This window comes from Azospirillum sp. FG154, assembly GCF_057809575.1.
The window spans coordinates 1-108228 of record NZ_JBMDKF010000007.1; the positions used below are offsets into that span (position 1 = coordinate 1).

General features: G+C 65.8%; 123 protein-coding genes and 2 tRNA genes (1 of these 125 only partly in view). 62 read left to right on the top strand and 63 right to left on the bottom strand.

Annotated features, from left to right (window positions below):
* The 24 genes from ACODS4_RS09940 to ACODS4_RS10055 all read left to right on the top strand — a co-directional run.
* Positions 1-440 (top strand): EF-Tu C-terminal domain-related protein (locus ACODS4_RS09940; protein WP_488863165.1); only part of this gene is annotated, 440 nt, incomplete at its 5' end.
* Positions 441-913: 473 nt separating this feature from the next.
* The gene (gene rpsJ / locus ACODS4_RS09945; RefSeq protein ID WP_085555136.1) at positions 914-1222 is read left to right on the top strand and encodes a 30S ribosomal protein S10; all 309 of its coding nucleotides are present in this window, start codon (positions 914-916) and stop codon (positions 1220-1222) included.
* A gap of 61 nt (positions 1223-1283) precedes the next feature.
* Positions 1284-1997: a 50S ribosomal protein L3 gene (gene rplC, locus ACODS4_RS09950; protein ID WP_298369615.1), complete on the top strand. Its 714-nt coding sequence runs from the start codon at positions 1284-1286 to the stop codon at positions 1995-1997.
* 5 nt (positions 1998-2002) lie between these two features.
* Complete coding sequence (gene rplD / locus ACODS4_RS09955) at positions 2003-2623, top strand: 50S ribosomal protein L4 (RefSeq protein ID WP_298369612.1); 621 nt, start codon at positions 2003-2005, stop codon at positions 2621-2623.
* The gene (locus tag ACODS4_RS09960; RefSeq protein WP_488863168.1) at positions 2620-2937 is read left to right on the top strand and encodes a 50S ribosomal protein L23; all 318 of its coding nucleotides are present in this window, start codon (positions 2620-2622) and stop codon (positions 2935-2937) included. Before rplD ends, ACODS4_RS09960 begins: the two co-directional genes overlap by 4 nt.
* Positions 2938-2953: 16 nt before the next feature.
* Positions 2954-3781, top strand: a complete 828-nt coding sequence (gene rplB / locus ACODS4_RS09965; RefSeq protein ID WP_119832090.1) for a 50S ribosomal protein L2 — start codon at positions 2954-2956, stop codon at positions 3779-3781.
* Positions 3782-3793: 12 nt separating this feature from the next.
* Entirely contained in the window at positions 3794-4072 is a 279-nt protein-coding gene (rpsS, locus tag ACODS4_RS09970) for a 30S ribosomal protein S19 (protein ID WP_119832091.1), read from the top strand.
* Between the two features lie 3 nt (positions 4073-4075).
* The gene (rplV, locus tag ACODS4_RS09975; protein WP_119832092.1) at positions 4076-4471 is read left to right on the top strand and encodes a 50S ribosomal protein L22; all 396 of its coding nucleotides are present in this window, start codon (positions 4076-4078) and stop codon (positions 4469-4471) included.
* Between the two features lies 1 nt (position 4472).
* The gene (rpsC, locus tag ACODS4_RS09980) at positions 4473-5222 is read left to right on the top strand and encodes a 30S ribosomal protein S3 (protein ID WP_488863172.1); all 750 of its coding nucleotides are present in this window, start codon (positions 4473-4475) and stop codon (positions 5220-5222) included.
* Positions 5223-5234: 12 nt separating this feature from the next.
* Positions 5235-5666 (top strand): 50S ribosomal protein L16, encoded by a 432-nt coding sequence (gene rplP, locus ACODS4_RS09985; protein WP_119832094.1) that lies wholly within the window; start codon positions 5235-5237, stop codon positions 5664-5666.
* On the top strand, positions 5663-5869 hold the full coding sequence (gene rpmC, locus ACODS4_RS09990) for a 50S ribosomal protein L29 (protein WP_298369593.1): 207 nt from the start codon (positions 5663-5665) through the stop codon (positions 5867-5869). The genes rplP and rpmC overlap by 4 nt, the downstream gene beginning before the upstream one ends.
* An 11-nt stretch (positions 5870-5880) precedes the next feature.
* Positions 5881-6135, top strand: coding sequence for a 30S ribosomal protein S17 (gene rpsQ, locus ACODS4_RS09995; RefSeq protein ID WP_488863173.1), 255 nt, complete (start codon positions 5881-5883; stop codon positions 6133-6135).
* A gap of 20 nt (positions 6136-6155) precedes the next feature.
* Positions 6156-6524, top strand: coding sequence for a 50S ribosomal protein L14 (gene rplN, locus ACODS4_RS10000; RefSeq protein ID WP_012973215.1), 369 nt, complete (start codon positions 6156-6158; stop codon positions 6522-6524).
* The gene (rplX, locus tag ACODS4_RS10005) at positions 6524-6841 is read left to right on the top strand and encodes a 50S ribosomal protein L24 (RefSeq protein ID WP_119832098.1); all 318 of its coding nucleotides are present in this window, start codon (positions 6524-6526) and stop codon (positions 6839-6841) included. Before rplN ends, rplX begins: the two co-directional genes overlap by 1 nt.
* A 10-nt stretch (positions 6842-6851) precedes the next feature.
* Positions 6852-7394: a 50S ribosomal protein L5 gene (rplE, locus tag ACODS4_RS10010; RefSeq protein ID WP_488863176.1), complete on the top strand. Its 543-nt coding sequence runs from the start codon at positions 6852-6854 to the stop codon at positions 7392-7394.
* 15 nt (positions 7395-7409) lie between these two features.
* Complete coding sequence (gene rpsN, locus ACODS4_RS10015; protein WP_119832100.1) at positions 7410-7715, top strand: 30S ribosomal protein S14; 306 nt, start codon at positions 7410-7412, stop codon at positions 7713-7715.
* 12 nt (positions 7716-7727) lie between these two features.
* Positions 7728-8126 (top strand): 30S ribosomal protein S8, encoded by a 399-nt coding sequence (gene rpsH / locus ACODS4_RS10020; RefSeq protein WP_298369573.1) that lies wholly within the window; start codon positions 7728-7730, stop codon positions 8124-8126.
* A 12-nt stretch (positions 8127-8138) separates the two neighbouring features.
* A complete protein-coding gene (gene rplF / locus ACODS4_RS10025; RefSeq protein ID WP_488863178.1) occupies positions 8139-8672 on the top strand; it encodes a 50S ribosomal protein L6 in 534 nt (177 codons plus the stop codon).
* Between the two features lie 5 nt (positions 8673-8677).
* Positions 8678-9040, top strand: coding sequence for a 50S ribosomal protein L18 (gene rplR / locus ACODS4_RS10030; RefSeq protein WP_298369567.1), 363 nt, complete (start codon positions 8678-8680; stop codon positions 9038-9040).
* A 12-nt stretch (positions 9041-9052) separates the two neighbouring features.
* Positions 9053-9622, top strand: a complete 570-nt coding sequence (gene rpsE, locus ACODS4_RS10035; protein WP_488863180.1) for a 30S ribosomal protein S5 — start codon at positions 9053-9055, stop codon at positions 9620-9622.
* Between the two features lie 2 nt (positions 9623-9624).
* Entirely contained in the window at positions 9625-9816 is a 192-nt protein-coding gene (gene rpmD / locus ACODS4_RS10040) for a 50S ribosomal protein L30 (RefSeq protein ID WP_119832105.1), read from the top strand.
* Between the two features lie 4 nt (positions 9817-9820).
* On the top strand, positions 9821-10306 hold the full coding sequence (gene rplO / locus ACODS4_RS10045) for a 50S ribosomal protein L15 (protein ID WP_488863182.1): 486 nt from the start codon (positions 9821-9823) through the stop codon (positions 10304-10306).
* A gap of 139 nt (positions 10307-10445) precedes the next feature.
* Positions 10446-11786: a preprotein translocase subunit SecY gene (secY, locus tag ACODS4_RS10050; protein ID WP_488863184.1), complete on the top strand. Its 1341-nt coding sequence runs from the start codon at positions 10446-10448 to the stop codon at positions 11784-11786.
* Positions 11786-12430, top strand: a complete 645-nt coding sequence (locus ACODS4_RS10055; protein ID WP_488863186.1) for an adenylate kinase — start codon at positions 11786-11788, stop codon at positions 12428-12430. The genes secY and ACODS4_RS10055 overlap by 1 nt, the downstream gene beginning before the upstream one ends.
* A gap of 78 nt (positions 12431-12508) precedes the next feature.
* On the opposite strand, the gene ACODS4_RS10060 is transcribed toward ACODS4_RS10055, so the two are convergent.
* From ACODS4_RS10060 to ACODS4_RS10070, 3 genes are all read right to left on the bottom strand, one after another.
* On the bottom strand, positions 12509-13276 hold the full coding sequence (locus ACODS4_RS10060) for a FadR/GntR family transcriptional regulator (protein WP_488863188.1): 768 nt from the start codon (positions 13274-13276) through the stop codon (positions 12509-12511).
* A 110-nt stretch (positions 13277-13386) separates the two neighbouring features.
* On the bottom strand, positions 13387-14295 hold the full coding sequence (locus ACODS4_RS10065) for a DMT family transporter (protein WP_488863190.1): 909 nt from the start codon (positions 14293-14295) through the stop codon (positions 13387-13389).
* A gap of 121 nt (positions 14296-14416) precedes the next feature.
* Positions 14417-15100 (bottom strand): MBT domain-containing protein, encoded by a 684-nt coding sequence (locus ACODS4_RS10070; protein ID WP_488863192.1) that lies wholly within the window; start codon positions 15098-15100, stop codon positions 14417-14419.
* A 189-nt stretch (positions 15101-15289) separates the two neighbouring features.
* Between ACODS4_RS10070 and ACODS4_RS10075 the strand changes: the two genes are divergently transcribed.
* Together ACODS4_RS10075 and ACODS4_RS10080 are read left to right on the top strand one after the other, a co-directional pair.
* A complete protein-coding gene (locus ACODS4_RS10075; RefSeq protein ID WP_488863194.1) occupies positions 15290-16114 on the top strand; it encodes an N-formylglutamate amidohydrolase in 825 nt (274 codons plus the stop codon).
* A gap of 4 nt (positions 16115-16118) precedes the next feature.
* Positions 16119-17258: a carboxylate-amine ligase gene (locus tag ACODS4_RS10080; protein ID WP_488863196.1), complete on the top strand. Its 1140-nt coding sequence runs from the start codon at positions 16119-16121 to the stop codon at positions 17256-17258.
* 22 nt (positions 17259-17280) lie between these two features.
* Here the strand turns inward: ACODS4_RS10080 and ACODS4_RS10085 are convergent, their stop codons facing one another.
* Positions 17281-18003 (bottom strand): MlaA family lipoprotein, encoded by a 723-nt coding sequence (locus tag ACODS4_RS10085; protein ID WP_488863198.1) that lies wholly within the window; start codon positions 18001-18003, stop codon positions 17281-17283.
* On the opposite strand from ACODS4_RS10085, the gene ACODS4_RS10090 reads away from it, so the two are divergent.
* From ACODS4_RS10090 to ACODS4_RS10105, 4 genes are all read left to right on the top strand, one after another.
* The gene (locus tag ACODS4_RS10090; protein WP_488863200.1) at positions 18002-18307 is read left to right on the top strand and encodes a hypothetical protein; all 306 of its coding nucleotides are present in this window, start codon (positions 18002-18004) and stop codon (positions 18305-18307) included. The two genes, ACODS4_RS10085 and ACODS4_RS10090, sit on opposite strands and share 2 nt — an antisense overlap.
* A 318-nt stretch (positions 18308-18625) precedes the next feature.
* Positions 18626-19945 (top strand): O-acetylhomoserine aminocarboxypropyltransferase, encoded by a 1320-nt coding sequence (locus tag ACODS4_RS10095; RefSeq protein ID WP_488863202.1) that lies wholly within the window; start codon positions 18626-18628, stop codon positions 19943-19945.
* A gap of 7 nt (positions 19946-19952) precedes the next feature.
* Positions 19953-20801, top strand: a complete 849-nt coding sequence (locus ACODS4_RS10100; RefSeq protein ID WP_488863203.1) for an alpha/beta fold hydrolase — start codon at positions 19953-19955, stop codon at positions 20799-20801.
* 74 nt (positions 20802-20875) lie between these two features.
* Positions 20876-22861, top strand: a complete 1986-nt coding sequence (locus tag ACODS4_RS10105; RefSeq protein WP_488863205.1) for a PAS domain S-box protein — start codon at positions 20876-20878, stop codon at positions 22859-22861.
* Between the two features lie 164 nt (positions 22862-23025).
* On the opposite strand, the gene ACODS4_RS10110 is transcribed toward ACODS4_RS10105, so the two are convergent.
* Entirely contained in the window at positions 23026-23496 is a 471-nt protein-coding gene (locus tag ACODS4_RS10110; protein WP_488863206.1) for an Hsp20 family protein, read from the bottom strand.
* Between the two features lie 274 nt (positions 23497-23770).
* On the opposite strand from ACODS4_RS10110, the gene ACODS4_RS10115 reads away from it, so the two are divergent.
* A complete protein-coding gene (locus ACODS4_RS10115; RefSeq protein ID WP_488863208.1) occupies positions 23771-24247 on the top strand; it encodes a DUF1465 family protein in 477 nt (158 codons plus the stop codon).
* An 87-nt stretch (positions 24248-24334) separates the two neighbouring features.
* Here ACODS4_RS10115 and rpmE read toward each other — a convergent pair whose 3' ends face one another.
* Positions 24335-24559, bottom strand: a complete 225-nt coding sequence (gene rpmE, locus ACODS4_RS10120) for a 50S ribosomal protein L31 (protein WP_119832120.1) — start codon at positions 24557-24559, stop codon at positions 24335-24337.
* Positions 24560-24760: 201 nt separating this feature from the next.
* Here rpmE and ACODS4_RS10125 point away from each other — a divergent pair, with 201 nt between their 5' ends.
* The 3 genes from ACODS4_RS10125 to ACODS4_RS10135 all read left to right on the top strand — a co-directional run bounded on the left by ACODS4_RS10125 (position 24761) and on the right by ACODS4_RS10135 (position 28593).
* Entirely contained in the window at positions 24761-25375 is a 615-nt protein-coding gene (locus tag ACODS4_RS10125; RefSeq protein WP_488863210.1) for a TetR/AcrR family transcriptional regulator, read from the top strand.
* Entirely contained in the window at positions 25372-26568 is a 1197-nt protein-coding gene (locus tag ACODS4_RS10130) for a DUF418 domain-containing protein (RefSeq protein ID WP_488863212.1), read from the top strand. Before ACODS4_RS10125 ends, ACODS4_RS10130 begins: the two co-directional genes overlap by 4 nt.
* Before the next feature lie 231 nt (positions 26569-26799).
* The gene (locus ACODS4_RS10135; protein WP_488863214.1) at positions 26800-28593 is read left to right on the top strand and encodes an ABC transporter transmembrane domain-containing protein; all 1794 of its coding nucleotides are present in this window, start codon (positions 26800-26802) and stop codon (positions 28591-28593) included.
* A gap of 21 nt (positions 28594-28614) precedes the next feature.
* On the opposite strand, the gene ACODS4_RS10140 is transcribed toward ACODS4_RS10135, so the two are convergent.
* Positions 28615-29493, bottom strand: a complete 879-nt coding sequence (locus tag ACODS4_RS10140; RefSeq protein WP_488863216.1) for an NAD(P)-dependent oxidoreductase — start codon at positions 29491-29493, stop codon at positions 28615-28617.
* A 270-nt stretch (positions 29494-29763) separates the two neighbouring features.
* On the opposite strand from ACODS4_RS10140, the gene ACODS4_RS10145 reads away from it, so the two are divergent.
* Positions 29764-29997, top strand: a complete 234-nt coding sequence (locus tag ACODS4_RS10145) for an SMc00767 family acetate metabolism repressor (RefSeq protein ID WP_119832123.1) — start codon at positions 29764-29766, stop codon at positions 29995-29997.
* Between the two features lie 137 nt (positions 29998-30134).
* Here ACODS4_RS10145 and ACODS4_RS10150 read toward each other — a convergent pair whose 3' ends face one another.
* Complete coding sequence (locus ACODS4_RS10150; protein WP_488863218.1) at positions 30135-30893, bottom strand: TorD/DmsD family molecular chaperone; 759 nt, start codon at positions 30891-30893, stop codon at positions 30135-30137.
* Between the two features lie 289 nt (positions 30894-31182).
* On the opposite strand from ACODS4_RS10150, the gene ACODS4_RS10155 reads away from it, so the two are divergent.
* Complete coding sequence (locus ACODS4_RS10155; RefSeq protein WP_488863220.1) at positions 31183-31386, top strand: hypothetical protein; 204 nt, start codon at positions 31183-31185, stop codon at positions 31384-31386.
* Between the two features lie 360 nt (positions 31387-31746).
* Here ACODS4_RS10155 and ACODS4_RS10160 read toward each other — a convergent pair whose 3' ends face one another.
* The 3 genes from ACODS4_RS10160 to ACODS4_RS10170 all read right to left on the bottom strand — a co-directional run bounded on the left by ACODS4_RS10160 (position 31747) and on the right by ACODS4_RS10170 (position 33170).
* A complete protein-coding gene (locus tag ACODS4_RS10160) occupies positions 31747-31926 on the bottom strand; it encodes a hypothetical protein (RefSeq protein ID WP_488863222.1) in 180 nt (59 codons plus the stop codon).
* Between the two features lie 150 nt (positions 31927-32076).
* Entirely contained in the window at positions 32077-32340 is a 264-nt protein-coding gene (locus ACODS4_RS10165) for a hypothetical protein (protein WP_488863224.1), read from the bottom strand.
* A gap of 131 nt (positions 32341-32471) precedes the next feature.
* Positions 32472-33170: an XRE family transcriptional regulator gene (locus ACODS4_RS10170; RefSeq protein WP_488863225.1), complete on the bottom strand. Its 699-nt coding sequence runs from the start codon at positions 33168-33170 to the stop codon at positions 32472-32474.
* A 93-nt stretch (positions 33171-33263) separates the two neighbouring features.
* Here ACODS4_RS10170 and ACODS4_RS10175 point away from each other — a divergent pair, with 93 nt between their 5' ends.
* Complete coding sequence (locus tag ACODS4_RS10175; RefSeq protein ID WP_488863227.1) at positions 33264-33494, top strand: helix-turn-helix domain-containing protein; 231 nt, start codon at positions 33264-33266, stop codon at positions 33492-33494.
* A gap of 157 nt (positions 33495-33651) precedes the next feature.
* On the opposite strand, the gene ACODS4_RS10180 is transcribed toward ACODS4_RS10175, so the two are convergent.
* Together ACODS4_RS10180 and ACODS4_RS10185 are read right to left on the bottom strand one after the other, a co-directional pair.
* Positions 33652-33728, bottom strand: a tRNA-Pro gene (locus tag ACODS4_RS10180).
* A 107-nt stretch (positions 33729-33835) separates the two neighbouring features.
* Positions 33836-34852: a polyprenyl synthetase family protein gene (locus ACODS4_RS10185; protein ID WP_488863229.1), complete on the bottom strand. Its 1017-nt coding sequence runs from the start codon at positions 34850-34852 to the stop codon at positions 33836-33838.
* 101 nt (positions 34853-34953) lie between these two features.
* Between ACODS4_RS10185 and ACODS4_RS10190 the strand changes: the two genes are divergently transcribed.
* The 5 genes from ACODS4_RS10190 (at position 34954) to ACODS4_RS10210 (ending at position 39368) form a co-directional block, all read left to right on the top strand.
* On the top strand, positions 34954-35160 hold the full coding sequence (locus ACODS4_RS10190; protein WP_488863231.1) for a putative signal transducing protein: 207 nt from the start codon (positions 34954-34956) through the stop codon (positions 35158-35160).
* Entirely contained in the window at positions 35157-35921 is a 765-nt protein-coding gene (locus ACODS4_RS10195; RefSeq protein ID WP_488863233.1) for a tRNA1(Val) (adenine(37)-N6)-methyltransferase, read from the top strand. Before ACODS4_RS10190 ends, ACODS4_RS10195 begins: the two co-directional genes overlap by 4 nt.
* Before the next feature lie 32 nt (positions 35922-35953).
* Entirely contained in the window at positions 35954-36841 is an 888-nt protein-coding gene (locus ACODS4_RS10200) for a S49 family peptidase (protein ID WP_488863235.1), read from the top strand.
* 222 nt (positions 36842-37063) lie between these two features.
* The gene (locus tag ACODS4_RS10205; RefSeq protein WP_488863237.1) at positions 37064-37876 is read left to right on the top strand and encodes a sulfite exporter TauE/SafE family protein; all 813 of its coding nucleotides are present in this window, start codon (positions 37064-37066) and stop codon (positions 37874-37876) included.
* Positions 37877-37988: 112 nt separating this feature from the next.
* Complete coding sequence (locus ACODS4_RS10210) at positions 37989-39368, top strand: glycosyltransferase family protein (protein WP_488863238.1); 1380 nt, start codon at positions 37989-37991, stop codon at positions 39366-39368.
* Positions 39369-39403: 35 nt separating this feature from the next.
* Here the strand turns inward: ACODS4_RS10210 and ACODS4_RS10215 are convergent, their stop codons facing one another.
* From ACODS4_RS10215 to cysE, 9 genes are all read right to left on the bottom strand, one after another.
* The gene (locus tag ACODS4_RS10215) at positions 39404-39916 is read right to left on the bottom strand and encodes an isoprenylcysteine carboxyl methyltransferase family protein (protein ID WP_488863240.1); all 513 of its coding nucleotides are present in this window, start codon (positions 39914-39916) and stop codon (positions 39404-39406) included.
* Entirely contained in the window at positions 39916-40962 is a 1047-nt protein-coding gene (locus tag ACODS4_RS10220; protein ID WP_488863242.1) for a type III polyketide synthase, read from the bottom strand. Before ACODS4_RS10220 ends, ACODS4_RS10215 begins: the two co-directional genes overlap by 1 nt.
* Positions 40963-41117: 155 nt before the next feature.
* Positions 41118-41192: transfer RNA gene (locus tag ACODS4_RS10225), tRNA-Met, on the bottom strand.
* Positions 41193-41281: 89 nt separating this feature from the next.
* A complete protein-coding gene (mnmA, locus tag ACODS4_RS10230) occupies positions 41282-42403 on the bottom strand; it encodes a tRNA 2-thiouridine(34) synthase MnmA (protein WP_488863244.1) in 1122 nt (373 codons plus the stop codon).
* A 118-nt stretch (positions 42404-42521) separates the two neighbouring features.
* Positions 42522-42854 (bottom strand): ferredoxin family 2Fe-2S iron-sulfur cluster binding protein, encoded by a 333-nt coding sequence (locus ACODS4_RS10235; protein ID WP_119832142.1) that lies wholly within the window; start codon positions 42852-42854, stop codon positions 42522-42524.
* A 34-nt stretch (positions 42855-42888) separates the two neighbouring features.
* The gene (locus ACODS4_RS10240) at positions 42889-43299 is read right to left on the bottom strand and encodes a hypothetical protein (RefSeq protein ID WP_488863246.1); all 411 of its coding nucleotides are present in this window, start codon (positions 43297-43299) and stop codon (positions 42889-42891) included.
* 148 nt (positions 43300-43447) lie between these two features.
* Positions 43448-44572: a cysteine desulfurase family protein gene (locus ACODS4_RS10245; protein WP_488863248.1), complete on the bottom strand. Its 1125-nt coding sequence runs from the start codon at positions 44570-44572 to the stop codon at positions 43448-43450.
* 24 nt (positions 44573-44596) lie between these two features.
* Complete coding sequence (locus tag ACODS4_RS10250) at positions 44597-45079, bottom strand: Rrf2 family transcriptional regulator (protein WP_488863250.1); 483 nt, start codon at positions 45077-45079, stop codon at positions 44597-44599.
* A complete protein-coding gene (gene cysE / locus ACODS4_RS10255) occupies positions 45076-45795 on the bottom strand; it encodes a serine O-acetyltransferase (RefSeq protein ID WP_488863251.1) in 720 nt (239 codons plus the stop codon). Before cysE ends, ACODS4_RS10250 begins: the two co-directional genes overlap by 4 nt.
* Before the next feature lie 299 nt (positions 45796-46094).
* Between cysE and ACODS4_RS10260 the strand changes: the two genes are divergently transcribed.
* Positions 46095-46757, top strand: coding sequence for an alpha/beta hydrolase (locus ACODS4_RS10260; protein ID WP_488863252.1), 663 nt, complete (start codon positions 46095-46097; stop codon positions 46755-46757).
* A gap of 176 nt (positions 46758-46933) precedes the next feature.
* Here ACODS4_RS10260 and ACODS4_RS10265 read toward each other — a convergent pair whose 3' ends face one another.
* The 10 genes from ACODS4_RS10265 to ACODS4_RS10310 form a co-directional block, all read right to left on the bottom strand.
* The gene (locus tag ACODS4_RS10265; protein ID WP_488863253.1) at positions 46934-47347 is read right to left on the bottom strand and encodes a DUF2155 domain-containing protein; all 414 of its coding nucleotides are present in this window, start codon (positions 47345-47347) and stop codon (positions 46934-46936) included.
* 101 nt (positions 47348-47448) lie between these two features.
* Positions 47449-48207: a class I SAM-dependent methyltransferase gene (locus ACODS4_RS10270; RefSeq protein ID WP_488863255.1), complete on the bottom strand. Its 759-nt coding sequence runs from the start codon at positions 48205-48207 to the stop codon at positions 47449-47451.
* A 119-nt stretch (positions 48208-48326) separates the two neighbouring features.
* Entirely contained in the window at positions 48327-48818 is a 492-nt protein-coding gene (mlaD, locus tag ACODS4_RS10275) for an outer membrane lipid asymmetry maintenance protein MlaD (protein WP_488863257.1), read from the bottom strand.
* A 29-nt stretch (positions 48819-48847) separates the two neighbouring features.
* Positions 48848-49240, bottom strand: a complete 393-nt coding sequence (locus ACODS4_RS10280; RefSeq protein ID WP_488863259.1) for an NADH:ubiquinone oxidoreductase subunit NDUFA12 — start codon at positions 49238-49240, stop codon at positions 48848-48850.
* A 132-nt stretch (positions 49241-49372) separates the two neighbouring features.
* Positions 49373-50035 (bottom strand): LysE family translocator, encoded by a 663-nt coding sequence (locus ACODS4_RS10285; RefSeq protein ID WP_488863261.1) that lies wholly within the window; start codon positions 50033-50035, stop codon positions 49373-49375.
* Positions 50036-50068: 33 nt separating this feature from the next.
* Entirely contained in the window at positions 50069-50965 is an 897-nt protein-coding gene (locus tag ACODS4_RS10290; RefSeq protein WP_488863263.1) for an LpxL/LpxP family acyltransferase, read from the bottom strand.
* Entirely contained in the window at positions 50949-51944 is a 996-nt protein-coding gene (gene lpxK, locus ACODS4_RS10295) for a tetraacyldisaccharide 4'-kinase (RefSeq protein WP_488863265.1), read from the bottom strand. Before lpxK ends, ACODS4_RS10290 begins: the two co-directional genes overlap by 17 nt.
* 15 nt (positions 51945-51959) lie before the next feature.
* Positions 51960-53243 (bottom strand): 3-deoxy-D-manno-octulosonic acid transferase, encoded by a 1284-nt coding sequence (locus ACODS4_RS10300; RefSeq protein ID WP_488863267.1) that lies wholly within the window; start codon positions 53241-53243, stop codon positions 51960-51962.
* A 161-nt stretch (positions 53244-53404) separates the two neighbouring features.
* Positions 53405-54403 carry a glycosyltransferase family 4 protein gene (locus ACODS4_RS10305; protein WP_488863269.1) on the bottom strand — a complete coding sequence of 333 codons (999 nt, stop codon included), beginning with the start codon at positions 54401-54403 and terminating at the stop codon, positions 53405-53407.
* Positions 54400-55185 carry a UDP-2,3-diacylglucosamine diphosphatase gene (locus ACODS4_RS10310; protein ID WP_488863271.1) on the bottom strand — a complete coding sequence of 262 codons (786 nt, stop codon included), beginning with the start codon at positions 55183-55185 and terminating at the stop codon, positions 54400-54402. Before ACODS4_RS10310 ends, ACODS4_RS10305 begins: the two co-directional genes overlap by 4 nt.
* Before the next feature lie 219 nt (positions 55186-55404).
* Between ACODS4_RS10310 and ACODS4_RS10315 the strand changes: the two genes are divergently transcribed.
* The gene (locus ACODS4_RS10315; RefSeq protein WP_488863273.1) at positions 55405-56361 is read left to right on the top strand and encodes a diacylglycerol/lipid kinase family protein; all 957 of its coding nucleotides are present in this window, start codon (positions 55405-55407) and stop codon (positions 56359-56361) included.
* Between the two features lie 387 nt (positions 56362-56748).
* Here the strand turns inward: ACODS4_RS10315 and ACODS4_RS10320 are convergent, their stop codons facing one another.
* Positions 56749-58104: a TldD/PmbA family protein gene (locus ACODS4_RS10320; RefSeq protein WP_488863275.1), complete on the bottom strand. Its 1356-nt coding sequence runs from the start codon at positions 58102-58104 to the stop codon at positions 56749-56751.
* Between the two features lie 162 nt (positions 58105-58266).
* On the opposite strand from ACODS4_RS10320, the gene ACODS4_RS10325 reads away from it, so the two are divergent.
* On the top strand, positions 58267-59007 hold the full coding sequence (locus tag ACODS4_RS10325; protein WP_488863277.1) for a DUF1223 domain-containing protein: 741 nt from the start codon (positions 58267-58269) through the stop codon (positions 59005-59007).
* Between the two features lie 37 nt (positions 59008-59044).
* Here ACODS4_RS10325 and ACODS4_RS10330 read toward each other — a convergent pair whose 3' ends face one another.
* The 3 genes from ACODS4_RS10330 to ACODS4_RS10340 form a co-directional block, all read right to left on the bottom strand.
* On the bottom strand, positions 59045-59533 hold the full coding sequence (locus ACODS4_RS10330; protein ID WP_488863279.1) for a DoxX family protein: 489 nt from the start codon (positions 59531-59533) through the stop codon (positions 59045-59047).
* 119 nt (positions 59534-59652) lie between these two features.
* Positions 59653-61179 carry a UbiD family decarboxylase gene (locus ACODS4_RS10335; protein ID WP_488863280.1) on the bottom strand — a complete coding sequence of 509 codons (1527 nt, stop codon included), beginning with the start codon at positions 61177-61179 and terminating at the stop codon, positions 59653-59655.
* 334 nt (positions 61180-61513) lie between these two features.
* Complete coding sequence (locus tag ACODS4_RS10340) at positions 61514-62170, bottom strand: class I SAM-dependent methyltransferase (protein WP_488863282.1); 657 nt, start codon at positions 62168-62170, stop codon at positions 61514-61516.
* Between the two features lie 236 nt (positions 62171-62406).
* Here ACODS4_RS10340 and ACODS4_RS10345 point away from each other — a divergent pair, with 236 nt between their 5' ends.
* Positions 62407-63201, top strand: coding sequence for a CHAP domain-containing protein (locus ACODS4_RS10345; protein ID WP_488863284.1), 795 nt, complete (start codon positions 62407-62409; stop codon positions 63199-63201).
* A 91-nt stretch (positions 63202-63292) separates the two neighbouring features.
* On the opposite strand, the gene ubiA is transcribed toward ACODS4_RS10345, so the two are convergent.
* Positions 63293-64216 (bottom strand): 4-hydroxybenzoate octaprenyltransferase, encoded by a 924-nt coding sequence (gene ubiA / locus ACODS4_RS10350; protein WP_488863286.1) that lies wholly within the window; start codon positions 64214-64216, stop codon positions 63293-63295.
* Positions 64217-64386: 170 nt separating this feature from the next.
* Here ubiA and ACODS4_RS10355 point away from each other — a divergent pair, with 170 nt between their 5' ends.
* From ACODS4_RS10355 to ACODS4_RS10370, 4 genes are all read left to right on the top strand, one after another.
* Positions 64387-64782 (top strand): response regulator, encoded by a 396-nt coding sequence (locus ACODS4_RS10355; protein WP_488863288.1) that lies wholly within the window; start codon positions 64387-64389, stop codon positions 64780-64782.
* Between the two features lie 53 nt (positions 64783-64835).
* On the top strand, positions 64836-65636 hold the full coding sequence (locus ACODS4_RS10360) for a 16S rRNA (uracil(1498)-N(3))-methyltransferase (RefSeq protein ID WP_488863289.1): 801 nt from the start codon (positions 64836-64838) through the stop codon (positions 65634-65636).
* Between the two features lie 30 nt (positions 65637-65666).
* The gene (locus ACODS4_RS10365; protein WP_488863291.1) at positions 65667-67031 is read left to right on the top strand and encodes a glutamate--cysteine ligase; all 1365 of its coding nucleotides are present in this window, start codon (positions 65667-65669) and stop codon (positions 67029-67031) included.
* A gap of 212 nt (positions 67032-67243) precedes the next feature.
* Positions 67244-68773: a Fic family protein gene (locus tag ACODS4_RS10370; RefSeq protein WP_488863293.1), complete on the top strand. Its 1530-nt coding sequence runs from the start codon at positions 67244-67246 to the stop codon at positions 68771-68773.
* A 15-nt stretch (positions 68774-68788) separates the two neighbouring features.
* Here ACODS4_RS10370 and ACODS4_RS10375 read toward each other — a convergent pair whose 3' ends face one another.
* Positions 68789-69634, bottom strand: a complete 846-nt coding sequence (locus ACODS4_RS10375) for a BglII/BstYI family type II restriction endonuclease (RefSeq protein WP_488863295.1) — start codon at positions 69632-69634, stop codon at positions 68789-68791.
* Positions 69635-69836: 202 nt separating this feature from the next.
* Here ACODS4_RS10375 and ACODS4_RS10380 point away from each other — a divergent pair, with 202 nt between their 5' ends.
* On the top strand, positions 69837-72869 hold the full coding sequence (locus tag ACODS4_RS10380; RefSeq protein ID WP_488863297.1) for a response regulator: 3033 nt from the start codon (positions 69837-69839) through the stop codon (positions 72867-72869).
* Here the strand turns inward: ACODS4_RS10380 and ACODS4_RS10385 are convergent.
* Complete coding sequence (locus ACODS4_RS10385) at positions 72832-74544, bottom strand: glycosyltransferase family 9 protein (protein ID WP_488863299.1); 1713 nt, start codon at positions 74542-74544, stop codon at positions 72832-72834. The two genes, ACODS4_RS10380 and ACODS4_RS10385, sit on opposite strands and share 38 nt — an antisense overlap.
* Before the next feature lie 308 nt (positions 74545-74852).
* On the opposite strand from ACODS4_RS10385, the gene ACODS4_RS10390 reads away from it, so the two are divergent.
* From ACODS4_RS10390 to ACODS4_RS10415, 6 genes are all read left to right on the top strand, one after another.
* Complete coding sequence (locus tag ACODS4_RS10390) at positions 74853-75704, top strand: electron transfer flavoprotein subunit beta/FixA family protein (RefSeq protein WP_488863300.1); 852 nt, start codon at positions 74853-74855, stop codon at positions 75702-75704.
* Between the two features lie 25 nt (positions 75705-75729).
* Positions 75730-76809 (top strand): electron transfer flavoprotein subunit alpha/FixB family protein, encoded by a 1080-nt coding sequence (locus ACODS4_RS10395; protein ID WP_488863302.1) that lies wholly within the window; start codon positions 75730-75732, stop codon positions 76807-76809.
* A gap of 28 nt (positions 76810-76837) precedes the next feature.
* Positions 76838-78139 (top strand): FAD-dependent monooxygenase, encoded by a 1302-nt coding sequence (locus ACODS4_RS10400; protein WP_488863304.1) that lies wholly within the window; start codon positions 76838-76840, stop codon positions 78137-78139.
* On the top strand, positions 78136-78438 hold the full coding sequence (locus tag ACODS4_RS10405) for a ferredoxin family protein (protein WP_420796906.1): 303 nt from the start codon (positions 78136-78138) through the stop codon (positions 78436-78438). Before ACODS4_RS10400 ends, ACODS4_RS10405 begins: the two co-directional genes overlap by 4 nt.
* A 186-nt stretch (positions 78439-78624) precedes the next feature.
* A complete protein-coding gene (locus ACODS4_RS10410; RefSeq protein ID WP_488863306.1) occupies positions 78625-79131 on the top strand; it encodes a DUF4405 domain-containing protein in 507 nt (168 codons plus the stop codon).
* Between the two features lie 138 nt (positions 79132-79269).
* Positions 79270-79569 (top strand): hypothetical protein, encoded by a 300-nt coding sequence (locus ACODS4_RS10415; RefSeq protein ID WP_488863308.1) that lies wholly within the window; start codon positions 79270-79272, stop codon positions 79567-79569.
* A gap of 58 nt (positions 79570-79627) precedes the next feature.
* Here the strand turns inward: ACODS4_RS10415 and rarD are convergent, their stop codons facing one another.
* The gene (gene rarD / locus ACODS4_RS10420) at positions 79628-80548 is read right to left on the bottom strand and encodes an EamA family transporter RarD (protein ID WP_488863309.1); all 921 of its coding nucleotides are present in this window, start codon (positions 80546-80548) and stop codon (positions 79628-79630) included.
* Positions 80549-81049: 501 nt separating this feature from the next.
* Here rarD and ACODS4_RS10425 point away from each other — a divergent pair.
* Positions 81050-82663 carry an alkaline phosphatase family protein gene (locus tag ACODS4_RS10425; protein ID WP_488863311.1) on the top strand — a complete coding sequence of 538 codons (1614 nt, stop codon included), beginning with the start codon at positions 81050-81052 and terminating at the stop codon, positions 82661-82663.
* Between the two features lie 196 nt (positions 82664-82859).
* Here ACODS4_RS10425 and grxD read toward each other — a convergent pair whose 3' ends face one another.
* The 11 genes from grxD to ACODS4_RS10480 all read right to left on the bottom strand — a co-directional run bounded on the left by grxD (position 82860) and on the right by ACODS4_RS10480 (position 92390).
* Positions 82860-83201 carry a Grx4 family monothiol glutaredoxin gene (gene grxD / locus ACODS4_RS10430; RefSeq protein WP_488863313.1) on the bottom strand — a complete coding sequence of 114 codons (342 nt, stop codon included), beginning with the start codon at positions 83199-83201 and terminating at the stop codon, positions 82860-82862.
* A gap of 80 nt (positions 83202-83281) precedes the next feature.
* Positions 83282-83521, bottom strand: a complete 240-nt coding sequence (locus tag ACODS4_RS10435) for a BolA family protein (protein WP_119832183.1) — start codon at positions 83519-83521, stop codon at positions 83282-83284.
* A gap of 58 nt (positions 83522-83579) precedes the next feature.
* Entirely contained in the window at positions 83580-84194 is a 615-nt protein-coding gene (locus ACODS4_RS10440) for a hypothetical protein (RefSeq protein ID WP_488863315.1), read from the bottom strand.
* Positions 84175-84381, bottom strand: a complete 207-nt coding sequence (locus ACODS4_RS10445; protein ID WP_488863317.1) for a hypothetical protein — start codon at positions 84379-84381, stop codon at positions 84175-84177. Before ACODS4_RS10445 ends, ACODS4_RS10440 begins: the two co-directional genes overlap by 20 nt.
* Positions 84382-84393: 12 nt before the next feature.
* Entirely contained in the window at positions 84394-86628 is a 2235-nt protein-coding gene (gene purL / locus ACODS4_RS10450) for a phosphoribosylformylglycinamidine synthase subunit PurL (RefSeq protein ID WP_488863610.1), read from the bottom strand.
* Between the two features lie 14 nt (positions 86629-86642).
* Positions 86643-87332 (bottom strand): phosphoribosylformylglycinamidine synthase subunit PurQ, encoded by a 690-nt coding sequence (gene purQ, locus ACODS4_RS10455; RefSeq protein WP_488863318.1) that lies wholly within the window; start codon positions 87330-87332, stop codon positions 86643-86645.
* Between the two features lie 131 nt (positions 87333-87463).
* Entirely contained in the window at positions 87464-88690 is a 1227-nt protein-coding gene (locus tag ACODS4_RS10460; RefSeq protein WP_488863320.1) for an ammonium transporter, read from the bottom strand.
* Between the two features lie 363 nt (positions 88691-89053).
* Positions 89054-90385: an MOSC domain-containing protein gene (locus tag ACODS4_RS10465; RefSeq protein WP_488863322.1), complete on the bottom strand. Its 1332-nt coding sequence runs from the start codon at positions 90383-90385 to the stop codon at positions 89054-89056.
* Between the two features lie 39 nt (positions 90386-90424).
* Positions 90425-90667 (bottom strand): phosphoribosylformylglycinamidine synthase subunit PurS, encoded by a 243-nt coding sequence (gene purS, locus ACODS4_RS10470; RefSeq protein ID WP_298367919.1) that lies wholly within the window; start codon positions 90665-90667, stop codon positions 90425-90427.
* Between the two features lie 51 nt (positions 90668-90718).
* Positions 90719-91483 carry a phosphoribosylaminoimidazolesuccinocarboxamide synthase gene (gene purC, locus ACODS4_RS10475; protein ID WP_298367922.1) on the bottom strand — a complete coding sequence of 255 codons (765 nt, stop codon included), beginning with the start codon at positions 91481-91483 and terminating at the stop codon, positions 90719-90721.
* Positions 91484-91628: 145 nt separating this feature from the next.
* Positions 91629-92390, bottom strand: coding sequence for an NRDE family protein (locus tag ACODS4_RS10480; RefSeq protein ID WP_488863324.1), 762 nt, complete (start codon positions 92388-92390; stop codon positions 91629-91631).
* A gap of 151 nt (positions 92391-92541) precedes the next feature.
* Between ACODS4_RS10480 and ACODS4_RS10485 the strand changes: the two genes are divergently transcribed.
* Positions 92542-92862 carry a DUF1476 domain-containing protein gene (locus tag ACODS4_RS10485; protein ID WP_488863326.1) on the top strand — a complete coding sequence of 107 codons (321 nt, stop codon included), beginning with the start codon at positions 92542-92544 and terminating at the stop codon, positions 92860-92862.
* Positions 92863-93005: 143 nt separating this feature from the next.
* On the opposite strand, the gene fdxB is transcribed toward ACODS4_RS10485, so the two are convergent.
* The 9 genes from fdxB to hrpB all read right to left on the bottom strand — a co-directional run bounded on the left by fdxB (position 93006) and on the right by hrpB (position 102495).
* Positions 93006-93299: a ferredoxin III, nif-specific gene (fdxB, locus tag ACODS4_RS10490; protein ID WP_488863328.1), complete on the bottom strand. Its 294-nt coding sequence runs from the start codon at positions 93297-93299 to the stop codon at positions 93006-93008.
* Between the two features lie 198 nt (positions 93300-93497).
* Positions 93498-93698: a CCE_0567 family metalloprotein gene (locus ACODS4_RS10495; RefSeq protein WP_298367940.1), complete on the bottom strand. Its 201-nt coding sequence runs from the start codon at positions 93696-93698 to the stop codon at positions 93498-93500.
* Between the two features lie 18 nt (positions 93699-93716).
* Positions 93717-94193: a NifX-associated nitrogen fixation protein gene (locus ACODS4_RS10500; RefSeq protein ID WP_488863330.1), complete on the bottom strand. Its 477-nt coding sequence runs from the start codon at positions 94191-94193 to the stop codon at positions 93717-93719.
* Positions 94194-94196: 3 nt separating this feature from the next.
* Positions 94197-94598: a nitrogen fixation protein NifX gene (gene nifX, locus ACODS4_RS10505; protein ID WP_488863331.1), complete on the bottom strand. Its 402-nt coding sequence runs from the start codon at positions 94596-94598 to the stop codon at positions 94197-94199.
* Between the two features lie 38 nt (positions 94599-94636).
* Positions 94637-96028, bottom strand: coding sequence for a nitrogenase iron-molybdenum cofactor biosynthesis protein NifN (nifN, locus tag ACODS4_RS10510; RefSeq protein ID WP_488863333.1), 1392 nt, complete (start codon positions 96026-96028; stop codon positions 94637-94639).
* A gap of 5 nt (positions 96029-96033) precedes the next feature.
* Positions 96034-97440 (bottom strand): nitrogenase iron-molybdenum cofactor biosynthesis protein NifE, encoded by a 1407-nt coding sequence (nifE, locus tag ACODS4_RS10515; RefSeq protein ID WP_488863335.1) that lies wholly within the window; start codon positions 97438-97440, stop codon positions 96034-96036.
* 186 nt (positions 97441-97626) lie between these two features.
* Entirely contained in the window at positions 97627-98448 is an 822-nt protein-coding gene (locus tag ACODS4_RS10520) for a hypothetical protein (RefSeq protein ID WP_488863337.1), read from the bottom strand.
* Between the two features lie 119 nt (positions 98449-98567).
* Positions 98568-99416, bottom strand: a complete 849-nt coding sequence (locus ACODS4_RS10525; protein WP_488863339.1) for a hypothetical protein — start codon at positions 99414-99416, stop codon at positions 98568-98570.
* A gap of 493 nt (positions 99417-99909) precedes the next feature.
* Positions 99910-102495 (bottom strand): ATP-dependent helicase HrpB, encoded by a 2586-nt coding sequence (gene hrpB / locus ACODS4_RS10530; protein ID WP_488863341.1) that lies wholly within the window; start codon positions 102493-102495, stop codon positions 99910-99912.
* 159 nt (positions 102496-102654) lie between these two features.
* Between hrpB and ACODS4_RS10535 the strand changes: the two genes are divergently transcribed.
* Entirely contained in the window at positions 102655-103125 is a 471-nt protein-coding gene (locus tag ACODS4_RS10535) for a ferritin-like domain-containing protein (protein ID WP_488863343.1), read from the top strand.
* Positions 103126-103236: 111 nt separating this feature from the next.
* Here ACODS4_RS10535 and ACODS4_RS10540 read toward each other — a convergent pair whose 3' ends face one another.
* From ACODS4_RS10540 to ACODS4_RS10550, 3 genes are all read right to left on the bottom strand, one after another.
* A complete protein-coding gene (locus ACODS4_RS10540) occupies positions 103237-103449 on the bottom strand; it encodes a hypothetical protein (RefSeq protein WP_298367977.1) in 213 nt (70 codons plus the stop codon).
* 111 nt (positions 103450-103560) lie between these two features.
* Positions 103561-104772 (bottom strand): PP2C family protein-serine/threonine phosphatase, encoded by a 1212-nt coding sequence (locus ACODS4_RS10545; protein WP_488863345.1) that lies wholly within the window; start codon positions 104770-104772, stop codon positions 103561-103563.
* 30 nt (positions 104773-104802) lie between these two features.
* Positions 104803-105108, bottom strand: coding sequence for an STAS domain-containing protein (locus tag ACODS4_RS10550; RefSeq protein ID WP_119832201.1), 306 nt, complete (start codon positions 105106-105108; stop codon positions 104803-104805).
* Between the two features lie 370 nt (positions 105109-105478).
* On the opposite strand from ACODS4_RS10550, the gene ACODS4_RS10555 reads away from it, so the two are divergent.
* Positions 105479-105895: an HRDC domain-containing protein gene (locus ACODS4_RS10555; RefSeq protein ID WP_488863347.1), complete on the top strand. Its 417-nt coding sequence runs from the start codon at positions 105479-105481 to the stop codon at positions 105893-105895.
* A 625-nt stretch (positions 105896-106520) separates the two neighbouring features.
* Positions 106521-108228, top strand: the 5' portion of a protein-coding gene (locus ACODS4_RS10560; RefSeq protein WP_488863349.1) for a vitamin B12-dependent ribonucleotide reductase. 2024 nt of this gene lie beyond the right edge of the window; 1708 of the gene's 3732 nt are visible here — the first part of the coding sequence; the start codon lies at positions 106521-106523; the stop codon falls past the right edge of the window.

A 108228-nucleotide genomic window follows, 5' to 3' on the forward strand; every position in this document is an offset into this window, starting at 1 on the left:
AGGCCACGGTGAAGACGACCGTGACCGGCGTTGAAATGTTCCGCAAGCTGCTCGAGTCGGGCCAGGCTGGCGACAACATCGGCGCGCTGCTGCGCGGCACGAAGCGCGAAGACGTCGAGCGCGGCCAGGTTCTGGCCAAGCCGGGTTCGATCACCCCGCACACCAAGTTCAAGGCCGAAGCCTACATCCTGACGAAGGAAGAGGGCGGTCGCCACACGCCGTTCTTCACCAACTACCGTCCGCAGTTCTATTTCCGCACGACCGACGTGACGGGCATGGTCTCGCTGCCGGAAGGCGTGGAGATGGTGATGCCGGGCGACAACATCGCCATGGACGTCGAACTGATCGCCCCGATCGCCATGGACGAAGGTCTGCGCTTCGCCATCCGTGAGGGTGGCCGCACCGTCGGCGCCGGCGTCGTCGCCTCGATCAGCAAGTAAGTTCGTTTGGGTTGCGACGGGCGGAGCCGGGTGATCGGCTCCGCTTCGTTCGCTGGTTCTAGCTATTGGGCGCAAGCTCTGACCGCCGCCGCCACGTGCCGATCAGGCATTCTCCTTCAATGGGAGAATCAGGATTGACACGGGGGCGGCGTCGTCATAGAGATTACGCCCTCTGGATTTTGGGTTGGTGGTAGGCAGGTTCGGCCTAGACGCAGCCCGATAACGAACGGCAAACGGCGCCCCGCCAATTCTTGGCTTCACGGCGCTCAGAGCTGACCGGAACATCCCTTCCGCGCGTCCGCGCGGGGGATGTTCTTTTCGTATCGGCCCGTCATAAACGGTCAGAGTGTCGCCCGCCGCCCGCTTTCACGGAACGGCGCGCGGCTCATTGCCGTCAATCGGTCCGAGAAGGTTTGTGGGGGTTCCGGTGACGCGTCCGCGTCATCGCTACGAGGTGCAAGGGACGTTTGGACATGGACAGCCAGAACATCCGCATCCGCCTGAAGGCGTTCGATCATCGCGTGCTCGACCAGTCGACCAGCGAGATCGTCAACACCGCCAAGCGGACCGGCGCGCGCGTGCGGGGGCCGATTCCCCTGCCGACGCAGATCGAAAAGTTTACGGTGAACCGTTCGCCGCACATCGACAAGAAGTCGCGCGAGCAGTTCGAGATCCGCACCCACAAGCGTTTGCTCGACATCGTCGATCCGACGCCGCAGACGGTGGACGCGCTCATGAAGCTCGACCTCGCCGCTGGCGTGGATGTCGAGATCAAGCTCTGATTTTGGTTTGGTGAGGGACCTCTCCGCTCAACGGATGTCCCTGGTCAGGAGATAAAGAACAATGCGATCCGGTTTGATCGCGCAGAAGCTGGGAATGACCCGCGTCTTCACCGACGACGGTCAACACATCCCGGTGACTGTGCTGAAAGTCGACAGCTGCCAGGTCGTCGCCGTTCGCACCGAAGAGACGGACGGCTACACCGCCGTTCAGCTCGGCGCGGGCGCCATCAAGGTGAAGAACGTCACGAAGCCTGAGCGTGGGCATTTCGCCAAGGCGCGCGTGGAACCCAAGCGCAAGCTGGTCGAGTTCCGCGTTGACGCCGATGCCCTGATCGAAGTCGGCGCCGAGATTTCGGCCGCCCATTTCGTCGCCGGGCAATTCGTGGACGTCACCGGCACCTCCATCGGCAAGGGCTTCGCCGGTGCGATGAAGCGGTGGAACTTCGGTGGTCTGCGCGCCACGCACGGCGTGTCGGTGTCGCACCGCTCGCACGGTTCGACGGGCAACCGTCAGGATCCCGGCAAGGTCTTCAAGAACAAGAAGATGGCCGGCCATCTCGGCGACGAGAAGGTCACGGTCCTGAACCTCCAGGTCGTGTCGGTTGACGAGGCCCGTGGTCTGATCCTGCTGAAGGGCGCCGTCCCCGGCGCCGAAGGCGGTTGGCTGCGCATCCGCGACGCCGTGAAGAAGAAGGCCCCGGAAGGCCTGCCCTTCCCGGCGGCCATCAAGGCTGCGCCGACGGCGGTTGACGCCCCGGCCGAGTCGCAGGAGTGAGCGCCATGAAGGCCACGATCAAGAATCTGAACAACGAAGCCGTTGGCGAGATCGAGCTGTCGGAGGCCGTGTTCGGCCTGCCGCACCGCACCGATCTGCTGGCTCGCATGGTCAACTGGCAGTTGGCCAAGCGCCGCTCCGGCAACCATAAGACCAAGGGCATCAGCGAGATTCGCGGAACGACCAAGAAGCCCTATGGGCAGAAGGGCACCGGTCGCGCTCGTCAGGGTTCCATCCGCTCGCCGCAGTTCCGTGGCGGCGCGACCATCTTCGGCCCGGTCGTTCGTTCGCACGAGCATGACCTGACCAAGAAGGTCCGCAAGCTGGCCCTGAAGACCGCCCTGTCGGCAAAGGTCGCCGAAGGCAAGCTGATCGTTCTCGACAGCGCCGCCGCCGACAGCCACAAGACCAAGGAGCTGGCGGTTCGCCTGGCCACCCTGGGTCTGACGTCGGCGTTGATCATCGATGGCTCGAACCTGGACGAGAATTTCGCCAAGGCCTCGCGCAACATCCCGCTGATCGACGTGCTGCCCGAGCAGGGCGCCAACGTCTACGACATTCTCCGCCGCGACACGCTGGTCCTGACCCGCAACGCGGTTGAGCAACTGGAGGCTCGCCTGAAATGAGCAAGCAGTCGAAACCTTCGGTGACTCAGGAGCGGATGTACGACCTGATCCTCGCTCCCGTCATCACCGAGAAGTCGACGATGGTGTCGGAGCACAACCAGGTTGTCTTCCGTGTGCCCCTCACGGCGTCGAAGCCGGAGATCAAGGCCGCCGTTGAAGGTCTCTTCAACGTCAAGGTGACTGCCGTCAACACCCTGATTTCCAAGGGCAAGACCAAGCGGTTCCGCGGCGTCATGGGCCGTCGTTCGGACTTCAAGAAGGCCGTCGTTACCCTCGCCGAGGGTAATAAGATCGACGTGACCACGGGCATCTGAGCGGGAGTGTGATCCGATGGCTCTGAAGCAATACCGCCCAATCACTCCGTCGCTCCGCCAGCTGGTCATCGTTGACCGCTCGGAGCTGTGGAAGGGCAAGCCGGTCAAGGCTCTCACCGAGGGTCTGACCAAGTCCGGCGGCCGCAACAACACCGGGCGCATCACCGCGCGCCGGATTGGTGGCGGTCACAAGCGCGTCTACCGTCTGGTGGACTTCAAGCGCCGCAAGTTCGACGTCCCGGCCGTGGTTGAACGGCTGGAATATGACCCGAACCGCACGGCCTTCATCGCGCTCATCAAGTACCAGGACGGGACCTTGTCCTACATCCTGGCGCCGCAGCGTTTGAAGGTTGGCGACACGGTCATCTCGGGCGAGAAGGTCGATGTGAAGCCCGGCAACGCGATGCCGCTGCGCAGCATCCCGGTCGGCTCGATCGTGCACAACGTCGAGCTCAAGGCGGGCAAGGGTGGTCAGGTCGCGCGTTCGGCGGGCACCTACCTCCAGCTCGTTGGCCGCGACGGCGGTTACGCCCAGCTCAAGCTCCCCTCGGGCGAGCTGCGTGTGGTGCGTGGCGAGTGCATGGCGACTCTGGGCGCGGTGTCGAACCCCGACCAGATGAACACCAACCTCGGCAAGGCTGGCCGCAAGCGTTGGCTGGGCGTTCGTCCGTCGGTGCGTGGCGTCGCCATGAACCCGATCGACCACCCGCACGGTGGTGGTGAAGGTCGCACGTCGGGTGGCCGTCATCCGGTCACGCCGTGGGGCAAGCCGACCAAGGGCAAGAAGACGCGTCACAACAAAAAGACGGATGGCCTGATCCTGCGCCGCCGTCATTCGAAGTAAGGAGGTCGAACGATGGCACGCTCCGTTTGGAAAGGCCCGTTCGTCGACGGCTATCTGCTCAAGAAGGCGGACAAGAGCCGGGCTTCGGGTCGCAACGAGATCATCAAGATCTGGTCGCGTCGCTCGACCATCCTGCCGCAGTTCGTGGGTTTGACGTTCGGCGTCTACAACGGCCACAAGTTCCTGCCGGTCATTATCACCGAACACATGATCGGTCATAAGTTCGGCGAGTTCGCTCCGACGCGGACCTTCTACGGTCATGCGGCGGACAAGAAGGCGAAGAGGAAGTAAGCCATGGGCAAGTCTGCCAACCCCAGCCGGGTCGCGGAGAACGAGGCCCTGGCCCGCAATCCGATGATCCGCACCAGCCCGCGCAAGCTCAACCTCGTCGCCCAGCTGATCCGCAACATGGATGCCAGCCGCGCCGTCGCCGAGTTGACCTTCTCCAAGCGCCGCATCGCGGTCGAGGTGAAGAAGGTGCTTCAGGCGGCGATCGCGAACGCCGAGAACAATCATCAGCTCGACGTCGACCGTCTGTACGTGTCGTCGGCGACGGTTGGTCGCGCTCTGGTGATGAAGCGCTTCCATGCCCGTGCCCGCGGTCGCGGCGCCCGGGTTGAAAAGCTGTTCAGCAACCTGACGATCATCGTTCGCGAACGCGACGCTGCCGTTGCCGAAGGGGCCGAATAAGATGGGTCAGAAAATCAACCCGATTGGGCTGCGTCTCGGCATCAATCGGACCTGGGACAGCCGCTGGTTCGCCAAGCGCGACTACGCCAACCTGCTGCACCAAGATCTGAAGCTGCGCGGTTATCTTCAGGGCCGCCTGCAACAGGCTGGCGTCTCGCGCGTCGTGATCGAGCGTCCGGCCAAGAAGGCCCGCATCACCATTCACTCGGCCCGTCCGGGCGTGGTGATCGGCAAGAAGGGCGCGGACATCGAGAAGCTGCGTCTTGAACTGTCGAAGATGACCGGCAGCGAGGTGAGCCTGAACATCGTCGAAATCCGCAAGCCGGAAATCGACGCTCGCCTCATCGCCGAGAACATCGCCAGCCAGCTTGAGCGCCGTGTGGCCTTCCGTCGCGCCATGAAGCGCGCCGTGCAGTCCGCCATGCGTCTCGGCGCCCAGGGCATCCGGATCAACTGCTCCGGTCGTCTGGGCGGGGCGGAAATCGCCCGCATGGAATGGTATCGCGAAGGCCGCGTGCCGTTGCACACCCTGCGCGCCGACATCGATTACGGTATCGGCACCGCCAAGACCACCTACGGCACCTGCGGTGTCAAGGTGTGGGTGTTCAAGGGCGAGGTCATGGCTCACGACCCGATGGCGCAGGACAAGCGCATGGGCAATGAGCTGGTGCCCACCGATGGCGAGCCGCGCCGTGATCGTCATGATCGCCGCGACCGTCGTGAGCGCTCCGAGCGCTCCGAACGCGAGTAAAGGGGCCGAGCGATGCTTTCTCCCAAGCGCACGAAATACCGCAAGGCCCACAAGGGCCGCATCCACGGCAACGCCAAGGGCGGCACCGATCTGAACTTCGGTTCGTTCGGTTTGAAGGCCCTGGAGCCGGAGCGCATCACGGCGCGGCAGATCGAAGCGGCTCGCCGCGCGATCACCCGCGCGATGAAGCGCCAAGGCCGTGTCTGGATCCGCATTTTCCCGGATCTCCCGGTGTCGACGAAGCCCGCCGAAGTCCGCATGGGTTCCGGCAAGGGTACGCCGGAATACTGGGCGGCGCGGGTTAAGCCGGGTCGCATTCTGTTTGAGCTGGACGGCGTGCCCGCAGATGTGGCAAAAACCGCCTTCGCTTTGGCCGCTGCGAAGCTGCCGATCAAGGTTAAGCTTGTGACCCGCCTCGGCGGTGTCGAGGAGGGCGCGGCATGAAGGCCGTAGACATTCGGACCAAGAGCGCGGATGAGCTGAACGATCAGCTCCTCCAGCTCAAGAAGGAACAGTTCAACCTGCGCTTCCAGAAGGCTTCCGGCCAACTGGAGAACACGGCGCGGGTGAGCGTGGTGCGTCGCGACATCGCCCGCATCAAGACCATCATCGGCGAGCGTGCCCGCTCCGCCGAAGCCGGCAAGTAAGGGGATAATCCATGCCTCGCCGCGTTATGCAGGGCACGGTGGTCAGCGACAAGGGCGACAAGACCGTTACGGTTCTCGTCGAACGCCGCGTTATGCACCCCGTGTACAAGAAGTTCATTCGTCAGTCGAAGAAGTACGCCGCCCACGACGAGGGCAACCTCTTCAAGGTCGGCGATGCGGTCTCGATCATCGAATGCCGTCCGATCTCCAAGCGCAAGCGTTGGACGGTCGTGACTGAGGCGGTCGCCGACAACGGCGCCGCGTGACAACCGAAAGGTCGTAAACCATGATCCAGATGCAAACCAACCTGGAAGTCGCCGACAACAGCGGGGCGCGCCGGGTGCAGTGCATCAAAGTGCTTGGCGGGTCCAAGCGGAAGGTGGCCACGGTCGGCGACGTCATCGTCGTGTCGGTCAAGGAAGCCATTCCGAAGGGACGCGTCAAGAAGGGCGACGTGCATCGTGCCGTCATCGTCCGCACCGCGAAGGAACTGCGTCGGGAGGACGGATCGGCGATCCGTTTCGACCGGAACGCTGCCGTGCTCATCAACAAGCAAGGCGAGCCGATCGGCACCCGTATTTTCGGGCCGGTCACTCGTGAGCTGCGCGGCAAGAAGTTCATGAAGATCATCTCGCTGGCGCCGGAGGTGCTGTGATGGCCGCGAAGATCAAGACCAAGGACAAGGTCGTCGTTCTGACCGGTCGTGACAAGGGCAAGACCGGCGAAGTCATCAAGGTCCTCCCCAAGGAGGGCCGCGTCGTCGTGCAGGGCGTGAATCTGGTGAAGAAGCACCAGCGCGCCAGCGCGAAGTCGCAGGGTGGCATTGTCGAGTTCGAAGCGCCGATCCAGGCATCGAACCTCGCTCACATCGATCCGAAAGACGGGAAGCCGACTCGCGTTGGCTTCAAGGTTCTTGAGGATGGCCGCAAGGTGCGTGTCGCCAAGCGGTCCGGCGAAGTCATTGACCTGTGAGGGCCCGGGCATGACCGCACGTCTCAAAGACGTTTACGACTCCAAGATCCGCGCTTCGCTGAAGTCCGAGTTCAATTACTCGAACGATTTTGAAGTTCCGCGCATCGAGAAGATCGTCATCAACATGGGTGTCGGCGAAGCTGTCGCCGATTCCAAGAAGATCCAGTTGGCCGTCGCCGAACTGACCGCCATCTCCGGCCAAAAGCCGGTTGTGACCAGGTCGTCCAAGTCGATCGCGCAGTTCAAGCTGCGTGAAGGCATGGCGATCGGCTGCAAGGTCACGCTCCGCCGGGATCGTATGTACGAGTTCCTGGACCGCCTGGTGACGATCGCCTTGCCGCGCGTCCGCGATTTTCGCGGCGTCTCGGGCAAGAGCTTCGATGGTCGTGGCAACTACGCCATGGGCGTCAAAGAGCAGATCATTTTCCCGGAAATCGATTACGACAAGATCGATCAAATCCGTGGAATGGACATCATCATCGTCACCTCGGCGAAAACCGATAAGGAAGCCAAGGCTCTCCTTAAAGGTTTCGACATGCCGTTCGTGAGCTGAGGCTGGAGCACGACCATGGCTAAGACCAGTTCCATCGAAAAGAACAAGCGTCGCGCCCAGCTGGCCAAGCAGTACGCGCCCAAGCGCGCCAAGCTGAAGGCCATCGCCAGCGACCGTTCGCTCCCTCCCGAAGAGCAGTTCGCCGCCCGCCTCAAGCTGGCCGAACTGCCGCGCAATTCTTCCAAGACGCGCGTGCGCAACCGTTGTGAACTGACCGGGCGTCCCCGGGCGTTCTATCGGAAGTTCAAGCTGTGTCGTGTCATGCTTCGCGAACTGGCCTCGACGGGCCAGATTCCGGGCATGACGAAGTCGAGCTGGTAAGGGGGGCCGACGATGTCTTTGAGCGATCCGCTCGGCGATATGCTGACCCGCATCCGCAACGGTCAGCACGCCCGCATGTCCGTTGTGGTTAGCCCGGCGTCAAAGCTGCGCACCAACGTTTTGGAAGTCCTGAAGCGCGAAGGGTTCATTCGCGGGTTCTCGGAAGAGACCCTGCGTCCCGGCGTGAAGAACCTGAAGATCGAGCTGAAGTATCACGAAGGCGAACCTGTCATTAAGCAGATCGCCCGCGTGTCGAAGCCCGGCCGTCGCGTGTATTCCAAGATCTCCGATCTGCCCCGCGTGTTCAACGGGTTGGGTCTGTCGATCCTGTCGACTCCGCGTGGCGTCATGTCGGACAACGAGGCCCGCGCCGCCAATGTTGGCGGCGAAGTCCTCTGCCGCGTATTCTAAGGGGGATTCGCGATGTCGCGCATTGGCAAGCATCCTGTGCCGGTCCCCGCTGGCGTTGACGTGAACGTCAACGGTCAGTTGGTGACGGCCAAGGGCAAGCTGGGTTCGCTCAGCCTGACCCTGATCGACGACATTACGGCCACGCTGGAAGACGGCAAGGTCGTGGTGAAGCCGGCAAACGACAGCAAGCGCGCCCGCACCATGTGGGCCACCTCGCGCACGCTGATCAACAACATGGTCACGGGCGTGAGCGCAGGCTTCACGATCAACCTCGAGATCAACGGCGTCGGTTATCGCGCGGCCGTGCAGGGCAAAGAGCTGGTCATGCAGCTCGGCTTCTCGCACGACGTGAAGTACCCGATCCCGGAAGGCATCGCCATCAAGTGCGACAAGCCGACCGCGATCTCGGTGTCGGGTTACGACAAGCACAAGGTTGGTCAGGTGGCCGCGGAAATCCGTGGTTGGAAGAAGCCCGAGCCTTACAAGGGCAAGGGCATCAAGTACGACACCGAGACCGTCCTGCGCAAGGAAGGTAAGAAGAAGTAACCGCCATGCTGAAGCCAAAGCAACTCAACGAGCGTCGCAAGCAGCGCGTTCGCGCGCAGATTGCCAAGAAGGCCGGCGGGCGTGTTCGCCTCTCCGTCTTCCGGTCAAATCTGCACATCTACGCCCAGATCATCGACGACGCCAACGGCAAGACCCTTGCCTCGGCCTCGTCGGTCGAAAAGGAGCTGCGCGAGCAGCTCAAGCACGGCGGCAACGTCGAAGCGGCCAAGCGCATCGGCGTCCTGATCGCCGAACGCGCCAAGGCGGCTGGCGTCTCCGAGGTCGTGTTCGATCGCGGCGGCTATCTTTACCATGGCCGGGTCAAGGCCCTGGCCGACGCCGCCCGCGAGGGCGGGCTGTCGTTCTAAGGAGGCCCGGAAATGGCACGTGAACAAGGCGGTCGGGACAACCGTGATCGGCAGCCCCGCGACCGCGAAGAAAGCGAGCTGATTGAAAAGCTCGTTGGCATCAACCGCGTCGCCAAGGTGGTGAAGGGTGGCCGTCGCTTCGGCTTCGCCGCTCTGGTCGTGGTTGGCGACGGCAAGGGCCGCGTCGGCGTTGGATCGGGCAAGGCCCGTGAAGTCCCGGAAGCGATCCGCAAGGCGACCGACCAGGCGAAGCGCGGCATGATCCGCGTTCCGCTGCGCGAAGGCCGCACGCTGCATCATGACTCGAACGGCCACTTCGGGGCCGGCAAGGTCGTGCTGCGCGCCGCCCCGGCGGGCACCGGCATCATCGCCGGTGGTCCGATGCGCGCGATCTTCGAGGCTCTCGGCGTCCAGGACGTCGTGACCAAGTCGATCGGCACGTCGAACCCGCACAACATGATCAAGGCGACCTTCGACGCTCTTGCTCAAGTCACCAGCCCGCGCTCCGTCGCGGCGCGCCGTGGCCGTCGCGTCAGCGACATCCTCGGCCGTCGTGAGGCTGGCGCTGGTCAGGAGGCCTGACCATGACCGAGAAGAAGACCGTCGTCGTCACCCAGACCGGCAGCCCGATCGGGCGTAAGCACGATCAGCGCGAAACGCTGGTCGGCCTGGGTCTCAACAAGCTGAACCGGACCCGCGAGCTGGAGGACACTCCGGCCGTGCGGGGCATGATCGCCAAGGTCGCGCACTTGGTCCGCGTCGAGAACGAGGGCTGATGTCATGACGAAGCTCAACGACCTGCGTGACAACGCCGGTGCCCGCAAGGCGCGCATGCGCGTCGGTCGCGGCATTGGTTCGGGCAAGGGCAAGACCGCTGGCCGTGGCGTGAAGGGGCAAACCTCGCGCACCGGCGTGGCGATCAACGGCTTTGAAGGCGGGCAGATGCCTCTGCACCGTCGTCTGCCGAAGCGCGGCTTCCGGAACATCTTCGCCAAGGAATATTCGGTGGTCAATCTGGGGCACATCCAGAAGGCCATTGACTCCGGCAAGCTCAACGCCGGTGAGACCATCGACGCCGCCGCCCTTCAGGCGGCTGGCGTGACGGGTCGGGTGAAGAAGGACGGCATCCGTCTGCTGGGCAAGGGCGAGCTGACCGTGAAGGTGTCCTTCACGGTGGCGGGCGCGTCCAAGTCGGCCATCGAAGCGGTCGAGAAGGCGGGGGGCAGCGTCACGCTGACCGAAGCCGCCGACGAAGCCGCCGAGTGAAAGTGACCAGACGGCGCTGTGCTTGCACGGCGCCGTTTTCGGCACTACAAGAAGCGTAGTCGCTATGGGGCGGCCTGCACCACGCAGGACCGCCCCATTCGCGCTTATAGGCTCGCACTTACGGGACAGGGATCGGACCATGGCATCAGCGGCCGAGCAGCTTGCCGCCAACATCAATTTCGGGGCGTTTTCCAAGGCGACCGAGCTGAAACAGCGGATTTGGTTCACCTTGGCGGCTCTGATCGTCTATCGGTTGGGCACCTACATCCCGATTCCCGGGATTGATCCGCACATCCTGCAAGATGTGTTCAAGCAGCAGGGCAGCGGCATCCTCGGCATGTTCGACATGCTGGCCGGCGGCGCCCTGCACCGCATGACCATCTTCGCCCTGAACATCATGCCGTACATCTCGGCGTCGATCATCGTGCAGCTCTTGAGCGCCGTGTCGCCGCAGATGGAAGCGATGAAGAAGGAAGGCGAGGCGGGGCGGAAGAAGCTCAACCAATACACCCGATTCGGCACGGTGGCGCTCGCCACGGTTCAGGCTTACGGCCTGGCCGTCGGTCTTGAGGCGATGCGTGGGTCGTCGGGCGCGGCGGTCATCGACCCCGGCCTGTTCTTCCGCATCGCCACCGTCATCACGCTGGTCGGCGGCACCATGTTCCTGATGTGGCTGGGCGAGCAGATCACCGCGCGCGGCATCGGCAACGGCACGTCGCTCATCATCTTCGCCGGCATCGTCGCGGAGCTGCCACGCGCGTTGGTCAACACGCTGGAATTGGGGCGCCAGGGCGCTCTGTCCACGCTGTTCATCATCCTCATGCTGGTGATGGCGGTTGGCGTGGTGTTCTTCATCGTCTTCATGGAGCGCGCCCAGCGCCGTCTGTTGGTGCAGTATCCCAAGCGACAGGTGGGCAACCGGGTGTTCGGCGGCGAAGCCTCGCATCTGCCGCTGAAGCTGAACACCGCTGGCGTCATCCCGCCGATCTTCGCGTCGTCGCTGCTGCTGCTGCCCTTGACCGCCGTTGGTTTCGCTGGCGGCGAGGGACCGGAATGGCTTCAGGCGGTGTCGCGCTATCTGGCGCACGGCACCCCGCTGTACATGGCGATGTACGCGGCGATGATCGTGTTCTTCTGTTTCTTTTACACGGCCATCGTGTTCAATCCGGGCGAGACGGCGGACAACCTCCGCAAATATGGCGGATTCATCCCCGGCATCCGTCCTGGCAAGAACACCGCCGATCACATCGATTATGTGTTGACGCGCCTGACGGTGATCGGATCGGCCTACCTTGTGACGGTTTGTCTCCTCCCCGAAATCTTGATTTCCCAGCACTCGGTTCCGTTCTATTTTGGCGGCACCAGCCTTCTGATCGTCGTCACCGTGACGATGGACACGGTTGCGCAGATTCATTCCCACCTGCTGGCCCACCAGTATGAGGGATTGATTAAGAAATCAAAGCTTCGGGGGAGAAGGTAATGAACCTCATACTGCTCGGGCCGCCGGGCGCCGGGAAGGGGACGCAGGCGCGTCGGTTGGAGGACACGCGGGGGCTTGTCCAACTGTCCACCGGCGACATGCTCCGCGCGATGGTCGCCGAAGGCGGGCCGCTCGGTCAGCAGGCCAAAGAGATCATGGCGGCGGGCAAGCTGATGCCCGACGACTTGATGGTCGAGATCATTGGCGCGCGGATCTCCAAGCCCGACGTCGCCAACGGCTTCATTCTCGACGGCTTCCCGCGCACCGTGGCTCAAGCTGAGGCGCTGGACGCGATGCTGGCTGAGAAGGGGCTGAAGCTCCACCATGTCATCGAAATGCGCGTGGTGGACGAGGTTCTGGTCGAGCGTGTGACGGGGCGTTACACCTGCGCCAAATGCGGCAAGGGCTATCACGACGTCTTTGAAAAGCCGAAGGTCGAGGGAGTCTGCGACTCCTGCGGCGGCACGGAGTTCAAGCGCCGGGCCGACGACAACGCCGAAACGGTGACGACTCGTTTGTCGCAGTACCATCAGCAGACCGCGCCGATCCTGCCCTATTACCAGGATCATGGCGTGCTGAAGACGGTCGACGGCATGGCCGACATTGATGAGGTGAGCCGTCAGATCGAAGCGATCCTCGCCTGAGGCTTCGCCCGAATCGGGAATGCAAAAAGACCGCAGCCTCCGGCGAGAGGCTGCGGTCTTTTTGTTTGGCGATGGGAGTCAGTCGGCGGTGGGGGAGGGCGGCGGCGCGGTTTCCGTCGGCGCGCCGCCAGCCGCCGCGTTCATGGCGTGGTAGCGGGCCAGCACCCAGCCCAGATGGGCGGTGACGGCGTTGGCGGCGTCGTCGGCGTCGCGGCGGGCGATGGCGTCGTAGATGGCGCGGTGATGGTCGATCATCAGCGCCTCGTGGTTTTCCATGTAGGGTTCGGTGTGGTTCAACTCGACCATGTTGCCGAGAATGTCGCGGATGGTGGAGAGCAGATGGAGATAGACCGGGCTGCCCGACGCCTGGGCGACCGACAGATGGAAATCCATGTCGTCGGCGGCGCGGTTGCCGTCGCCGCCGGTTTGGGTCATCGCCGCCAGGATACGGCCGATGTTGGCGATTTGCTCAGGCGTGGCGTGTTCGGCGGCGCGGCGGGCGGCCCAACCTTCCAGCGCCATGCGGATTTCGACCAGATCGCAAAGATTGTCGTGCTTGCCGCGCACCATCGCGGTCAGGGCGCCATCCATCATCCCCGTGGACGAGACGACTCGGGTGCCGCCGCCTTGGACGGCGGTCAGGAAGCCTTGGGTCTTCAGCTTTTGCAGCGCGGCGCGGACGGACACCCGGCTGACATGGAGCTGTTCGGCCAATTGCCGTTCACCGGGCAATCGCTGTCCCGGCACCAACTCGCCGCGCGAAATGCGGTCAAGAAGCTGCTGCGCCACCCATTCCGAGATGCGCGGGGAGGAGGAGCCGTGAGCGCTGTCGTCGGTGGCGGGCACGAGGATAACCCCCTTTTCCATAAGCGATAAGTCATAGCCGTAGCGGGAGCGACGGCGCGGGTCAACGACCGAACCCGTCAATCACAGAACGGGCGCGGCTGGGTGGATTGTCAGCGACTGCCGCGTCGAGCCAGCAAAATCCCAACCAGAATCACCGCTGCGCCGACCGCTTGCAAGACCCCCAATGGTTCATCCAGCAACAGCCAAGCCAGAATCGCGGCGGCGGCGGGCTGGAGCAGCAGACTGACCGACGAGAAGGAGGTTGGCAAATGGGCCAGGGCGTAGGCGATCAGGCTCTGCCCTCCGGCGTGGCTGAACAGGGCCAAACCGGCAAGAACCAGCCAGCCTTCCGCGCTGGCCGGAAACAGGGGCTGGCCGGACATCATGGCGACCGGCAACAGGATGACGGCGGTGATGACGCCGCTCCAGGTCATGATCGTGGCGGTGGAAAACTCCGACCGCAGATGACCGACCGACAGGATGTAGCCGCCGTAAAACACCGCTGTCAGAAGGCCCAGCGCGTCGCCGAACAGATGATCGGCGCTGAGGCGAAAGCTTTCGCCCATCAGGATCAAGGCGCCCACCAACGCCAAAATCATGCCGACGACGAATCGGCCGGTGAAGCGCTCCTTGAACAGGAACCAAGCGACGGGGGCGACGAACAGCGGGGCGAAATTGGCCAACAGAGTGGAGTTGGCGACCGAGGTGTAGCCGATGGAGATATGCCAGATCACCAAATCCCCGGCGAAGCAAAGACCGGCCAGGGTCAACCGGGCGAAGTCGCGCGGCGTGCTGGGCGCGCGGCTGCGCCCGCCCTTCGGCTCCAGGTTCATCCACAGGGCCAGCACGGGGGCGGAGAGGGCGACGCGCCAGAAGGCGATGGCGACCGGACCAACGTCGGACAGGCGCACGAAGATTGGCGCGAAGGCGATGCTCAACGCGCCAGCCAGCAGCGCGATCAAAGCGAGGCGCTGCGCGTGCGGCGCGGGAAGGGCAGGGAGGACGCGGGAATCGGTCATCCTTCGCTTATAGCCAGAGCGCCCCAACCGTGCCAGACGAGGGCGCGTCATGGCTGCCGTGCGCGCCGCCCGCCCCCGGCAAAGGTCGAGAGACCGGGGTGGGGCGGCGGCGTTGGCGGCGTCAGCGCGGGCGGATGCGGGTCAGCGACACGGACTCGTCATCCTCGCTGCCGTAATCCTCGTAATGGATCGGGCAACGGCCATCGGCGCGGGCGCCGCCGGTGACGGTGGCGGGGTACCAATCGCCCTTCCACTGCACCTCGACCTTCATGCCGCGCACGCAGAGCGAACGGTCGTTGCCGGTCGGCGCGGATTGCAGGGGGGCGGTGGGGGCTGACAACGGCACGGTGTTTTGAGCGGTCGCCATCGGGGTTTGGCTCGGGGCCGCCGCGCCCTGCTGGTCGCAGAACATCGTGCAGACCCTGGTGGCGATCACCTGTCCGCCGCACAGGCCGCCGAAGCAATCGCGGTAATTGGCCTCGCAACGGTCATGGCAACTGTTGTTGCTGCACCCGTAGGAGTTTTCAAAATCGCTGACCGATTTCTTGATCGGCTTCTTTTCGGCGGTCTGGCGGCGCACATAGGATTCATAATCGTAGGCGGCGCGGCTGCGGGCGTCGGCGCGGCACGCCTGTTCGCTCATCGTGCAGGTCTGGCGGCACAGGCTGCGTTCCTGCTGGCACTGCGACACGCACAGCCGCCCCTGGCTCGTGGTCGGCGGAATCATGCTGTATTGCGTTTCGTAGATCGGACCGCAGGCGCTCAGCAGCGCGACCAGACCCAGGAGGGACAGCAGGCGAAACATCGAACAGGCTCCAGCAACGTTGAAGCCTGATCTTATCAGTTTATCAAACGGTCAGCCAAGGATGGGTGGGGCAAGGACGGGCGCGGGCGTCGCCTGCGCCTTCACCCGCTCAACGGCTTGCGCTACTGTGGGTGGATGACCTCCTCCTCCTCCGATGGCGGGCATGGGCCTGCCGCGCACGACCGCCCCGTGACCGCGCCAAGCCCGGCGCGCGGCGGGCTTCCCCCGCTCCTTGGCCCCGGCGATCCGCCGCCGGTGACGGTGCTGAACCCGCAAGCGACCGGGCCGCTGTTGCTGGTCTGCGACCATGCGTCGCGGGCGATCCCGCGCAGCCTGGGGAATCTCGGTTTGCCAAAGGAGCAACTGGGCCGTCACATCGCCTATGACATCGGGGCCGCCGCTTTGACTCGGCGGCTGGCGGAACGCTTCGGGGCGACGGCGGTGCTGTCGGGCTATTCCCGGCTGGTCATCGACCCGAACCGGGATTTGGCGGATCCGACCGCCATTCCCGTCATCAGCGACGGGGTGGTGATTCCGGGAAACCGGGCGTTGGACGCCGCCGCGCAAGCCCAGCGGGTGGACACGCTGTTCCGCCCCTATCAGGAGGCCGTGGCGCAGGAGATCGCGCGCGTTCGGGCGCGTGGGCAAGTGCCGATTCTGTTGTCGATTCACAGTTTCACCCCGACCATGCGCGGCGTGCCCCGGCCCTGGCACATTGGGGTTTTGTGGGATCGCGATCCGCGCTTGCCGGTTCCCTTGCTCAACGCGTTGCGGGCCGATGGGCGGTGGCGCGTGGGCGACAACGAACCCTATTCCGGGCGCGACACCACCGGCGGCACGGTGGAGACCCACGCCACCCCGGCGGGCTACCCCAACGCGCTGTTGGAGGTCCGCCAGGATCTGATTGACGACGAGACGGGCGTCGCGTTGTGGGCGCAGGTGCTGGGCGACGCGCTGGAACCTTTGCTGGCCGCGCCCGATCTGGCGATCATCCACCATTATCCACGGGTTTGAGCGCATGGAACCGTCCTTCACCCTGGGGTTGGAAGAAGAGTATCTGCTGGTGGACCGCGCCACGCGCGACATCGTGCCCAGCCCGCCCGACGAAATGCTGGAAGCCTGTCAGGCGCAGGCGCCGGGCCGCATCCATCCCGAATTCCTGCGGTGCCAGATTGAGGTTGGAACGCCGGTCTGCACGAGCTTGGCCCAAGCGCGGGCGGAGTTGGCGGCGTTGCGCTCCCTCGTCGCCGGGGTGGCCGACCAGCATGGTTTGGCCCCCATCGCCGCCTCGACTCACCCCTTCGCCGCGTGGGAGCCGCAGAAGCACACCAACCGCGACCGCTACAACATGCTGGCGCGCGATCTCGGCGCTCCGGCGCGGCGGCTGATGATTTGCGGCATGCACGTCCACATCGGCATCGAAGACGACGACCTGCGCATCGATTTGATGAATCAGGTGCGTTACTTCCTGCCGCATCTGCTGGCGCTCTCGACCTCCTCGCCCTTTTGGCGCGGGCGGGACATGGAACGGCGGTCGTACCGCCTGTCGGTTTGGCACGAGTTGCCGCGCACCGGCATGCCCGCCAGCTTCCAAAGCTTTGGCGAGTATCAGAGCCATGTCGGGGCGCTGGTCAACGCGGGCGTGATCGAGGACGCGAGCAAGCTGTGGTGGGACATCCGCCCTTCCTCGCGCTTTCCCACGCTGGAAATGCGCATCACCGACATTTGCACCCGGTTGGACGACGCGGTGACGGTGGCGGCGCTGTACCGCTGCCTGCTGCGCATGCTGTGGCGGTTGAAGCTGCGCAACGTGACGTGGCGGCCCTACAAGAACATGCTGATCGAGGAAAACCGCTGGCGCGCCCAGCGCTATGGGCTGGACAGCGGGCTGGTGGATTTCGGCCAGGGCCGGATCGTTCCCTACAGCGATCTGCTGGAGGAGATCATCGACCTGACCCGCGAGGACGCCGCGCATTTCGGCTGCGTGGCGGAGGTGGAGCGGGCGCGCGACATCCTCACGCGCGGCACCAGCGCCCACCGCCAAGTGTCGATCTATCAGGAGGCGCTGGAGAACGGCGCCACCGGATGGGAGGCGCTGCACAAGGTGGTGGATTGGCTGGCCGAGGAAACCATGGTCGGGGTGCGCGACGCGGCCTGACGGGCCGTCGCCGCGCGCTGGGTCATCCGTGGGTGGCGGGGGCGTTCTGAACGCGCGGGCCGGGTTTGGCCGCCGCCTCGGTCGCGCCGCCACAGCCCTGGTCGATGTAGGCCTGATAGTCGGCGCGCTGGACCGCGTAGAGGTCTTCGCCCGCCGTCGGCACATTCTTGGCGTGGCGCAGGGCCGAAGCCGAGCCGCCCAGATCAATGACCAGGAAATCCACGGTCGCCAGTGTGGTGGAGATGAAGCTCAACGCGTAAACCTCCGCCGCGACGCCGACGGTCAGCGCGACCGCGCCCACCGTGTTGGTCGGCCCGACGAAGGGCAACACAAGGTAGGAGCCGGGGCGCAGGCCGGTCTTGCACAGCGACGCGCCGTAATTCGCCTCACGCCGGGTCAATCCGACGGCGGTGGCGGGATCGAACAGGCCGCCAATGCCGACGGTGGAGTTGACGGCGAAGCGCGTCGCCGACACCGCCGTGTCGGTCGCCTTGCCTTGGAGAGCGTTGTCGAGAACCATCTCGATCTCGGTCAGATTGGCGTAGGCGTTGCCCAGACCTGTTTTCACCGGGCCGGGAATCCACGGGCCGACATGGTCGACCACCGGGTTGATGACCCAATCGACCAGCCCCTTGTTGAAGGCGAACATCGGTCGGTTGAAGGATTCCAACGGATCTTCCGCCGCGTGGCCGACGGAGGGCGCGCAGGCCAAAAACAGGGCGAGAGCCAGAGATGCCGCGCGCATGGTGATCCTTTTGATCGTGCAGGCCCGAAGGCGACGCGACCACCATACATTAGATATTTTGCGATTTGACAGCGCTGGTCTGCGACGAAACGGCGCCGCCGTCGATTTCAACCGGGCGATTCATCAAAGCGCATGCTTTTGCAATCAAACGCGGTGGTGCAAGGGGATGCTGTGCGGACGGGGTGACGGGCTGGCCGTCGCCCCCGCCGCTCACAAGGGAGAATGCGGGATGACGAAAATCCTCACTCTCCTGATCCTGCTGTTGCAGATCATCAAGGCGTGCCTTGATCTTCTGAACCGCTAAGGATCGGGTCGGGCGGGCAGGGAATTGCAGTCCCTGTCCGCCTGTCCCCGAATGTGGGTCTTGCGCCGCCGTCTGTCAATGTGGTCCGGCGCTTGATCGGGCGTGGTTGATTGAGGGCGCGCCGCTGTCCTCCGGCTTGACGTCCGCGTCATGTCTCCATACGCTCCCGCACCGTCAACACCGTCCAACGCGGGTTGAGCAGGGCAGGCAAAAAAGAAAGAGGGCCGCGCGTTCGATGCGGCCCTCGCTTTTTGCGACGCCCGCGCGGTTTTCCGCTCTGGCCGCTCACGGCGCGGGGCAAGGGGAGGGGAAACGGACATGGCCGACGCCAAATTTCTGAAATTCGACACGCAAAGCCTGCACGCGGGGCAACGGCCCGATCCGGCCACCGGGGCGCGGGCCGTGCCGATTCACATGACCTCGTCCTATGTCTTTCAGGACACCGACCACGCGGCGGCTCTGTTCAATCTGGAACGCGCCGGCCACATCTATTCCCGCATCTCCAACCCGACCGTCGCGGTTCTGGAAGAGCGGTTGGCGATTTTGGAGGGTGGCGTCGGCGCGGTCTGCACGGCGAGCGGGCAGGCGGCCTTGACGCTGGCGATTCTGACGCTGATGGACGCGGGCGGGCACATCGTCGCCTCCTCCTCCATTTATGGCGGCAGCCGGAATTTGCTGGCTTACACGTTGCCGCGCTTTGGAATCACCACCAGCTTTGTCCACCCGCGCGACCTGGACGGCGTCCGCGCCGCGATCCGCCCGGAAACCCGGCTGGTCTTTGGCGAGGTGCTGGGCAATCCGGGGCTTGAGGTGCTGGACGTTCCCGCCGTCGCCGCCATCGCGCATGCGGCGGGCGTGCCGTTGCTGATCGATTCGACCTTCACCACGCCCTATCTGTGCCGTCCGCTGGCCCATGGCGCCGATCTGGTCATGCATTCCTGCACCAAATGGCTGGCCGGGCATGGCGTCGCCATCGGCGGGGTGGTGATCGACGGCGGAACGTTCGATTGGGAGGCGTCGGGCAAGTTCCCAACCCTGACCGAACCCTACGCCGGGTATCACGGCGTTGATTTCGCTGAAGAGTATGGCCCCGCCGCCTTCATCATGCGCGCCCGCGCCGAAGGCTTGCGCGATTTCGGCGCCTGCCTGAGTCCGATGAACGCCTTTCAGATTCTGCAAGGGGTGGAAACGCTGCCCCTGCGCATGAAGGGCCACATCCACAACGCGCGGAAAATCGTCGCCTTTCTGGAAACGGAACTGTCGTCGGACAAGGGTGCGGTCGCCTGGGTGTCTTACCCCGAACTGGTCGATCACCCCGATCACGCCCTGGCCGCGCGGCTGCTGCCCAACGGTTGCGGTTCGATTATTTCCTTTGGCGTGAAGGGGCCGGGCGGCGGGCGCGAGGCCGGGCGGCGCTTCATCGAGTCGCTGTCGCTGTTCTCGCACCTCGCCAACGTCGGCGACGCCAAGTCGCTGGTCATCCATCCGGCCAGCACCACCCACGCCCAGCTTGACGCGGCGGCCTTGGCCGCGTCGGGCGTGGGGGAGGACATGATCCGCCTGTCCATCGGGTTGGAGGATTCCGACGATTTGATCGACGATCTGAAGCAGGCGCTGCGCGCCGCCGCCAAGGGGTGAGCCTGCCATGACGCAAACCACCGACACGACCGCCGCCAACCCGTCGCCGATTGGCAAACTGATCGTCAACGGCCACGCCGTCTACGCCCACACCGGCGGGCGCCCTTTCGATCCGGCGCGGCCCGTCGCCGTTCTGCTGCACGGCGCGGGCATGGACCACACGGTGTGGAGCCTGCAAACCCGATATCTGGCCCATCACGGGCGGTCGGTGCTGGCGGTGGATCTGCCGGGCCATGGCCGTTCCGGCGGTGAGCCGTTGGACAGCGTCGCCGCTTTGGCTGATTGGGTCGTGGCGCTGCTGGACGTGGCGGGCGTCGCCAAGGCGGCGTTGATCGGTCATTCGATGGGCGCGCTGGTGGCCTTGGACGCCGCCGCTCGTCATCCTGACCGGGTGGAGGCGGTGGCTTTGTTGGGCGCGGCGGAGCGGATGCCGGTTCATCCCGATCTTCTGGTCGCGGCGGCTGCGGGGGACCCATCGGCCATCGAGTTGGTGATCGGTTGGGGCCATGGCCCGCGTGGCCACAGCGGCGGCGGCCCGACGCCCGGTTTGGCGTTGATTCCTGGTGGGCGTCGGTTGATGGCGGCGGTGAAGCCCGGAGTCCTGGGCGTCGATCTGGCGGCCTGCAACGCTTACGCGCAAGGCGGCCCGGCGGCGGACGCGGTCGCCTGTCCCGCCCTGTTTGTTTTGGGGGCGCTGGACCGCATGGCCCCAGTCAAAGCGGGACGAGCTTTGGCAAATCGCGTCAAGAGGTCACAAATCGTCACAATTCCGGCGACAGGTCACATGGTGATGACCGAAGCGCCTGACGCAACTCTGGACGCCCTGACGTCGTTTCTTGCTCTGAAGCGCGCCTGATCCTGACCGAAGACGCAATGTTAACGATCATGTCGCTGCTGACATGATCCGTTAATATTTATCAGCTTACCCTTATGATGGTTGTTGGGGCGAAACGCCGTCGAGGCCGAGGTTGGGCGGAGTCGGTCGCCATCGCCGCCTTGGGGTGCTGGTCGGAGGGCGTCGTGCAGGTCAATGAAAAGACGATGCGCGCCTTGATGCGCAACGCCCGAGACGTGGCGGTGGTCGTCGCTGCGGACGGCTCGCTTTCCTATGTCGGCGAGGCGGCGGCGCGGGTTCTGGGGTATAGCCCCGACCATTTGATCGGCGCACGATTGATCGACCACGCTCATCCCGATGAGCGGGAGGAGGTGCGGCGGCGCATCGCGGCGCGCCTGACCGCCTCCGCGTCGACCACCAGCACGGTGGTGTTTCGGTTTCGCCACGCGGATGGCCGCTGGCGCTGGGTCGAAGCGGTCAGCAACAACCAGTCGGACGATCCGGACATTGGCGGGGTGGTCCTGAACGTTCGCGATGTGACCGAGCAGTTGGACACCGCCGAGCGGTTGCGCGTCAGCGAAGCGCGGTACCAAACCCTGGCCGAATCGGCGCCAGTCGGCATTTTCCAGACGGATTCGGCGGGTGAGATCATCTTCGCCAACGCCCGTTTCGCCAGCATCGCCGGGCTGACGTTGGAACAGCTTCTGGGAAATGGGTGGTTGAACGCGGTTCACCCACAAGATCGCGCGCAGGTCGAGGCCGAATGGCGCAGCGGTTTGGACGATGGCGCCGCCGCCGCCCCGTTGTTGCTGGATTTTCGCTTTCACGATGTGGCGGCGGCGGTCGATATGCGGGTGTTGTGCCAACGCGTTCCGCTGGAGGGCGATGGCGGATTCATCGGCACCATCACCGACGTCAGCGAGTATGTGCGCACGGCCAACGCCTTGCTGCTGTCGGAGGCGCGCAACAAGGCCACCGTCGACACGGCGGCGGACGCCATCCTGACCATCGACGACCAAGATTGCGTGGTCAGCTTCAACCGCGCGGCGGAGGAGATGTTCGGCGTCGCCGCCTCTGACATCCAGTGGAATTCCCTGGATTCCTTGTTTCCAGCGGCGCAATTGCGCGAGTTGGACGGCCAGAGGTTTGAGTTTCCACCAGGGCAGACCACGGCGGTGATCGCCCGTTCCCGCTCCATCGAGGCGCGGCGGGCGGATGGGACCTTGTTTCCCATCGAACTGTCGGTCAGCGCCAGCGAGGTTGACGGTCGCCGTTTTTACACCGGCATTCTGCGCGATGTGACCGAACGACGCCGAGCCGAACAGGAGATGATCGCGGCGAAGGACGCGGCGGAGGCCGCCGACAAGGCCAAGTCGGTCTTCGTCGCCACCGTGAGTCACGAGCTGCGCACGCCGCTGAACGCGGTGATTGGTTTCGCCCAACTGTTGGAAATGAAATTGGAGGAGCCGACGACGGAGCTTTATCCGGACTATGTGACGTCAATCCGCCGATCGGGTGAACAGCTTCTGTCGATCATTGACGATATTCTCGACATCACGCGCATCCAAACCGGGCGTCTGGAACTGGTGGAGGAGCCGCTGGATTTGGACGCGTTGGTGACGCAGGCGGTGTCCGACATGCGATTTGCCGGGAATCACAACACGGTGACGTTGGCGGTTCAGGTGGACGAGAATCTGCCGCCGATTCGGGGTGATGAACACCGCTTGCGGCAGGCGCTGTGCAACCTGATCTCGAACGGCGTCAAGTTCAGCCATCCCAACGACGTCGTCACGGTGTCGGCAGGGCGCGACGCGGATGGTTGGGTGACGCTGGTGGTGCGTGACACCGGAGTTGGCATGGATCCGGCCAACATTCCCAAAGTCACCGAACCCTTTGTCCAATTGGATCCGTCGATGGCGCGACCGTTCGACGGGTTGGGGTTGGGCTTGCCGTTGGCGCACCGGCTGGTTGCGGCCCATGGCGGCTCCTTGACCATCGAAAGCCAGTTGGAACAGGGGTGCGCGGTGACGATCCGCTTGCCGCCGGAGCGGGTTCTGTCGCTGGAAGACATGCTGCGCTAAGCCGCCCGGTTAGCGGATCGGGCAACATCGAAATCGACGTGAAGCGTCACGTCGTTTGACCAAATCACAATCCAGAGCGCCGTTTTGCTTTCTGATTGGGCGATGGCGTTTTGAAACGGCCATGGCGCCCCGGTGGCCGGGACGCCATGGCGCGCCGCGTGCGGTTACGCGGCCTGTTGCGTCAGAACCGGCGGTTGCCCATTCACCGCGCGAACCGTTTCAATTGGAATGGCGCGAGGCTTCATCGTTTCCGGGACTTCGCGGGCCAGATCGATGTGCAGAAGCCCATTCAGCAGCGACGCGTTCGCCACCTTGATGAAGTCCGCCAATTGGAACCGGCGCTCGAACGCCCGACCGGCGATGCCGCGATGCAAAAACTGGCCGCTGGTTTCGGGCTTGTTGGCCTTGCCGGTGACGATCAAGGAATTCTGATGGACGGTGATCGCCAGATCATCCAGTGAAAATCCAGCGACGGCCATGGTGATCCGGTAGGCGTCGTCGCTCAGCTTTTCAATGTTGTAGGGCGGGTAGCTGCTGGATGTCTCATCCCCGGTGGTCGCGTTTTCCAACAAACGCGACAGACGGTCGAAGCCGACGGTGGAGCGGAACAGCGGCGAAAGATCATAGCTGCGCATGACATATCCTCCAAAAGAGCGATACAGCGGGTTGGGGACCACGACGATGGTCGGTCCCCCTTGGTGGGTGATTCCGACGAACCCCTTATGGGCGTTCGCCGGATGAGCGAGAGATAGGAGGGGGCTTTGGCCGTTCAAGAGGGGCATGCGCGCTGACGCGCCAACTCCGTGGCCAACCAGTCAGGGTTGTCGCGCATAGGGCGGTCACAGATTGTTAATCAGTTGGGCCGACCCTCAATCCAGCGCCTGATGGCTGCGGGAAGGGGATGGCGTGATGGTTTCGCAGACCTTCTTCTTTAATGGTCCGTATGACGAGACCATGACGCTTCTGATCGAAGCGCGAAATTACATCGCCTTTCACGACGCGGCCGAGCATCGGAAGCTGTCGCCGCAGGTCCGGCTGCAAATTTCGTATGAATCCATGCGCGTGACCAGCCGTTTGACCCAGGTGATGGCTTGGTTGCTGGCGCAAAAGGCGGTTCACGCCGGGGAAATCACCAAGGCGAAAGGGGCCAGCGAAGATTTTGCCTTGTCGGGCGGCGAGGTTTGTTCCGATGGGGCCGGTCCGGACAATGAAGATTTGCCCGTTGGGTTGCGCAGTCTGCTGGAACGCAGCCATCGTTTGTACATGCGGGTGGAGCGGTTGGACCGCATGGTTGGCGAAGAGGTTCGGCGGGAAGCCGAAGCGAACGGTGGGACGAGCGTGATGGATGAAGACAAGGCGAGCGAGGACACGGCGGCGGGCGTCTGACGCTCCAGCTTTGACAGAAGCTTTGACAGAAACGCGAAAAGGGCGCCCGACAGCTTCGGGCGCCCTTTTCGTGTGCAGCGGTAAAGCTTACTTCTTGAGACCGAAGCCAGCAAAACGCTTGTTGAACTTGGCGATCTGCCCGCCGGTGTCCAACAGCTTCTGGACGCCAGTCCACGCCGGGTGCGACTTCGGGTCGATGTCGAGGCGGATGGTGTCGCCCGGCTTGCCCATGGTGGAACGGGTCTTGAACGAGGTGCCGTCGGTCATGACGACGTTGATCTCGTGGTAATCGGGGTGAATGTCAGTCTTCATGGCCGGGGTTCCTGCTAAACGAGCGCGGTCTATACCAAAACACCCCCGGCGACGCAACCCCGATCCACGCTGTCGCGGCGATTCAATCGTCGGGGCGTCGGGGCGTCGGGGCGGCGGCGTCACGCTTCCCCTTGATGACAGGGCGCGGCGAGGCTATTTAATAGACTGATTAGTCGGTCGATGAATGAGGCGGAAGACGACATGGCGCGCAAGCTTGATCCTGAGAAGCACGCGGCGCGGCGGCGGGCGATCCTGACGGCGGCGGCGGCTTGCTTCGCCGACAAGGGGTTCCACCAGACCAGCACCGCCGACCTGTGCGCGGCGGCGGGGATCAGTCCGGGGAACCTGTTCCATTATTTCCCCAGCAAGTCGGCGATCATCGCCGCCATCATCGACCAGGAGGCGGAGGAGACGGCGGCCTATTTCGCCACGCTGACCGGCGACGATCCGCTGGGCGATCTGCTGCGCTTCCTGGATCTCGCGCTCGATCTTGCCGCCGATCCGGCCTATGTCCGGCTGGCGTTGGAGACGGCGGCGGAAGCTTCCCGCGACTCGCTGGTCGCGGTGCGGGTGGCGCGCAACGACGCGGCGTTGCAAGAGGCGTTGCGCGGTCTGTTGCGCGCCGCCGCCGCGCGGTCCCGGATCGACCCGGCCTTGGACCCGACGACGGCGGCGGCCTGGATTGGGGCGCTGATCGATGGCCTGTTCAACCGGGTGGCGCTCGACCCCGCCTTTCGTCCGCAGGAGCAGCGCGGGGCGCTGCGTCGGATGGCCCTGCGCTTCTTGGCGGTTGGCGACGACGGGGCGGCGTCATGAGAGCGGCGGGTTTGGACGCCGGGCGCATCGCCGATGTGGACGCCCTGCGCGGGGCGGCGTTGTTCGGCATTCTGCTGGTGAACGTCAACGCCTTCGCCTCGGCCTTTTACGGCGCTGGGGTTGGCGATCCGACCTATGACGGGCTGGTCGATCACGCCGCGCGGGCGCTGGTCGCCGTGCTGTTCGAGATGAAATTCTATCTGCTGTTCTCCTTCCTGTTCGGCTACAGCGTCACCTTGCAGATGGCCGCCGCCGAGCGGGCGGGGGAGCCGTTGCTGGGCCGGATGCTGCGGCGGCAGGCGGGGTTGTTGGCGATCGGCCTCGCGCATGGGGCGCTGCTGTTCTACGGCGACATTCTGACGATTTACGCGCTGCTGGGGCTGGTTTTGCTGGCGCTGCGCCATCGAACCGACTCGGCGGCCCTGCGGTTGGCGGCGTGGCTGATCGGGGTGAGCGCCGCCGTCTGGCTCGGTCTTGGCCTGTTGCAATGGGTCGGCGGCGAGCGGCTGAATCGCGCGGCGGCCATCGCCCAAGCCCTGGCGGCGCAGGAGGCCTACCGCGCCGATCCGTGGCGGGTGATCGTCCAACGCGTGTCGGAACTGCCGTCGGTCTGGGCGACGCTGCTGGCGATTCAGGCCCCTTGCGCCATGGCGATGTTCCTCGTTGGCTTTGTCGCCGGGCGGCGGGAGCTGCTGCGGACCGTTCCGGCCCATCGCCCGCTGTTCCGTCGTCTGCTGTGGATGGGCGGGCTGATCGGCGTGCCGGGGGCGCTGCTGTACGCCTGGCTCAGCCAGAGTCTGGTTGGGACGGGCTGGGACGTGGTTGGGTTGGGCGTGTGCGTGTTGACCGCGCCGCCGCTCAGCGCCGCCTATGGGTCGGCCCTGCTGCTGGGTTTTCACACCCGCAAAGGGCGCGTGTTGGCCGGTTGGCTGGCCCCGGCGGGGCGGATGGCGCTGTCCAACTATCTGGCGCAGTCGTTGGTCTGCGCGCTGCTGTTCACCGGCTACGGCTTTGGCCTGATCGGGCGGGCGTCGCCGCTGGCGGCGGGCGGGCTGGCGGCGCTGCTGTTCGCGCTTCAGCTTCCGTTCAGCCGTTGGTGGCTGCGGCGCTTCGCCTACGGCCCGGCGGAATGGCTGTTGCGGGCGCTGACCATCGCCCGTTGGCCGCGCTGGCGGCGGGTGGAAGGGGCCTAAGCAGGTTTCTCCAGATCGGGCCACACATGGCCCGGCCTGGAGAAACCTGCGGACTCTATGTTTTGCAGGTTTTCCAAGCCCGCCCATATGTGGGCGGAGTTTGGAAAACCTGCTTAGGCTGTGGGCTGAGCGCGAGGCTTCAGCCCGGCGGCGGCTTGTCGCCATGCGGCGGCGTCGCTATATGGCACGCCATCCGCGTCGTCCTGCGCGTCTGCCTTGCGGGTGTTCTTCGTGTCCCATATTTCCGATTCTGTTGACCTGAAGGCCGCCGAACGTCGGCGCGACCTTGGCCCCCTGCGCCGCCTCATCCCCTTTCTCAAGCCCTACCGCTGGCGGATCGCCGGGGCGCTGGTGGCGCTGGTCGTCGCCGCCGGAACCGTGCTGGGCATGGGGCAGGGCATGCGGGTGCTGGTCGATCATGGCTTCGCGGCGGGGGACGCCGGGCTGTTGGACCGCGCCCTGCTGGTGATGCTGGGCGTCATCGCGCTGATGGCGGCCTCCACCTACAGCCGCTTTTATCTGGTGAGTTGGATTGGCGAACGGGTGGTCGCCGACATTCGGCGCGCGGTGTTCGACCATGTGCTGACCCTGTCGCCGGGCTTTTTCGAGACGACCAAGACGGGCGAAATCTTGTCGCGCCTGACCACCGACACCACGCTGTTGCAGGTGGTGGTCGGTTCGTCCGCCTCCATCGCGCTGCGCAACACGCTGCTGTTTCTCGGCGGCGCCGGCATGCTGCTGGTGACGTCGCCCAAGCTGACCGGGCTGGTGGCCCTGGTGGTGCCGCTGGTCGTCGCCCCCATCGTGCTGTTCGGGCGGCGGGTCCGCAAATTGTCGAAGGACAGCCAGGACCGCATCGCCGACGTCGGATCCTTCGTCGAGGAAACCCTGTCGGCGATCCGCACGGTCCAGGCCTTCACCCACGAGATGATCGACCGCCGCCTGTTCGGCGAACGGGTGGAGGACGCCTTCGACGTCGCCATCGACCGGGTGCGGGTGCGCGCTTACATGACGGTCATCGTCATCGTTCTGGTCTTCGGCGCGGTCGGGATCATCCTGTGGATCGGCGGGCATGACGTGCTGACCGGGCGGCTGACGCCGGGCGACCTGTCGGCCTTCGTCATCTATTCGGTCGTCGTCGCCGGGTCGGTCGGGGCGATCAGCGAGGTGATCGGCGATCTGCAACGGGCGGCGGGGGCGACCGAACGGCTGTTCGGCCTGCTGGCCATCGAATCGGAGGTTGCGCCGCCCGCCGTCCCGACGGCGCTGCCGGTTCCGGCGCGCGGCGCGCTGTCCTTCGACGCGGTGCGCTTCCATTACCCGTCGCGGCCCGACTGGGCGGCGCTGGAAGGCTTCACGCTCGCCATCAAGCCGGGCGAGCGGGTGGCGCTGGTCGGCCCCTCCGGCGCCGGGAAATCCACGGTGTTCCAGCTCTTGCTGCGCTATTACGACCCGCAGGCGGGCGCGGTGCGGCTGGACGGGGTGGACATCCGCGACGCCGACCCCATCGAGGTGCGGCGGCGGCTGGGGTTGGTGGCGCAGGACCCGGTGGTCTTCTCGGCCAACGCCTGGGAGAACATTCGCTATGGTCGCCCCGACGCCACCGACGACGAAGTGCGGGCGGCGGCGGACGCCGCCCACGCGCTGGAGTTCCTCGACGCGCTGCCGGAGGGGCTGAACACCTTCCTGGGGGAAAAGGGCGTGCGTCTGTCGGGCGGCCAGCGCCAGCGCCTGGCCATCGCGCGGGCGATCCTGCGCGATCCGCCGGTGCTGCTGCTCGACGAGGCGACCAGCGCGCTGGACGCGGAAAGCGAGCGCATGGTGCAGGACGCGCTGGACCGTTTGATGAAGGGGCGCACCACCCTGATCGTCGCCCACCGGCTGGCCACCGTGCTGACCGCCGACCGCATCATCGTGATGGACCAGGGCCGAGTCGTCGAAACCGGCACGCATACGGAACTGGTGGCGCAGGGCGGCCTGTACGCCCGACTCGCGGCGCTGCAATTCGACCGGGCGGAGGCGTAACCTCCGCCCGGCTGGAGCTGGTCAGCGGGTCAGCCGCTTCATCAGGCTCGACGTGTCCAGGCGGTTGCCGCCCATCGCCTGGACGTCGGCGTAGAACTGGTCAACCAGCGCCGTCACCGGCACTTTCGCCCCATTGCGCCGCGCCTCGTCCAGCACGATGCCCAGATCCTTGCGCATCCAATCGACGGCGAAGCCGAAATCGAACTTGCCGTCCAGCATGGTGTGGCCGCGATTTTCCATCTGCCAGGATTGCGCGGCGCCCTTGGAAATCACGTCCACCACCTTGTGCCCGTCCAACCCGGCCTGCTGGGCGAAGCTCATCCCTTCGGCCAGCGCCTGGACCAGACCGGCGATGCAGATCTGGTTGACCATCTTGGTCAATTGTCCGGCGCCCGACGGCCCCATATGGACGACGGAGCGGCCAAAGCAGGCCATAAGCGGTTCGGCCTTGGCGAAGGCGTCGGTGTCGCCGCCGACCATCACCGTCAAAATGCCCTTTTCCGCCCCGGCCTGACCGCCCGACACCGGCGCGTCGAGGAAGAAGACCTTGTGTGCGCCCGCCAGCGCGTTCATCTCGCGCGACACGGTGGCCGACACGGTGGAGTGATCGACGATCACGCCGCCGGGGGCCAGTGCGGTCATCGCCTCCGTCGCCACCGCGCGCACGTCGTCATCGCCGCCGACGCACAGGAACACCACGTCGGCCCCGGTCGCCGCCTCTTCCGGGGTGGGGGCGCTGCGCCCGCCATGGGCGGCGACCCAGGCCTCGGCCTTGGCGGCGGTGCGGTTGTAGACGGTCACATGGTGCCCCGCCTTGGCGAGATGACCGGCCATCGGGCCGCCCATCGTGCCAAGCCCAAGAAAGGCGACGTTGCGCGGGGCGCTGCTGCTGTCGGTCATGATGCTCTGCTCTGTTGGGTTGATCGGGTGGAACAGTTCTGTTTGCCGACCAAATTAGGGCGGAGCCGCGCCGGGGGCAAACCCCGACTGTCGGTTCGCCGCGCGTCTCTGCGCCAAAGGTCGCAAGCGGTTGCGGCGCCGCGATGTTTGTCCTGACCGCGCGATGTGCTAAAGCTTGCCGACCAGCCACCATCAGGGGGCTGCCCAACGGGGCGGCCAACGGGTTGGCCGGGGCCATCGGCCAACCAAGATCACGGGAAGGAACACCGCATGCCGAACAAGTCGGGTTTTCAGGACGCGCCGCCGGATGAAGGTTCGGCCTTTTCGCCGGAGCAGGAAAGCGCCATCCGCATCGTCGCCAACAACCTGCATCGTCTGAACGAGTCGGTCGTCAAGGCGGTTGAGGCTGGCGTGACGATCGAGTTGATGCGCACCGCCCGCTACCACAACGAGACCGGCAACTGGGGCGACCAGCTCACCCCGGTGATCCGCCCGGCCAAGTAACGGCTGGTGATTTCGGCGCGGATGGTTTTTCCACCGCGCGAAAGGGGCCTTCACCCGCCGGGGTGGAGGCCTTTTTTATGGGTGAATCGCCGCTCGCCGCTCGCCTTCGCTGATCGTGAAAAACTGGCTTGGCCCGTTCAGGCGTCGCACCCGCAGGTGCGCGGCAAACGCCCTTCGGCCCAGCGGCGGCGGCGGGTGTCGGCGTTGTCGTCATCGGGCGGGCGGGGCAGGCCGCAGGCGGCCCCCAGCAGGTCGCGCAGATGGTCGAGATGGGCGGTGGTGAGGATGGCGACCCCGGCGTAGAAGGGTTCACGGCACCGGGTGGCCACCCGGCTGCAAAAGGACGGAATCCAGCGCAACGGGTGTTGGTCGAGGAACAGGGTGGCGTCGGCGGCCTGCCCATTGTCCAGCAGGCTGGCGAGCAGCAGCAGTTCCGACACCAGATGATCGGCGCGCAGGGGGGGATCGGCGATGACGCCCGCGTGTTGACGCCAGCGGCGCAGGGTGGCGGTGAGATCGGGGGAGGGTTGGCCGTCGTCCACCATCCAGGCGGATTCCGTCGGGCAGGCGCGGTAAACGTCGGTCTGGTAAATGGCGGTGTGGTCGGCGCGCAACGGATCAACCGACTCCTCGGTGATCGGATCGGGCAGGTCGCTGACCATCTCGTCAAGCAGGGCGATGGCCTGGGCGGCGTCGTCGCGATCCAGATGCAGGCCGGATTCGGCGCGCAAGGGAGCGGCGCGCAGGGCGTTCAGGAACGCGACCGTCGGCTCTTCGGCGTGAAAGCGGGCGATGCGCCGCAACCCCGCCGCCGCTTGGGCGAAGGGGGGCGGTGGAGCAATCTCTTCCGCGCCAAGCGACCGTTCAGCAGGCCGCTCCAAGACCGATCCGTTCACGCTCTTCCTCCCGGCTCCCGCGTCGGGATTGAACCGGCGGCGGGCTGCATGAGAACGTAGGACACTCTATGATGTGTTCTTTATGATGTGTTCTTTTTGGTGGGTCGCTCCACGGACGATGGGTGAGGCGACCATATTGGATCGTTGTACTATCAGCAGGACGGCGTCCGGGTCAACGTGGGTGAAGGACGCAGGGCGTGGAAAAACCGCCCATGGTTGCATTGTCAGGTTGACTGGGCTTTGCTGGTCAAGGTTCACCCAACCCAACGGTTCCCCGCAGGAGTGTTTCATGCCCTTGACGCCCATCGAGCACGCCGACGCCAGCCCGGAGGTGTGCGCCGTTTACGACGACATCAAGGCGACGCGCAACGTCCCGGACGTGAACAATTTCTGGAAAATGACGGCCCATCACCCGGCGACTTTGGCCCGCACCTGGGAGAGTTTGAAAGAGGTGATGGCCCCGGGCGCGCTTGACCCGCTGGTCAAGGAGTAGCTTGGCGGTGGGCGAGGCTTATTATGGGGGTGGAGCCACGTCCCAATCCTCAAGAATGGCAAACAAGGCGGTGAACCCGGCCACGGAAAGGATCAGGCGGTTTGCGGTCATCAACTCACTCAGCAGTGAGCTTGACAGAATCGATGTCCCGAGGACCAGGAGTGGGAAGATCCCAACTCCGTTCGCGACATCGATCCCGGTGGTCTTGCTGATAACTTTCCTGTTGGGGGCAATCTTTTTGCAGCGCACTATTGCAAATATGAGGCCTATAGCGAGCGACACTATGTCGATCCAGTTGCCGTCGATATGGGACGCAATCTTCTGGAACCAAGCTAACGCAACATCCACTTCGACCGTCCGTCAGATCACGTTCGTAATTTTTGCGACGGTTGCAGCAATGCCACCGAATGCCGCGCCATAAGCACGGACATCACCCCAGCTATCGTCAACCCACCCCAACAGGGAGCCGGTCACAACGGCACCCAGGAGCGCAAACGACGATATGATGCGCAGCGTGTGGATAACCGTTCTACCCTTCATCGCAAACTCCCACTTTATAACCTGTATGTTTATATAGAACGCTTACAACCGTAGCAACACCCGCAGACACATATTGCCTTTGCGCAGCCGGGATTAACAGGAATCCCGAGGAGGTCAACAGGGGCGAAATGAGAAAAGGTGACATGAAGGTCACGCGCTGGCCAGCGGCGCCGACAGACGGCGCTGCGCCATGCCGTTCACAAGGTCGCTGCGCACCGTGTAGTGGGCCTTGCTGCGGATGTCGCCGATGTCCTCGCTGGAGATTCGTTCGATCCGCACCTCGACGTCCCAGCCCAACTTGCCCCAGGCGTTGCGGATGCGGCAGGCGAGTTCGCGCGCGCCCTGTTCGGAAAAGCTGTCGAGATGGCCACGGGTGGGGCCGGGGAAAAAGCGGGGGTGGGTTTTGTGGCGCATGGATGGCTCCCTGTCGCGCGGTCCCGGCGTCCGTCCGGGGCGGCGAGCGGGCCGGTGGGCCGCTCTGCGATCAGGATTAATCCAATTTGGACTTTTAAATCCAGAAAATCCCTATACCAAAAAGGTATGCGTCAGGGTTCCTGAAGGCCGACCACGGTGTGGATGGCGTCCAGATCCGCGTTGTCCACGGTGAATTCGCGGTCGTCGGGCTGGTATTCGCGCAGCACGACGCCCTCGGGCGCGCGGCGGACGAACTCCTTGACCAGCACCGCCTTGCTGCGCTTGACCACCACCACCCCGGCCCCGGCGGCGGGCGGCTTGTGCGGGTTGACGTGCAGAAGCTGGGCCGGGCGGAAGCGCGGCATCATCGATTCGCCGACCACATACATGGCGTAGGGATCGCGGGCGTTTTTCAGATAGTCGGGCTTGGCCACCCAATCGATGGGGCCATCCTCCAGAAACATTTCCTGATCCACCCCGCCACGGGCGGCGGCGCGCACCGGCATCGGTTCGGCCACTCCGCCAGGCATTGTTCCGCCATAGGACGCGGCGGGCGTCGGCGACGCGCGCAGCAGGGGCGGCGGCGAAGCCCGGCGGGCGGGCGGGCGCGAGACCGACGCGGCGGCTGGCTCCATCGCGTCGGCGTCCAGCCCCAGCAGGCTGGTCGGCTCCACGCCCAAGGGGCGGGCCAGCTTGACCGCCCAATCGACGGTCATCTTGCGCTGGCCGGTTTCCAGCTTGTTGATTTGCGGCTGCGAGGTTCCCGCCAGCTCGGCCAGTTTCTCCTGGCTCAGCCCGGCGGCCTGCCGCAATGCGCGGAGTGTGGACATGCCGCTTTCATACCAGATCGGTTTGAAAAAGTCCAATATGCCGCGCTCATGCGGCTTGCGTGAAAAAGTCCAAATGGGTTAAACCGTTGCGGTATGACGCTCGATGATTGGCTCGCCCGCACCGCCACCAAGGAAGACTCCTTCGCCGCCAGCATCGGCGTTAGCCAGGCGGCGGTGAACCGCTACCGCCATGGCCGCCGCGTGCCGCGTCCGGCGATGATGGCCCGCATCGTGGCGGCCACCGGCGGCGCGGTGACGGCCAACGACTTCCACGGGCTGCCGGAGGCCCCGCCGAAGCCTTCCGCAGGTGGTGCGGCGTCGTAGTGTTGGATGGCGTCCGGCAAGCGCGCGACGGGCTTGGCGAATTGGGCGGTGAGGATGTGGGCCGTGAGACTGGTTTGAGTCGGTCCGACGCGGATCGCCCGACGTGGACCCAGACATGGAAAAGGCCCTTCAGATCGCTCTGAAGGGCCTTTTCAACTGGTCGGAGTGAGAGGATTCGAACCTCCGGCCCCTGCCTCCCGAAAGCAGTGCTCTACCAGGCTGAGCTACACTCCGTTCAGGTCCGGCGGGCGGTGACGTCCGCCGGTGGGACGGGTATATAGACGGGCTGGACCCGGTGCGCAACGCAAAAAAGCGTCACACGGCGAAAAAATATGCGGGACTCAGAAATCCCGGTCGATCACGAAATCAATGACTTCCAGCATGGCGCGCTTGATCGGGCTGTCGGGGAAGGGGGCGAGGTTGGCGCGGGCGAGCGCGCCATAGCGGCGGGCGCGCTCCACCGTTTCGGCCAGCGCGTTGTGCTTGGCCATCAGCGCCTGGGCGTGCTCCAGGTCGCCGTCAGTCTGCTCCAACTCCTCCATGGTCCGGTGCCAGAAGGCTTTCTCAGCCTCGTCGGCCCGGCTGATCGACAGCACGACGGGCAGGGTCAGCTTGCCTTCGCGGAAATCGTCGCCGACCGTCTTGCCCAGCGTCGCCTGAAGCGCGGAGTAATCCAGCACGTCGTCCACCAACTGGAAGGCGATGCCCAGATTCATCCCGTAATCGTAGAGCGCCTGCGCCTCGGCCTCGGGCCGGTCCGCGACCACCGCGCCGACCTTGCAGGCGGCGGCGAACAGTTCGGCGGTCTTGCCCTTGATGACCTCCAGATAGGCCTCTTCGGTCGTCTCGGTGTCGTTGGTGGTGCGCAGTTGCAGCACCTCGCCCTCGGCGATGACGGCGGACGCGCGGGACAGGATGCGCAGCACGTCGAGCGATCCGACCCGCACCATCATCTCGAAGGAGCGGGAGAACAGGAAATCGCCGACCAGCACGCTGGCCTTGTTGCCGAACACCGCGTTGGCCGAGGCCAGACCGCGCCGCAGGTCGCTTTCGTCCACCACGTCGTCGTGCAGCAGGGTGGCGCTGTGGATGAACTCCACCACCGCCGCCAACAGCCGGTGCTTGTCGCCGGAATAGCCGCACAGATTGGCGGCGGCCAGCGTCAGAACCGGGCGCAGCCGTTTGCCGCCCGCCGCGATCAGATACCCGGCGAGCTGGGGAATCAGCTCCACCGACGACTGCATGTTTTGGACGATGATCTCGTTGACGGCGCTCAGGTCTTCGGCCACCAGAGCGGTGAGGTCATCGAGCGGGGTGGACGTGCGCCGGTTCGGCTCGAGATTGGTCACGACCGCCAAGGTCGACTCCACAGGTGATTGACGCCAGGAATTGCGGTAGGGAGCATAACGGCCTAGCCTTCTTGGTCAAGCCCGCAGGGGCGTTGTGGACGTGTCGGACCATGAGAGAATTGCTGCGAACCACCGATCCGGTCCGATTGTCCTGGTTGATCGCCCTGTTGGCCGACGCCGGGATTGAGGCTGTGCTGTTCGACGCCCACACCAGCCTGTTGGAGGGATCCATCGGCGCCATCCCCCAACGGCTTATGGTGGATGAGGAGGACGGCGCCCAAGCCTTCCGCGTCTTGCGCGAGGCGGGCGAGGCGTGAGCGGCGCGTCCCCCGGGCAGGCTTTTGAACCGCCGCCCTGCGATTTTCTGCTGAACGGACGGGTTCGGTTGGTCCAGCCGGATGGCGGCTACCGCGCCGCCATCGACCCGGTGTTTCTGGCGGCGATCACCGACGCCCGCGACGGCGACCGCGTGCTGGACGTCGGGACCGGCACCGGGGCTGCGGCGTTGTGTCTCGCCGCGCGGGTGGCGGGCGCGTCGGTGGTGGGGCTGGAGCAGCGGGCCGACGCCGCCGCCTTCGCCCGGCGCAACGCCGCCCTGAACGGTCTGGCCGAGCGGGTGCGGGTGGTGGAGGGCGATTTGCTGGCGCCGCCGCCGGAGCTGCGCCCCGGTTCCTTTGACCGGGTCATGATGAATCCCCCCTATCTGCGGGCCGACGGGGCGAGTCCGCCGCCCGACCCCTGGAAGGCGGCGGCGAATGTGGAGGGCGCGGCGCGCCTGCCCGACTGGCTGCGCTTCGCCGACGCCATGCTGAAGCCGCGCGGGATGGTGACGCTGGTCCACCGCGCCGACCGGATCGACGACATTTTCGACGCGCTGCGCGGGCGCTTTGGCGGGCTGGTCCTCGTGCCCCTGTGGCCGAAGGCCGGGCAGGAGGCCAAGCGCGTGCTGGTCGCCGCGCGGAAAGGCGTGCGCACCCCCGCCCGGTTGACGGCGGGCGTCACCGTGCACGGGGCCGACGGCGCCTACACCGCTGAAGCCGAGCGAATTTTGCGCGGGGCGGGCGCGTTGGCGCTTTGACAGAGCGGCGGCGCGACCCCATTTGTCGCGGCATGAGCCTGCATTCCCTGTTGAAGAAACTCCCCTTCGGCCCCTGGCGCAACGCCGGGCCGTTGGTGTCCGTGGTCCGGCTGTCCGGGGTGATCGGCGCGGGCGGGGCGTTTCGTCCCGGCCTGACGTTGGCCGCCCTCGCCCCGCTGTTGGAGCGCGCCTTCGCGCCCAAGGAGCAGGCGGCGGTCGCGCTGGTCGTCAATTCGCCGGGCGGGTCGCCGGTGCAGTCGGCCTTGATCGCCAAGCGCATCCGCGATCTGGCCGAGGAAAAGAAGCTGCCCGTCTTCGCCTTTTGCGAGGACGCGGCGGCGTCCGGCGGCTATTGGCTGGCCTGCGCGGCGGATGAGATTTGGGCGGACGAAAGCTCGGTCCTGGGATCCATCGGCGTGGTGTCGTCGGGGTTCGGCCTGCATGACTTCATCGCCCGGCATGGCGTGGAGCGTCGGCTTTACACCGCCGGGGAAAACAAGGTCCTGCTCGACCCCTTTTCGCCGGAGCGGGCGGACGGGGTCGCTCATCTCAAATCCTTGCAGGCCGACGTCCATGACGCCTTCAAGGCGCTGGTCCGCGCCCGGCGCGGCGCCCGGTTGACCGGGGCGGAGGAGGAGATCTTCTCCGGCGCCTTCTGGGCCGGGCGCAAGGCGAAGGAACTGGGCTTGATCGACGGGTTGGGCGATCTGCGCGGCGTGCTGCGCGGGCGTTTCGGCGAAAAGGTCCGGCTGCGGGTGGTCGAGGCGGAACGCGGCTGGTTCCGCGACAAGCTGGGCTTCCGCGCCGCGCTGTCCGGCGGCGATGTGGTCGGCGCGGGCGCGGTTTTGGCCGAAGCCTTGCCGTCGGCGGCGGTCGCGGCGGTGGAAGAACGCCTGCTGTGGTCGCGTTTGGGGCTGTAGCCGCCGCCGCGCTCCGCTGAACGAAGGGGGCGAGGCTGGTTGGGGCTTTGCCCCCTCCCTAACCCTCCCCCGCCTGTGGCGGGAGAGGGAACTCCGCCGTGCGCCGACCAGGATCAAGCCTCCCTCTCCCGCAACGCGGGGGAGGGTCGGGGAGGGGGCAAGCGTTGCCGAACCTACCGGCGCCGCATACAGTGCCGCTCCCGAGGGTTGGGGGGCGGCGTCATGGGCGGGGCATTGATCTTTTTGGCCGGTGGCGCGGTGGGCGGCGTGACGCTCGGCGCGTTGGGGGTGGGGACGGCGTTGATCGCCGTGCCGCTGCTGACCCTGGTCTTGCCGTGGCTTGGCGTTCCGGCGGACGCCGCGCCGCTCACCGCGCTGGCGACCTCCATGGCGGTGGTGGCGGTGACGTCGGTCTCCTCGGTGCTGTCGCACCATCGGTTGGGCAACGTTCTGTGGCCGGTCTTCCGCGTCACCATTGTCGCCAGCGTCACCGGAGTCGTGGTCGGCGCCGCCGTCGCCACCCATCTGCCCGCCGCCGCGCTGCGGCTGGTGGTGGGTGTGTTCCTGCTCGTCACCGCGTGGCGGATGCTGACCGGCGGCGCGGGCAAGCCTTCGCCGTCGGTGGCGGCGGGACCGTCGTCCGGCGCGGAGTCTCCGAAGGTCTACCGGCTGGGCGGGGCGTTGATCGGGTTGGCGGGCAGCTTCATCGGGGCGGGTGGCGGCGTGCTGATGGTGCCGTTCCTCAGCGGACGCGGCCATCCGATGACGCGCGCCGTCGCCACCTCGACCGCCATCGGCCTGCCGGTGACGGTGGCCGGGGCGCTGCTCTACACCGCGCTTGGCCTGCGCGACGGCGTCGATCTGCCGGGGCAAATCGGCTATCTGCATCTCCCCGCTTTGCTGGAAATCGGCGTGGCGAGCGCGTTGACCGCGCCGCTGGGGGCGAAACTGTCCGCGCGTTTGCCGGGGCCGCTGTTGAAAAAGATCTTCGCCCTTCTGCTGATTCCCTTGGCCCTGAAGATCGCCGTCGGTTGATGGCGCTTGAACTGACGGCGCTTGAAGTGTCGCGGGCGGGTCCGGCACAGTGCCGACGCCCCCAAGGGTTTCGTTGAGCGCTGCGGAGCCGCCAACCGTGCCGGATCAAAGCATGATCGAACAGGATGTGATCGACGCCGCCATCGCGTTCCACCACGCGGGCCGCGCGTTGAAGGCGGTGACGTTGCTGCGCCGGGTGTTGGGCGTCAACCCGGCCAATCACAACGCGCTGCGGCTGTATGGCGTGTTCCTGCGTCAGGCCGGGCAGGCGCAGGCGTCCATTCCCTGGTTGGCGCGGGCCGCCGCCCTGCACCCTTTCGTCCCGGTCTTCCACCAGGATTTGCAAAAAAGCTACGAGGCGCTGGGCCGCGCCGATCTGGCGAGCGCCAGCTATTGCCGCGCCCTGCTGGCCGAGATCCGCGCCGGTCTGGGGCCGGAGGACGCGCCGCCCCACCCCCTGGGCTGGTGGCCGGAGCCTGGCCTTTCTGTTTCGGTCACGCCACGCGGGCAACGGCGGGAGCCGCTGATCCTGTTCGTCAGCGAACGCTGGTTCCTGCTGGATCCCCGGCGCGGCGCGTCGAACACCATGCTGTATGGGGTGGACGCCCGGGAAAAAACGCATCCTGGCGGGGCGGCGGGCTTTTTTCTTGATGAACTGGCGTTGCGGTCTGGGGGAGGGCTTGACGCTGGCTTGATCGACCGCCTGTTCGCACAGGCGGTCGCGGAGCTTGACCCGGACATCGTCCTGTGGACGCCGCAGGTGAACGCTCTGCTGCGCGCCCTTGATCCGAGCGTTGAGGCGGTTGCGGACCTGCGGCGGCGGCATGGTTTTAAATTGGCGGCGTCGCTCTATGATCTGGCCGATTCCTGGGGGGCTGAGCCAGCGTGGCGACTGGGCGCGCACGCGGACCTGTTCATCGCCATGGATCTGCCGCAAAGCTTGGCGGAGGCCCGGTTGCCCGGGTTGCCGACGCTGGGCGCTTGGGCCTTCGCCGATCCCGACCTTTTCCGGGACGCGGGCGGCGCGCGGGACATACCGATCAGCTTTGTTGGCCAATTGCGCGAAGCGCGCGCCGCCTTTCTGGCCGAGGTCGAGGCGACCGGCTTGCCGGTTCATCGGCTGGGCGGACAGCGCGGCGGCGCGCCGTTGACCTATGACGACTATGCGGACACCCTGCGGCGTTCACGCCTGACGATCAATCTTTCCAACAGCCAGACCGGCGGAACGCCGCACGTCAAGGCGCGGGTGTTCGAGGCGCTGCTGTCCGGCGCGCTGCTGCTGGAGCAAGCCAACCCGGCGACCGAGCATTGGTTGCGCCCGATGGAGCATTACGTCCCCTTTGCCGACGCCGCCGATTTGGTCGCCAAGGCCCGCCATTATCTGGACCATCCCGCCGAAGCCCGCGCGATCGCCGAACGGGGCCGCGACCATGTCCGCGACCGGCTGAACCCGGCGGCCTTCTGGCGCGCCGTTCAGGACCGGCTCGGCTGAGGGCTTGAGGGCTTCAGCCCGTCACTTCAGCGTGTTCAGAGAATCCCTTCGGTCCGATCGCTCAGGGCGGCGTTCTCCACAGCCACGCGGTGGCGCGTCAGAGGCAGATTGAGAACGGAAAACAGCAGCGCCAGCCACGCCTGTCCGAACATCAGCGGCAACAGCGCCAACTCTCCGGCGACGATCAGGTAATTGGGGTGGCGAACCCAACGGAAGGGACCGCGCCGCACCAGCGGGGCGTCGGGCAGCGTGATGACCCGCGTGGTCCAGAACCGTCCAAGCGTGGCGATCACCCAAACCCGCCCGGCCTGGAGCAGCGCGAACAGCGCCAAAAGCCAAAGATTGACCGGGGCGTCCGCCGGAACGACGAGGAACAGGGTCAGCAGCCAACAGCCATGCAGCAGAACGAACAGCGGGTAATGGCCCGCCCCAACCTCGCGCGCGCCCTGGGCCAGCAGCCGGGCGGTGTTGCGTTTGGCGAGCGCCAGCTCCAGCAGCCGTTGGGCGGCCACCAGCAACAGAATGACGTGCGGGGCGCCGAGGCTCATCACAGCTCCAGCAAGGTCAGCGCGGCGGAAAAGCCGGGGCCGAGCGCCACCATCAAATGCGGCCCCGTCGCCCCGCGCGACAAGCGCCGCTCCAGCACGAACATCACGCTGGCCGCCGACATGTTGCCACACGCGCGCAGCGACGCCCAAGCGTCGTCCATGCCGTCGCTCGCCGGGGCCAGAACCTCCGCCAGCGCCTGAAGCACCTTGGTGCCGCCGGTGTGGCAGATCACGCCCGCCAGATCGGCGCGGGTCATCCCCTGTTTGCTCAGGAAAGCGTCGAGAACCGGGGGCAGGCGGTCGCGGACCAGCTTGGGAATGTCCTGGCTGAAGATCACGCCGAAACCGTCGCTCTCCACCCGCCAGCCCATGATCCCGCGCGTGTCGGGCCAGGTGTGCTCCCCGCTGGCGCGCAGGCGCGGCCCGCGTCCGTCCCCGGCGCGCAGCACCGCCGCCGCCGCGCCGTCGGCGAAGAGCGCGGTCGCCACCAGGTTTGTGGGGGTCGCCTCCTGGCTGCGGTGGGCGAGCGAGCACAGCTCCACCACCAGGAACAGCACGGTCGATCCCGGCATGGCCCGCGCCATCATCCCGGCCCGCGCCAGCCCCAGAACGCCCCCGGCGCAGCCCAGCCCGAAAATCGGCAGCCGCGCCGTGTCGGGACGAAAGCCCATGCGGTCGAGCAGCCGCGCCTCCAGGCTGGGCGTGGCGATTCCGGTGGTGGTGACGCAGACGATGGCGTCGATGTCGGCGGGGCGCAGTCCGGCGCGCTCCAGCGCTTTGGTCGCCGCCTCTTCCAGCAGATCCAACGCGCAATCGGTGAAGATGGCGGCCCGTTCCGGCCAGCCATGCGGCTCCAAATACCACTCCAGGGGCCGTACGGCGTGGCGGGTCTGAATCCCGGCGTTGGCGAAGACGGGGGCCAGCCGGTCAAAATCGCGCATGCGATGCGCGAACATCGACCGCGCGGCGGCCAGCGTCGCCTGTTGGTCAAAAGAATGGTGTGGCAGCGCCGTCGCAACCGACAGCAGGCGGGGATCGGTCATCATGGCGCACAATGTGTGGCGCGCCCGCGCTTTGTCCATGGGCGGCGCAGGGCGATCCGCCGAAGAGCGAAGGGAGCGGACGGAGAGCGCCCGGCGCGGCCTCCGGATCCAGCTAAAGAAAAAGCCAGTCAATCCATGGGATTGACTGGCTTTTCGATTGGTAGCAGCGGAGGGATTTGAACCCCCGACCAAGGGATTATGATTCCCCTGCTCTACCACTGAGCTACGCTGCCATCGTGCCCGGTCGTTTCTGGCCGGGCCGCTTCTATAGGGCAGAGGGCGGTTTTCTGTCAATAGGCCGAAACAGGGTTTTTGCAGTTTTTTATGGGGCGGTTCCGGCGATCCAGCCGCCGCCCAAAACCCGGTCATTCTGGTAGACGACGCAGGCCTGACCGGGTGCGACGCCGTGTTGCGGCTCGTGCAAGTCCAACCGCGCGGTTCCGTCGGCGGCCATGCGCCAGGTCGCGGCGGCGGGCGGTTGGGCGGAGCGCAGCTTGACCGACACCTCCAGCCCGGCGCCGTCGGGCAGGGCGGGGCCGAGCCAATTGACCTCGCGCACCGACACCACCGACCGGGCCAGATCGCGGCGCGGGCCGACGACGACGCGGCGCTGCCCCGGCTCCAGCCGGACGACGTAGAGCGCCTCGTCCTCGCCCCGGATGCCGCCGATGCCCAGACCCTTGCGTTGGCCGACGGTGTAATGAACCACGCCCTGGTGACGGCCCAACACGCGCCCGTCGATGTGGACGATCTCGCCCGGCTCGACCGATCCGGGCCGCAGTTTGGCGACGACCGACGCGTAATCGCCGTCGGGCACAAAGCAAATATCCTGGCTGTCGGGCTTGGCCGCGACCTCCAGCCCGTGGCGTTCGGCCAGCGCGCGGGTTTCCGGCTTGGTCAGGCCGCCCAGCGGGAAGCGCAGGAACTCCAACTGGTCGCGCGTGGTGGCGAACAGGAAATAGCTCTGGTCCTTGCCCGGATCGACGGCGCGGTGCAGCTCCGCCCCTTGCGGGCCGATCATGCGGCGGACGTAATGGCCGGTGGCCAGCGCCTCGGCCCCCAGATCGCGGGCGGTGTTCAGCAGGTCGCGAAACTTGACCCGCTGGTTGCAGCGCACGCAGGGAATCGGGGTTTCGCCACGCAGATAGCTGTCGGCGAAATCATCCATCACGTCTTGGGAAAAGCGGCCTTCGTAATCCAGCACATAATGCGGGATGCCGATGCGTTCGGCGACCTGCCGGGCGTCGTAGATGTCTTGACCGGCGCAGCAGGCGCCCGCCTTCATCACCGCCAGCCCGTGATCGTAGAGTTGCAGGGTGATGCCGACGACGTCGTAGCCCTCCTCCCGCAGCACGGCGGCGGTGACGGAGGAATCGACCCCGCCGGACATGGCGACGACCACGCGGGTGTCCTGGGGGCGCTTGGGAAGACCGAGGGAGTTCATGACGTTCACTGTCGAAAATGCGCCCGGACCGGCGCCGGGGATGCGGGCGGCGTCGCCACCAAGGCGCCGACGCGGGGTCGGCGCGGCTTGGTGGGGTCAACCCGCCGCTTCCCGGACGTCAGCCCTTGGACGCGTTGTTGGCGCCGCTGGGCAGGCGGACGACCAGCCCGTCCAGCTCTTCGGTCATGATGATCTGGCAGCCCAGGCGCGAGGTCTTGGTCAGGCCGAAGGCCAGATCCAGCATGTCCTCTTCGTCTTCCGCCGCCTCGGTCAGAACGTCGAACCATTCCGGCTCGATGATGACGTGGCAGGTGGAGCAGGCGAGCGAGCCTTCGCAGGCGCCTTCCAGATCCAGGCTGTTCTTGTGGGCGATTTCCAGAACGGACAGGCCGAGCGGGGCGTCCACCTCGCGGCGGCTGCCGTCGAGTTCGATGAAGGTCATCTTGGGCATCGGAATCCTCGTTTTTGCAAAAAGGGTGGGCGGGTTAAGAGATGGGCGGGGCGTCCGCCTGCGCCGCTGATCCGCCTTGCAAGGCGCGCAAGGCGTTGGCCCGGCGGGTCGGGTCGGTCAGGGTCGCCAGCGCGTCGGCCAGGGCGGCGGCCTGTGCGCTGGCGTTGGCGCGTTGGGTCGCGTCGCGGTCGGCGAAGCGGTCCCCGGCGAAGGCGCGGGCGAAGCCGCTGTATTGGCGGGCGATCTGCGCCGGATCAAGGTCGAGACGGCGCTCCAGACCAAGCCGGGTGAAGGGATCGAGCGGGGCGGGCGGCAACACCGCGCCGCAGGCGTGGCAGAACAGCGCGCGCGGGCCGACCGCGCCGCCGCATTGGCCGCAGGGATCGGGCGGGCGGGCGGGGGTGTCGGGGCCGCCGTTGGACGGGCCGGAATCGGAACGGGTCATGCGGGTGGTCCACCAAAACGCCAAGACGACAGGCCACGCGACAAGCCATGCGTCGGTGCTCCAGCCGCGTCATACCCAGAACCGCCGTCCGGCGCAATGTGGGATTTCATCCGGCTGAAGCGCGCGGCGTCGGCCCTGGCCGAACGCCTCACGCCGCCGCGCTCCGCCGGGCCAGAGTGAACCAGGCGGTCAGGAAACGGTCCACCGCCTCGTCGTCGCTGGTCCAGCCCAAACTGACGCGGATGGCCGACGCGGCGGTGTCAGCGTCCGCCCCCATCGCCGCCAGCACATGGGATGGTTTGACCTTGCCGCTGGAGCAGGCCGACCCGGCGCTGACCGCCACCCCGGCCAGATCCAGCGCCATCACCTGGGTCTCGCCCAACAGGCCGGGCAGGACCAGGCAGCTTGTGTTCGGAACCCGCGCGGCGTCCGCGCCCATGATCCGGGCGTGTGGGGCGTTCGCCAGCGCTTCGCGCTCCAGCCGGTCGCGCAGGTTGGCCAGCGCGGCGGCGTTGGGCAACTCGTCGCGGGCCAGCCGGGCGGCGGCGCCGAAACCGACGATGCCCAGCAGATTTTCGGTTCCGGCCCGTTTGCGCTTTTCCTGACCGCCGCCGCGAATGAGCGATTCCGGCTCCAGCCCTTCGGCGAGAATCAACGCGCCGACGCCCGCCGGGCCGCCCAGCTTGTGGGCCGACAGGGTCAGCAGATCGACGCCCAGTTCGGCGAAGGACAGCGGCAGCCGACCCGCCGCCTGCACCGCGTCGGCGTGGACCAGCGCGCCCTGCGCGTGGGCCAGACGCGCGGCCTCGGCCACCGGCTGAATCACTCCGGTTTCGTTGTTGGCGACCATCAGGGACAGCAAAGCGGACGGGGTTCGCTCCAACGTCGCCGCCAGCGCGGCTTGGTCGATCACGCCGTCGGGCGTCACCGGCAGCCGTTCGGCGACGGGATCGGCGGCCAACACCGACTCATGTTCGATGGCTGAGGCCAGAACGGCGCGGCCTGGAAAGCCGCGCAGCGCCATGTTGTTGGCTTCCGTCCCGCTGCCGGTGAACAGCACTTGCGCCGGTTTCACCCCGACCAGGGCCGCCACGGCGGCGCGCGCCTCCTCCACCGCGCGGCGGGCGGCGCGGCCAAAGGCGTGGACCGACGAGGGGTTGCCGACCAGATCCATGGCCTGGACCATCGCCGCCCGCACCGCCGGTTTCAGCGGCGTGGTGGCGTTGTGGTCCAGATAGATCCGCTCGCGCGCCGGGGCTGACTGTGGGGGCATCCGAACAGAAGTCACGCGAAACGCTCACTCAGCGGCGACGGCGGCGTCGCTGTCGGGCAGGACCGGGCGGGCCAGCAGCAGGCCGCTGGTGCCGATGATCCGCCGCTCAACCACGTCGGCGATGGTGACGGAGCTGAGATACATGTGGATCTGGTTGCCCAGCTCTTCCCACAGATCGTGGGTCAGGCAGCGCGAGCGGTTGGTGCGGCAGCCCTGCGGCGTGCCGTTGGCGCAGCGGGTGGTGCGGATCGGCTCGTCCACCGCCAGGATGATGTCCGACACGCGGGTTTCGTCCGCCGGGTGGGCCAGCAGATAGCCGCCGCCCGGGCCGCGCACGCTCTTGACCAAACCGCCCTTGCGCAGCTTGGCGAAGAGTTGCTCCAGATAGGACAGCGAGATTTCCTGCCGCTCGGCGATGTCGGCGAGCGCGATCGGGCTGCCCTGGCTGGTGGCCGCCAGATCGACCATGGCCATCACGGCGTAGCGTCCCTTGGTGCTCAGTCTCATCGCATGTCTCCTTGAACGTTCCTGGTCCCGCCGTTGCGGGGTGCTGAAGCGCTGGTGTCTGGGGCGGTGGCCTCCAACGCGGCCACACGGGCTTGCAGCGTCGTCATCTGGTCGAGCAGACCGGACAGCGCGCGGGCCACGGGGTCGGGAAGGTCGCCGCAAGGCGTGCCGTAGGGCAGAAATTTCTGGGTGTCGGCGGGGCTGCGCGGCGTCACCGGCTTGGCCGGAATGCCGACCACGGCGGTTCCAGGCGCGACGTCGGCCACCACCACCGCGTTGGCGCCGATCCGCGCCTGGGCGCCGATGGTGATCGCGCCGAGGATCTTGGCGCCGGCGCCGACGATGACGCCGTCGCCCAAGGTCGGGTGCCGTTTGCCATGCTCCAGCGACGTGCCGCCCAGCGTCACCCCGTGATAGAGCATGACGTCGTCGCCGATGTCCGCCGTTTCGCCGATGACGACGCCCATGCCATGGTCGATGAAGAAACGCCGCCCGATGGTCGCGCCGGGGTGAATTTCGATGCCGGTCACGGCGCGGGCGAGGTGGGAAATCAGGCGCGCGGACAACCGCCATCCGGCGTCATGGCAGCGGCGGGCCAAGCGGTGCAGAATGATCGCGTGAAAACCGGGATAGCACAGCGCAACCTCCAGCCGCGACCGGGCGGCGGGGTCGCGGGCCAGGATCCCGTCAATCTCTTCGCGAAGATGCTTGAACACGCCATCACCCGCCGTGGTATAGTCCGGCCTCTTGCTGGAAGAGCGATCTTTTGCAAGACCTCATCCGACCGCCCTTGAGGCTGGAGCCGCCGCAACGGCTCGGCTTTGAGGAGCGGAACAAGCGGGTTGCCCCGGAGGACGTATCGACGCATATAGGATGACCAACCAAATTGGTCAAGAATTGTGTGCGAAAAACCCCCACTCCGTGACGGGAAACCCCGTTAACGCGCCGATGGGGCCGATTTTCGGCCTCGCGGCTGTTTCGACAACCCTTCGTTCGCGTCAGGATCGTCGCTCCCATGCCTGAAGTGCTCATCAACGGTCCCGCCGGTCGCCTGGAAGGCCGTTACACCCATGGCAAGCAGCCGAACGCCCCGGTCGCGCTGCTGTTGCATCCCCATCCGCAGCACAATGGAACGATGAACAACAAGGTGATCTTCACCTTGTTTCAGTCTTTCACCAAGCGCGGCTACTCGGCCCTGCGCTTCAATTTCCGAGGCGTCGGGCGCAGCCAGGGAACCTATGACAAGGGCGAAGGCGAGTTGGCCGACGCCGCCGCCGCGCTGGACTGGTTGCAGACCTACAACCCGAACGCGCCGGTCTGCTGGATCGGCGGCGTGTCGTTCGGGGCGTGGATCGGCATGCAGTTGCTGATGCGTCGGCCGGAAATCGACGGCTTTGTGTCGGTGTCGCCCCCGGCCAACCTGTTCGATTTTTCGTTTCTGGCGCCGTGCCCGTCTTCGGGCCTCATCATCCACGGCGATCGTGACGAGCTGGTGCCGTCGGCGGCGGTGACGAAGCTGGTGACGAAGTTGTCGCACCAGAAAGACATCCACATCGACCACCGGGTCGTTCCGGGGGCGAACCATTTCTTTGTCAACCGCACCGATGAACTGGCGGCGCAGGTTGACGACTATCTGGGCAAAGCGGTCGGCAGTCCGGTTCCGGCGGCGGTTGAATAAGGACGTCAAGACATGGCGCGGGTTGTTTGTCTTCTGATGGCGCTCGCCCTTGCCTCAACCGCGCTGGCGGGCTGTTCGTCTGAACAGGTCGCCAGGGGATTCCAGCGCTGGTGCGGGAGCGCCCCGAACTGCGACGACAAGAGCCGCCGCTCGTTCAAGAGCGGCTCCATCGCGGTTCAGGGGTTGCCGCAGGACAGAACCCAGACGTCGTAGATCGCGTTTTCCATCGCCGACAAGCCGGGGCTGGACGCGAACATCCAGCCGCTGAAGGCGATCTCGGCCTGTTCGCCGGGCTTGATTTCCGTCACCTCCAAAAAAGCGGCGGCCTCCGGCGGGTCGATGGGCGGGTTTTCCCGGCAGGCGCGCAGGGTGATGCGCAGGCTGCCCATCGCCTTGGTCTCCCCCACCGCGATGGTGAAGGTGGAGGTGCGGGCCGTCACCTTGTCCAACCATTGCAGCTTGGCGCCGGGGCGGGCGATCATCTGCTCCGGCTTGGTGGCGGCGTTGGCCGGAAGCGGAGCGGCCAGCAGAGCGGCGCCGAGAAGGGCCGCGTTGGTGAACCGGGACAGGAGCGTCGAAAACGTCGTCACGTCGGATCGCTTTCGTGGTTGCGGAACTGTGGTCGTGCCTTCTATCGCGGAAAGCGCGTCGTCGTCCATGACAGGAAAATAGGGCGGGGCTGCGGCGAACGTCAGGCTGTCTTGTCGGCGGCGAAGCGCAGGCGGACGTAATCGGCGGTCCAGCGGCCTTCGGCGTCGCGCAGCGCGGGGGCGACGGAGTCGAGAACCTCGGCGATCAGGGCCGGTCGTTCCGCTTCCGAAACGCGGTTGAGGAAGCTTTGCGCGAAGGTGGTCAGCCACCCGGCCATGTCGGTGGGCAGCGGCGTCGGGCGCGGAATCAGCGCGATGCTGCGCACGGTGAAGCCAGCGGCCTCCAGCTTGGCTTGATAAGACTCGGGCGTCGGGAAATACCAGGGGTTGGCGGCCTTGCCGTCCAGCCCGCGCCGGTCGAGCGCCGCCTCCAGCCCGGCGACGATCCGCCCGACATTGCCGGCGCCGCCAAATTCGGCAACGAAACGACCGTTGGGTTTCAAGGCCCGCGCCACCCCGGCGATCACCGCGTCGGGCTGGGTCATCCAATGCAGGGCGGCGTTGGAGAACACCGCGTCGAACTCCGCCGTGAAGGGCAGGGCGTGGCCGTCGATCACGCGGGCGTCGAGGCCGCGCGCGCGGGCCGTGGCGACAAACTCCGGGCTGGCGTCGGCGCCGACCACGGCGCAGCCGAACCCGACCAGACGTTCGGTCAGGGTGCCTTCGCCGCAACCAAGGTCAAGGATGCGCTCCCCCGCCGCCGGAGCCAGCAAATCCACCACCGGCATGCCGAGTTCCGGGACGAATCCGGCGTGCCGCTTGTAGCCGCCCGCTTCCCAACGCTGATCGGTGGTGGTCATTGCAAACCTTCATTCATTGTCATATCGGAACGATCCGACTTCAAAACGATCAAAACGCTTCAAACGACAAAGGGGGCCGAATGGCCCCCTTCGCGTGGTCGATGGCGCTGACGATCCGCTCACATCTTCGGCGGTTGCTCCCCGGCGGCGGAGTCCGCCGGTTTGCTCATGCTTTGCAGCGAGAAGATGACCTGCCCCAAAAGCTGCTCCAGACCGGGCGTGCTCTGGGTGTATTCGATGCGCCCGTTCGGCTTGATGATGTCGGGGTCGCCGCCCGGCTCAAGCGACAGGAACTTGCCGCCCAGCAGGCTTTCCGACGCGATCACCGCCGCCGTGTCCTTCGGCAGCTTGACCGTGTTGTCGAGCGCCAAATGGACGACCGCCTGATAGCTTTTGGGGTCGAGCGACAGGCCGACGACGTTGCCGACCTTCACGCCGCTGATCCGCACGTCAGAGCCGTTTTGCAGCCCGGTGATGCTGGAGAAATTGGCCGTCACCTCATAGCCCTGCACCTTGCGCAGATCAGCGCTTTTGTAGGCGAAGGCCAGGAAGACGCCGGCGGCGACAAGCACGACGCCGCCCAGCACGGTTTCGATCACGTTCCGACGCATAGGATGATCCTGCTGCGGAGTCCGGCCGGTCAGGCCGGAGTCCAAGGCTCGTAATCGCCGGTCGCGGCCACCCGCTCGCCACCGGCCAGCGCATGGCCGGGCGGACGGTAGGCCTGGGCCGAACCGGACAGGTTGGGAAGATGCTCTTGCTGCCACGGCTTGCGCAGGCTGCTGGAGCCTTCGGGCAGCGGCTCTTTGACGGTGTGGTGCAGCCAGCCGTGCCATTCCGGCGGGATCTTCGTCGCGTCCGGCTCACCGGCGTAGATCACCCAGCGGCGCTCGCGCGCGCCAGCGGGGGTGGTCTTGCTGCGGTAATAGACGTTGCCGAAACGGTCGCTACCGACCTTCGCGCCCCGGCGCCACGTCACGAAATTGATGTGAATGTTCGCCAGTTTGGTGAACAGGGAGAGTGGCTCGGTCATCGTCGCTCGCGGATTCGGGGAAGCTGTCCCGCCCCGTTCGAGGCGGGCCGGTCGAATGCGGGCCGCACTATGACACCGCGAAGACGCCGCGTCCACACCCGCCGACAGAGCAAGGCGGGCAACGGCTTGAGATCAAGCGAACTTGCGGTCGGTCAACAGCAGCCGCAGGGCGAATCCCAGAAACAGAACCCCGGCCAACCCGTCCAGCGCGGTTTTCATCCGTTGGCTGGACAGCACGCGCCGGGCGGTCCCGGCGGACAGCGCGGCGACTCCGATCAGATACGCCGCGCCCAGCAGGGTGATGAGGTTGCCCAGCAGGAAGATCTGCACGGCGACATGGCCCAATTCCGGGGCGACGAATTGCGGCACGAAAGCCAGTTGGAACAGAATAATCTTGGGATTCAAAAGGTTGGTCATCAACGCCTGGGTGAAGACGACGGAGGCCTGCGCCGAGTCGGACGCCGCCGCCGGACCATCGGCTCCATCCGCCCGGCTGGCGACCGCGCTCCACAGCGACCGCGCGCCGATCCAGGCGAGATAGGCGCCGCCCGCATAGCGCAGCGCGTCGAACAGAATGGGGGAGGCGGCGATCAGGGCCGACACGCCGACGGCGGCGAGCAGCGCGTGGATGACGTTGCCCAACGAGATGCCCAGCGTGGCGATGACGCCCGCCCGCCGTCCGTCGGCGACGCTGCGGGTCAGCACCAGCAGGAAATCCGGCCCCGGCGCCAGCACCAACACGAAGACGGCGAGCAAATAGAGGTGAAGCAGATGGGGATCGAGCGGCAGCGTCATCGTGGGGGGAGAACCTTTCCGATCAAGGCCGGGTCAGTCGGGCCAGCGGCGGTGCAGCCACAGCCATTGGGCCGGGCGTTCGCGCACCCAATCCTCCAACAGCCGGTTCAGCCGTTCCATCACAATCCGCGCGTCGGCAATGCGGTCGCCGCTGGTCGGGTATTCCAGGGGCGGCAGGACGGTGATGCGGAAATTCGCCCCGTCCAACCGTTCGGTCAGCGCCAGCGACAGCGGAATGTCCAGACGGATCGCCAGTTGCGCGGCGGCGGGGGCGGTCATGGCATCGCGGCCAAAAAAGGGCACGGGGATGCCGTCGTTCATTTTCTGATCGTACAGGATGCCGACATGGCCGCCCTTGGACAGCTCGCGCAGCAGCTTGCGCGCGCCGTCGGCTCCTTTGGGGATCTGGGTGTCGGAGGCGGCGCCGCGCAACTCGATCAACAGCTTGGCGACATAGGGGTTGTTGGGCGCGCGGTAGACCAGCCCCAGCTTCAGGCCGCGCAGGCGGGAGGCGACCGATTGCACCTCCCAATTGCCCAGATGGGCGGCGACCATGATTCCGGCCTTGCCGTCGTCGCGCATCGAATCGACATGCTCGCCGCCGACGAACACCGTCCGGTCCCGGCCAATCTCTTCCAGATGGGGGTATTCGGCGACCGTCCGGCCCAGATTGTCCCACATGGCGCGGATGATCGCCTCGATCTCCGCCGCCGATTTCTCGGGAAAGGCGCGGGTCAGGTTGCGCCGGGCGGTGCGGGTTCCCGGCAACCACGGTCCGACCGTCCGCCCGATCCAACCGCCCAGGGCCGAGGCGCGGTCCACGGGCAGCGCCCGGAACAGGCGATGCACGCCATGGACGAAGGCGGCCTCCAGCGGGTGGCCGACGCGGCGGGTCAGCCATTTGACGAGCGGGCTACGCGGCTTCGCCATGCGAGCCTCCCTTCAAGGATGGGTGATCGAGCAGGCGGTCGAGATCCGCCGGAGCGTCCCAGACGATGGCGACCGGCAACACGGCGACGTGGGCGCGCAGATCGGCGGGCAAGCGCACGGCGTCCTTGGCGGTGGTGACGGGCAGGGCGTCCAGCGCCGCCGCCTGATCGAGCAACGCCTGAATCTCCGCCGCCTGATAGGGGTGGTGGTCGGCGAAGGACCGCCGGGCGACCAGATCGGCGCCGAGCGTTTCCAGCGTCGCGAAGAATTTTTCCGGTCGGCCAATCCCGGCGAAGGCGAGAACCCGGCGTCCGGCCAGGGCAAGGTCGCTCTCGTCCGGCGTAAGCCGCGCGCGCAGAACGGGCAGGCCGCCAGCCAGGGCGGCGACTCCGGTCTGGTCCGGCCCGACGATGACCAGGGCGCTGGCGCGGCGCAGCCCGTCGGCGATCCGTTCACGCAACGGCCCGGCGGGGATCAGCCGCCCATTGCCAAAGCCGACCGCGCCATCGACGACGACCAGCGCGCGATCCTTGAACAGGCCAGGGTTCTGGAACCCGTCATCCATGACGATGGCCCCGGCCCCCGCCGCGACGGCGGCCTCGGCTCCGACCGCGCGGTCGCGGGCGACCCAGCAGGGGGCGGACGCGGTCAGCAACAGAGCCTCGTCGCCGACGTCCGCCGCGCCGTGGCGGGCGGGATCGACGCGCAGCGGCCCAACCTCGCGCCCGCCATGGCCACGGGTCAGCGCGTGGGCGTTCACCCCGCGCGCGCGCAGCGCGGCGAGGATCGCCAGCCCGACCGGAGTCTTGCCCGCGCCGCCCGCCACCAGATTGCCGACGCAGATCACCGGAACGCCGACCCGGCGCGGCGTGGTTCCCGCCAGCCGCCGCCGTCCGATCAGCCCATACAGCGCCCCCAGCGGGGCCAGGGCCGCCGCCGCCGCGCCCGGTGGCCGATACCAGAAAGCCGGTGTGCGCAACCGCGTGACTCCCGATCAGGCCGCCGAACGGATGCCGGCGGCGTCCAGCACCGGGGCCAAGGCGCCCAGCGCGCGGTCGACGATGCGGCGGTTGTCCTCGGTCACGCGGGCGGCCCCGGCGACGATTCGGGCGCGTTCGCGCTCGTCGGTCAGCAATTGGCGGGCGGCGGTGATGAGGGCCGGGCCGTCGGCCACCGGCAGCGCCCCGCCCGCCGCCTCCAGCATGTGGGTGATCTCGCCGAAATTGAACATGTGCGGGCCGTAGAGAACGGCGCAGCCCAGCAAGGCCGGTTCCACCGGATTCTGCCCGCCATGCGGCACGAAGGAGCCGCCCATGCAGACCACCGGCGCGGCGCGGTAGAACAACCCCAACTCGCCCATGGTGTCGGCGACATAGACCGCGTCCTGCGGCCCCGGCAAACCGCCGTCGGAACGGCGGGCGACGCTCAACCCGCGCTCTTGCATCAGGGCGGCGATGGCCTCGCCCCGGTGGGCGTGGCGGGGAACGACGACGGTCAGCAGGCCGGGCAGGGCGGGGGCCAGCGCGGCGTGAACGGCGGCGGCGATCTCATCCTCGCCAGGGTGGGAACTGGCGAGCAGCCAGACCGGGCGCCCGTCGAGCGCGGCGCTGAGCGCGGCCATCGGCGCGCGGGCGGCGGGCGGCGGTTCGGCGGAGAATTTCAGGTTGCCGACGCTGGCCACGCCGGGCGCGCCCAGGCTGCGCAGCCGGTCGGCGTCGCCCTCCGTCTGGGCCAGCGTGACTTGAAAGGTGGAGAGCAGCGCCCCGGCGAAACCCGGCGCGTTGCGCCAACGGGTGAAGGAGCGCTGCGACATCCGCGCGTTGACCAGCGCCGCCGGAATGGCGCGGGCGCGAATCCCGGCCAGCAGATTCGGCCAAATCTCCGATTCCGTCCACAGCACGGCGTCGGGCCGCCAATGGTCGAGGAAACGGTCCACCGCGCCGGGCAGATCGACCGGCACATAATGGTGGATGGCGCGCGGCGGCAGGCGTCGCCCCATCAACTCCGCCGAGGTCACGGTCCCGGTGGTCATCAGCACGGTCAGCCCGGCGTCGCTGTCCAGCAGACGGTCGATCAGCACCAGCACGGAGTTCGCCTCCCCGACGCTGGCCGCGTGGATCCAGACCAGCCGCCCGTCGGGACGCGGGCGCGAGGCCGCGCCGAAGCGTTCCGCCTGACGGGCGGAATCCTCCTTGCCGACGGCCCGGCGACGGTCGAGATACAGGCGAACCGCTGGCCCGGCGATGGTGGTCAGGCCGCGATAAAGGGTGTGCAGCATGCGGCTCGGAAACAAAGGGACGCGACGACGAACACGCCGCCGGACCTCCCCGGCAGCGCGCGCGGCGGCAGCTTAGCACGCCGGGGGCGCTGTTGCGATGGGGATGGTTTGGCGGGCGGGTGGCGCCGCCTTCAGGCATGGAAGCCCGCCACCCCAATCCCTTACGAAAATGGCCGCAAGTTCGACAGGAACTGTTCCGCCGAGCGGCGCCACGAATAGCCCAGCGCGTAGTCGCGGCAGGTTTGCGGGGAGATGGTTAGGGCGCCTTCGACCGCGCGCTTCAGATCCTCGTCCAGAACCCCGGCGCCCGATCCGTTGACCACGTCCAGCGGTCCCGGCACCGGGTAGGCGGCGACGGGAACGCCCGACGCCAGAGCCTCCAACAGGACCAGCCCGAAGGTGTCGGTGCGCGAGGGGAAGACGAAGACGTCGGCGGCGGCGTAATGCTGGGCCAGCTCTTCGCCATGCTTGGCCCCCACCCAATGGACGGCGGGGTATTTGCGTTGCAGCTCCTCGCGCGCCGGGCCGTCGCCCACCACCACCTTGGTTCCGGGCAGGTCGAGCTTGAGGAATTCCTCCAGATTTTTTTCCACCGCGACGCGCCCGACATACATCGACAACGGGCGCGGCAGATCGAGGAAATTCTTGTCGCGTGGGCGGAACAGCTCCGTGTCCACGCCGCGCGTCCAGCGCTTGATGTTGGCGAAGCCGCGACCGACCAGCGCGTCCTCGATGGTCTGGGTCGCCACCATCACCGCCGAGGACGGCTTGTGGAAGCGGCGGACCAGGGCGTAGGAGAGGATCAGCGGAATCGGCGCGCGGTCGCGGACATATTCCGGGAACCGGGTGTGGTAGGCGGTGGTGAAGGGCTTGCCATGCTTCAGGCAATAGGCCCGCGCGGCGAAGCCCAGCGGCCCTTCGGTGGCGATGTGGATGCAGTCGGGCCGCAGTTCCGTAATCATTCGCCAGAGCGTGCGTTTCGCGCCGATGGCCAGCCGGATTTCCGGGTAGGAGGGCATCGGCAGGGTGCGGAAACGATCCGGGCCGATGACCTCGACCGTTTGGCCCATGCTTTCCAGCTCTTTGCGCACGGTGCTGATGGTGCGCACGACGCCGTTCACCTGCGGGTGCCAGGCGTCGCTGACGATGAGAATGTTCACGCCGCCGCCTTCACCGCTGTGCGTTGCGCCATGGCTTCCGCCCAATGGATGATCTCCAGCGCGCCGTTGTCGTGTTCGACCAAGGCGGTGCAGGATTCGACCCAGTCGCCGTCGTTGCAATAGAGGATCCCTTCCATGTCGCGGATCTCGGCGGTGTGGATGTGGCCGCAGACGACGCCGTCGACCTTGCGGCGGCGGGCTTCCTCGCCCAGCGCCTCTTCAAACTTGCCGATGAACTCGACCGCCGTTTTGGCCTTGTGCTTCAGGTAGGCCGACAGCGACCAATAGCGGAAGCCCAGCTTGCGCCGCGCCCAGTTGAACACGGTGTTCAGTTGCAAAAGCACGACGTAAGCGTGGTCGCCCAGCAGGGCCAGCCATTTGGCGTAGCGGACCACCGCGTCGAACTGGTCGCCGTGGATGACCAGCAGGCGGCGCCCGTCGGCGGTGGTGTGGACCCATTCATCGACGACGTGGACGCCGCCGAATTGCAGGCCGCAATAATCGCGCGCCGCCTCGTCATGGTTGCCGGGGACGTAATAGACCTGATCGCCCTTGCGCGCCCGGCGCATGATCTTCTGCACCACGTCGTTGTGCGTCTGCGGCCAGTACCAGCCCTTTTTCAGCCGCCAGCCATCGACGATGTCGCCAACGAGAAACAGGTGATCCGATTCGTTGTGCTTGAGAAAATCCAGGAGATAGTCGGCCTTGCACCCCCGCGTTCCCAGATGAACGTCGGAGATAAAGATGCTGCGGTATCGTTTGACCGCTGGTACGGCGTCCATCTTCCGCTCCGTCGTCGCTTGGACAGGGGCCATTTAAGACATGGCCCGTATAGTCGCAATCGCATTGCTTGACAATGCCTCGCAGAGGACGCACTTAACATTCGTTGTCTGGTGAGTTCTGGCAAAGAAACCGTCGTTTTATTGAAACGTCTTTGACTTTCAAGAGTCATTGATTTGACACACAGGGCGCGAGCCGCGCCGTCGGACAGGAGCGAATCGTTGCGGGACTCAAGCGAATTGGGCGGGATCGCGGTCGGGCCGGGCGCGGCGGCGGTTCGGCGTCTGCTGGTCATCCACAATCCGGTGGCGGGCGGTCGCCGGGCGCGCCGCCTGCGCGCGGTGGTTGAACAGTTGGAAACGCGGCACGGCGTCCAGGTGTTGGTGCGTTCCACCGGCGGGCGGGGCGACGCGGAAGCCTTCGCCCGCGACGTGGTTCCCGGCACCATTGACGCGGTGGTCGCGGCGGGCGGCGACGGCACCATCAACGAGGTCATCAACGGGCTGGCGACCCACGCCGCCGCTGGCCGCGCCGTGCCGCTGGGCGCCGTGCCGCTGGGCATTGTGCCGATGGGAACCGCCAACGTGCTGGCGGGCGAGTTGGGCTTGCCGACCGATCCCGACGGGGTGGCGCGGGTGTTGGCCGGTGAACGGATGGCGCTGATTCACCCGGCGGTCGCCAACGGGCGGGTGTTTTCGATGATGGCCGGGGTCGGGTTGGACGCGCGGGTGGTCGAATGCGTGGACGCCCGGCTGAAGCGCCGGATCGGCAAGGGGGCTTACGTCGTCGAAACCCTCAAGCAGTTGGCGACGCGACCCGACGTCCGTTACCGGGTGTCGCTGGACGGCGGCCCGGCGCTAGAGGTGGCGGCGGTCATCGCCGCCAAGGGGCATTTCTACGGGGGCCGCTTCGTCTGCGCCCCTGACGCCCGATTGACCGAGCCGGAGTTGCAGGTCTGCCTGTTTCCGCGCGGCGGGCGGTGGAACGCGCTGCGCTATGTCTGGGGCGTCACCGCCGGGCGGCTGCGCCGTTTCCCCGACTATCGCGTGATTCCGGCGCAGCGTCTGCGCATCGAAGGGCCGGTCGGCGACGCCGTGCAGGGCGACGGCGACGTGGCGGCCCGTCTGCCGGTGGACGTCGCGCTGGCTGGTTGGACGCTGCCGGTGCTGGTGGGGTAGAGGGGAGGGGTGGCGCTTGTTGGGGCGCCAGCGATGGAGTACAGTTTGGCCATGGACGACGCACCCATGCCTGGGCTGAAGACTGTGGCGGACGACGCGTTGCGGCGGAGTCTGGACGCTGACATTGCGCGCGGCCTCGCCGAACTTCAGGCGGGTGACGGCGTGGCGCTTGACGATGCTTTCAGGTTTCTATGGGCGGAATTGGACGATGGCTCCATGACCACGCCCGTGACCACGCCCAAACGAACTGGGACGAACCGCCGCCATCCATGACGCCGCCATCTGTGACTGGGAGGCGCTCAACCAACGCTTCGCCGACGGCTTTGGCCGAGATCATTGCGGCCCTGTTGGGGTGAGGCGCCCGCAGGCGCCCCATCCCCTTGATCCTCACAACCCGGCGATCATCATCCCGTCGATGCGCACGGTCGGCGCGTCCATGCCGAAGCGCAGCTCCAGATCGTCGGCCGCCTCCATGTTCAGGAACATGTCCTTCAGGTTGCCGGCGATGGTCATTTCGTTCACCGGGTGGGTGATGACGCCGTTTTCGATCCAGAAGCCGCCCGCGCCCCGGCTGTAATCGCCGGTCACGCCGTTGACGCCCATGCCCATCAGGTCGGTGACGTAAAAGCCCTCTTTGATCTCGGCCAGAAGATCGGCGCGGCTGCGCTTGCCCGCCGCCATGTAGACGTTGGCCGGGGCCGGGCCGGGCGGGCCGGAGGTGCCGCGCGCGGCGTGGCCGGTGGTCGCCAGACCCAATTGACGGGCCGACCGCAGGTCGAGCAGCCAGGTGGTCAGCCGCCCATCCTCGATGATGGTGTGGCGGCGCACGGCCACGCCCTCGGCGTCGAAGGGGCGGGAGCGCAGGCCGCGCATCACATGCGGGTCGTCGATGATGGTGACGCCCTCGGGGAAGATGCGCTCGCCCATCTTGTCTTTCAGAAAGCTGGTGCCGCGCGCGATGCTGGGGCCGCTGATCGCCCCGGTCAGATGGCCGAGCAACCCGCGCGAGGCGCGCGGATCGAACACCACCGGCAGCTTGCCGCTTTTCATCCGGCGCGGGTTCAGGCGGCGCACCGCGCGTTCCCCGGCCTCGCGCCCGATGTCGGCGGCGTCGCGCAGGTCGGCGCCATAGACCTTGCTGTCATAATCGTAATCGCGCTCCATCCCCGTGCCGGTCCCGACCAGGACCGAGGCGGACAGCGATTGCCGCGACACCCCGTAAGACCCGGCGAAGCCGTTCGAGGCGGCGATGGCGATGGTCGAGCGGCTCCACCCGGCGTCCGCCCCTTCGGAATTGGTGACGCCCGCCACGGCCAACGCGGCCTCTTCGGCGCGGCGCGCGCGCTCCATCAGACTCTCGATGGCCGGTTCGACCGGATCGAGGATGTCGATCTCGGGGAAGCTGTGGGCGATCTGTTCGGGGTCGGCCAGACCGGCGAAGGGATCCTCCGGCACCACCCGCGCCATGGCGACGGCGCGCTCGACCAACTCGCCCAGCGCCTTGGCGCTGCGGTCGGAGGACGAGACGATGGCCTGTCGCTTGCCGATGAACACCCGCAGGCCGAGGTCGCCCGATTCCGACCGCTCCAGCTTCTCGGTGGCGCCTAGGCGTTGGCTGAGCGAGACGGACGCGCTGTCGAACAGCACGGCGTCGGCGGCGTCGGCCCCGGCGGCGCGCGCCTTGGCGATCAGATCGCCCAGCAGATTCAGAATCTCCGGCTGGTCGTTCGGCGAAACAGGCATCAGGCTCTCCGGTTGGTCTCTCTTCTGTCTAGCAAATGGGAGGCCCGCACGGAACCCGGAAGGGGCGTCGCCGCGTTCACGCCCCCGTTCGCCCCCCCGTTCACGTCCCGCTCGCGGGCTTGTGAGTGGCCGGTTGGGAGCGTGGGGACTAGGCTGCGCGGTATGACCCACGCACGCACCCCCCTGATTTTGGCGGCTTTGGCCGCGCTGGTCGCTGGCGCCGCCGACCCGCGCCCGGCGCGGTCGGCCGACGCCCCGATCCTGGTCGAGCTGTTCACCTCGCAAGGCTGCTCGTCCTGTCCGCCCGCCGACGCTTACTTGAAGGAGCTGGCGGGGCGCGAGGACGTCATCGCGCTGTCCTTCCACGTCGATTATTGGGATCGGCTGGGCTGGCGCGACCCTTTCGCCAATGGCTGGAACACCCGGCGGCAATACGCCTATCAGGCGGCGCTCGGTCAGCCTTACGTCTACACGCCGCAGATGGTGATTGATGGCCGGGATCAGGCGGTCGGTTCCGACCGCGCGGCGGTTGGCCGCATCCTGGACCGGCGTCGGGGCGAGGGCGCGGCGGTGGCCGTCTCGCTGGAACGGACGGACGAGGACCACGCCCGCTTGCGGCTTCCCGCCGCGCCGGGGATGAGCGGGCGTTTGACCCTGTTCGGCTTTGACCGGAAACAGGACACCGACGTGCGGGCGGGGGAAAACTCCGGTCGGCGGCTGCTGAACACCAACGTCGTTTCGGTGACGGAAGAGATCGGGCGCTGGTCGGGCGAGGCGGTGGACCGGCTGTTGACCTTGCCGGAACCCAAAGCCGGACGCGGTTACGCCCTGGTGCTGACGCAGGAGGGCGGAACGCCCGCCACACGCGTTTTGGGAGCGGCCCAGGTGAAGGCCGCTCCCTGAAAATCATGCGCTGGAAAAGCACGCGCTGTTGGAAGGATCAAGCCGTCTGGCGCTGACCGGCGTCGTCAAGCGCCGGAAGCGTCAGCGCGAAGGCGCCGTTGCCCAGCAGGGCCTGCGCGGCGAGCATCACCGTCCAGAAGGCGGGGAACTCCCAACCGCCGTTGGGCGAGGCGAACATCCAGCCGTTGCCGACATGCTGCAAGGTCGCGCCGATCATGATCGGCAGCAGGGCCAACGCGATCCAGCGGGTGAACACCCCGGCGATCAGCAGCAGGCCGCCGCCAACCTCGCCCAAGATAACGAGATAGGCGAAGGCGCCGGGATAGCCGATGCTCTCGAAATAGCCGACGGTTCCGGCGACGCCGAAGGTCAGAACCTTCAGCAAAAAACCGTGGGCCAGAAACAGCGCGCCAAGGGCGACGCGCAGAAGCAGGGCGGCGTAGGGGGCGGTGCGGGAGTCGATGGTCGGGTTCAGGCTGGCGGTGGTCATGGTCGCGGTCTCCGTCGTCTTGGTCAGGCCCGGCATCGGGCGGTTCGTCTGAAGAGGAGATTACGCGTTTCCCAAAAAGTGATAATCAGCGATTTTAGCGACGGGTCGTTCCGAAAATCAGGACAATGGGGGCCGCTAGCCCCCATCCACCACGCTCACTTCCAGATCGGCGCGCCGCTGCCGGGCAGGCCGTAGAGATCCCATTTGCGGCTGACCTGGTCGATGGTCTGTTGATCCATGCGGATCTTCTGGCCCCACTCGCGCTTGGTTTCGGGCGGCCATTTGTTGGTGGCGTCCAGCCCGACCTTGCCGCCCAGGCCCGATTCGGGGCTGGCGAAGTCGAGATAGTCGATGGGGGTTCCCTCGATCACCGTGATGTCGCGGGCCGGATCCATGCGGGTGGACATCGCCCACATCACATCCTTCCAATTCCGCGCGTCGATGTCGTCGTCCACGACGATGACCCATTTGGTGTACATGAATTGGCGCAGGAAGGACCAGACGCCCATCATCACCCGCTTGGCGTGGCCCGGATAGGCCTTCTTCATGCTGACCACGGCGATGCGGTAGGAGCAGCCTTCCGGCGGCAGCCAGAAATCGACGATTTCCGGGAATTGCTGGATCAGCAGCGGGATGAACACCTCGTTCAGCGCTTCGCCCAGGACGGAGGGTTCATCGGGCGGGCGGCCGGTGAAGGTCGAGAGGTAGATCGGGTTGCGGCGCATCGTCATCGCGGTGACGGTGAAGACCGGGAAGGGTTCGACCGAGTTGTAATAGCCGGTGTGGTCGCCATACGGCCCCTCGTCGGCGTGCTCGTCCAGGCTGACGTGACCCTCCAGCACGATTTCGGCCTGGGCCGGAACCTTCAGCGGGATGGTCTTGCAATCGACCAGCTCCACCTTTTTGCCGCGCAGCAGCCCGGCGAACTGGTATTCCGACAGAGTGTCGGGGACGGGGGTGACGGCGGCGAGGATGGTGCCCGGATCGGCCCCCAGCACGACGGCGCAGGGCAGCGGCTCGCGCTTGCCGCCCAATTTTTCTTGGTGGGCCTGCCAGCGGTGGTGATGCTGCGCGCCGCCGCGATGCTTCAGCCAGCGCATGATCGTCTTGTTTTTCCCCAACACCTGCATGCGGTAGATGCCGAGGTTGAAATCGTCCTCGCGCTTGCCGGTCGGTCCCTTCGTCACCACCAGCGGCCAGGTGATGAGCGGGGCCGGTTCGCCCGGCCAGCAGCTTTGCACCGGCAGGCGGCCCAGATCGACCTGATCGCCGGTCAACACCACCTCTTGGCAGGGGGCGGAACCGACGGTCTTCGGCTTCATCGACATCACCGTCTTGGCCAGCGGAATCAGCTCCAGCGCCTCGCGGAAGCCGCCGGGCGGTTCGGGCTGTTTCAGGAAGGCCAGAGTCTCGCCCACGGCGCGAAGCTGGTGCGGCTCGCGGTCCATGCCCCAGGCGACTCGCTCCACCGTGCCGAACAGATTGACCAGCACCGGCATTTCCGACCGCGTGCCGTCGGCCTTGACGACATTCTCGAACAGCACCGCCGGGCCGCCTTCGGCCAGCAGGCGGGTTTGAATCTCGGTCATTTCCAGGACGGTGGACACCGGCTCCTTCACCACCACCAGCCGCCCGGCCTTTTCCAGCCGGTCGATGAAGTCGCGCAACGAGGTGTAGGGCATGGGATGGCTCTTCCGGTGGTCTTGCGGTGATGGTCGTTAAGGTTCAGCGCGGGGGCGGGGTCGTCAAGGGGGGCGGTGAGGGGAAGGATTTTTTGACACAGATGGACACAGATAAACACAGATGGACAATGATAGGCGGTTGGTTGGTTTTTCCAGCTCTGCGTTTGCGCCAGTCTTTCTTAAATTTATCCCCAATATTATTTTTAATAGTTATAATATTTTGATTTTAGACAATCATGTGTCTCGCAAGCATCCAAATACAATCTTATTTCATTTCCATCTGTGTTTATCTGTGTCCATCTGTGTCAAAAAATCTCCCCCACGCAACCGCAGTTCATTCCGCCAACAACCGCCAAATCACCGTTTCGCGGGCTTCACGGTCTTCCAGTTCCAGGGAGGTCGGCACCGTGTAGGTCGCGACCTTTTCCAGCCCGCTGGTCGGGACATAGGCGCGGCCCGGATCGCCCAGAAGAACCAGGGTTCCCGTCGCGGCGATTCGGCGCAGCCAGGCCGTGACCTTCTCGGCCATCGGCTTTTCGTAACAAACGTCGCCCGCCAGAACGATGTCGATGCCGGGCAGATCGCGCCCGATCAGATCGACGCTGACCGGCTTGACCTCCACCCCGTTGGCTTCGGCGTTCAGCCCGATGGCGGCCAGGGCGAATCGGTCGATCTCGCAGGCTTGGACCCGCGCCGCCCCGGCCTTCATCGCGGCGATGCCGACGATTCCGGTGCCTGCGGCGAAATCGAGCACCGATTTTCCCGCCACAAGATCGGGTCGGTCCAACAACAACCGGGCCACCGCCTGTCCCCCCGGCCAAGCGAAGGCCCAGTAAGGCGGCGGCAGGTTCTTTTCCGCCAAGGTCTCTTCGGTGGCCATCCACAGGGGAGTGACCTCGGTCGCAAGATGAAGCGTGATTTCCGGCAGCAAAGGAGCGGTCGTCAGCGTCGTGTTGTCGCGGACGAAATCGGGCGGCGAGGGGTTGTTCATGCGAGGAGTCTCAATGGCTTCCGCTGGTGTCGGGAAAACCGCCGGTCATGCGCCGTCTATACAGCGGATCAAACGGTGTAGACAGGGCCGGGAACCCTGTGTTACCCGTTTGTAAGGGGAAAAACAAAGGGATTGGGGGAGTCATGCGGTCGAGGGGAACTGCCATAAGCCTGTCGTTCGCGGCTTTGCTCGCGCTCAGCCCTATGGCCGTGACGCCAGCCGCCGCGCAGGATTGCGTGCGCACCGTTCGCGCGATCTCGGACTTCACCATTCGTGGCGACGCCTGGACGTGGTGGAACCACGCCGCCGGGGTCTATGACCGTGAAAACCACCCCGCCGTCGGATCCGTGCTGGTCTTCAAGCGCACCGGCCACATGCGCCGGGGGCACGTTTCGCTGGTCAGCGCGGTGATTGACCGCCGCACCATCGAGGTGGATCATAGCTGGATCGGCGGTGACGGTCTGCGGCGCGGCATGCGCGTCGTCGACGTCTCCCGCAACAATGATTGGTCCGCCGTTCGCGTCTGGCACGAGCCGACCGAACAGATGGGCATGCGCGTTTACGCGTCCTACGGCTTCATCATGCCGGAAGGCGAAGAGGCTCCGGCCAAGAATCGGGCGCTCGACGCGGGCGACCGTGGCATGGACACCGATTTCTCCGTTTCGCCTTCGGGCCGCGCCAAGGCGCGTTCGTCGGGGCCGCGCATCGTCGAGGCTTCGCTCAAGGCGTCCAAGCGCGTTGGTCCGTCGCTGAAGGTCCCCACCACCACGGTGGTGGCCCACGCGGTGACGATGCCGGGCCGCAAGCCGCAGGCCTTGGTCGCCAGCGTGGCCGCTCCGGTCAAGCGCGAGCGCCTTGACGTCGCCACGGCCATCATGCCCAACCGTAAACCCAACCTGTCGAACGTGGTCAAGAGCGCGGCCAAGAACTTGGTCGCTTCGGTGGATGGGGTGCGCACTCTGGTTCCCAACCGCAAGCCGGGTTCCACCATCAACGCGGTGGCCGAGTTGGTGGACGACGATCAACGTTGATTGCGCGTCGCATGGTGAGAAGAAACAAGCGGGGCTTTCGCCCCGATTTTCTTTTGGCGAATCAGCCCGTCGTGGGCCTCCCGTCGTGGGCCTACAGCTTCCCGGCCAGAATGGCGGCCAGCACGATCCAGCCGAACCAGCGGTTTGATTTGAATTTGTCCAAACAATCATTCTGATCGTCCGGGCGCCACGTCGCCACCTGCCACGCCAGATGCAGGGCGGCCAGCGACAGAACCGGCAGATACAGCCCCCCCAGACCATCCAGCATGCCGGCCAACCCCAGCCCGCCATAGGTCAGGCTGTAAAAGCCGTAAATCCAGATTTTGCTGTGGTCGCCCAACCGCAGGGCGGTGGATTTCACGCCGATCCGGGCGTCGTCCTCCTTGTCCTGGTGGGCGTAGATGGTGTCGTAGCCCAGCGTCCAGGCGACGCCGGTCACATACAGCACGATGGCGGGCCAATCCAGATCGCCGCGCACGGCGGCCCAGCCCATCAACGCCCCCCAATTGAAGGTCAGCCCCAGAAAGGCTTGCGGCCACCAGGTGACGCGCTTCATCAACGGGTAGGTGAAGACCAGCGCCAGCGACAGCACGCCCAAGCCGATGGCGGCGGGCTGGAATTGCAGCAGGATCGCCAAGCCGACCAGCAGTTGGGCGATGAGAAAGGCCAGGGCTTGCCGCACCGACACTTGGCCCGAGGGAATCGGGCGGGCGCGGGTGCGCTCCACCATCGCGTCGAATTTGCGGTCCAGGATGTCGTTGACCGTGCAGCCCGCCCCGCGCATGACGATTGCGCCGACCGCGAACAGCGCCATCATCCACAGATCGGGCCAGCGCGGCGCGGCCAGCGCCAGACTCCACCAGCAAGGGAACAGCAGCAGCCAGGTTCCAATCGGGCGGTCAAGCCGGGCCAGGGTGGCGTAAGGCCGCCAGGCGGCGGGCAGCCAGCGACCGATCCAGCCGTCCCGGCGAATGTCGGTGTAACCGGCGGAATCGGGCGAAGGGGCGCTGGTCATGGCGGCGGCACGGAGCAAGTTGGAAGCGGCTGGCCGCACCCTATCGGGCGTGCGCCGTCGCGTCCAGCCGGACGGAACGGGGCCGGGGCCGCGCGCAAGAAAGGCTTGCCACTGGCGGCGTCGCCTGGATACTGGCGGCACCCGTCCATGGCTTTGGGTTGCTCTTCGGCATGACGAACGACGCTTCATCTGATCGGCTTGCGATCGTGATCGACGACGAGGCCATCATTCTCGCCGGCATGGAGATCATGCTGGACAGTTGGGGCTACCGCGTCATCGCCGCCGAAACGGCGGAATCGGCGTTGGCCGCCCTGCGGGCGCAATCCCCGACGCCGATTCCCTGCGTCATCATCTCGGATTACCGGCTGCACGGCCTGTCGGGGGTGGAGGCGGTGCGGGCGTTGCGGGCGCTGTGTGGCGCGCCGATTCCCGCCATCATCCTGACCGGCGACACCGGGGCTGATCTGGCCGCCGCCGCTCAAGTCCACGGCCTGACCGTGGTGCACAAGCCGGTGGCCCCGTCGGACTTGCGCGTCCACATCGACCGTCTGGCGGCGAAAGGCTGACGCGCCCGCCTTCGGGCGGGTATAGTCGCCTCCGTTTCGCGGAGAGGGACGCCATGACCGACCAGCCCCAGGGCATTGTGAAAACCCGTCTGTATGTTGAAAGCCCGCTGGCCGAGGGGCAATCGGTCGGGCTGGACCATGAGCGTGCGCATTTTCTGCGCCATGTCCTGCGGCTGGACCGGGGCGACGCGGTGGCGGTGTTCAACGGGCGCGACGGCGAATGGCGCGCGGTGATCGACGGCTTCGGCAAGGGCTGGTGCTCGCTGACCGTCGCCCAGCAACGGCGGGTCCAGAGCGCCGCGCCCGATCTGTGGCTGCTGTTCGCCCCGCTGAAGAAGGGCCGCATCGATTTCGTGGCGGAAAAGGCGACCGAGATGGGCGTGTCGCGCCTGTGGCCGGTCTTCACCCGCCGCACCGACCCCAACCGGGTCAACAGCGACCGTCTGCGCGCCAACGCCGTCGAGGCCGCCGAACAATGCGAGCGGCTGAGCGTGCCGGAACTGGTCGAGCCGTCGCCGCTGGCCCGCGCGCTGGCCGATTGGCCCGCCGACCGCCGCCTGTTCCTGTGCGCCGAGGCGGGAAACGCCCGGCCCATCGCCGAAGCCATGCGCGAAACGGGACCGTGCCCGGCGGCGCTGCTGATCGGGCCGGAGGGGGGGTTCGACCAGTCCGAACTTGACGAACTGGGGAAACTCCCCTTTGTTGTTCCGGTTGGTTTGGGGCCGCGCATCCTGCGGGCCGACACGGCGGTTGTGGCGGCGCTGGCCTGTTGGCAATCCCTGTCCGGGGATTGGACAGCCGACGGCGGCGACACACGGCCGCCCTTCCGCTCGCCGACCGAACCGACGGTCTGACCTTACAGCCACTAATCTGCGGGAGCTTCCATGTCCGCACCCCCGACAACGCGCGGCGAACCGATCACCGACCGCCGCCAACTGGTCGCCTACCTGGAATCGGGCTGCAAGCCAGCCGAAGCGTGGCGCATCGGGACCGAGCACGAGAAATTCGCCTACCGCGTCGCGGACCGCCGCCCGCTGCCCTATGACGGGCCGGACGGCATTCGCGAATTGCTGACGCGGATGACCCGCTTCGGCTGGCAGCCGGTGGAGGAGAAGGGCAACATCATCGCGCTGGTCGACGGCATGGCGAACATCACGCTGGAGCCGGGCGGGCAGGTCGAACTGTCGGGCGCGCCGCTGCGTGACCTGCACGAGACCGCCGCCGAACTGGCCCAGCATCTGGCCCAGGTTGGCGAGGTTGGGGCCGAGTTGGGCGTCGCCATGATGGGGTTGGGCTTCCAGCCGAAATGGACGCGCGACGACATCCCGTGGATGCCCAAGGGCCGTTACAAGGTCATGCGGAACTACATGCCGAAGGTCGGCTCTCTCGGCCTCGACATGATGACGCGGACCTGCACGGTTCAGGTCAATCTGGATTTCGCGTCCGAAGCCGACATGGTGAAGAAGTTCCGCGTGTCGCTGGCGCTTCAGCCCATCGCCACGGCGCTGTTCGCCAACTCGCCCTTCACCGAAGGTCAGCCGAACGGCTTCCAGAGCTACCGCAGCCACATCTGGACCGACACCGACCCCGACCGCACCGGCGACATCCCCTTCGTCTTCGAGGATGGCTTCGGGTTCGAGCGCTACGTCGATTACCTGCTGAAGACGCCGATGTATTTCGTCTACCGCGACGGGACCTACATCGACGCGGCGGGCCAATCCTTCGTCGATTTCCTGGACGGCAAGCTGCCCGCCCTGCCGGGCGAACGGCCGCTGCTGACCGATTGGGCCGACCACACCACCACGGCCTTCCCGGAAGTGCGGCTGAAGAAATATCTGGAAATGCGCGGGGCCGACGCCGGAAGCCTGCCCAACCTGTGCGCGCTGTCCGCCCTGTGGGTCGGGCTGCTGTACGACGATCAGGCGCTGGATGCCGCGTGGGATCTGGTGAAGGACTGGACGACGCCGGAACGCGCCGCCCTGCGCGCCGAGGTGCCGCGCGCTGGCCTGCGCACCCCCTTCCGCGACCGCACGGTGCGCGAGGTGGCGTTGGCGACTCTGGCCATCGCCCGCGACGGTCTGGTCCGCCGCGCCCGCAACAACGACGCGGGCCAGGACGAAAGCCTCTATCTCGACACGTTGGACGCCATCGCCCAGAACAACCACAGCCCGGCGGACGAACTGCTCGCCCGTTTCAACAGCGCCTGGGGCGGCAACGTCGATCCGGTGTTCAAAGACTGCGCCTATTGAGCGTGGCGTGACGGACAAGCCTGCGCGTGGGGGGAACCTGCGCGCAGGCTTTTTTGTTGTCCGTTGATGAACGCTGACGCGGGCGGGGGTTTGGCGCGCCTGTGAAGATTTTTTTGGAAAACTGGCGAAACTTGAAAAATTTACGAAGATCGTGAAGATTTCAACGGATGCCTCACCAGCTTTGAGGCCATTCCCATTTTCCGGGGGCGCCGATGCCAATCCGATTGCAAGACGGCGAACGCTACACCGGGTTGATGGGCCTGATCGCGCGCTTCGATCTTCCGGTTCCGCAGCCAAGCGTGATTTCGATCCTTGGCGCACGCCAAAAGCGGCAGGTTTTTGAAGAGCCGCACCGCCGGATCGAACGGTACGGCGCGGCTCAGGATTACGGCGACACGCCGGTGATGGATCTGAAATTCGCGCTGCGCTACGAGCCGACGGATCTGGCGATCCTGCGTCTGGCGTTCGAGCGCATGGACGCCGCCGATCTGGAGCGCTGGGTCGCCGGGGAACCGAACGGGGCCTTCGCCCGCCGCGCTTGGTTTTTCTTTGAATGGCTGACCGGGCGGCGGCTGGATCTGCCCGACGCCGGGCCGGTTGGCTACACGCCCGCTTTGTCCCCGGACAAGCACATCGTCCGCCTTCCCGGCGAACCATCGCGGCGTCACCGCGTCACCAACAATCTGCTTGGCACACCCGCCTTGTGCCCGGTGATCCGCCGGACGCCGCAGATCGACGCCCTGTCGCGGTCGGGCATCCAGGCGGAGGCGGCGGCGCTGATACAAGGGGCCGATCCTCAGATTCTGGCCCGCGCCATCCAGTATCTTTACACCAAGGAGACCAAGGGAACCTTTGAGCTGGAACGCGAGACGGCGAGCGGAACAAAGGCTGAGCGTTTCATCGCCGCGCTGCGCTCCATCCGTGATTTCGACCCGGCCAGCGAACGGGATCAGACCCGGTTGCAGGGCATGATCGTCGATCCCCGTTACGCGGCCAGCGGCTGGCGGGATTTCCAGAATTTTGTCGGCGAGTCCGCCACAGGACACCGGGAGATCGTGCATTTTATTGGCCCGAAGCCGGAGGATGTGCGCGACCTGATGGGCGGTTTCGCCGCGCTGGTGAACCGGCTGAAGGGGGGCGGGCTGGATCCTGTGCTGATCGCCGCCGTCATCGCCTTCGCCTTTGTCTTCATTCATCCTTTTGCGGATGGCAACGGTCGGATCCATCGTTATTTGATCCATCACGCCTTGGACGAGGGCGGCTTCACCCCGCCGGGGATGTTGTTTCCGGTCTCGGCGGCGATCTTGCGGAATCAGGCGGCGTATGACGGCGCGCTTGAACGTTTCTCCCGAGCGATCACTCCCCACATTGATTGGGCGTGGAGCGGCGATTCGTCCAACATCCTGGTCAAAAACCGCACCGATCACCTCTATCGCTATTTCGACGCGACGCCCCAGGCGGAATATCTGTACCAATGCGTCATCGACGCCGTGCGCACCGACCTGCGCGACGAGGTGTTGTTTGTCGAGCTGTTTGACCGGGCCATGACCGGCGTGATGGACCGGATCGACATGCCGAACCGCAAGGCGGCGCTGCTGGTGCGGTTGGTCATGCAGAATGGCCGCGTCGGCAAGGAAAAGCGGACCACGCAATTCCCCGAACTGACCGAGGCCGAGATCGACGAGTTGGAGCGGATCGTGCGCGCGGCGCAAGGCGGGGCCGCTGGGGGAAGGGAGGCGTAGCTGGAGGATGGCGCGTCACCCCAGATCGTCGTCGTCGTCGCCATGGCCGTCCAGGTCGAGCGCGACGGCGTGGCGGATCACCGGGTGGCGGGCTTTCCAGTCGTCAAAATCAGAGACCAGGGCCGGGCGGATGCCCAGCGCCAGAATGGGGCAGCCGCCGCCGCGCCCGGCGTCCAGGCGGTAGAGCAGCTTTTTCATCCAGGTGGTGCTGGCGCCGTATTTGTTTTGGAAATTTTTCATCTCGACCCGCCGCGCCACCTCGGTAAACAGCGGGGCCAGTTCGGCGCTGCGGGTCAGCAGGACGCCCGCGCTGACGATGCCGCATTCGTAGAAGGTGCGCGCCGCGTAAAGGTCGCGGTCAAAGGTCTGGTCCTTGCTGTTCCATTCCAGATCGAAGGCGACGCGGCCCTTCACGAAGTCGATCTTGTGGCCGTCGATGAAGCCCTTCACCTTGTAAATCTCGTCGTGCTGGCGCTGTTCCGTCACCGTCTGGCCCCGGTTCTTTCCGGCGATCCGGCGCTTTTCCTCATGGGTGACGATCATCTTGGTGATGAACAGGTCGCCGCGAATCCGGGTTTCGTTCCAGCCCAACGGATTCAGTCTCAGGTCCATGGATTTGGCGATCTGGGACTTGTTGCCGCCCGCCGCCACGATGTCCTCGGTGCGGATGCGGAAGTCCATCAGTTGGGCGGTGATCTCCTGAAACTCCGCCGCGCAGGCGTGGGCCAGGATGCGCGCGGCGTTGCGGTAGCTGTGCACCTCGTACAGATCCAGGAATCCCGGCGGGAACAGGTCGCCCAGGTCGGAATCCTTGGCCTCGATGATCGGGGCGGTGTCGTGGATGCAGCTCAGCAAATTCATGGCGGCGCGTCGGGTGGCGGGAGGAACGGGCGGGCGTCACCATGGCGGTTGCGGACCCGCAAATCCACCCTTTCCGTGGGTTGCCGGGCGCCAGGGCGGCGCATGGTGTTGGGGATGGGGGAGGGCGACTGGCGGGGGCCGACTGGCACGGGGTTGTTGGCTTGTGCTATCGTCGCCGCGCGCGATGGTGGCGGGGGCATGGATGAGCGACGAATTTCTGTTCGCCGACGAGGAACCGGCGGTCGAGGCCGGAACCGCCGTTCTTGAGCCGCCCGAGCCGGTTGAACCATGGATCATCCTGATCGTTGACGACGATCCGGCGATTCACGCCACAACCAAAATGGTGCTGCGCGGCTTCACCTTTGAAGGGCGTCCGGCGCTGTTTCTGTCGGCGGGGACGGCGGGGGAGGCGCGCGCCGTGCTGCGCGAAAATCCGGCCATCGCCGTGGTTTTGCTCGACGTCGTCATGGAATCCGACGACGCCGGTTTGCGGCTGGTCCGCTTCATCCGCAGCGAAATGAACAACCGCCGCGTCCGCATCATTCTGCGCACCGGCCAGCCGGGCCAAGCGCCCGAACGCGACGTCATCCTCAGCTACGACATCAACGATTACAAATCCAAGACCGAGTTGACGGCGCAAAAGCTGTTCACCTCGGTGGTCGCCGCCCTGCGCGGTTATCAGGACATCACCGCCATTGAGGACCACCGCGAGGGGCTGGAGCGGATCCTCGACGCGTCTTCCTCCCTGCTCGACAAGCGGACGATGGCGGCCTTCGTGGATGACGCGGTGGCGCAGATCGTCAGCGTCAGCCCACCGGGCGACGGGGTGGCGCTGGTCAGCCGTCTGACCGACGGGGAGAGCGGCGGCGAGCCGCTGCTGCTGGGCGGGGCCGGGCTGTACGCCGGGGCGGCGGGGCGGTCCTTGAGCGCCGGTCTGCCCGCTGACGCGGCGGTGCTGGTGATCGAGGCGCTGGCCGATGGGCGCAACCACTATGACCGGGGGCGCAGCGTCTTGGTCTTTCGTTCCGCGTCGCGTCGTCACGAAACGGCCTTTTACCTCAGCCACCGGCGGGCGATGTCGGCGGACGAGCGGCGGTTGCTGGAGGTCTTTTGCTCCAAGGTCGCCGTCGGCTTCGACAACGTCCATCTGTACGAGGAATTGACCGAACTGAACCGCAGCCTGGAGCAGCAGGTGGACGACCGCACCCGCGCCCTGGTCACGGCGACCCAGGCGGCGGAGACGGCGCGGGCGGAGGCGGAAGCGGCCAATCAGGCCAAATCCCTGTTCCTCGCCACGATGAGCCACGAGATCCGCACGCCGATGAACGGCGTCCAGGGCATGCTGGAGTTGCTGGAGCACACCAGCCTGACCACGGACCAGCGCGAGCTGGTGGACGTCGTCCGGGATTCGGCGGGCGCGCTGCTGACCATCATCAACGACATCCTGGATTTCTCGAAAATCGAGGCCGGACGGCTGGATCTGGAACGGGTGCCGGTGTCGCTGGCGGCGGTGGTCGAGGGGGTGGCCGACACGCTGGCGCCGGGCGCGCGGGACAAGGGCCTGTCGCTGATGACCTTCGTCGATCCCGATTTGCCGCCGTTGGTGTTGGGCGATCCGGTGCGCATCCGGCAGGTGTTGTTCAACATCACCGGCAACGCGGTGAAATTCACCCAAAGCGGTTCGGTCACGGTGAAGGCGGAGTTGGCCCGGTTCGACGGTGATCGCGTGACCATCCGGGTCGCCGTGACCGACACCGGCATCGGCATTTCCCCGGACAACCAGGCCCGCTTGTTCCGGCCCTTCGTGCAGGCGGAAGCGTCGATGACGCGGCGTTTTGGCGGCACCGGCCTTGGCCTGTCGATCTGTCGACGGCTGGCCGAATTGATGGGTGGGGAGATTGGCGTCACCAGCGCGCCCGACGCCGGTTCGACCTTCTGGTTCACCTTTTCCGCTGATTTGCCGGTTGACGAGGCGCTGGCCGAATCGGCGGCTCCGCTGGTCGGCGTCACCGTGCTGCTGCTGGCCCCGGACGACGCGGAACGCGGCTTTCTCGCCCGCTATCTGAACAGTGACGGCGCGCTGGTGGTGGACGCGCCCGACGCGGAGGCGGCCTTGCGGATCCTGCTGCCGACCGCCGTCTGCGACGTGTTGGTGGTCGAGGCCGGGGTGGACACCCGGCCTTTGAGCAACGATCCGCGCGGTCGGGTGCGTGGTCGGGTGACGCTGTGCGGGCCGGGGGATTTGGCGCCGTCGGGAAGCATGCCGATCAATCGTCCGGTGCGGCGGTCCCATTTGGTCCGCGCCGTGCTGGCGGCGGCGGGTCGCGCCGCGCCGGTGGAAACGCCGACGTCTTCGACTGCGCCCGCCGCCATCGCCGCCGTCCGCCCGCCGACCGTCGAGGAGGCGCGGGCGCAAGGGCGCCTGATCCTGGTGGCGGAGGATCACCCGACCAACCGCCGGGTCATCCAACGCCAATTGGCGCTGCTCGGCCACGCCATGGAACTGGCGGAGGATGGGGCGCAGGCGTTGGCGATGTGGCGCGCCGGGCGTTACGGCCTGCTGCTGACCGATTGCCAGATGCCGGAGATGGACGGCTTCGATCTGACCCGCGCCATCCGCGCCGAGGAGGCGGCGATGGGGGATGGCCGCCGTCTGCCGATCGCCGCCGTCACCGCCAACGCGCTGGAGGACGAGGTGCAGAAATGCATGGCCGCCGGGATGGACGACAGCCTGTCGAAGCCGGTCGATCTCAACCAGTTGCGCCGGGTGCTGAACCGCTTCCTGCCGCTTCCGGAGACGGCGGCGGAGAATGGCGCGCATTCTGGCGAGGTCGCGGCGCGGGAGATCGCTGAGGCGTCGTCGTCGTTGGTTCCGGTGGAGACGCCGCCCCTGGACGTTGACGCGCTCATTGCGATGTTCGACGGCGACCATGAGTTCGTCTTCCAACTGCTGGGCGAATTCGTGGCGTCGAACGCGGCGTCGTATCTCTGGCTGCGGGACTCGTTGGCGGCGCAGATTTGGGGCGACGTTCGGCAGGCGGCGCACAAGCTGGCCGGATCGTCGCGCACCGTCGGCGCGCGTGATCTCGCCAGCGTGGCCGACGCGGTGGAGATCGCGGCGCTGGAATTGCGGTTGGACGGCATCGACGGGATGGTGGAGCGCACGGGGCAGGAGCTTGACCGGGTGATCGCCTGGATCAAGGCGGCGGAGCCAGCCGCCGCGCCGCCGCCGTAACCGCGCGCAGCACCGGCGTCCAATCGCCCAGCGCCGGTTGGCGGAACAGCCGGGCGGTTGGGTACCACGGGCTGTCCTCCCGGTCGAGCAGCCAGCGCCAGCAGCCGTCAAAGCGCGACAGCACCCACACCGGAACCCCCAGCGCGCCCGCAAGATGGGCGACCGCCGTGTCGACGCTGATGACCAGATCCAACCGCTGGACCAGCGCGGCTGTGTCGGCGAAATCGCGGGCGGCGGCGATGTCGTCGGTCCAGACGCGCCCGGCGAAGGGCGCTTCGGCGGCCTGCGCGGCGGCGCTCCCCTTTTGCAGGCTGACCAGCCGCAGGGCCGGACAATCCAGAAGCGGGGCGAACCCGGCGAGCGGAACGCTGCGGCGGGTGTCGGCGTGGCTCCATCGGGCGTCGCTGTTGTGCGGATCCCCGGCCCAAACCAACCCGACGGACAGGACGCTGCGGTCCTCGGGCAAGGCGGGTTGGCGGGCGTCGGCGGGAACCCGCAGATAGGGCGCGTGGTTCGGGCACTGGTCGGGGGTTGTCGCGAACAGGCCGGGCGCGTCCATCATCGGACACAGGAGGTCGGCGGGCGGATCGTCGCCCAGCGGAACGGCGGCGGCGACGCCGGGGGCGTCGGCGAACAGGCGGACCAGCCCCGGCAGGCATTCCACCACCACCCGGCCCCCGGCCTGGGCGATCAACGGGGCGTAGCGCATCATCTGGATGGCGTCGCCATGCCCTTGCTCGCCATAAAACAGCAGGGTTTTGCCGTTCAGCGGCTCGCCCCGCCAGCGCGGCGGCGGTCGGGCGGGCAGGGTGACGCCGCGCGCGAAACGGACGGCGAAGGACTGCCAACCGGCCCGCCAATCCCCGGTGACAAGCTGGGCGTGGGCGAGGTTGTAGCGCGGATCGACCGCCGTCGGATCAAGCCGAACCGCCCGGCCATAGGGGGTGAGGCTGTCGGCGTGCCGCCCCTGGTCGCCCAAAACCACCCCCAGATGAAACCACGCCGTCGCCTGCGCCGGATCCAGCGCCAGGGCGGCGCGGTAGAGCGGCGCGGCCTCGGCGTAGCGTCCGGCGATCTTGGTGGCGTCGGCCAGCGCCCGCCGCAGGGCGGCGTCGGTGGGCGCGTCGGCGATGGCCCGGCGGATGGCGTCGGCGGCGGCGGGATGGCGGGCGTCGAGCAGGATGGCGGCGGCCAAGCGGGCGACGGCGGCGTCGGCGGGATCGAGCGCGGCGGCGCGGCGGGCTGGCTCGGCGGCTTCGGCCCGCGCGCCGCCGTCGCGGCAGGCCAGCGCCCGGTTGCCCCAGGCCAGCGGATCGTCGGGCTGGATCATCGCGGCGGCGCGGTAGGCGCGGGCGGCGGGGGTCGGTTGCCCGTGATCGAACAGGGCGTCCCCGGCGTCGCGCAGCCCGGCGGCGGCGGCGGGCCAATCGCCGCGCACCGCCTTGGTCAGATTGCCGCGATAGCTGGGCGCGTCGGGGTTCAGGGCGGCGGCCCGCGCGATCAACCCCACCGACTCCCGCACCGGGCCGCCCTGTTGGGCCTTTAGAATCCCCAGCAGATGCAGCGCGTCGGCGTGCAGGGGCGCGTCGCGCAGGATCGCGGCGTAGAGGTCGGCGGCTTCGGCAAGCCGTCCACCCTGGTGCAGCCGCAGGGCGTCGAGAAGGGGATCGGTCATGGCGGGCGGAAGCTTACACGCCGCCCCGCCCAGCGGCTAGCCCGCCAGCGGCCAGCCTTCGGGGGCGGTCACGCCGGATCCTTCGTCCGCCGACGGCTGTAACGAAGCCGACATCCCGGCGCTTTGTCGCGTTTGCGACAGGAACCCGACACAGCGTTCTTCGTGAAAACAAACAACAATATCAATGATAAAGCCTGTGTTTCACCGCTGGCACGCCGCTTGCTTTCCATCCTGTCAACGCGGGGTTCCGCCGGTGTCGATCCGGGTCCCCGCCCGCGTCAAAGCCCAGCGGTTTTAAGGAGACCGGGATGCACATCGTCGTCTGTATCAAACAGGTGCCCGACAGCGCCCAGATCCGCATCCATCCCGTGACCAACACGATCATGCGGCAGGGCGTCCCCGCCATCATCAACCCGTTCGATCTGTTCTCGTTGGAAGAGGCGCTGCGGTTGAAGGACAAGGTGGGCGCGCGCGTCACCGTGCTGACCATGGGGCCGCCGATGGCCGAAGCCTCGCTGCGCAAGGCCCTGTCGCTGGGCGCCGACGACGCGGTTCTGCTGACCGACCGCAAATTCGCCGGGTCCGACACGCTGGCGACCAGCTACGCGCTGACCTCGGCGATTCAAAAGCTGGCCGAAGAGCAGCCGGTGGACATCGTGTTCTGCGGCAAGCAGACGGTGGACGGCGACACCGCCCAGGTCGGCCCCGGCATCGCCACCCGTCTGGGCTTCGAGCAGCTCACCTACATCACCAAGATCGAGGATCTGAACCTCGCCTCGAAGGAGATCGTGGTGCAGCGCCGCTCCGAAGGCGGCGTTCAAGTGCTGAAGACCAAGCTGCCCTGCATGATTACGATGTTGGAAGGCACGAACGCCATCCGCTTCGGCAAGATGGACGACATGTTCCGCGCCGCCCGCTACGAGCTGAAGACCTGGAGCCGCGATTTCACCGGCGCCGAAGAGGCGAAGGTCGGTTTGAAAGGCTCGCCGACCGTCGTGTCGAAGGTTTTCGTGCCCAAGCCGCGCGCGGAAAAGGCCGTGATGATCCAGGCCGACGGAACCAGCCCGGACGCGCTGGCCGCCGCCGCCCTCGACGCCATTTTTGCCGCCCAGCCCAAATTGGCTGACGATTTGCTCGCCCGCGCTGCGGCCGGGCTTTGACGATCCACGCGCCGGAGACCCGACGATGAGCGAACCGAGCAAGCCCCAAGGCCGCAAATTCCAACTGCCCGAGCACCTCAAGGTCTACCAGAATGTCTGGGTGATCGTGGAGCAGGAGCGGGGAATCGTCCATTCCGTGTCGTTGGAGCTGTTGGGCGAAGCCCGCAAGCTGGCCGACAAGCTGGGCGTCGAGGTCGGCGCCGTGGTGCTGGGGGCCGAAGGACCGGACCTGAACCGCATCTGCGGCGACGCCATCAGCTATGGCGCCGACATTGTCTACAAGGTGACGGACCCGGTTCTGGCCGATTACCGCACCGATCCCTATTGCCGGGTGATGACCGACGTGGTCAACGCCTTCAAGCCGGAAATCGTCCTGCTGGGCGCCACCACGCTGGGCCGCGATCTGGCCGGGGCGATCGCCACCACGCTGGTGACGGGGTTGACCGCCGATTGCACCGAACTCGACATTTATCTGGACAACCGCTCGCTGGCGGCGACGCGCCCGACCTTTGGCGGGACGCTGCTCTGCACCATCCAAACGCTGGCCTACCGCCCGCAGATGGCGACCGTTCGCCCCCGCGTGATGGCGATGCCGGAACGCGACGACAGCCGCACCGGGCGCGTTCAGGAGGTTTACCCGAACCTTCAGGAAGAGAGCGTCGTCACCAAGGTGCTGAACTTCATCGCCGATCGCGAACAGAACGAGGCGCAACTGGCCTTCGCCGACATCATCGTGTCCGGCGGCAAGGGGCTGGGCAAGGTCGAGAATCTGAAGCTCGTCTTCGATCTGGCCAAGGTTTTGGGCGGCGAGGTCGGCGTGACCCGTCCGTTGGTTCAGGCCGGATGGGCGGGCAACGACCGGCAGGTCGGGCAGACCGGCAAGACGGTGCGCCCGAAACTCTACATCGCCGCCGGAATCTCCGGGGCCATCCAGCATCGCGTCGGCATGGAAAAATCCGACCTGATCCTGGCGATCAACACCGATCCCAACGCGACGATTTTCGACTTCGCCCATCTGGGGCTGGTCGGCGACGCGCTGACGATCCTCCCGGCGCTGACCGACGCCTTCGGTCGCCGCCTGTCGGTCAACCGGATGGCCGGCTGACCCCCGGACGCGAAAGGAGCCTCAGGACATGGTCGAAAAGTTCGACGCCATCGTCATCGGTGCCGGTCCGTCCGGCAACGCCGCCACCTACACGCTCGCCAAGCAGGGGCTGAAGGTTCTTCAGCTTGAGCGTGGCGAGTATCCCGGCGCGAAGAACGTCCAGGGCGGCATCATGTACGCCCACGAGTTGGAAAAGATCATCCCGGATTTCCGCGACGATTGCCCGACCGAACGCCACATCATCGAACAGCGCATCTGGCTGCTGGGCGACGACAACTACATCGGCACCAATTACCGTTCGGAGGCGTACAACAGCGACGCGCCGAACCGCTACACCATCATCCGCGCCAACATCGACAAATGGTGGGCCGAGCGGATCCGCAAGGTCGGCGGCCTGCAAATCTGCGAAACCACGGTGACGGAACTGATCCGCGACGCCTCGGGCAAGGTGATCGGCGTGCGCACCGACCGCGAGGGCGGGGAGATTCACGCCGACGTCGTCATCATGGCCGACGGCGTCAACGCCCTGCTGGCCAAGCGCAGCGGCTTCCAGGGCGAGGCCGCGCCGGAAAACGTCGCGCTGGCGGTCAAGGAAATCCTGTTCATCGACCCCGAACTGATCCAGCAGCGCTTCGGAATCAAAGAGGACGAAGGCGTCGTCATCGAGATCATGGGCAAGGTGACGAAGGGGATGGTCGGCACCGCCTTCCTCTACACCAACAAGGAATCGCTGACGATCGGCATCGGCTGCCTGATCTCCGACTTCAAGGAGGGCGATTGCACGCCCTACAAGATGCTGGAGGATCTGAAGAACCACCCCGTCATCAAGCCGCTGATCGAAGGGGCGGAGATGAAGGAATACGCCGCCCACATGATCCCGGAGGGCGGGTTCAAGGCGATCCCGCAGCTTTACGGCGACGGCTGGATGGTGGTGGGCGACGCGGCGCATTTCAACAACGCGGCGCACCGCGAAGGCTCCAACCTCGCCATGGCCTCGGGCCGGATGGCGGCGGAAACGGTGATCGCGCTGAAAGAGGCGGGCAAGCCCTTCGTCGCCGGAAATCTCGCCGCTTACAAGAAGGCGCTGGATGAGAGCTTCATCATCAAGGATCTGAAGAAGTACCGCGAACTGCCGGGCATCATGCACGCCAACAAGCAGTTCTTCGGCGCCTACCCGGACGAAATCACCCAGGCGGCGCACAACTGGTTCACGGTGGACAGCGTCGACAAGCGCACGAAGGAGGTCAGCATCCTGAAATCCTTCGTCAAGCGCCGTTCGGTGTTCGGTCTGGTCGGTGACGCAATCAAGCTGGTGAGGGCGATGCGATGAACATGATGGTCCCGATGGTGAAGGTCGAAGAAAAGCTTTACCAGAACCGCTACATCGTCGACGAAAGCCGACCGCACATCCAGATCAAGGACGCGGACGTCTGCAAAAGCTGCGAGAAGCAGGCCTGCACCTTCTGCTGCCCGGCGGCCTGCTACAGCAAGAACGAGCTTGGCTCGGTCACGCTGGCGACCGACGGCTGCCTGGAATGCGGCACCTGCCGGGTGGTTTGCCAGGACAAGGGCAACATCGCCTGGGATTACCCGCGCGGCGGCTACGGCATCAGCTACAAGTTCGGCTGAGGGTGGAAAAATCCGACGCGCGGCCCCCCTCGCTCCGGCGTGGGGGGCCGCGCGCGTTTGACGAATCGTTGGTCCATCAATCCGTTACACGCTGTTGCACAATCGCCTGATGGTGGACATAACCCCGTTACAGACAGGGGCAATCCTGGGGGCGTCGCGTTTGATTCCCGTTCAGGACACCCCATCATGGCCATCGCGCTGAAAACCATCACCCGCAACGTCGTGACTCCGGTCACGATCGTCACCTTCGTCGTCTCCACCGTCACCGGAATCATGCTGCTGGGGCATTGGAACGCCGGGCTGGTCCGCTTTTCCCACGAATGGCTCAGCGTCGTCTTTTCGGCGGTTGGGCTGTGGCATCTGGCGAAGAACTGGAACGCCTTTGTCGGCTATCTGAAGCGCAACGCCGCCATCGCCGCCTTCGCCGTCAGCCTGTTGGCCTCGCTGGTCGTCACCGGCATGACCGGCAGCACAAGCCCGGTCAATCCCGGCGCGGTGTTCGGCGCGCTGTCCCGCGCCAGCTTGGAGGCGGCGGCCCCCGCCTTTGGCCTGACTCCGGTCGAGGCGGTCGGCAGGTTGAACGCCGCCAACATCGACGCGGTCGGCGGCGAGACTCTGGCGGCCATCGGCGCGCGTTCCGGCGTTGGCGCGGCGGGCGTCGCGTCGATCCTCGCCGCGCGCAAGACTCCGTAAGGCGCATGTCGTTGGTGACGGACCGTCCCCGCCCTCTTGCCGGGCGGGGGAGGGCCACACCATATCTCACAAGACACGCTGTGTGGACCAAGCGGGCGCGGCTTGGACGCGCCCCGGCCAACCAAGGGGAGACCGGCGATGGATCTGCGCGTTTGCTTTGAAAACATGGCCAGCGTCAACGTCAACGACGCGGCGATGATGAAGCACTACACCCAAAGCTATTTGGCGGATTTCACCCCGGAATGGGGCGGCTTCATCATGCTGCCGCACGACGAGACCCGCCGGGCGACGATGGAACCGGCGTGGCAGGTGCTGATCCGCGACGCCTCGGCCAAGACCGAACAGGCGCTGCTCAGCTATCTGGACGACAACCCGATGGCCGCCTATCACGTCCACGTCTACCGCAACGACCACGGCGCGGCGCAGAAGATTCATTGAGGCGCGGCGGTTCCCCTGTTCCTTCCCGACGATTGAGGGCGGGAACAGGGGGCGTCTCTCATCCCGCCGCCGCCGCCTTGGCTGCCCGGTGGGTGCTGAAGGCGTCGGCGGAAAACACCATCAACGCCACCCAGATGCAGGCGAAGGCGATGGCGTGCGCGTTGGTGAAGGCCTCGCCATAGACCAGCACGCCCAACAACAGTTGGCCGGTCGGGCCGACATATTGCAGCAAACCGACGGTGGACAGCTTCAGCCGCGCCGCGCCGATCATGAACAGCACCAGCGGCACGGCGGTCATCGGCCCGGCCAGCATCAGCAGCAGGCTGGGGCCGACCGCATGGCCAAAGGATCCGCTCCACCCCATCGACAGCAGATAGACCAGCGCGACCGGGGCCAACAGCAGGGTTTCCACCAGAAGCCCGATCACCGGGTCAATCGCCGCCTTCTTGCGGATCAGCGCGTAAAAACCAAAGGAGATCGCCAGCGACAGCGCCACCCATGGCACCACGCCATAGGACAGAACCAGGCTGCCCACCCCCAGCGCGGCGATGGCGACGGCGGCGAGCTGGTTGCGGTTTAACCGTTCGCCCAGAAACAGCACGCCAAGCAGCACGTTGATGAGCGGGTTGATGTAATAGCCCAGGCTCGATTCGACCAGACGGTTGTTGCCGATCGCCCAAATGAAGACGGTCCAGTTGATCGTGACCAGCAGGGTGGTGACGACGAAGATCCCCAAGCGCCGCCAACTGCCGACGCCGCGCACCACCGCCATCGGCCCCCGGATCGCCAGCACGGCCACCCCGACCAGGACAACGGTCCACACCACGCGGTGCGCGACGATCTCCACCGGCCCGATGCCGCCCAACAGTTTGAAATAGACCGGATTGACCAGTCCCCAAATCACAAAGGACCCCAGAGCCGCCGCAAACGCCGTGGCCGTGGAGGTCTCGCCCGCCGGGGCGGAGGAAGGATTCGCCATACGGTTCGTTTAGCACACAATTTGGGCAGCCGAGCAGCGGGGCGATGGCATGGCGGGTGTGCAGGAGGAGTATGCGGCGATGAAAAATCAGTAGCGAAACATATATTAAATTCTCGTTTTGTATAATTTCCGACACGGCGTGAGTCTTTTGAGGGAATATTTGAAGAAAGATGAATCTTTTAAATTGTCAAAAACCATGCATAAAATCCCATTAGAAAATTACTGGAGAGGGTTGGTGAATAAATTAAGAGCGCCAGCACTGCAAAATTATTGTCTATTATGACTATAATCTCGAAATTCATCTTAAATAAAATCATGACCAAATTGCACACCATAAAATATTGTAAAACAGATATGGAAATCATGTAAAAAGTAATTTCACCGAATTCAATAAAGTGTTTTATATAAAATAAATACATTAAAGAACGATTTTCTGAGATTTATCATTCTACGACGTGTTGAAGCCCTCAAAAAAGGAGTTTGGCGTCAATGAACCCCGTCATGCCGCACATTGAACATGTCGTTTTCCTGATGCTGGAAAACCGATCCTTCGACAACCTGTTGGGCTGGCTGTACCAAGGCGAGGATCGCCCCAAGCACATCATCGCCGCGCCTCACAAAAAGGACGAACCGTTCCACGGGCTGAAACCGGACACCTATTTCAACCATCATCCCAAGGATCACGCCCGGCATTACGTCAAACAGGGGGCAAGTCATTACAATTCGCCCAGAACCGACCCCCATGAACCCCACCAGCACGTCAACATTCAACTGTTCGACCTGCCGGAGAACTCCACGGAACAGCCCGAGCACGGGAAACCCGCGACTATGGGCGGATTCCTGAAGGATTACTATTATTCCCACACCGGCCCCTTGGCCCCCGCTTGTGACGAGCCTGATCCGGTGGGTTTCCTGGCCAAGCACCTGAGCAAGCCAATGACGTATGAGCCGTCGTTGGAGATCATGGAGGCCTTTACACCGCAGCAATTGCCCGTAATCAACGGATTGGCCAAGGCCTATGCGGTTTCCGACCAATGGTTCAGCTCCGTGCCGACCCAGACCATGGCGAACCGGGCCTTTTCCGTTTGCGGAACGTCCCTGGCGCCGCTGAACGGTGAGCTTACGGAGCTGGTGGACAATCATGGCCTGGTGTTCGGTCTGGTGCCGGGACGATACCACGCCCGCACGATCTGGCAGACATTGTCAGACAACGGCTACAAAAAACCCTCTGATTGGATGATCTATTACCATTCGGTGGAAGTGAAGAAATTCTGCTTGACCCAAAACGCGTTCAAGATTCCCGACCATCACGAACACGTCGCCCCCATTGAGCATTTCTTCAAGGCCGCCAAACACGGACGCTTGCCGTCTTTTTCATATCTGGAACCAGCCTGGTACGATGTTCTGCCGCCATACACCAACGGCAACTCCTATCATCCGCCGTCGAATGTGCTGCCGGGCGAAGTGTTCCTGAAAAAGCTTTACGACGCCCTGACCCACAACCCCGATCAATGGCGCAAGACGTTGCTCATCATCACCTTTGACGAGCATGGCGGCACCTATGACCATGTGCCGCCGCCTTGGGGGGCGGTGCCGCCATGGGGCTTCGGCAAGCCCCCGCACGCCCTTGAAGAGAATTTTGGGTTCGACCGCTTCGGGGTGCGGGTGCCGACCCTGCTGATTTCACCGTGGATTGACGAGGCGACGGTGTTCCGGTCCACCACCGACATGCCCTACGACCACACGTCGTTGATCGCCACCATCTTGAAATGGAAAGGCATCCCCAAGGAATCCTGGAACATGGGGGAGCGGGTCAATCACGCTCCGACCTTTGAAGGGGTGCTGACCCGCTCCACGCCGCGCGCCGACCATCCGAAAATTGAGATGTCGGCCGATGAACTGGCGCATCTCACCGCGTTCGAGGCGCGCGAGCATCACCTGATAACGCCGATGCACCTGAAATTGCTGCCCTTCGTGCTGCATCATGCCAGCGGCGGAACCCTGGACGGGGATGAACTTCTCCAAACCATGGCGGATCTCTTGAAGGAGTCGCAAACCGCGCCTGACCTGATCGCCCGGGTCAAGGAGTTCGCCGCCCGCCACGGCAACGGCTGAGGCCATGTCTCGGTGATCGGCGACGATCACCGAGTCCCCCTGACGGCGAACAGACGTTTCCGTGTGGCAAGCCTTTGCAACAACGGGATTGTCATGCGGAGTCCCGAACTCATCTCCACAACCGTCCCATGCCTCCAACAAAAAAGCGCCAACCCAAGGGCTGGCGCTTTTCTGTTTCGGACGGAAATCCAACGAATCAGGCGTTGACGCCCGTCGCGACGCCCTTTTCCGTCAGCAGGCTTTGCAACTCGCCGCTTTCGTACATTTCGCGGACGATGTCGCAGCCGCCGACCAGCTCGCCCTTGACGTAGAGCTGGGGGAAGGTCGGCCAGTTGGAGAATTCCTTCAGGCCCTGGCGCAGGCCCGGATCCTCCAGGATGTTGATGCCCTTGAAGGGGACGCCCACATGGCTCAGCACCTGGACGACGGCGGCGGAGAAGCCGCATTGCGGGAACACCGGGGTGCCCTTCATGTAGAGAACCACGTCGCTGCTGCCGAGGTCCTGCTTGATGCGTTCGACGACGTTCTGATCGACCATGTCTGAAAACCCTTTCCCGATGATGCCCGGCCCCGGTCTTTGAGTGTGCCGAAGGCGCGGGCGTCTGTCTCGTGGTTGTTTTAGGCGTTGTCCGGCACGGCGGTGGTCAGGGCCAGCGCGTGCAACTCGCCGCCCATCCGGCCTTGCAGCGCGGCGTAGACCATCTGGTGCTGCTGCACCCGGCTTTTGCCCTTGAAGGCCGCCGAGGTGACAAGGGCGGCGTAATGGTCGCCATCGCCGCGCAGATCGGCGATTTCAACCGCCGCGTCGGGGATGCCGTCCTTGATGAGCTTTTCGATCGTGGCGGCTTCCATCGCCATGGGAAATCCTCGCTCTGTTCAGGGTTCGCCCCGCCCGGGCTTACGCATGGACAGTAATCTAGGGCGACGCAGGCGGTTTGTCATCGGTTGTCGGATGATCGCGCGTGGTTCCGGCGGATGCCGACTTGGTCGAAGCGTGGGACGTTGGGGCGTCGTGCCGGGCGATCATCCCGGCCATCGTTTGAGCGGCCAGAGGACCGCCCACCGCGACAACGGCGAGCAACCCGGCAATCCAGGAATTGCCATACAACCCAAGCGCGATGCAGCCGCTTAACCCAAGCGCGGCCAACCCAGCGCTGAGCAATTGCCCTCGGTTTCGGCGCAGTTCGCTGCCACGCACAACAGCGGCTTCGATTTCAAAGCGATGACGTCGCTGCTCGTCGGCGGCTCGCATCAAGTAGGACGCAGTTCCGGGAGCGGCGGACTCGTAACCTCGGAAATCATCGACCGGGGGTAGCATCGCCACGTTGATCTGAACGCTCAGATCGTTGGCGTTGCCCGCCTGATGAATGCGCAGAGGAAGGCGACCGACGAAATCCGGCAAACCGCCGTCTGACCAATCCACATCCATGCGGTCGATGCGGACATCTTCGACATCCTGGCGCGAGGTCCGAGGCTTGTCCGTTGGCTTGCGGACTGGGCGCTTGCCCTCGTCACCGTCGCGCGTCGTCATACTCATCCATCGCCTTGCGCAGATCCCGACCGACGGCGTGCATGTCGGACACCAACGCCAAGGCGTCGGTGTCCTGGTAGAGCGGGCGGTTGGGCGCCGCCGGTTCGATGGGGAGGACCATGGACGCGCCTTCCAGATAATCCCGCAACGTCGGATGACGGTGGATCCAGCGAAGAACTGCGTTCATGGTCCGTCTCCCTTACAACTCCGCCGACATGTAGTTCGGCAGCCACGATTCATTGACCGACTTAATAGCCTTCAAGGATATCGTCTCGCCCCCCAGCCCCGTCAAGGAATCACCGCGCGTCTCGCCCAGCACCGTGACCGGGACGCCCGCCGCCTTGGCCTTCTCCTGCACCGTCGCCGCCACGTCCGGGCGGACGGCCAGCACGTAGCGGGCCTGGTCCTCGCCGAACAGGGCGCGGGGGTGGGCGTTGTCCAGGGCGGGCAGATGGGCGCCGATTCCGCTCGCCAGCGCCATTTCGGCGATGGTGACGATCAGGCCGCCGTCGGCCACGTCGTGGCTCGACGCCACCAGGCCGGCGTGGATCAGGCCGCGCACGAACTCGCCGTTGCGACGCTCCACCGCCAGATCGACCGGCGGGGGCGGGCCTTCTTCGCGGCCCAGGATCTCGCGCAGGAACAGCGACTGGCCGAGGTGGCCGCCCCCAGAACCGGTGGTGTCGCCAACGGCGAGGATCACGTCGCCTTCCTGTTGGAAGGCGATGCCGACCGCGATCATGGCGTCGGGCAGGGCGCCGACGGCGCCGATGGCCGGGGTGGGCAGGATCGCTTCGCCGTTCGTCTCGTTGTAGAGCGAGACGTTGCCCGACACGACCGGGAAATCCAGAGCGACGCAGGCCTGGGCGATGCCCTGAACCGCGCCGACGAACTGGCCCATGATGCGGGGCTTTTCCGGGTTGCCGAAATTCATGTTGTCGGTGATGGCGAGCGGCAGGGCGCCGACCGCCGACAGGTTGCGCCACGCCTCGGCCACCGCCTGCGCGCCGCCGCGCACCGGATCGGCCAGGCAATAGCGCGGGGTGCAGTCGGTGGTGATCGCCACCGCCTTGGTCTGGCCCGGCAGGCGGACGACCGCCGCGTCGGCTTGACCCGACATGAAGCGGGTGTCGCCGCCGACGAGGCTGTCATACTGCTCCCAAATCCAGCGCTTGGAGGCCAGATCGGGGCAGGCGAACAGCTTTTCCAGGGCGTCGCCGAGCGGCAGGCTGTAGCCGTCGAACACGCTGTCCGGCACCTCGTCCGCCGCCGGGGTCGGTTCCCACGGGCGGTCATACTCTGGCGCGGCGTTCGACACCGGGGCGATGGGCATGTCGCACCAGGTCTCGCCATACATCTTGATGACGAGGTTGCCGCTGTCGGTCAGCGTGCCGATGATGGCGAAATCCAGCTCCCACTTGTCGAAGATCGCGCGCGCCACCTCTTCCCGACCGGGCTTGAGGATGAACAGCATGCGCTCCTGGCTTTCGGAGAGCATGATTTCATAGGGCGTCATCGCCTCTTCGCGCATCGGCAGGCTGTCGAGCGTCAACTCGATGCCCAGACCGCCCTTGCCGGCCATCTCGACCGCCGAGGAGGTCAGACCGGCGGCGCCCATGTCCTGAATCGCGACGACCGCGTCGGTCGCCATCAGCTCCAGGCAGGCCTCGATCAGCAGCTTTTCGGTGAAGGGGTCGCCAACCTGCACGGTCGGGCGCTTCTCCTCCGAATCCTCGGTGAACTCGGCGGACGCCATGGTGGCGCCGTGGATGCCGTCGCGGCCCGTCTTGGAGCCGACATAGACCACCGAATTGCCGACGCCCGCCGCCGCCGAATAGAAAATCCGGTCGGCCTTGGCGACGCCGACGGTCATGGCGTTGACCAGGATGTTGCCGTTGTAGGCGGCGTGGAAATTGGTCTCGCCGCCCACGGTGGGGACGCCGACGCAATTGCCGTAGCCGCCGATGCCCGACACCACGCCCGCCACCAGATGGCGGGTCTTGGGGTGGGAGGGATCGCCGAAGCGCAGCGCGTTCATGTTGGCGATGGGCCGGGCGCCCATGGTGAACACGTCGCGCAGAATGCCGCCGACGCCGGTCGCGGCGCCCTGGTAGGGTTCGATGTAGGACGGGTGGTTGTGGCTTTCCATCTTGAAGATGACGGTGTCGCCGTCGCCGATGTCCACGACGCCCGCGTTCTCGCCGGGGCCGCAGATGACCTGCGGGCCGGTGGTGGGCAGCGTCTTCAGCCAGCGCTTGGAGGATTTGTAGGAGCAATGCTCCGACCACATGACCGAGATGATGCCCATCTCGGTGAAGGTCGGAACGCGTCCCAGAATCTCCAGCGCGTTCTTGTACTCCGCCTCGGACAGGCCGAACTCGCGGGCCAGCTCCAGGGTGACGGGGCGCTCTTGCGCGCGGGTTGCCTGGGCCAATTTTTGGTTTGCGCTCACGACAGAGCCTCCACCAGACCATCAAACATCGGCTTGCCGTCGGTGTTGCCGTGCAGGCCCTCCACCGCGTCCTCGGGGTGCGGCATCAGGCCCAGCACGGTGCGCTTGGCGTTGAAAATGCCGGCGATGTCGGACACCGAACCGTTGGGGTTGCCGCGCGGATCCGCGCGGGCCTCGTCCGCGACGTAGCGGAAGGCGACTTGCCCCTCGCCGTCCAGCCGCTTGACCGTTTCGGCGTCGGTCCAGTAATTGCCGTCGCCGTGGGCGACCGGGTAGCGCACGATCTGGCCCTTGGCGTATTTCGCCGTGAAGGCGCTGTCGGTGTTCTCCACCCGCAGATGCTGGACGCGGCAAACGAACTTCAGGGCGCCGTTGCGCATCAGCGCGCCGGGCAACAGCCCGGCTTCGGTGATGATCTGGAAGCCGTTGCAGACGCCAAGCACCCGCACGCCTTGATCGGCCCGCGCCTTCACCTCGCGCATGATCGGCGAGTGCGCCGCCATGGCGCCGGAGCGCAGGTAATCGCCATAGGAAAAACCACCGGGCACGACGATCAGATCGACCTTGGGCAGTTCGGTGTCGCGGTGCCAGACCAGATACGGTTTGGTTCCGCTGGCGGCCTCCAGCGCGGCGACGGCGTCGCGTTCGCGGTTGGAGCCGGGGAAAACGACGATGGCGGCCTTCATGGGGCGGTCAAAATCCGGCATCAAGGGGGGAGATGTTCGGGCCGGACACTAAAGCCGCCGCCCCGCCAAAGCAAGGGCGGCGGTCCCCAAAAACACGCGATCCTCACATGCCGCCCCTCACATGCCGCCCCTCACATGCCGGGCGCGTCTTCCTCAGGGTAGGCGGTGATGTGGTGCAGCGACAGGTCGGCGCCCTTGTATTCCTGCTCCTGGTCCAGACGGATGCCGATGGTGGTTTTCAGCAGCCCATAGACGGCCAGCCCCGAGGCGAAGCCGAAGCCCGCCCCGCCCAGCGTGCCGACGACCTGCGCGGTCAGCGACACGCCGCCCAGACCGCCCAGCGCCTCTTGCCCAAAGACTCCCGCCAGCAGGCCGCCGGTCAGGCCACACAAGCCGTGCAGCGGCCAGACGCCCAGAACGTCGTCGATCTTCCAATCGATTTGGCACTTGTTGAAGGCCCAGACGAACAGCAGCCCGGCGATTCCGCCGGTGACGAGCGCGCCCAGCGGGTGCATGACGTCCGACCCGGCGCAGACGGCGACCAGACCGGCCAGCGCCCCGTTGTGGACGAAGCCCGGATCGGTGCGGCTGATGATGAGCGAGGTGAGGATGCCGCCGACCATAGCCATCAGGGAATTCAGCGCCACCAACCCGGACACGCCGTCAAGCGTTTGCGCGCTCATCACGTTGAAGCCGAACCAGCCGACGCACAGCACCCAGGCGCCCAGCGCCAGGAACGGGATGTTGGACGGCGGAATGGCGATCAGCGAGCCGTTCGCCCGGTAGCGTCCGCGCCGGTTGCCCAGATGCAGCACCGCGCCCAACGCCACCCAGCCGCCAAAGGCGTGGACCACCACCGACCCGGCGAAATCATGGAAGGGCTGGCCGAACGCCCCGGTCATCCAGGCTTGCAGGCCGAAGCGGGTTCCCCAGACGGATCCTTCCAGCAGCGGATAGAACAGGCCGATCAACGCGGCGGTGGCGGCCATCTGCGGCCAGAATTTGGCGCGCTCGGCGACGCCGCCCGACACGATGGCGGGGACGGCGGCGGCGAAGGTCGCCAGGAAGAAGAATTTGACCAGATCATAGCCATAGGCGGCGAAGCCGGGGCCGCCCTTGCCGACCAGCGTCTTGGCGTCCGCCAGGAAATCGACGCCATAGGCCACGCTGTAGCCGATGACGAAATAGGCCAGGGTCGACACGGCGAAGTCCGACAGAATCTTCACCAGCGCGTTGACCTGGTTCTTGCGGCGGACGGTCCCGACCTCCAGCAGGGCGAAACCGCAGTGCATCGCCAGCACCATCACCGCGCCCATCAGGACGAACAGAACGTCGCCACCCGTCTTTGCCGCTTCCATATGCACAAACCTTCAGCGTTATGCCTAAATATTGGGCAATCTGCTAACAGATTGTGCAATTCTGTGCAAGCGCGGAAGTGCCGCAGGCGTGGGCAATCATCACAAAAACAGCGCAAAAGGCGGGCGAACCCGGTGTGGGCTGCCCGTTCATTGCGCAAGAAAGATGCCAAGTGATGAGAATGTGGGCGGGGTGGCTTGGGTGGTTGCCGTTGCCCCCTCCCTAACCCTCCCCCGCTTGCGCGGGAGAGGGGACTGCCGCCGCGCGCTGACAAGGATCCGGCCCCCTCTCCCGCTGATAAGCGGGGGAGGGATGGGGAGGGGGCGACGGACGAGAGGGCGTCGGACGAGAGGGTGGCGGGCCTCTCACCCGCCGGTCAGGCGTCCGGTCCAATCCTCGACCGCGTCGCGGGCCAAGCGCCGTTCGGCCAGCGTCTTCCAGCTTTGCGCCAGCGCGGGCAGGGCGGCCATGTCGGTCAGCGCCGCGCGATCCAGCGTGTCCACGTACAACACCCGCAGCAGGCGGGTCAGCGGCCAATCGGGGCAGGGGCGTTCGACCAGGGTCAGTCGGTCGGCGGGGCCGATGGAGCCGCCCTCGATCACCCGATAATACCAGCCGGTGCGGCCAGTGGTTTGCACGCGCTTGGCCATGTCCGGCACGGCGAAACGGTGGTTCAGCTTCCAGCAGGGTTGCCGGGCTTGCGCCACCTCCAGCAGGGCAGTGCCGACGCGCAGGCGGTCGCCCAGGCAGACGTCGGCCTCCGTCACTCCTTCGCTGCACAGATTCTCGCCGAACGCGCCGGGCGTGCCCAGATGGGGAATGTCCGCCCCCAACTCCGCCCGCCATGCGGCGTGGTGGTCGAGCGGGTAATGGTGGATCGCCTTGTCCGGCCCGCCATGGACCCGGCGGTCGGCCTGCTCGTCGTCGAGAAAACCGTTCACCCCAACGGCGCGCGGGCCATTGACCGGCGTTTTGTGGATGGCGCTGGTCCGTCCCTCCGGCCCAAAGGGGGCGATGGAACCAACCAGAACGGCGCGCAGGGGCAGGTCGATCATTGGGGGGGCTTGCTTTGCTTTGGCGGGCTTTTGTTTGGCCGCGCGCGCCTGTTCCTGAAGGCTGACGTAATGGTGCCAGACCAGCTTGGCGGCGAGGCTGCGGTGGGGGCGCCAGGGTTCGGCGACGGCCAGAAGCTGCGCCGGGGTCGGCTTGTCCGCCCAGCCTTTCAGCCGCTGCACGCCCAGTTGAATGGCGAGGTCGCCGACGGGCCAGATGTCGGGCCGGTCCTGCGCCATCATCAGATAGACCTCGGCGCTCCAGCGTCCGATGCCCTTCAGGGTGACGAGCGCGGCGATGGCCTCCTCGTCGGGCAGGGCGTGGATGGCGGCGAAATCCAGACGGCCATCGACGACCGCCTCGGCCAAGCCACGGGCGTAGCCGACCTTTTGGCGGGAAAAACCGCAGGCGCGCAGGGCGTCGTCGTCGGAATTCAAAATCGTGGCGGGCGTGACGTCGCCCAGCCGGGCCAACAGCTTGTCCCACAAAGCCAAGGCGACCTTGGTGGAAAGCTGCTGCTCCATCACCATGCGCAGCAGGCCGACAAAACCGCTGGGGCGCGAGAAGTCGCGTTGCATGGGGCCGCCGACGCGGACGCATTCGGCGAAGATCGGGTCGAGGGCGGTCAGATGCTCAACGCTCATGATCCGCCGCCCTCGTTCCGCAATTTTATCAAACGACGATCAGGCCACCAGCTCGATGGCGTAATCCTCGATCACGGTGTTGGCGAGCAGCTTCGTGCACATCGCCTCGACCTCGGCGCGGGCGGCGGCCTCGTCGGCGCTGGTCAATTGCAGCTCGATCACCTTGCCGACGCGAATGTCTTCGACGCCCGCGAAGCCCAGCGTTTGCAGCGCGTGGGCGATGGCCTTGCCCTGGGGATCGAGAACGCCGCGCTTGAGGGTGACGTGAACCTTGGCCTTCATCGGATGTCGCTCGCTAAAGGAAGTAGGGAAAGATGGGGTGAAACAGGGTGGTCACTGAAGGGTTTTGGGGCCTTTGACGTCGCTGGGGCCGCCTTCGGGCAGGATGCCCAGACGGCGCGCGACCTCCTGATAGGCCTCCTCGACCTTGCCGAGATCCTGGCGGAAACGGTCCTTGTCCAACTTCTCGTTGGTCTTGACGTCCCACAGGCGGCAATTGTCCGGGCTGATTTCGTCGGCCAGCACGATCCGCATCTCGTCATTTTCCCACAGCCGACCGAATTCCAGCTTGAAATCGACCAGCTTCAGCCCAATGCCGAGGAACAGGCCCGACAAATAATCATTCACCCGCAAGGACAGGGCCACCATGTCGTCAAGATCCGGCGGCGCCGCCCAGCCAAAGGCGGTGATGTGCTCTTCCGAGACCATCGGGTCGTTCAACTCGTCCGACTTGAAGTAATATTCGATGATCGAGCGCGGCAGCGGCGTGCCTTCGGGAATGCCGAAACGCTTGGACAGCGACCCGGCGGCGACGTTGCGCACCACAAGCTCAATCGGAATGATCTCGACCTCGCGGACCAACTGCTCGCGCATGTTCAGGCGGCGAACGAAATGGGTGGGAACGCCGATTTCCGACAGGCGGCTCATCAGATACTCGGAGATGCGGTTGTTCAGCACCCCCTTGCCGGTGATGACGCCCTTCTTCTGGTTGTTGAAGGCGCTCGCGTCGTCCTTGAAGTACTGCACCAGAGTGCCGGGTTCCGGTCCTTCAAAAAGAACCTTCGCCTTGCCTTCATAGATGCGCCGGCGTCGTGTCATCGCGTGTTCGTCCAAATGCGTAAGGACCGGACAAGAGAGCTTGCCGGTCCAGGAAGGTGCGTTCAGTGATATAGCAAGCCGGGTGTGCGAACACAACGCCGGGGGTTCGGGCGGTGGTTCGGGGCTGGCGCGCGCGACGGTCCGCTCACGTCAGCGCCACCGGGTCGAAGGGCGTCTCGAACGGGCGACCGGGGGCGAAGCGCCAGACGGGTTTCAGGTCGGGGCGCTCGACGCTGGGCAGGGCGATCAGCGCGCTGGACACGGTGCCGAAGCCCATGGGCAGGCGGAAATCCATCGCCCCGCGTTCTCCCTTTTCGCCCTCCCAAATCCGGCTGCCCAGCAGCTCCGGCCAATTGCCCCAGGTTGGTTCATCGGAGTCGGGCGGCGCGCCATGGGCGAACAGCGGCTGGTAGAGGGCGATTCGGGGATCGCGCGCGTCGTCCAGGTCATGGGCGGTTATCATGTGGACGCCGGGGGGAATCGCCGTCACCTCGGGCCGGTGGCGCGGGTTGTCGCCGCGATGGCTGACGAGGTAGGCGTCGGCGTTGTCGGCGATCAGCAGATTGAAGGGCCGGTAGGCCCGCGTGTCGAGAGCGGCCAGCGACCGCGCCGCCTCGCCCGCGTCGGCGTGGTCGAGCGCGTCGAGCGCCAACTCCCCGCGCGACCGCTTGCCGGTTTCCGGCCCCAGCGTGCCTTCCCGGTTGAGGATGGCGGCGACCAGCCCCTCGTCGTTCAGGCCAAGCCAGGAGCCGCCCGCCAACTCGTCCAACCCGGCGACCACGTTGGGCCGGTCGGGCCAATGGCGGGCGGGCGGTTTCCAGGGACGTCCGGCCATCTCGTCGCGGTTGGCGGCGATCCGCAAAGGCCATGTTGCGTCCGGTCGCCGCAGGAGGATCACGCTGCACATGGGGAACCTTGTTTTTTCCGTTTCGCAAAGCTATGTCGGGCCACAATGAAATCTCCGCAAGGGGGCTGCGGCTTCACCGTGACGGCGACCCCAATCCGGCTGTATAATCCAGCATCCGGGAGCGAAAACCAAATTCAAGGAGCCGGGGTCCATGACGACCTTCGATGACCGCGAAAAGGCCTTCGAGAACAAGTTCCAGCACGACGAAGACCTGCTGTTTCGCATCCGCACGCGGCGGGACACGCTGGCGGGCCTGTGGGCCGCTGGCCTGATGGGGTTGGACGCGGACGCCGCCCAGGCTTACGCGCGCCAGATCGTTGAGGTGGACATCGGCACGCCGGGGCCGCACGACATCCGCGACCGCATCGCCGCCGACCTGCACGCCAAGGGCGTGGACATTTCCGACCACCGCGTGGAAAAGGAAATGGCCCAACTGCTGGATCTGGCGCGCCAGCAAGTCACCACCGAATGAGCGCTGAGTGAACGCCGCGCGCGCCGTCGGCCCGTCCGATTCGCGCCGCTTGGTTCCTTACGCCATAAGAAAAGGCCCGGCGCGTCGCGTCGGGCCTTTTTGTTTGGGCGGCTTGGTTTGTTTGAACGGCTTGGCGCGAACAATCAGGCCGCGACCGCCGCGTGGGTGATGCAGCTTTTCGAGCACACCTTGGAGCAGCTTTCGCAGCCGATGCAGTTCGCGGCTTCCTCGACCGTCATCACCTTCTTTTCGGCCTCGTCGTCGAAGGCGTCCACGATGTCGCCGTCTTCGGTGATGCCGATCATGTTCAGCACGCCGCGCCCGCACACCTTGAAGCAGCGACCGCAGCCGATGCATTGCTTCTGGTCGATGGATTGGACGAATTTCGGCGTCCAGCTTTGGCCGCCACGGGTGGTGCCGGTGATGAAGTCAGCCATGGGATGCTCCTCTCGAATGGCGCGGAAAGGGGGGGAGGGGCGCCTGTGGGGTGGTTGGGTGGAGTGGGGTGTTTGCCCCCTCCCTAACCCTCCCCCGCGTTGCGGGAGAGGGGACGGATGCTGAACGCCGACAAAAATCCTCGCTCCCTCTCCCGCAAAGCGGGGGAGGGCCGGGGAGGGGGCGCGGGAAACCCGCCGCTACGCGCTTTCCAGCGCCTTCAACGCCGCGCGCTTTTCGGTCAGCGCGCGGTAGGCGTCATAGGCGTCCTGGGCGACGGTCAGGATGTTTTGCCAGCCCTGCGGCAGGTCTTCCGACAGGTCGTGCAAATCCATCTTCTTTTGCGTCGCGCGGGCGTTCAGCTTTTTGATCTCGTCCTTCAGCGCGTCGATGTCGCTCATGCCGGGATCCTCGGAGGGTCAGAGATTGGCGACTTCGGGGTATTTTTTGATGAGGTCCACCGCGTCGGCGACCAGCTTGGCCCCGTCGGCGGCCAGCTTTTCGGCGGTCGGGAAGCCGAAGCGGTGGACGTCGCGCAGATTCTTGGAAATCACCACCAGACGCCCGGCGGTCAGGATCATCCGCCCGAAGCCCTCATGGCTGATCTTCATCATCGGCGAGGCCATCAGGCCGGTTTGCTTTTCGATGGTGATGCCGACCGCCTTGTAGAACAGCTCCAACCGCCACAGCGTGTCGGGATCGGGGTCGCCCATCATCGGAATGGCGGCGCGGGCCTCCTTGTCCAGAATGAAGGGGGCGAGCAAAACCTCGTCGGCCTTGCCCTCCCACGCGCCATAGCTGTCCTCGGCGCGGAACAGCAGGACCAGGGTCTTCAGAAACTGGTCGGCGACCTCGGCCTGGGAGGCCGCGCTTTCGGCGATTGCGGTGTCGGGCATGGGTTATTCCTCGTCTTCGTCGTCGAAATTGAGTTCTTGGGTTTCGCCCAGCGCCTTGCGCAGCCAGGGCGGCGGGTTGCCGTTCAGCGTTTCGACCAGCCGGTCGAGCAAAACCGGAATGGCCTCGGTCGCTTCGACCTTCACCGGGTGGATCTTTTTGGCGACGACGCGGGCGGCGGCGGAGGCGCCGATGGCCGACAGATAGACGATGGCGACGTCGGCCAGCGCGTCCAGCTTCGGCACCAGCTTGTCCTCGTTGCCGTCCTCGAACATCGAGCCGCCGAACTGGAAGGTCTCCAGAAAGGAATGACCGGCCTTGTCCACCTGATAGACGGCGATGTTCTTGGCCCAGCCGAAATGCGCGTCGACGTGCTGCATGTCCTGGGTGCAGAAAGCGACCTTCATGGAACCTCCTGTGCTGGGGCGAGCGGCGCTCACCACGCTCAACCGGCGCTGCATCCGCATGATCCGCCTCCGCAAGCGTGGCCTTCGGTTTTGTGGTCGTCGTGATGGGCCGCCGGGTGGTGGTCGTGGTCCATCTCGGCGGACAGGAACAGGTTGCCGACGGCGAACAGCAGGTTGCGGGTGCCGCGATAGCCGACATGGACCGTCAACCCGGCCCCCAGCCGGTCGAACATCGGCAGCCCCATGCGGTGCAGCGGCACGCCCAGCCGCGCCGCGCCCTGCCGCCCGTGCGAGTTGGAAATGATGAGGTCGGCGTCGCGCGCCAGCGTTTCCACGTCGGAATGGTCGCCGACCATCACGGTGGCCGCCTTCAGCTTTTCCAGGACCAGGGTCTGGGTCGGCGACACGGCGGCGACCACCTCGGCCCCCATGTCGGCCAGAAAGCTGGTGACGGCGTAGAGCAGGTCCGGCTCCAGGGCGACGACGATCCGCTTGCGGCTGAAGAAGAAATGCCCGTCGAGCATGGCGTCCACCAGACTGTCGCGCTGGCGGCGGATCTTGGCCGGAACCGGCTGGCCCGACAGTTCGGCCAACAGGCGGATCAGCTTGTCCGACGCCTCCAGCCCGGTCAGACGGCTGAAAAAATGGCCGGGAACGTCGGTTTTCAGCTCCAGCGCGTTGCCGGCGATCCGCATGTGCTCGCCGATCACCAGCGTGGCGACCGACGCGCCCATCGAGCGGATTTGATCGACCGTCACCCCGCCCAACGAGGTCGCGGTGAAGTCGCTGGGCTGGCGCCCGCACATCGACAAGGACAGGTCGGGCAGGAAGATCGGCGACAGACCGAAGGATTCGATCAGGTCGCGCAATTCCTCGACGTCGCCGGGCGACAGATGGCAGCCCGCCAGCACGTTGATTTGCGTCTTGACCGTGGCGGGCGACGGTTCGACCAGCCGATCGACGATGGCGGTGACGGCGGCGCCGAAACCATCCTCGAACCCGCCGGTGAAGTCGGGGGTGTTGGCGAAGACCAGGGCGGTGTCGGCCATGTCGGGATTGCGCTGGCGGAACAGGGTGAACTGCCCGCCCATATCCTCGCCCTTGGTTTCGGTGACGCCGGTGGTGGCGACGCCGATCATCGCCGGGCTGTTGCGCTCCACGATGGTGCGCAACGCCTGCTCAAGATTCTCATAGCCGCCGAGGATGGTGGAGACCTGATCCATCGCCGTGGTTTGCAGCGGAATCGCCTCGCGGAAATGGCGGACCAGCAGAACCAGCCCAAAGGCGGTGCAGCCCTGCGAGCCGTGGAACAGCGGCAGACAACGGTCAATGCCGAGATAGGCGAGCGCCGCGCCCAGCGGCTGGCTCATCTTCAGGGGGTTGGTCGAGGCGGCCTTGGCGGCGGAGGGGAAGCGTTGGATGTGCGACATGGCCGTCACTCCGCCGCGAGAAGGGGGGAAGCGGCGGGAACGTCCCACGGGGCGGGCAGGCGGACCTGACGCCAAATCGGGTTCGACAGGGTTTTGTCGATTTCCTCACACAGATTGACGATGCCGTCATACCCGGCGTAGGCGTGGTGGCGCTCCTGGTTGATGTCGAGCCAGGGAACCTTGGCCTTCAAGGAAATGAACTGCGACCGTCCGCCCGACATCATGATGTCGGCCTGCGACGTCGCCAGCATCTTGTAAATCTCGCGCGGCTTCAGATCGTCCCACTGGTGGAACTCGTCGCCCTTCATCTTCTTGATGCGCTCCTTGTCCTCCTTGGTCGATTTCTTGGTCGAGGTGCCGAGGATGGTCAGACCGGCCCCTTCCAGCGCGCTGACCATCGACCAGCTCTTGACGCCGCCGGTGAAGAGCAGCACGCGCTTGCCGTCGAAGCGCGGCTTGTAGGGTTCCAGGCGGCGCCAGACGCGGCTTTCCTCGCGGGCGATCACGCCCTCCGCCCGGTCGATCAGGCTTTTGTCGGCCCCGCGCTCCACCAGCATGCGGGTCATGGTGCGCAGCGTGTCCGACATGTCCGACACGCCGTAGAAGGAGCCTTCAAAATAGGGGATGCCGTAGCGCTCCTCCATCTTGCGGCCGACATTCACCAGCGCCTGGCTGCACACCATCATGGTGACGCGCGCCCGGTGGGCCTGGGCGACCTGGTTGTAACGACCGTCGCCGGAGATGCAGGACAGCAGGCGGATGCCGATCTCGTCGAGCAGCGGCTTGACCAGCCACAATTCACCGGCAAGGTTGTATTCGCCGATGATGCAGACGTCGGTCGGGGTGGTGTAGTCGGGTTCGACCGTGCCGATGACGTGGTCGAGCAGCGCCTCGCCCGCCAGCTTGTTGCCGAGATTTTTGGAGCCGACGAAGCCCGGCGCGTCCACCGGAATCACCGGCTTGCCCAGCTTTTGCGTCGCGAATTTGCAGACCGCCGCGATGTCGTCGCCGGTCATGGCGGGCACGCAGGTCTGATAGACGAAGACGGCGGGCGGGTCGTATTGCTGGATGATTTCCTTGATGGCGCGGAACAGCTTTTTCTCGCCGCCGTTGATGACGTCCAGCTCCGACAAATCGGTGGTGAAGCCGGTGCGGTAAAGCTGGGAACCGGACGACTTGGTTCCCCGGTTGTCCCAGGCGTTGCCCAGGCAGGCGATCGGGCCATGGACCAGATGGGCGGCGTCGGCGATCGGTTGCAGCACGATCATCGCGCCGTCATAGGCGCAACCGCCAGCGGCGGCCCCCGGCTTCAGGGATTTGGTGCAGCCTTTCTTCTTGTCCTTGGCCGATTTGCTTTGGTTGGTCGCGCATCCCGGTTCGTTGAAGACGTCCTGGATCTTGTCCTGGAGCATGCCCGTTCTCCCGCCTTGGCGCCGAATGCGGCTGTCGGGATCGGGCAATGCAAGGCGTGCGCCATATGCTAAGCTGTTGAACGCGCTGGATTGTTCGTTTTTGCGGGCTGTGCGATAGCTGACAATCACTGTGGATTGTCGGGTCTTGGACAGAGGGGGGAGAGGCAGCGGGCGCGCCGCCGCCCTTTACCGTTCCGGTTCCGGCTTAATGCCCGCGTCCTTCATCGCGTGCATCAGCTCCAGGATCACCGTGCTGATGTCGGGGAAGGTCAGGGCCACCGCGTGGCGGTCAGGATCCAGCCGGACGACATGGGCGATTTGCCGCCCGCCGACGCCCGGCAATTCAGCGCAACGCAACTCCAGCCGCATTTTGCCGCCGACGGCGTGGCTGAACTCCTCCGGCGGCAGATCGACCAGCAGGCCGCGCGTGCTCCAATTCACCGTCGTGCAGCGCCGCCCTTCGGCGTCCACCGTCAGCACCGGATCCATGTAGCGGATGGCGCGGCGGTGTTCGACGCCGTTGGGCGGCTTGGCCCCGACGTCGTGCTGCTCCAGCTTGCGCTTGGCCGCGTCCTTGGTGCGGTCGTCCACCCCGTCCTTGCTGGTCATCAGCGTGGCCTGAACCCGACGTTCGACGCCGTGGCGGAACTCGTCGTCGGCGCCAAAGCGCAGGGCCTTGGCGAAATGGTCCTTGGCGCTGGTCAACAGGGCGTTGCGGCCCTTGTCGTCGCCGCGATGGCCGCAGCGTTCGGCCTGGATCAGCAACGAATCGACGCTGTGCTGGTAGACGCCGCGCTGGATGATTTTGGTCATTTCGCGGAACTCGGCGGCGCGGACGCTGGGAAATTCCTTGGCCTTCAGCATCTCGGTCATTGTCGCGGCCAGGGCGTCGATCTGGTCGGGCGGGGCGGTTTCCGCCTCCCGCCGCATCCGGCGCGCCAGATCCTCGGCCTTGCGGATCAAGGCCTCCTCAATCTTCTGGCGCTGTCCGGCGTCGAGAACGGGCATGGCGACACCTCCCGTGTGATGACACGAACAGGATACACCGCTCGGATGATTTGCAACAGGGATGGTTCAGCGCGCTCTTGGTTTTGCACGCGTGGTCATGGGGGGCGGCATGTATGATTCTACTTTTCAAAGCCATCCATGAGTTTGACGGCGTTGGGGTCAAAATCTACGGTTGTTGATTTTCCCGGACCTGGAATTTCCTCGCCGGCTTTCGGGAAAGGACGGCTTTTGTCACCAAGTCCAAGCAACGAATTGAACGCGGTGCTCAACAAGGTGTAATTTGGGAAACGTACATTCGACATTGCTGAAACTGTTGGAATATATTGTGTTGGAGGACTGTCGCCTTCGCCTTTTTCCTCAACAGCCATATTTTGAATCATGATTTGTGAGCACTCTGCGCAATGAGGTTTGTCGCAACCCATTGCGATTATCTTATATGAATTTTGATAATATTTATGATGCAGGATCGCTGCGGCTTCAGCATGGGCCTTTGTCGATTGAATGAAGTCATAGCCAAGCGCTTCAGCCATCTGACGCATCGGCGTGCTGATGGAGTTTCCATTGTTGCAGTAACACAGCTTGGCGTATCGCGTGACTCCGCCCTTTGTCTTTTCAGACAGAACGCAGACAACGGTTGTTGGGCCCCGGCTTTTTTTGTCTTTGATGGCGTCCCGAATGGCTTGGGCGTCGCCTTCCAGATCGAGGTTCGAGTCGGCTTTTATGAAGCGATTGACTTTTTTCCCAGCCCGTCGACTCTTGTTGAAGAAAATATCTTCAACTTTTCTTTTTTCTTTCTTTTTTGGATTCTTCTGATTTCCAACTTCGATGACAAGAGTGCCGTCGTCGGGTTCGGTGGCGTCCGACAAATTGCCGTCATCGTTGAATGGCTCATTGTTGTAAAGCAGCGGATTGAGAATTCTCCGCTTCGTGATCCGCTCTCCAGGGGCGTCTACGCCGCCAGCGTTCATTGGCTGAACGACCAGCGGGCGGTGTGGCGCGGGGCGCGCGGCGGGTTTGGGCGGCTGTGGCGACGCCAAACGCCCTTGGATTGTGGTCGCAGCCGTCGCGCGTGCTTGGACGGGGGGCAGCGTGACGACTGCTGGAATGGCTTGCCGCGTTTGGGCGACAGGTGGGGGCGGCGGCGCGTTTGTCCGCCACGCCGCGCCGGTCACTGGTGGGATAGGTTGGGGGGAGCGAAACGCGGATGTCGGCGGCTTGCCGGTGGACGGCTGGGCCGCCGCTGGCCGCCACGCCGGAGGGGGAGCGGATCCGACGGGAGCAGGCGGAGTCGTCGCGCGCGCTGGTGAGATGGATGGCGGCAAAGGCGGGCGGGCGAACGGCTTTGCCATCATTGATCCTCTCTGTCGTCCAGCGCTCAACAGTTTGAAGCTATGGCGTCGCTTGGGCTGCTGTAAAGCTGTATTCATCCCTTAAAAATGAACGTGGGACTACCGCGTTTGGTCAACGCCCCCTTGGTTTCGCCCTTGCGGTCGGCTCCGCCTCCAGCGGGTTGTCGGGCCAGTAATGTTTGGGGTACTGGCCCTTCAAATCGGCCTTCACCGCCTTGTAGGCGTTGGCCCAAAAGCTGGCGAGGTCGCGCGTCACCTGGACCGGGCGGCGGGCGGGCGACAAAAGATGCAGCAGCAAGGGAACCCGCCCCCCGGCGATGCGCGGCGTTTCGGCCAGTCCGAACATCTCCTGCAAGCGCACCGCCAACACTGGCTCGTCGCCATCATAGTCGATGGGAATGCGGGAGCCGCTGGGCACCTCGACATGGGTCGGCGCTTCGGCGTCCAACCGCGTCTTCATCTCCCATGGCAACCGATTGCGCAGGGCGCTGGACAGATCGACGCGGTCGAGATGGACGCGGCGCGACACGCCGTCCAGGAACGGGGCCAACCAATCCTCCAGCGTGGCGAGCAGGGCCGAATCGGACAGGTCGGGCCATTCCACCCCCTCGCGCTGGCGCAGGAAGGCGACTCGGGTGCGCCACGCCCGCAACTCGTCGCTCCAGGGCAGGCAGTCCAGCCCCATGGCGCGGACGCCCTCCAGCATCGCGGCGGTCATCGCCTCGGCGGGCGGGTTGGTTAGCCGCTCGTCCTTCAGAATCAGGGCGAACAGCATCCGGCGGCGGCGGGCCAGCACCGTCTGTTCGCGGGCGTCCCAGGCGACGATGGTCTCGACGCGGATGTGGTCGGCGAAGGCGTCCTCCAGATCGGCCAGCGTGACCGGCGCCGCCAGAAAGATGCGGGATTCGCGAACCGCGCCGTCCAGATCGGCCACCGCCAGCCAGTCTTCCGCCGACAAGGGTTCCGCGTCCTGAAAATAGGCGCCGCGCCCGCCCGACAGCCGGAATTGGGCGGCGACTCCGCCCGGCCCGCCGCCGGGGCGGCGCTGGCCGATGCGGTCGGGGTAGGCCAGGGCGACCAGCAGGCCGACGGCGTCGCTGTCGCCCTCATCGCCCTCGCGCAGGCCCAAGTGCCGCCGCCAGCTTCGCGCCTGCTTCATCGCCTGTTGGGCGGCGCCGCGATCCACACTCAAACCGCGCGCGGCGCCGCGCCCGCCCTGCTCCTGCCCGCGCAGCAGATCGACGCGCAGGCGCAGATCCGCGTCGCGAAAGCCGGGGGCGGCGCGAACGATGTCGCGCTCGCCCAACAGGGCGGCGACCAGACAGGCCAGCGCGCCATGCCCCAGGGCTTGGCCCGCGAGCATCATGTGGGCCAGCCGGGGGTGCACGCCAAAGCCCGCCATGCGGCGACCATGCGGGGTGATCGCCCCGCCGTCGGTCAGCGCGCCCAAGCCGGACAGCAGATCGCGCGCCTGCGCTAGCGCCGGGGCGGGCGGCGGGTTGAGCCAGGACAGGGCGGCGGGATCGCTCACCCCCCACATCGCCAGCTCCAGGGCCAGCGGGGCGAGGTCGGCGTCCAGGATCTCCGGCGCGCTGAAGGGGGCCAGCGCCTTGTGCGTCGCCTCCGGCCACAGGCGGTAGCAGACGCCCGGCTCCAACCGTCCGGCGCGGCCCCGGCGCTGTTCGGCGGAGGCCTGGCTGACCTTGACCGTCACCAAACGGGTCATGCCGCCGCGCGGGTCGAACCGTGGAACCCGCATCAGGCCGCTGTCGATGACGATGCGGATGCCTTCGATGGTCAGGCTGGTTTCGGCGATGGCGGTCGCCAGAACCACCTTGCGCGCGCCGGGCGGCGATGGGGCGATGGCGCGGTCCTGCGCCTCGGTCGTCAGATCGCCGTAGAGCGGGGCGAGGATGACGTCTCCGCCCAAATCCGATTGCTCCAACTGGCTGAGAACCCGACGGATTTCGCCCGCGCCGGGCAGGAAGACCAGGGCGTCGCCGCTCTCCTCCCGCAGGGCGCGGCGCACGGTGGCGGCCACCGCGTCCTCAACCCGGCTGCCCGGCGGCGGCGCGTCGAGATGGCGGGTTTCCACCGGATGGGCGCGGCCCTCGCTCGTCACCATGGGGGCGTCGCCGGAAACGCCGTCGCCGAGCAGGGCGGCGACCGGCCCGCCGTCCAGCGTCGCCGACATCACCACCAACCGCAGATCGTCGCGCAGCGCCCCCCGTGCCTCCTGCACCAGGGCGAGCGCCAGATCGCTGTCGATGCCGCGTTCGTGGAATTCGTCGAACAGGACGGCGCCGACGCTGGACAGTTCCGGGTCGTCCTGAAGCTGGCGCAGGAACAGGCCGTCCGTCACCACCTCGATCCGGGTGCGCGGCCCGACCTTCGTATCCAGCCGCACCCGGTAGCCGACCGTTTCGCCAACCGCCTCGCCCAGCATCGCCGCCATCCGCCGAGCGGCGGCGCGGGCGGCCAACCGCCGGGGTTCCAACACCAGGATCTTGCGCCCGCGCAGCCAGGGTTGATCGAGCAGGGCCAGCGGCACGCGGGTGGTTTTGCCGGCGCCGGGCGGCGCTTGCAGCACGGCGGTCCCGCGCGTCTCAAGCGCCGCCAGCAGGGCGGGCAGGACGGGATCGATGGGCAGGGGGGCGAAGGCGGGGCGGTTGGGCGCGGGGCGGTTCGGCGTGGTCATGGCCGACTCCGCTGCCGGAAAACCGCCGGAAAGGCAACCGCTTTCCAAACCGGGGCAAAAGGTCGCACCCTGCCGTGGTTGGGATCGGGTCGCGCGCCATGACCGTAAAAATGCTATGGTTTTACCGTCGTCGGGCCTTTCTTCTACACGCAGGGATTCATGACCAGCATCCACGACGCCGCCCTGTTCCTCGCCCACGCCTGCGCGCTGGAAGAGGACGCCGCCAACCGCTTCTCCGACCTGTCGGAGTCGATGAAAACCTATGGCAACACGGAGATCGCCGCCTTTTTCGGGCAGATGGCGACCTTCTCGCGCATGCATCTGGCCGAGGCGCGCAAGCGGTCCGGTTTCCGCAAGATCCCCGATCTGGCCCCGGAGGATTTCCAGTGGCCCGACGATGAAAGCCCGGAAGCGGCCTCGATGGAAGGCTCGCATTATCTGATGACGGTGGAATACGCGCTGGAGCTGGCGTTGGACAGCGAACGGCGGGGCCAAGCCTTTTACGCCGACGTGGCGCGCACCACCACCGATTCGGAAGTCCGCATGATGGCCGAAGAGTTCGCCGCCGAAGAGGCCGAACATGTCGCCCAGTTGGAAATCTGGACGAAGCGCTATCCCAAAGTGGCCTGAGCCGCAGCGGCCACCGTCACAGACCATCCTCCCCCGTTGGGGCTGTCGCCCCCTCTCCCCATCCAAGCGCAGGGTGGGGAGAGGGGCGCGGAGCCGGTCACGCCGACACGATCACGCCGACAGGGCCGACCAGTCGATTTCATAGACCTTGTCGGCGGGCTTGTAGCCCTTGAACGCCGCGATCACGGCGTCGACGCTGACCTCGCCCGGCACATTCTGAATCTCATAGACGACCGAGCTGCCGCTGGTCGGGCCGACGTCGGCGTTGCGATGGGCCTGCGAGATCAACCCCTCGCCCGCCTTCTTAATCATGATGGAAGCCATGCATCCGTCTCCTGTTGCGTAACGCCCGACCGGGAAACCATAAACAAAAAATGGTTAAATCGGAAGGCGTAAAGACGCGGGAGGAGCGCGGCGAGGGTTGGGACGCCACGATCAGGGGGGCGCGTCGCGGGCGATCCACAGGGCGGTCAGATCATCGTACAGCCCGGCGCCGAATCGTTCGGCGAAGCGGGCCATCAGCCAGGGAAAGGGATGTTCGGGCGCGGTCAGCACCGCCTGCTCGATCAGATCGGCCAAGCCCTCTTCCCCCAGCATGGCGTCGTCGCGGTCGCGGGCCTCGGTCAGGCCGTCGGAATAGAGGAACAGCGTGTCGCCGGGATGAAAGGGGGTGCTGCGGTTTTCATATTCGGCGTCGGCGAAGGCGCCCAGCAGCATGCCCGAGGCGTCCAACACGCGGAAGCCGCCCCGGCTGCCCAGCAGCGGGTTGGGCGCCCCGGCGGCGGCGTAGCGCAGGCTGTCGGTTTGGCGGTCGATCACCCCGTAAAAGGCGGTGGCGAACTGGCCGACGGTCAGGATGTCGGCCAGACGCTGATTCAATTGCGTCAGCAGACGGGCCGGGTCGCGCAGGTCGTCGGGCGGCGTGCGGGTCAGCAGCGTGTGCAGGCGAAAGGCGTTGATGGCCGAGGCGATGCCGTGCCCCGACAGATCGGCGACAAAGACGCCGACATGGCCGCCGTCAATCTCGAACGCCGTCCAGAAATCCCCGCCAACCTCGTCGGAGGTTTGAAAAACCGGTTCGATGCGCAGGCCGTTGCGGCTGGCCATGGCCTCCAGCCACTCGGCGTCAGGGACCAGGGCCAATTGCATGCTGCGCGCCTGGCGAAGATCACGCTCCACCCGTTCGCGGAAGGCGCGCAACTCCTGCACCATCGACCGGCGTTCCAGATGGTAACGGACGCGGGCGACGCATTCGCCGGGGTTGATCGGCTTGGCCAACAGATCGGTGGCCCCGGCTTGGAAACACAGGGAGCGGATTTGATCGGTTTGCCGGGTGCTTTGCATCAAGATCGGCAGATCGCGCCAACGCGGGTTGCCGCGCAGAACCCGGCACAGCGCCATGCCGTCGATGGGCGGCAGGTTCGCGTCGATCAACAGCAAATCAGGATCAAAGCTCTCGACCTGATCGAGCAACTCCTGCCCGTTGGTGGCGAAGGCGACCTGGACGATGCCGATCCATTGAAGAAAACGGGACAGCGTGCGGCGGTTGAACCGGCTGTCGTCGGCGATCAGAACCCGGCGGTCGCCAAGCGGGATCCCCAATTCAAGCCCATAGAGCGAGGCGGGGGTTTCGGTTGGAAACTCCATGGCGCCCCGCCCTCCGCGCGGGATCCGAAATCAGGCGTCGATGGTGAACACTTTGTGCAGCTTGGCCAGGGTGATGAGGCGTTGCACCTCGTCGCGGGCGCCGCGCATGGCGAAATCCAGCTTCTTCTTCTGCGCTGTGTCGCGGGCGATGATGAACATGCCCAAGCCCGAGGAGTCGACGAAATCCAGGCCGGACAGGTCAAAGACCATCCGATGGCCGGCGGGCCGCTCGAACGCGGCGATGACGGAGCGGAAGGTGTCGTGGTCGGAAAAGGTCATCCGGCCATGCAAACGGATTTCGGTGCTGTCGTGGGCATCGGTGACGGTGAAGTCCATGGAGGCGCTCCGTGGTTGTTCCCGCGTCCGGCGCGCGGCGGGAATCGAGTGGCCCGGTGAAGTCATCAGCATGTTGCGTCCATTCATCTTACGATGGAAAAGATTTCACTTTGATGACGGATGGTGTTGTTCAGGCCGTCACTTGCGGGCTTATCACACGCTGCTGATTGGAAATGCAAGTATCCTTCGCCACGTTGCGATAATATATAACATTTTAAGAAATATTATGGATGAATGCTGGCCGCTGTTGGACATATGCGACAAATTGGCGGTGATTCGCGCCCTGGCGCGCGTGGTCGCGGTTTGCCCGTCGCCCCGCTTGTCGTGTAGGCTGCGTCGAATTGGGGAATCCTCCACCAAAGGACGGGCGATGAGCACCGAAATCCGCACCTTCATCATTCCCGACGCCAACGCCGAGGAGGCGCAGGCGAATCTGTCCGATTTTCTGCGGACGGTCGAAATCCAGCGAATCGACACCGCTTACGCCGTCGATGGGTGGCGCGTGTTGGTGTTGTATGGCGATTTGAAGCGCAAGGAAGAATCGCAACAGATCGAGGCGGCCATCGCCGCCGCGCTGAACGGGTGGCGCGACCGGGTGGCGGCGCAGGAAGGCGTGGCGCGCGAAATCATCCTGCCCGACGATCTGGTGCAGGAAATCGCCCGCTTCGCCCCGACGACCGAGCATGAATTGACGATCATCGTCGGCGGTCGCGACCTGCCGGTGCCGTTGCAGGGCGGCGAGATCGTGCAGGTGGTGCGCTCCACCCTGGATGTCCTGATCGACTGATGTTTTCGTGCAGACGCCGCGTCGTGGTTGGCGCGGCGTGGCGATGTTGCGCGTTTGGCGTGTTGGGCGATGGCTCTGGTTTGGGGTTTTGCCGCTCGCCCATCTATATGTTGTGGGTGGCGCGGCGACTCCATCGGTTCGTTGTTGGATCGGATTGTCGCCGCGACGGTTGGATTTTGGGCGACCGGCAGAGCGTCTCGATTCGCGGGCGCTTGGCTGATGGGGCGACTCGCCCTGATTCCCCCGAGTCGCTCACGCGCGGTTCGCTGGTGGCGCGTTGTGGAAAAGCCCACAAAATCTTGGGTTCCCAACCCTTGCCGCTGTTGAAAAGGGGGTGGATAAAAACCCTGGAAACAACCATGAGAAAATTATGGTTTTAACAAAAATCCAGTCATGGCGCGGGCCTGCCGCTGGAAATGGCGGAATTGCTGGGTTGCTGGATTTTGTGCGCAGTTTTCCGTGTCAACCACAATATGTGGTGTCTGGAGGCGCTCAGCCTCTTGCCTGCCGGGGCGTCGATGTCTAGGATGAGATCAACTTACAGCAACCGATGGCCAGCGACCAGCGCAAGCGTGCGCCGCGTCATCGCTTTGCCATTCAAGATTCATCAGGGGACATTGGCATCATGCGGATCGAGCGTCGTTTTACGAGTGAAGGCCAGGATGCTTACGCCAGCCTCGGCTTCCGCCGCGCCACCAGCGAGATCCGCAATCCCGACGGTTCGATCGTTTTCCAGCAGACCGACATCGAGGTGCCGGAAGGCTTCAGCCAAGTCGCCAGCGACATTCTGGCCCAGAAATATTTCCGCAAGGCGGGCGTCCCCGCCGCGCTGAAGGCGGTTGAAGAGAACACCGTTCCGTCCTGGCTGTGGCGGAAAGAGGCGGACGCTGAAAAGCTGGCCGCGCTGCCCAAGGAGAAGCGTTTCGTCGGCGAAAGCTCCGCCCGTCAGGTCTTCGACCGTCTGGCCGGCACCTGGACCTATTGGGGTTGGAAGGGCGGCTATTTCGATCAGGAGGCCGACGCGCGCGCCTTCTACGATGAAATGCGCTTCATGCTGGCCGCCCAGATGGCGGCGCCCAACAGCCCGCAATGGTTCAACACCGGCCTGCATTGGGCCTATGGCGTCGACGGCCCCAGCCAGGGCCATTTTTACGTCGATTTCAAGACCGGCCTGTTGACCTCCTCGGCCTCGGCCTATGAGCACCCGCAGCCGCACGCCTGCTTCATCCAGTCGGTCGCCGACGACCTCGTGAACGAGGGCGGCATCATGGATCTGTGGGTGCGCGAGGCGCGCCTGTTCAAATACGGCTCGGGCACTGGCTCCAACTTCTCCAAGCTGCGCGGCGAGGGCGAAAAGCTGGCGGGCGGCGGCAAGTCGTCGGGCCTGATGAGCTTCCTGAAGATCGGCGACCGCGCGGCGGGCGCCATCAAGTCGGGCGGCACCACCCGCCGGGCGGCCAAGATGGTCTCGGTGGACATGGACCACCCGGACATCGAGGGTTACATCGACTGGAAGGTGAACGAGGAGCAGAAGGTCGCCGCCCTCGTCACCGGCTCCAAGATTTGCCAGAAGCATCTGACGGTGGTGATGGCCGCCGCGCAGAACGGCCTGGATCCCAAGGAAAACAAAGAGCTTAAGAAGGCCATCCTCGCCGCCCGCAAGGATCAGGTGTCGGAAAACTACATCCAGCGCGTGATCCAGTTCGCCGGTCAGGGCTTCAAGAGCATCGAGTTCAAGACCTACAACACCGATTGGGATTCGGAAGCCTACCTGACGGTGGCGGGCCAGAACTCCAACAACTCGGTGCGCATCTCCAACGAGTTCGTCCAGGCGGTTCTGGACGACGGCGATTGGAACCTGATCGGCCGCACCAACGGCAAGGTCATGAAGACGCTTCGCGCCCGCGATCTGTGGGACAAGGTCGGCTACGCCGCCTGGGCCTGCGCTGATCCCGGCGTGCAGTTCGACAGCACCATCAACGAATGGCACACCTGCCCGGCCTCGGGGCGCATCAACGCCTCGAACCCCTGCTCGGAATACATGTTCCTCGACGACACCGCCTGCAATCTGGCGTCGTTGAACCTGATGACCTTCCGCTTGAAGGACGGCTCCTTCGACACCGAAGCCTTCGAGCACGCCTGCCGTCTGTGGACCATCGTGCTGGAAATTTCGGTGCTGATGGCGCAGTTCCCCTCCAAGGAAATCGCCCAGCTCTCCTACGAATTCCGCACGCTGGGGCTGGGCTTCGCCAACCTCGGCGGCCTGCTGATGGCGTCCGGCCTGTCCTACGACTCGGACGAGGGCCGGGCTTATTGCGCGGGCATCTCCGCCG

Excerpts from the sequence above, each read along its gene's own strand:
- rpsJ (WP_085555136.1), top strand. The coding sequence starts at position 914 with ATGGACAGCCAGAACATCCGCATCCGCCTGAAGGCGTTCGATCATCGC.
- rplC (WP_298369615.1), top strand. The coding sequence starts at position 1,284 with ATGCGATCCGGTTTGATCGCGCAGAAGCTGGGAATGACCCGCGTCTTC.
- rplD (WP_298369612.1), top strand. The coding sequence starts at position 2,003 with ATGAAGGCCACGATCAAGAATCTGAACAACGAAGCCGTTGGCGAGATC.
- ACODS4_RS09960 (WP_488863168.1), top strand. The coding sequence starts at position 2,620 with ATGAGCAAGCAGTCGAAACCTTCGGTGACTCAGGAGCGGATGTACGAC.
- rplB (WP_119832090.1), top strand. The coding sequence starts at position 2,954 with ATGGCTCTGAAGCAATACCGCCCAATCACTCCGTCGCTCCGCCAGCTG.
- rpsS (WP_119832091.1), top strand. The coding sequence starts at position 3,794 with ATGGCACGCTCCGTTTGGAAAGGCCCGTTCGTCGACGGCTATCTGCTC.
- rplV (WP_119832092.1), top strand. The coding sequence starts at position 4,076 with ATGGGCAAGTCTGCCAACCCCAGCCGGGTCGCGGAGAACGAGGCCCTG.
- rpsC (WP_488863172.1), top strand. The coding sequence starts at position 4,473 with ATGGGTCAGAAAATCAACCCGATTGGGCTGCGTCTCGGCATCAATCGG.
- rplP (WP_119832094.1), top strand. The coding sequence starts at position 5,235 with ATGCTTTCTCCCAAGCGCACGAAATACCGCAAGGCCCACAAGGGCCGC.
- rpmC (WP_298369593.1), top strand. The coding sequence starts at position 5,663 with ATGAAGGCCGTAGACATTCGGACCAAGAGCGCGGATGAGCTGAACGAT.
- rpsQ (WP_488863173.1), top strand. The coding sequence starts at position 5,881 with ATGCCTCGCCGCGTTATGCAGGGCACGGTGGTCAGCGACAAGGGCGAC.
- rplN (WP_012973215.1), top strand. The coding sequence starts at position 6,156 with ATGATCCAGATGCAAACCAACCTGGAAGTCGCCGACAACAGCGGGGCG.
- rplX (WP_119832098.1), top strand. The coding sequence starts at position 6,524 with ATGGCCGCGAAGATCAAGACCAAGGACAAGGTCGTCGTTCTGACCGGT.
- rplE (WP_488863176.1), top strand. The coding sequence starts at position 6,852 with ATGACCGCACGTCTCAAAGACGTTTACGACTCCAAGATCCGCGCTTCG.
- rpsN (WP_119832100.1), top strand. The coding sequence starts at position 7,410 with ATGGCTAAGACCAGTTCCATCGAAAAGAACAAGCGTCGCGCCCAGCTG.
- rpsH (WP_298369573.1), top strand. The coding sequence starts at position 7,728 with ATGTCTTTGAGCGATCCGCTCGGCGATATGCTGACCCGCATCCGCAAC.
- rplF (WP_488863178.1), top strand. The coding sequence starts at position 8,139 with ATGTCGCGCATTGGCAAGCATCCTGTGCCGGTCCCCGCTGGCGTTGAC.
- rplR (WP_298369567.1), top strand. The coding sequence starts at position 8,678 with ATGCTGAAGCCAAAGCAACTCAACGAGCGTCGCAAGCAGCGCGTTCGC.
- rpsE (WP_488863180.1), top strand. The coding sequence starts at position 9,053 with ATGGCACGTGAACAAGGCGGTCGGGACAACCGTGATCGGCAGCCCCGC.
- rpmD (WP_119832105.1), top strand. The coding sequence starts at position 9,625 with ATGACCGAGAAGAAGACCGTCGTCGTCACCCAGACCGGCAGCCCGATC.
- rplO (WP_488863182.1), top strand. The coding sequence starts at position 9,821 with ATGACGAAGCTCAACGACCTGCGTGACAACGCCGGTGCCCGCAAGGCG.
- secY (WP_488863184.1), top strand. The coding sequence starts at position 10,446 with ATGGCATCAGCGGCCGAGCAGCTTGCCGCCAACATCAATTTCGGGGCG.
- ACODS4_RS10055 (WP_488863186.1), top strand. The coding sequence starts at position 11,786 with ATGAACCTCATACTGCTCGGGCCGCCGGGCGCCGGGAAGGGGACGCAG.
- ACODS4_RS10065 (WP_488863190.1), bottom strand. The coding sequence starts at position 14,295 with ATGACCGATTCCCGCGTCCTCCCTGCCCTTCCCGCGCCGCACGCGCAG.
- ACODS4_RS10070 (WP_488863192.1), bottom strand. The coding sequence starts at position 15,100 with ATGTTTCGCCTGCTGTCCCTCCTGGGTCTGGTCGCGCTGCTGAGCGCC.
- ACODS4_RS10080 (WP_488863196.1), top strand. The coding sequence starts at position 16,119 with ATGGAACCGTCCTTCACCCTGGGGTTGGAAGAAGAGTATCTGCTGGTG.
- ACODS4_RS10090 (WP_488863200.1), top strand. The coding sequence starts at position 18,002 with ATGGTGATCCTTTTGATCGTGCAGGCCCGAAGGCGACGCGACCACCAT.
- ACODS4_RS10085 (WP_488863198.1), bottom strand. The coding sequence starts at position 18,003 with ATGCGCGCGGCATCTCTGGCTCTCGCCCTGTTTTTGGCCTGCGCGCCC.
- ACODS4_RS10095 (WP_488863202.1), top strand. The coding sequence starts at position 18,626 with ATGGCCGACGCCAAATTTCTGAAATTCGACACGCAAAGCCTGCACGCG.
- ACODS4_RS10100 (WP_488863203.1), top strand. The coding sequence starts at position 19,953 with ATGACGCAAACCACCGACACGACCGCCGCCAACCCGTCGCCGATTGGC.
- ACODS4_RS10105 (WP_488863205.1), top strand. The coding sequence starts at position 20,876 with ATGATGGTTGTTGGGGCGAAACGCCGTCGAGGCCGAGGTTGGGCGGAG.
- ACODS4_RS10110 (WP_488863206.1), bottom strand. The coding sequence starts at position 23,496 with ATGCGCAGCTATGATCTTTCGCCGCTGTTCCGCTCCACCGTCGGCTTC.
- ACODS4_RS10115 (WP_488863208.1), top strand. The coding sequence starts at position 23,771 with ATGGTTTCGCAGACCTTCTTCTTTAATGGTCCGTATGACGAGACCATG.
- rpmE (WP_119832120.1), bottom strand. The coding sequence starts at position 24,559 with ATGAAGACTGACATTCACCCCGATTACCACGAGATCAACGTCGTCATG.
- ACODS4_RS10125 (WP_488863210.1), top strand. The coding sequence starts at position 24,761 with ATGGCGCGCAAGCTTGATCCTGAGAAGCACGCGGCGCGGCGGCGGGCG.
- ACODS4_RS10130 (WP_488863212.1), top strand. The coding sequence starts at position 25,372 with ATGAGAGCGGCGGGTTTGGACGCCGGGCGCATCGCCGATGTGGACGCC.
- ACODS4_RS10140 (WP_488863216.1), bottom strand. The coding sequence starts at position 29,493 with ATGACCGACAGCAGCAGCGCCCCGCGCAACGTCGCCTTTCTTGGGCTT.
- ACODS4_RS10145 (WP_119832123.1), top strand. The coding sequence starts at position 29,764 with ATGCCGAACAAGTCGGGTTTTCAGGACGCGCCGCCGGATGAAGGTTCG.
- ACODS4_RS10155 (WP_488863220.1), top strand. The coding sequence starts at position 31,183 with ATGCCCTTGACGCCCATCGAGCACGCCGACGCCAGCCCGGAGGTGTGC.
- ACODS4_RS10160 (WP_488863222.1), bottom strand. The coding sequence starts at position 31,926 with ATGAAGGGTAGAACGGTTATCCACACGCTGCGCATCATATCGTCGTTT.
- ACODS4_RS10165 (WP_488863224.1), bottom strand. The coding sequence starts at position 32,340 with ATGCGCCACAAAACCCACCCCCGCTTTTTCCCCGGCCCCACCCGTGGC.
- ACODS4_RS10170 (WP_488863225.1), bottom strand. The coding sequence starts at position 33,170 with ATGTCCACACTCCGCGCATTGCGGCAGGCCGCCGGGCTGAGCCAGGAG.
- ACODS4_RS10175 (WP_488863227.1), top strand. The coding sequence starts at position 33,264 with ATGACGCTCGATGATTGGCTCGCCCGCACCGCCACCAAGGAAGACTCC.
- ACODS4_RS10190 (WP_488863231.1), top strand. The coding sequence starts at position 34,954 with ATGAGAGAATTGCTGCGAACCACCGATCCGGTCCGATTGTCCTGGTTG.
- ACODS4_RS10200 (WP_488863235.1), top strand. The coding sequence starts at position 35,954 with ATGAGCCTGCATTCCCTGTTGAAGAAACTCCCCTTCGGCCCCTGGCGC.
- ACODS4_RS10205 (WP_488863237.1), top strand. The coding sequence starts at position 37,064 with ATGGGCGGGGCATTGATCTTTTTGGCCGGTGGCGCGGTGGGCGGCGTG.
- ACODS4_RS10210 (WP_488863238.1), top strand. The coding sequence starts at position 37,989 with ATGATCGAACAGGATGTGATCGACGCCGCCATCGCGTTCCACCACGCG.
- ACODS4_RS10215 (WP_488863240.1), bottom strand. The coding sequence starts at position 39,916 with ATGAGCCTCGGCGCCCCGCACGTCATTCTGTTGCTGGTGGCCGCCCAA.
- ACODS4_RS10220 (WP_488863242.1), bottom strand. The coding sequence starts at position 40,962 with ATGATGACCGATCCCCGCCTGCTGTCGGTTGCGACGGCGCTGCCACAC.
- mnmA (WP_488863244.1), bottom strand. The coding sequence starts at position 42,403 with ATGAACTCCCTCGGTCTTCCCAAGCGCCCCCAGGACACCCGCGTGGTC.
- ACODS4_RS10235 (WP_119832142.1), bottom strand. The coding sequence starts at position 42,854 with ATGCCCAAGATGACCTTCATCGAACTCGACGGCAGCCGCCGCGAGGTG.
- ACODS4_RS10240 (WP_488863246.1), bottom strand. The coding sequence starts at position 43,299 with ATGACCCGTTCCGATTCCGGCCCGTCCAACGGCGGCCCCGACACCCCC.
- ACODS4_RS10245 (WP_488863248.1), bottom strand. The coding sequence starts at position 44,572 with ATGCCCCCACAGTCAGCCCCGGCGCGCGAGCGGATCTATCTGGACCAC.
- ACODS4_RS10250 (WP_488863250.1), bottom strand. The coding sequence starts at position 45,079 with ATGAGACTGAGCACCAAGGGACGCTACGCCGTGATGGCCATGGTCGAT.
- ACODS4_RS10260 (WP_488863252.1), top strand. The coding sequence starts at position 46,095 with ATGCCTGAAGTGCTCATCAACGGTCCCGCCGGTCGCCTGGAAGGCCGT.
- ACODS4_RS10270 (WP_488863255.1), bottom strand. The coding sequence starts at position 48,207 with ATGACCACCACCGATCAGCGTTGGGAAGCGGGCGGCTACAAGCGGCAC.
- mlaD (WP_488863257.1), bottom strand. The coding sequence starts at position 48,818 with ATGCGTCGGAACGTGATCGAAACCGTGCTGGGCGGCGTCGTGCTTGTC.
- ACODS4_RS10280 (WP_488863259.1), bottom strand. The coding sequence starts at position 49,240 with ATGACCGAGCCACTCTCCCTGTTCACCAAACTGGCGAACATTCACATC.
- ACODS4_RS10285 (WP_488863261.1), bottom strand. The coding sequence starts at position 50,035 with ATGACGCTGCCGCTCGATCCCCATCTGCTTCACCTCTATTTGCTCGCC.
- ACODS4_RS10290 (WP_488863263.1), bottom strand. The coding sequence starts at position 50,965 with ATGGCGAAGCCGCGTAGCCCGCTCGTCAAATGGCTGACCCGCCGCGTC.
- ACODS4_RS10300 (WP_488863267.1), bottom strand. The coding sequence starts at position 53,243 with ATGCTGCACACCCTTTATCGCGGCCTGACCACCATCGCCGGGCCAGCG.
- ACODS4_RS10310 (WP_488863271.1), bottom strand. The coding sequence starts at position 55,185 with ATGGACGCCGTACCAGCGGTCAAACGATACCGCAGCATCTTTATCTCC.
- ACODS4_RS10320 (WP_488863275.1), bottom strand. The coding sequence starts at position 58,104 with ATGCCTGTTTCGCCGAACGACCAGCCGGAGATTCTGAATCTGCTGGGC.
- ACODS4_RS10325 (WP_488863277.1), top strand. The coding sequence starts at position 58,267 with ATGACCCACGCACGCACCCCCCTGATTTTGGCGGCTTTGGCCGCGCTG.
- ACODS4_RS10330 (WP_488863279.1), bottom strand. The coding sequence starts at position 59,533 with ATGCCGGGCCTGACCAAGACGACGGAGACCGCGACCATGACCACCGCC.
- ACODS4_RS10335 (WP_488863280.1), bottom strand. The coding sequence starts at position 61,179 with ATGCCCTACACCTCGTTGCGCGACTTCATCGACCGGCTGGAAAAGGCC.
- ACODS4_RS10340 (WP_488863282.1), bottom strand. The coding sequence starts at position 62,170 with ATGAACAACCCCTCGCCGCCCGATTTCGTCCGCGACAACACGACGCTG.
- ubiA (WP_488863286.1), bottom strand. The coding sequence starts at position 64,216 with ATGACCAGCGCCCCTTCGCCCGATTCCGCCGGTTACACCGACATTCGC.
- ACODS4_RS10355 (WP_488863288.1), top strand. The coding sequence starts at position 64,387 with ATGACGAACGACGCTTCATCTGATCGGCTTGCGATCGTGATCGACGAC.
- ACODS4_RS10360 (WP_488863289.1), top strand. The coding sequence starts at position 64,836 with ATGACCGACCAGCCCCAGGGCATTGTGAAAACCCGTCTGTATGTTGAA.
- ACODS4_RS10365 (WP_488863291.1), top strand. The coding sequence starts at position 65,667 with ATGTCCGCACCCCCGACAACGCGCGGCGAACCGATCACCGACCGCCGC.
- ACODS4_RS10370 (WP_488863293.1), top strand. The coding sequence starts at position 67,244 with ATGCCAATCCGATTGCAAGACGGCGAACGCTACACCGGGTTGATGGGC.
- ACODS4_RS10375 (WP_488863295.1), bottom strand. The coding sequence starts at position 69,634 with ATGAATTTGCTGAGCTGCATCCACGACACCGCCCCGATCATCGAGGCC.
- ACODS4_RS10380 (WP_488863297.1), top strand. The coding sequence starts at position 69,837 with ATGAGCGACGAATTTCTGTTCGCCGACGAGGAACCGGCGGTCGAGGCC.
- ACODS4_RS10385 (WP_488863299.1), bottom strand. The coding sequence starts at position 74,544 with ATGACCGATCCCCTTCTCGACGCCCTGCGGCTGCACCAGGGTGGACGG.
- ACODS4_RS10390 (WP_488863300.1), top strand. The coding sequence starts at position 74,853 with ATGCACATCGTCGTCTGTATCAAACAGGTGCCCGACAGCGCCCAGATC.
- ACODS4_RS10395 (WP_488863302.1), top strand. The coding sequence starts at position 75,730 with ATGAGCGAACCGAGCAAGCCCCAAGGCCGCAAATTCCAACTGCCCGAG.
- ACODS4_RS10400 (WP_488863304.1), top strand. The coding sequence starts at position 76,838 with ATGGTCGAAAAGTTCGACGCCATCGTCATCGGTGCCGGTCCGTCCGGC.
- ACODS4_RS10405 (WP_420796906.1), top strand. The coding sequence starts at position 78,136 with ATGAACATGATGGTCCCGATGGTGAAGGTCGAAGAAAAGCTTTACCAG.
- ACODS4_RS10410 (WP_488863306.1), top strand. The coding sequence starts at position 78,625 with ATGGCCATCGCGCTGAAAACCATCACCCGCAACGTCGTGACTCCGGTC.
- ACODS4_RS10415 (WP_488863308.1), top strand. The coding sequence starts at position 79,270 with ATGGATCTGCGCGTTTGCTTTGAAAACATGGCCAGCGTCAACGTCAAC.
- rarD (WP_488863309.1), bottom strand. The coding sequence starts at position 80,548 with ATGGCGAATCCTTCCTCCGCCCCGGCGGGCGAGACCTCCACGGCCACG.
- ACODS4_RS10425 (WP_488863311.1), top strand. The coding sequence starts at position 81,050 with ATGCCGCACATTGAACATGTCGTTTTCCTGATGCTGGAAAACCGATCC.
- grxD (WP_488863313.1), bottom strand. The coding sequence starts at position 83,201 with ATGGTCGATCAGAACGTCGTCGAACGCATCAAGCAGGACCTCGGCAGC.
- ACODS4_RS10435 (WP_119832183.1), bottom strand. The coding sequence starts at position 83,521 with ATGGCGATGGAAGCCGCCACGATCGAAAAGCTCATCAAGGACGGCATC.
- ACODS4_RS10440 (WP_488863315.1), bottom strand. The coding sequence starts at position 84,194 with ATGACGACGCGCGACGGTGACGAGGGCAAGCGCCCAGTCCGCAAGCCA.
- ACODS4_RS10445 (WP_488863317.1), bottom strand. The coding sequence starts at position 84,381 with ATGAACGCAGTTCTTCGCTGGATCCACCGTCATCCGACGTTGCGGGAT.
- purQ (WP_488863318.1), bottom strand. The coding sequence starts at position 87,332 with ATGAAGGCCGCCATCGTCGTTTTCCCCGGCTCCAACCGCGAACGCGAC.
- ACODS4_RS10460 (WP_488863320.1), bottom strand. The coding sequence starts at position 88,690 with ATGGAAGCGGCAAAGACGGGTGGCGACGTTCTGTTCGTCCTGATGGGC.
- ACODS4_RS10465 (WP_488863322.1), bottom strand. The coding sequence starts at position 90,385 with ATGAGCGTTGAGCATCTGACCGCCCTCGACCCGATCTTCGCCGAATGC.
- purS (WP_298367919.1), bottom strand. The coding sequence starts at position 90,667 with ATGAAGGCCAAGGTTCACGTCACCCTCAAGCGCGGCGTTCTCGATCCC.
- purC (WP_298367922.1), bottom strand. The coding sequence starts at position 91,483 with ATGACACGACGCCGGCGCATCTATGAAGGCAAGGCGAAGGTTCTTTTT.
- ACODS4_RS10480 (WP_488863324.1), bottom strand. The coding sequence starts at position 92,390 with ATGTGCAGCGTGATCCTCCTGCGGCGACCGGACGCAACATGGCCTTTG.
- ACODS4_RS10485 (WP_488863326.1), top strand. The coding sequence starts at position 92,542 with ATGACGACCTTCGATGACCGCGAAAAGGCCTTCGAGAACAAGTTCCAG.
- fdxB (WP_488863328.1), bottom strand. The coding sequence starts at position 93,299 with ATGGCTGACTTCATCACCGGCACCACCCGTGGCGGCCAAAGCTGGACG.
- ACODS4_RS10495 (WP_298367940.1), bottom strand. The coding sequence starts at position 93,698 with ATGAGCGACATCGACGCGCTGAAGGACGAGATCAAAAAGCTGAACGCC.
- ACODS4_RS10500 (WP_488863330.1), bottom strand. The coding sequence starts at position 94,193 with ATGCCCGACACCGCAATCGCCGAAAGCGCGGCCTCCCAGGCCGAGGTC.
- nifX (WP_488863331.1), bottom strand. The coding sequence starts at position 94,598 with ATGAAGGTCGCTTTCTGCACCCAGGACATGCAGCACGTCGACGCGCAT.
- nifN (WP_488863333.1), bottom strand. The coding sequence starts at position 96,028 with ATGTCGCACATCCAACGCTTCCCCTCCGCCGCCAAGGCCGCCTCGACC.
- nifE (WP_488863335.1), bottom strand. The coding sequence starts at position 97,440 with ATGCTCCAGGACAAGATCCAGGACGTCTTCAACGAACCGGGATGCGCG.
- ACODS4_RS10520 (WP_488863337.1), bottom strand. The coding sequence starts at position 98,448 with ATGCCCGTTCTCGACGCCGGACAGCGCCAGAAGATTGAGGAGGCCTTG.
- ACODS4_RS10525 (WP_488863339.1), bottom strand. The coding sequence starts at position 99,416 with ATGAACGCTGGCGGCGTAGACGCCCCTGGAGAGCGGATCACGAAGCGG.
- hrpB (WP_488863341.1), bottom strand. The coding sequence starts at position 102,495 with ATGACCACGCCGAACCGCCCCGCGCCCAACCGCCCCGCCTTCGCCCCC.
- ACODS4_RS10535 (WP_488863343.1), top strand. The coding sequence starts at position 102,655 with ATGACCAGCATCCACGACGCCGCCCTGTTCCTCGCCCACGCCTGCGCG.
- ACODS4_RS10540 (WP_298367977.1), bottom strand. The coding sequence starts at position 103,449 with ATGGCTTCCATCATGATTAAGAAGGCGGGCGAGGGGTTGATCTCGCAG.
- ACODS4_RS10545 (WP_488863345.1), bottom strand. The coding sequence starts at position 104,772 with ATGGAGTTTCCAACCGAAACCCCCGCCTCGCTCTATGGGCTTGAATTG.
- ACODS4_RS10550 (WP_119832201.1), bottom strand. The coding sequence starts at position 105,108 with ATGGACTTCACCGTCACCGATGCCCACGACAGCACCGAAATCCGTTTG.
- ACODS4_RS10555 (WP_488863347.1), top strand. The coding sequence starts at position 105,479 with ATGAGCACCGAAATCCGCACCTTCATCATTCCCGACGCCAACGCCGAG.